The sequence below is a fragment of the Desulfitibacter alkalitolerans DSM 16504 genome (assembly GCF_000620305.1).
Taxonomy (GTDB): domain Bacteria; phylum Bacillota; class DSM-16504; order Desulfitibacterales; family Desulfitibacteraceae; genus Desulfitibacter; species Desulfitibacter alkalitolerans.
Window position 1 is genome coordinate 257,517 of record NZ_KK211102.1, and the last position, 115,343, is coordinate 372,859.

General features: G+C 41.6%; 114 protein-coding genes, 6 tRNA genes, 2 pseudogenes, 4 riboswitches and 1 other annotated feature (2 of these 127 cut by a window edge). Of the genes and pseudogenes, 42 read left to right on the forward strand and 80 right to left on the reverse strand.

The window, feature by feature from the left end; genetic code table 11:
- Positions 1-1,192: the 3' portion of a tyrosine-type recombinase/integrase gene (locus K364_RS0115520; protein ID WP_028308773.1), read on the forward strand. Its footprint begins 8 nt before the window's first position; 1,192 of the gene's 1,200 nt are visible here — the last part of the coding sequence; its start codon lies off the left edge, out of view; its stop codon occupies positions 1,190-1,192.
- A 151-nt stretch (positions 1,193-1,343) separates the two neighbouring features.
- Here K364_RS0115520 and K364_RS0115525 read toward each other — a convergent pair.
- The 9 genes from K364_RS0115525 to K364_RS0115565 form a co-directional block, all read right to left on the reverse strand.
- Positions 1,344-1,440: transfer RNA gene (locus tag K364_RS0115525), tRNA-Sec, on the reverse strand.
- Positions 1,441-1,540: 100 nt separating this feature from the next.
- On the reverse strand, positions 1,541-3,448 hold the full coding sequence (gene selB, locus K364_RS0115530; protein WP_028308774.1) for a selenocysteine-specific translation elongation factor: 1,908 nt from the start codon (positions 3,446-3,448) through the stop codon (positions 1,541-1,543).
- A 6-nt stretch (positions 3,449-3,454) separates the two neighbouring features.
- Positions 3,455-4,849, reverse strand: a complete 1,395-nt coding sequence (gene selA, locus K364_RS0115535) for an L-seryl-tRNA(Sec) selenium transferase (RefSeq protein ID WP_028308775.1) — start codon at positions 4,847-4,849, stop codon at positions 3,455-3,457.
- Positions 4,850-4,906: 57 nt separating this feature from the next.
- On the reverse strand, positions 4,907-5,350 hold the full coding sequence (locus K364_RS0115540; RefSeq protein WP_028308776.1) for a PspC domain-containing protein: 444 nt from the start codon (positions 5,348-5,350) through the stop codon (positions 4,907-4,909).
- 70 nt (positions 5,351-5,420) lie between these two features.
- Complete coding sequence (locus K364_RS0115545; RefSeq protein WP_028308777.1) at positions 5,421-5,612, reverse strand: PspC domain-containing protein; 192 nt, start codon at positions 5,610-5,612, stop codon at positions 5,421-5,423.
- 138 nt (positions 5,613-5,750) lie between these two features.
- A complete protein-coding gene (locus K364_RS0115550; protein ID WP_028308778.1) occupies positions 5,751-6,644 on the reverse strand; it encodes a DUF4349 domain-containing protein in 894 nt (297 codons plus the stop codon).
- Positions 6,645-6,750: 106 nt separating this feature from the next.
- Positions 6,751-7,935 (reverse strand): M24 family metallopeptidase, encoded by a 1,185-nt coding sequence (locus tag K364_RS0115555; protein ID WP_028308779.1) that lies wholly within the window; start codon positions 7,933-7,935, stop codon positions 6,751-6,753.
- Between the two features lie 126 nt (positions 7,936-8,061).
- Positions 8,062-9,069: a GerMN domain-containing protein gene (locus K364_RS0115560; protein ID WP_084295941.1), complete on the reverse strand. Its 1,008-nt coding sequence runs from the start codon at positions 9,067-9,069 to the stop codon at positions 8,062-8,064.
- 121 nt (positions 9,070-9,190) lie between these two features.
- Positions 9,191-10,237 (reverse strand): YkvI family membrane protein, encoded by a 1,047-nt coding sequence (locus tag K364_RS0115565; protein WP_028308781.1) that lies wholly within the window; start codon positions 10,235-10,237, stop codon positions 9,191-9,193.
- A 104-nt stretch (positions 10,238-10,341) separates the two neighbouring features.
- Here K364_RS0115565 and yyaC point away from each other — a divergent pair, with 104 nt between their 5' ends.
- Positions 10,342-10,968 carry a spore protease YyaC gene (gene yyaC, locus K364_RS24460; RefSeq protein ID WP_035269715.1) on the forward strand — a complete coding sequence of 209 codons (627 nt, stop codon included), beginning with the start codon at positions 10,342-10,344 and terminating at the stop codon, positions 10,966-10,968.
- Between the two features lie 9 nt (positions 10,969-10,977).
- Here the strand turns inward: yyaC and K364_RS0115575 are convergent, their stop codons facing one another.
- The 6 genes from K364_RS0115575 to K364_RS0115600 form a co-directional block, all read right to left on the reverse strand.
- Positions 10,978-11,643 (reverse strand): phosphohydrolase, encoded by a 666-nt coding sequence (locus tag K364_RS0115575; RefSeq protein ID WP_084295943.1) that lies wholly within the window; start codon positions 11,641-11,643, stop codon positions 10,978-10,980.
- A 48-nt stretch (positions 11,644-11,691) separates the two neighbouring features.
- Entirely contained in the window at positions 11,692-12,516 is an 825-nt protein-coding gene (gene comA / locus K364_RS0115580; RefSeq protein WP_242841721.1) for a phosphosulfolactate synthase, read from the reverse strand.
- Between the two features lie 144 nt (positions 12,517-12,660).
- A complete protein-coding gene (locus K364_RS0115585; protein ID WP_028308784.1) occupies positions 12,661-13,029 on the reverse strand; it encodes a bactofilin family protein in 369 nt (122 codons plus the stop codon).
- 11 nt (positions 13,030-13,040) lie between these two features.
- Positions 13,041-14,018 carry a M23 family metallopeptidase gene (locus K364_RS0115590; protein WP_028308785.1) on the reverse strand — a complete coding sequence of 326 codons (978 nt, stop codon included), beginning with the start codon at positions 14,016-14,018 and terminating at the stop codon, positions 13,041-13,043.
- 14 nt (positions 14,019-14,032) lie between these two features.
- Entirely contained in the window at positions 14,033-14,539 is a 507-nt protein-coding gene (locus K364_RS0115595) for a DUF4446 family protein (RefSeq protein WP_051534136.1), read from the reverse strand.
- A gap of 91 nt (positions 14,540-14,630) precedes the next feature.
- A complete protein-coding gene (locus K364_RS0115600) occupies positions 14,631-15,320 on the reverse strand; it encodes a DUF554 domain-containing protein (protein WP_028308787.1) in 690 nt (229 codons plus the stop codon).
- 801 nt (positions 15,321-16,121) lie between these two features.
- On the opposite strand from K364_RS0115600, the gene K364_RS0115605 reads away from it, so the two are divergent.
- Positions 16,122-16,346 (forward strand): hypothetical protein, encoded by a 225-nt coding sequence (locus K364_RS0115605; RefSeq protein WP_028308788.1) that lies wholly within the window; start codon positions 16,122-16,124, stop codon positions 16,344-16,346.
- An 85-nt stretch (positions 16,347-16,431) separates the two neighbouring features.
- On the opposite strand, the gene K364_RS0115610 is transcribed toward K364_RS0115605, so the two are convergent.
- The 10 genes from K364_RS0115610 to rpmH all read right to left on the reverse strand — a co-directional run bounded on the left by K364_RS0115610 (position 16,432) and on the right by rpmH (position 24,507).
- Complete coding sequence (locus K364_RS0115610) at positions 16,432-17,328, reverse strand: ParB/RepB/Spo0J family partition protein (RefSeq protein ID WP_028308789.1); 897 nt, start codon at positions 17,326-17,328, stop codon at positions 16,432-16,434.
- The gene (locus tag K364_RS0115615; RefSeq protein ID WP_035269910.1) at positions 17,321-18,082 is read right to left on the reverse strand and encodes a ParA family protein; all 762 of its coding nucleotides are present in this window, start codon (positions 18,080-18,082) and stop codon (positions 17,321-17,323) included. Before K364_RS0115615 ends, K364_RS0115610 begins: the two co-directional genes overlap by 8 nt.
- Positions 18,083-18,224: 142 nt before the next feature.
- On the reverse strand, positions 18,225-18,953 hold the full coding sequence (gene rsmG, locus K364_RS0115620; RefSeq protein WP_035269722.1) for a 16S rRNA (guanine(527)-N(7))-methyltransferase RsmG: 729 nt from the start codon (positions 18,951-18,953) through the stop codon (positions 18,225-18,227).
- Complete coding sequence (gene mnmG / locus K364_RS0115625) at positions 18,946-20,832, reverse strand: tRNA uridine-5-carboxymethylaminomethyl(34) synthesis enzyme MnmG (RefSeq protein ID WP_028308792.1); 1,887 nt, start codon at positions 20,830-20,832, stop codon at positions 18,946-18,948. The genes rsmG and mnmG overlap by 8 nt, the downstream gene beginning before the upstream one ends.
- Before the next feature lie 11 nt (positions 20,833-20,843).
- Positions 20,844-22,232, reverse strand: coding sequence for a tRNA uridine-5-carboxymethylaminomethyl(34) synthesis GTPase MnmE (mnmE, locus tag K364_RS0115630; protein WP_028308793.1), 1,389 nt, complete (start codon positions 22,230-22,232; stop codon positions 20,844-20,846).
- Between the two features lie 119 nt (positions 22,233-22,351).
- Positions 22,352-22,972 carry an RNA-binding cell elongation regulator Jag/EloR gene (jag, locus tag K364_RS0115635; protein WP_028308794.1) on the reverse strand — a complete coding sequence of 207 codons (621 nt, stop codon included), beginning with the start codon at positions 22,970-22,972 and terminating at the stop codon, positions 22,352-22,354.
- Entirely contained in the window at positions 22,969-23,652 is a 684-nt protein-coding gene (locus K364_RS0115640; RefSeq protein ID WP_028308795.1) for a YidC/Oxa1 family membrane protein insertase, read from the reverse strand. The genes jag and K364_RS0115640 overlap by 4 nt, the downstream gene beginning before the upstream one ends.
- A gap of 91 nt (positions 23,653-23,743) precedes the next feature.
- On the reverse strand, positions 23,744-23,950 hold the full coding sequence (gene yidD, locus K364_RS0115645) for a membrane protein insertion efficiency factor YidD (RefSeq protein ID WP_028308796.1): 207 nt from the start codon (positions 23,948-23,950) through the stop codon (positions 23,744-23,746).
- Positions 23,950-24,228 carry a ribonuclease P protein component gene (gene rnpA / locus K364_RS24465; protein ID WP_084295945.1) on the reverse strand — a complete coding sequence of 93 codons (279 nt, stop codon included), beginning with the start codon at positions 24,226-24,228 and terminating at the stop codon, positions 23,950-23,952. The genes yidD and rnpA overlap by 1 nt, the downstream gene beginning before the upstream one ends.
- A 144-nt stretch (positions 24,229-24,372) precedes the next feature.
- Positions 24,373-24,507 (reverse strand): 50S ribosomal protein L34, encoded by a 135-nt coding sequence (rpmH, locus tag K364_RS0115655; protein WP_028308797.1) that lies wholly within the window; start codon positions 24,505-24,507, stop codon positions 24,373-24,375.
- A 525-nt stretch (positions 24,508-25,032) separates the two neighbouring features.
- Here rpmH and dnaA point away from each other — a divergent pair.
- From dnaA to K364_RS0115740, 17 genes are all read left to right on the forward strand, one after another.
- The gene (gene dnaA / locus K364_RS0115660) at positions 25,033-26,436 is read left to right on the forward strand and encodes a chromosomal replication initiator protein DnaA (RefSeq protein ID WP_028308798.1); all 1,404 of its coding nucleotides are present in this window, start codon (positions 25,033-25,035) and stop codon (positions 26,434-26,436) included.
- A 175-nt stretch (positions 26,437-26,611) separates the two neighbouring features.
- Positions 26,612-27,733, forward strand: a complete 1,122-nt coding sequence (dnaN, locus tag K364_RS0115665) for a DNA polymerase III subunit beta (protein ID WP_035269725.1) — start codon at positions 26,612-26,614, stop codon at positions 27,731-27,733.
- Positions 27,734-27,744: 11 nt separating this feature from the next.
- Positions 27,745-27,954 carry an RNA-binding S4 domain-containing protein gene (locus tag K364_RS0115670; protein WP_028308800.1) on the forward strand — a complete coding sequence of 70 codons (210 nt, stop codon included), beginning with the start codon at positions 27,745-27,747 and terminating at the stop codon, positions 27,952-27,954.
- Between the two features lie 17 nt (positions 27,955-27,971).
- Complete coding sequence (recF, locus tag K364_RS24470) at positions 27,972-29,069, forward strand: DNA replication/repair protein RecF (protein WP_051534138.1); 1,098 nt, start codon at positions 27,972-27,974, stop codon at positions 29,067-29,069.
- A gap of 15 nt (positions 29,070-29,084) precedes the next feature.
- Positions 29,085-29,321, forward strand: coding sequence for an extracellular matrix regulator RemB (gene remB / locus K364_RS0115680; RefSeq protein WP_028308801.1), 237 nt, complete (start codon positions 29,085-29,087; stop codon positions 29,319-29,321).
- Positions 29,322-29,481: 160 nt separating this feature from the next.
- Positions 29,482-31,404: a DNA topoisomerase (ATP-hydrolyzing) subunit B gene (gene gyrB / locus K364_RS0115685; RefSeq protein ID WP_028308802.1), complete on the forward strand. Its 1,923-nt coding sequence runs from the start codon at positions 29,482-29,484 to the stop codon at positions 31,402-31,404.
- Positions 31,405-31,420: 16 nt separating this feature from the next.
- On the forward strand, positions 31,421-33,874 hold the full coding sequence (gyrA, locus tag K364_RS0115690; RefSeq protein WP_028308803.1) for a DNA gyrase subunit A: 2,454 nt from the start codon (positions 31,421-31,423) through the stop codon (positions 33,872-33,874).
- A 78-nt stretch (positions 33,875-33,952) separates the two neighbouring features.
- On the forward strand, positions 33,953-34,837 hold the full coding sequence (gene pdxS, locus K364_RS0115695) for a pyridoxal 5'-phosphate synthase lyase subunit PdxS (protein ID WP_028308804.1): 885 nt from the start codon (positions 33,953-33,955) through the stop codon (positions 34,835-34,837).
- Positions 34,838-34,905: 68 nt separating this feature from the next.
- Positions 34,906-35,475 (forward strand): pyridoxal 5'-phosphate synthase glutaminase subunit PdxT, encoded by a 570-nt coding sequence (pdxT, locus tag K364_RS0115700; protein WP_028308805.1) that lies wholly within the window; start codon positions 34,906-34,908, stop codon positions 35,473-35,475.
- 126 nt (positions 35,476-35,601) lie between these two features.
- Positions 35,602-35,814, forward strand: a binding site (T-box leader).
- Between the two features lie 51 nt (positions 35,815-35,865).
- Complete coding sequence (serS, locus tag K364_RS0115705; RefSeq protein WP_028308806.1) at positions 35,866-37,146, forward strand: serine--tRNA ligase; 1,281 nt, start codon at positions 35,866-35,868, stop codon at positions 37,144-37,146.
- Between the two features lie 139 nt (positions 37,147-37,285).
- Positions 37,286-38,332: an IS30 family transposase gene (locus K364_RS0115710; protein WP_028307680.1), complete on the forward strand. Its 1,047-nt coding sequence runs from the start codon at positions 37,286-37,288 to the stop codon at positions 38,330-38,332.
- Positions 38,333-38,679: 347 nt separating this feature from the next.
- Positions 38,680-38,769, forward strand: a tRNA-Ser gene (locus K364_RS0115715).
- Positions 38,770-38,844: 75 nt separating this feature from the next.
- A tRNA-Ser gene (locus K364_RS0115720) sits at positions 38,845-38,939 on the forward strand.
- 25 nt (positions 38,940-38,964) lie between these two features.
- Positions 38,965-39,041: transfer RNA gene (locus K364_RS0115725), tRNA-Arg, on the forward strand.
- 12 nt (positions 39,042-39,053) lie between these two features.
- Positions 39,054-39,130: transfer RNA gene (locus tag K364_RS0115730), tRNA-Arg, on the forward strand.
- 22 nt (positions 39,131-39,152) lie between these two features.
- The gene (tadA, locus tag K364_RS0115735) at positions 39,153-39,605 is read left to right on the forward strand and encodes a tRNA adenosine(34) deaminase TadA (RefSeq protein ID WP_035269727.1); all 453 of its coding nucleotides are present in this window, start codon (positions 39,153-39,155) and stop codon (positions 39,603-39,605) included.
- Positions 39,606-39,812: 207 nt separating this feature from the next.
- Positions 39,813-39,902, forward strand: a tRNA-Ser gene (locus tag K364_RS0115740).
- A gap of 17 nt (positions 39,903-39,919) precedes the next feature.
- On the opposite strand, the gene K364_RS24475 is transcribed toward K364_RS0115740, so the two are convergent.
- From K364_RS24475 to K364_RS24480, 4 genes are all read right to left on the reverse strand, one after another.
- Positions 39,920-41,257, reverse strand: coding sequence for a site-specific integrase (locus tag K364_RS24475; RefSeq protein WP_242841722.1), 1,338 nt, complete (start codon positions 41,255-41,257; stop codon positions 39,920-39,922).
- A gap of 94 nt (positions 41,258-41,351) precedes the next feature.
- Positions 41,352-41,585, reverse strand: a complete 234-nt coding sequence (locus K364_RS0115750; RefSeq protein WP_028308808.1) for a helix-turn-helix domain-containing protein — start codon at positions 41,583-41,585, stop codon at positions 41,352-41,354.
- A gap of 559 nt (positions 41,586-42,144) precedes the next feature.
- Positions 42,145-42,567: an RNA polymerase sigma factor gene (locus K364_RS0115760; protein WP_028308809.1), complete on the reverse strand. Its 423-nt coding sequence runs from the start codon at positions 42,565-42,567 to the stop codon at positions 42,145-42,147.
- A 705-nt stretch (positions 42,568-43,272) separates the two neighbouring features.
- Positions 43,273-43,524 carry a helix-turn-helix domain-containing protein gene (locus K364_RS24480; RefSeq protein WP_051534139.1) on the reverse strand — a complete coding sequence of 84 codons (252 nt, stop codon included), beginning with the start codon at positions 43,522-43,524 and terminating at the stop codon, positions 43,273-43,275.
- A gap of 133 nt (positions 43,525-43,657) precedes the next feature.
- A riboswitch (cyclic di-GMP riboswitch) is annotated at positions 43,658-43,748 on the reverse strand.
- A gap of 494 nt (positions 43,749-44,242) precedes the next feature.
- Here K364_RS24480 and K364_RS0115770 point away from each other — a divergent pair.
- The 5 genes from K364_RS0115770 (at position 44,243) to K364_RS0115790 (ending at position 49,744) form a co-directional block, all read left to right on the forward strand.
- The gene (locus tag K364_RS0115770; RefSeq protein WP_028308810.1) at positions 44,243-45,844 is read left to right on the forward strand and encodes a spore germination protein; all 1,602 of its coding nucleotides are present in this window, start codon (positions 44,243-44,245) and stop codon (positions 45,842-45,844) included.
- Between the two features lie 24 nt (positions 45,845-45,868).
- Positions 45,869-47,029 (forward strand): Ger(x)C family spore germination protein, encoded by a 1,161-nt coding sequence (locus tag K364_RS0115775; protein ID WP_028308811.1) that lies wholly within the window; start codon positions 45,869-45,871, stop codon positions 47,027-47,029.
- 14 nt (positions 47,030-47,043) lie between these two features.
- Positions 47,044-47,259 carry a hypothetical protein gene (locus tag K364_RS0115780; RefSeq protein WP_028308812.1) on the forward strand — a complete coding sequence of 72 codons (216 nt, stop codon included), beginning with the start codon at positions 47,044-47,046 and terminating at the stop codon, positions 47,257-47,259.
- 4 nt (positions 47,260-47,263) lie between these two features.
- A complete protein-coding gene (locus K364_RS0115785; RefSeq protein ID WP_028308813.1) occupies positions 47,264-48,352 on the forward strand; it encodes a GerAB/ArcD/ProY family transporter in 1,089 nt (362 codons plus the stop codon).
- A gap of 180 nt (positions 48,353-48,532) precedes the next feature.
- A complete protein-coding gene (locus K364_RS0115790) occupies positions 48,533-49,744 on the forward strand; it encodes a transposase (RefSeq protein WP_028308814.1) in 1,212 nt (403 codons plus the stop codon).
- A gap of 526 nt (positions 49,745-50,270) precedes the next feature.
- On the opposite strand, the gene K364_RS0115795 is transcribed toward K364_RS0115790, so the two are convergent.
- Complete coding sequence (locus tag K364_RS0115795; RefSeq protein WP_156946499.1) at positions 50,271-51,515, reverse strand: IS110 family RNA-guided transposase; 1,245 nt, start codon at positions 51,513-51,515, stop codon at positions 50,271-50,273.
- Positions 51,516-51,908: 393 nt separating this feature from the next.
- Between K364_RS0115795 and fabK the strand changes: the two genes are divergently transcribed.
- The 12 genes from fabK (at position 51,909) to K364_RS0115860 (ending at position 62,953) form a co-directional block, all read left to right on the forward strand.
- The gene (gene fabK / locus K364_RS0115805; RefSeq protein ID WP_028308816.1) at positions 51,909-52,844 is read left to right on the forward strand and encodes an enoyl-[acyl-carrier-protein] reductase FabK; all 936 of its coding nucleotides are present in this window, start codon (positions 51,909-51,911) and stop codon (positions 52,842-52,844) included.
- Positions 52,845-52,902: 58 nt separating this feature from the next.
- Complete coding sequence (locus K364_RS0115810; RefSeq protein WP_028308817.1) at positions 52,903-53,496, forward strand: TetR/AcrR family transcriptional regulator; 594 nt, start codon at positions 52,903-52,905, stop codon at positions 53,494-53,496.
- Positions 53,497-53,523: 27 nt separating this feature from the next.
- A complete protein-coding gene (locus K364_RS0115815; RefSeq protein WP_028308818.1) occupies positions 53,524-53,856 on the forward strand; it encodes a phasin family protein in 333 nt (110 codons plus the stop codon).
- Between the two features lie 71 nt (positions 53,857-53,927).
- A complete protein-coding gene (locus K364_RS0115820; RefSeq protein ID WP_028308819.1) occupies positions 53,928-54,593 on the forward strand; it encodes a lysophospholipid acyltransferase family protein in 666 nt (221 codons plus the stop codon).
- 55 nt (positions 54,594-54,648) lie between these two features.
- On the forward strand, positions 54,649-55,638 hold the full coding sequence (locus tag K364_RS0115825) for a 3-oxoacyl-ACP synthase III family protein (protein WP_028308820.1): 990 nt from the start codon (positions 54,649-54,651) through the stop codon (positions 55,636-55,638).
- A gap of 38 nt (positions 55,639-55,676) precedes the next feature.
- Positions 55,677-57,368: a 2-polyprenylphenol 6-hydroxylase gene (ubiB, locus tag K364_RS0115830; protein WP_028308821.1), complete on the forward strand. Its 1,692-nt coding sequence runs from the start codon at positions 55,677-55,679 to the stop codon at positions 57,366-57,368.
- Positions 57,369-57,401: 33 nt separating this feature from the next.
- A complete protein-coding gene (locus K364_RS0115835) occupies positions 57,402-58,127 on the forward strand; it encodes a putative ABC transporter permease (protein ID WP_028308822.1) in 726 nt (241 codons plus the stop codon).
- A complete protein-coding gene (locus tag K364_RS0115840) occupies positions 58,078-58,587 on the forward strand; it encodes an HD domain-containing protein (RefSeq protein WP_028308823.1) in 510 nt (169 codons plus the stop codon). Before K364_RS0115835 ends, K364_RS0115840 begins: the two co-directional genes overlap by 50 nt.
- 14 nt (positions 58,588-58,601) lie before the next feature.
- Complete coding sequence (locus K364_RS0115845; protein WP_028308824.1) at positions 58,602-60,164, forward strand: DHA2 family efflux MFS transporter permease subunit; 1,563 nt, start codon at positions 58,602-58,604, stop codon at positions 60,162-60,164.
- A 26-nt stretch (positions 60,165-60,190) separates the two neighbouring features.
- Entirely contained in the window at positions 60,191-60,892 is a 702-nt protein-coding gene (locus tag K364_RS0115850; protein WP_028308825.1) for an HlyD family secretion protein, read from the forward strand.
- 15 nt (positions 60,893-60,907) lie between these two features.
- The gene (locus tag K364_RS0115855) at positions 60,908-62,053 is read left to right on the forward strand and encodes an efflux RND transporter periplasmic adaptor subunit (RefSeq protein ID WP_084295951.1); all 1,146 of its coding nucleotides are present in this window, start codon (positions 60,908-60,910) and stop codon (positions 62,051-62,053) included.
- Between the two features lie 27 nt (positions 62,054-62,080).
- Complete coding sequence (locus tag K364_RS0115860) at positions 62,081-62,953, forward strand: DegV family protein (RefSeq protein ID WP_028308827.1); 873 nt, start codon at positions 62,081-62,083, stop codon at positions 62,951-62,953.
- A gap of 423 nt (positions 62,954-63,376) precedes the next feature.
- On the opposite strand, the pseudogene K364_RS27980 reads toward K364_RS0115860, so the two are convergent.
- A pseudogene (locus tag K364_RS27980) lies at positions 63,377-63,814 on the reverse strand (GerAB/ArcD/ProY family transporter); the annotation flags it as partial.
- 75 nt (positions 63,815-63,889) lie between these two features.
- Entirely contained in the window at positions 63,890-64,060 is a 171-nt protein-coding gene (locus tag K364_RS27985) for a diguanylate cyclase domain-containing protein (protein ID WP_084295955.1), read from the reverse strand.
- Positions 64,061-64,265: 205 nt separating this feature from the next.
- On the opposite strand from K364_RS27985, the gene istA reads away from it, so the two are divergent.
- Positions 64,266-65,807: an IS21 family transposase gene (gene istA / locus K364_RS0115870; protein ID WP_028308828.1), complete on the forward strand. Its 1,542-nt coding sequence runs from the start codon at positions 64,266-64,268 to the stop codon at positions 65,805-65,807.
- Between the two features lie 5 nt (positions 65,808-65,812).
- Positions 65,813-66,570 (forward strand): annotated as a pseudogene (gene istB / locus K364_RS24485) (IS21-like element helper ATPase IstB).
- A 269-nt stretch (positions 66,571-66,839) separates the two neighbouring features.
- Positions 66,840-66,929, reverse strand: a riboswitch (cyclic di-GMP riboswitch).
- 142 nt (positions 66,930-67,071) lie between these two features.
- Here the strand turns inward: istB and K364_RS0115880 are convergent.
- The 14 genes from K364_RS0115880 to K364_RS0115945 form a co-directional block, all read right to left on the reverse strand.
- Positions 67,072-67,839 (reverse strand): ABC transporter ATP-binding protein, encoded by a 768-nt coding sequence (locus tag K364_RS0115880; RefSeq protein WP_028308829.1) that lies wholly within the window; start codon positions 67,837-67,839, stop codon positions 67,072-67,074.
- Positions 67,839-68,873, reverse strand: coding sequence for a FecCD family ABC transporter permease (locus K364_RS0115885; protein ID WP_051534140.1), 1,035 nt, complete (start codon positions 68,871-68,873; stop codon positions 67,839-67,841). Before K364_RS0115885 ends, K364_RS0115880 begins: the two co-directional genes overlap by 1 nt.
- 6 nt (positions 68,874-68,879) lie before the next feature.
- Complete coding sequence (locus K364_RS0115890) at positions 68,880-69,992, reverse strand: ABC transporter substrate-binding protein (RefSeq protein WP_028308831.1); 1,113 nt, start codon at positions 69,990-69,992, stop codon at positions 68,880-68,882.
- A gap of 23 nt (positions 69,993-70,015) precedes the next feature.
- Positions 70,016-71,233, reverse strand: coding sequence for a nitrogenase component 1 (locus K364_RS0115895; protein WP_028308832.1), 1,218 nt, complete (start codon positions 71,231-71,233; stop codon positions 70,016-70,018).
- Positions 71,230-72,051 carry a nitrogenase component 1 gene (locus K364_RS0115900; RefSeq protein WP_028308833.1) on the reverse strand — a complete coding sequence of 274 codons (822 nt, stop codon included), beginning with the start codon at positions 72,049-72,051 and terminating at the stop codon, positions 71,230-71,232. The genes K364_RS0115895 and K364_RS0115900 overlap by 4 nt, the downstream gene beginning before the upstream one ends.
- On the reverse strand, positions 72,048-72,887 hold the full coding sequence (locus K364_RS0115905; protein WP_028308834.1) for a nitrogenase iron protein NifH: 840 nt from the start codon (positions 72,885-72,887) through the stop codon (positions 72,048-72,050). Before K364_RS0115905 ends, K364_RS0115900 begins: the two co-directional genes overlap by 4 nt.
- A 13-nt stretch (positions 72,888-72,900) precedes the next feature.
- Positions 72,901-73,091, reverse strand: a riboswitch (cobalamin riboswitch).
- A 44-nt stretch (positions 73,092-73,135) separates the two neighbouring features.
- Positions 73,136-74,194, reverse strand: a complete 1,059-nt coding sequence (locus K364_RS0115910; RefSeq protein WP_028308835.1) for a DMT family transporter — start codon at positions 74,192-74,194, stop codon at positions 73,136-73,138.
- Between the two features lie 132 nt (positions 74,195-74,326).
- Positions 74,327-74,510, reverse strand: a riboswitch (cobalamin riboswitch).
- Between the two features lie 232 nt (positions 74,511-74,742).
- Positions 74,743-75,447, reverse strand: a complete 705-nt coding sequence (locus tag K364_RS24490) for a JAB domain-containing protein (protein ID WP_035269734.1) — start codon at positions 75,445-75,447, stop codon at positions 74,743-74,745.
- Between the two features lies 1 nt (position 75,448).
- The gene (locus K364_RS0115920; RefSeq protein WP_035269738.1) at positions 75,449-75,685 is read right to left on the reverse strand and encodes a hypothetical protein; all 237 of its coding nucleotides are present in this window, start codon (positions 75,683-75,685) and stop codon (positions 75,449-75,451) included.
- Between the two features lie 105 nt (positions 75,686-75,790).
- Entirely contained in the window at positions 75,791-77,425 is a 1,635-nt protein-coding gene (locus K364_RS25815; protein ID WP_051534141.1) for a hypothetical protein, read from the reverse strand.
- Between the two features lie 32 nt (positions 77,426-77,457).
- The gene (locus K364_RS0115930; protein WP_028308837.1) at positions 77,458-77,862 is read right to left on the reverse strand and encodes a DUF6075 family protein; all 405 of its coding nucleotides are present in this window, start codon (positions 77,860-77,862) and stop codon (positions 77,458-77,460) included.
- A 76-nt stretch (positions 77,863-77,938) separates the two neighbouring features.
- Complete coding sequence (locus K364_RS0115935) at positions 77,939-80,275, reverse strand: VirB4-like conjugal transfer ATPase, CD1110 family (protein ID WP_028308838.1); 2,337 nt, start codon at positions 80,273-80,275, stop codon at positions 77,939-77,941.
- Positions 80,268-80,633 carry a PrgI family protein gene (locus K364_RS0115940; protein WP_028308839.1) on the reverse strand — a complete coding sequence of 122 codons (366 nt, stop codon included), beginning with the start codon at positions 80,631-80,633 and terminating at the stop codon, positions 80,268-80,270. Before K364_RS0115940 ends, K364_RS0115935 begins: the two co-directional genes overlap by 8 nt.
- Before the next feature lie 65 nt (positions 80,634-80,698).
- Positions 80,699-80,896 (reverse strand): hypothetical protein, encoded by a 198-nt coding sequence (locus K364_RS0115945; RefSeq protein ID WP_028308840.1) that lies wholly within the window; start codon positions 80,894-80,896, stop codon positions 80,699-80,701.
- A 162-nt stretch (positions 80,897-81,058) separates the two neighbouring features.
- Between K364_RS0115945 and K364_RS0115950 the strand changes: the two genes are divergently transcribed.
- Together K364_RS0115950 and K364_RS24500 are read left to right on the forward strand one after the other, a co-directional pair.
- Complete coding sequence (locus K364_RS0115950; protein ID WP_028308841.1) at positions 81,059-81,301, forward strand: helix-turn-helix domain-containing protein; 243 nt, start codon at positions 81,059-81,061, stop codon at positions 81,299-81,301.
- An 83-nt stretch (positions 81,302-81,384) separates the two neighbouring features.
- Positions 81,385-81,795 carry a hypothetical protein gene (locus K364_RS24500; RefSeq protein ID WP_207640875.1) on the forward strand — a complete coding sequence of 137 codons (411 nt, stop codon included), beginning with the start codon at positions 81,385-81,387 and terminating at the stop codon, positions 81,793-81,795.
- 28 nt (positions 81,796-81,823) lie between these two features.
- Here the strand turns inward: K364_RS24500 and K364_RS0115960 are convergent, their stop codons facing one another.
- The 34 genes from K364_RS0115960 to K364_RS0116125 form a co-directional block, all read right to left on the reverse strand.
- Positions 81,824-82,663, reverse strand: coding sequence for a VirB6/TrbL-like conjugal transfer protein, CD1112 family (locus tag K364_RS0115960; protein WP_028308842.1), 840 nt, complete (start codon positions 82,661-82,663; stop codon positions 81,824-81,826).
- 76 nt (positions 82,664-82,739) lie between these two features.
- Positions 82,740-83,045, reverse strand: a complete 306-nt coding sequence (locus tag K364_RS0115965) for a TrbC/VirB2 family protein (RefSeq protein WP_051534142.1) — start codon at positions 83,043-83,045, stop codon at positions 82,740-82,742.
- A 26-nt stretch (positions 83,046-83,071) separates the two neighbouring features.
- The gene (locus K364_RS0115970; RefSeq protein WP_028308844.1) at positions 83,072-84,835 is read right to left on the reverse strand and encodes a VirD4-like conjugal transfer protein, CD1115 family; all 1,764 of its coding nucleotides are present in this window, start codon (positions 84,833-84,835) and stop codon (positions 83,072-83,074) included.
- Entirely contained in the window at positions 84,822-85,013 is a 192-nt protein-coding gene (locus K364_RS0115975) for a hypothetical protein (RefSeq protein ID WP_028308845.1), read from the reverse strand. Before K364_RS0115975 ends, K364_RS0115970 begins: the two co-directional genes overlap by 14 nt.
- Positions 85,014-85,025: 12 nt before the next feature.
- Positions 85,026-85,925, reverse strand: a complete 900-nt coding sequence (locus K364_RS0115980; protein ID WP_028308846.1) for an ArdC-like ssDNA-binding domain-containing protein — start codon at positions 85,923-85,925, stop codon at positions 85,026-85,028.
- 5 nt (positions 85,926-85,930) lie between these two features.
- Complete coding sequence (locus tag K364_RS0115985) at positions 85,931-86,749, reverse strand: PcfB family protein (protein ID WP_028308847.1); 819 nt, start codon at positions 86,747-86,749, stop codon at positions 85,931-85,933.
- On the reverse strand, positions 86,700-88,097 hold the full coding sequence (locus K364_RS0115990; RefSeq protein WP_028308848.1) for a relaxase/mobilization nuclease domain-containing protein: 1,398 nt from the start codon (positions 88,095-88,097) through the stop codon (positions 86,700-86,702). Before K364_RS0115990 ends, K364_RS0115985 begins: the two co-directional genes overlap by 50 nt.
- A 2-nt stretch (positions 88,098-88,099) precedes the next feature.
- Positions 88,100-88,456: a hypothetical protein gene (locus K364_RS24505; RefSeq protein WP_207640876.1), complete on the reverse strand. Its 357-nt coding sequence runs from the start codon at positions 88,454-88,456 to the stop codon at positions 88,100-88,102.
- On the reverse strand, positions 88,446-88,784 hold the full coding sequence (locus K364_RS0116000; RefSeq protein ID WP_028308849.1) for a plasmid mobilization protein: 339 nt from the start codon (positions 88,782-88,784) through the stop codon (positions 88,446-88,448). The genes K364_RS24505 and K364_RS0116000 overlap by 11 nt, the downstream gene beginning before the upstream one ends.
- Positions 88,785-89,058: 274 nt before the next feature.
- Complete coding sequence (locus K364_RS27645) at positions 89,059-89,184, reverse strand: hypothetical protein (protein ID WP_277995602.1); 126 nt, start codon at positions 89,182-89,184, stop codon at positions 89,059-89,061.
- A gap of 158 nt (positions 89,185-89,342) precedes the next feature.
- Positions 89,343-90,293, reverse strand: coding sequence for a nucleotidyl transferase AbiEii/AbiGii toxin family protein (locus tag K364_RS0116010; protein WP_035269742.1), 951 nt, complete (start codon positions 90,291-90,293; stop codon positions 89,343-89,345).
- Entirely contained in the window at positions 90,280-91,044 is a 765-nt protein-coding gene (locus K364_RS0116015; RefSeq protein WP_028308851.1) for a type IV toxin-antitoxin system AbiEi family antitoxin domain-containing protein, read from the reverse strand. The genes K364_RS0116010 and K364_RS0116015 overlap by 14 nt, the downstream gene beginning before the upstream one ends.
- 143 nt (positions 91,045-91,187) lie before the next feature.
- Entirely contained in the window at positions 91,188-92,138 is a 951-nt protein-coding gene (locus tag K364_RS0116020; RefSeq protein ID WP_028308852.1) for a DUF3991 and TOPRIM domain-containing protein, read from the reverse strand.
- 11 nt (positions 92,139-92,149) lie between these two features.
- The gene (locus K364_RS27720) at positions 92,150-99,988 is read right to left on the reverse strand and encodes a DEAD/DEAH box helicase family protein (RefSeq protein WP_028308853.1); all 7,839 of its coding nucleotides are present in this window, start codon (positions 99,986-99,988) and stop codon (positions 92,150-92,152) included.
- Positions 99,989-100,001: 13 nt separating this feature from the next.
- Complete coding sequence (locus K364_RS0116030) at positions 100,002-100,301, reverse strand: hypothetical protein (protein WP_028308854.1); 300 nt, start codon at positions 100,299-100,301, stop codon at positions 100,002-100,004.
- Between the two features lie 11 nt (positions 100,302-100,312).
- On the reverse strand, positions 100,313-100,921 hold the full coding sequence (locus K364_RS0116035; RefSeq protein WP_028308855.1) for a hypothetical protein: 609 nt from the start codon (positions 100,919-100,921) through the stop codon (positions 100,313-100,315).
- Between the two features lie 68 nt (positions 100,922-100,989).
- Positions 100,990-101,079: an LPXTG cell wall anchor domain-containing protein gene (locus tag K364_RS26765; protein WP_156946500.1), complete on the reverse strand. Its 90-nt coding sequence runs from the start codon at positions 101,077-101,079 to the stop codon at positions 100,990-100,992.
- A gap of 22 nt (positions 101,080-101,101) precedes the next feature.
- A complete protein-coding gene (locus tag K364_RS0116045) occupies positions 101,102-101,518 on the reverse strand; it encodes a prepilin peptidase (RefSeq protein ID WP_035269747.1) in 417 nt (138 codons plus the stop codon).
- 2 nt (positions 101,519-101,520) lie between these two features.
- The gene (locus tag K364_RS0116050; RefSeq protein ID WP_028308857.1) at positions 101,521-104,664 is read right to left on the reverse strand and encodes a DUF8195 domain-containing protein; all 3,144 of its coding nucleotides are present in this window, start codon (positions 104,662-104,664) and stop codon (positions 101,521-101,523) included.
- Positions 104,661-105,146 (reverse strand): TadE/TadG family type IV pilus assembly protein, encoded by a 486-nt coding sequence (locus K364_RS0116055; RefSeq protein WP_028308858.1) that lies wholly within the window; start codon positions 105,144-105,146, stop codon positions 104,661-104,663. Before K364_RS0116055 ends, K364_RS0116050 begins: the two co-directional genes overlap by 4 nt.
- A 25-nt stretch (positions 105,147-105,171) precedes the next feature.
- Positions 105,172-105,657: a DUF4320 family protein gene (locus K364_RS0116060; RefSeq protein WP_028308859.1), complete on the reverse strand. Its 486-nt coding sequence runs from the start codon at positions 105,655-105,657 to the stop codon at positions 105,172-105,174.
- A 46-nt stretch (positions 105,658-105,703) separates the two neighbouring features.
- Positions 105,704-105,913 (reverse strand): hypothetical protein, encoded by a 210-nt coding sequence (locus tag K364_RS0116065; RefSeq protein ID WP_028308860.1) that lies wholly within the window; start codon positions 105,911-105,913, stop codon positions 105,704-105,706.
- A 94-nt stretch (positions 105,914-106,007) separates the two neighbouring features.
- Positions 106,008-106,259, reverse strand: a complete 252-nt coding sequence (locus K364_RS0116070; protein WP_242841724.1) for a hypothetical protein — start codon at positions 106,257-106,259, stop codon at positions 106,008-106,010.
- 52 nt (positions 106,260-106,311) lie between these two features.
- Entirely contained in the window at positions 106,312-107,217 is a 906-nt protein-coding gene (locus K364_RS27365; protein WP_242841725.1) for a hypothetical protein, read from the reverse strand.
- A gap of 11 nt (positions 107,218-107,228) precedes the next feature.
- The gene (locus K364_RS0116080; protein WP_028308863.1) at positions 107,229-108,140 is read right to left on the reverse strand and encodes a hypothetical protein; all 912 of its coding nucleotides are present in this window, start codon (positions 108,138-108,140) and stop codon (positions 107,229-107,231) included.
- Positions 108,141-108,142: 2 nt separating this feature from the next.
- Positions 108,143-109,546 carry an ATPase, T2SS/T4P/T4SS family gene (locus K364_RS0116085; RefSeq protein WP_028308864.1) on the reverse strand — a complete coding sequence of 468 codons (1,404 nt, stop codon included), beginning with the start codon at positions 109,544-109,546 and terminating at the stop codon, positions 108,143-108,145.
- Complete coding sequence (locus K364_RS0116090) at positions 109,543-110,280, reverse strand: CpaE/TadZ family protein (RefSeq protein ID WP_028308865.1); 738 nt, start codon at positions 110,278-110,280, stop codon at positions 109,543-109,545. Before K364_RS0116090 ends, K364_RS0116085 begins: the two co-directional genes overlap by 4 nt.
- Positions 110,270-110,980, reverse strand: coding sequence for a Flp pilus assembly protein CpaB (gene cpaB / locus K364_RS0116095; RefSeq protein WP_028308866.1), 711 nt, complete (start codon positions 110,978-110,980; stop codon positions 110,270-110,272). Before cpaB ends, K364_RS0116090 begins: the two co-directional genes overlap by 11 nt.
- Complete coding sequence (locus tag K364_RS24515) at positions 110,977-111,204, reverse strand: hypothetical protein (protein WP_035269749.1); 228 nt, start codon at positions 111,202-111,204, stop codon at positions 110,977-110,979. The genes cpaB and K364_RS24515 overlap by 4 nt, the downstream gene beginning before the upstream one ends.
- Positions 111,205-111,375: 171 nt before the next feature.
- Positions 111,376-111,552 carry a hypothetical protein gene (locus tag K364_RS26985; RefSeq protein WP_169734765.1) on the reverse strand — a complete coding sequence of 59 codons (177 nt, stop codon included), beginning with the start codon at positions 111,550-111,552 and terminating at the stop codon, positions 111,376-111,378.
- An 84-nt stretch (positions 111,553-111,636) separates the two neighbouring features.
- A complete protein-coding gene (locus K364_RS0116110) occupies positions 111,637-112,578 on the reverse strand; it encodes a ParB/RepB/Spo0J family partition protein (RefSeq protein WP_028308867.1) in 942 nt (313 codons plus the stop codon).
- Positions 112,529-113,353: a ParA family protein gene (locus K364_RS0116115; protein ID WP_028308868.1), complete on the reverse strand. Its 825-nt coding sequence runs from the start codon at positions 113,351-113,353 to the stop codon at positions 112,529-112,531. The genes K364_RS0116110 and K364_RS0116115 overlap by 50 nt, the downstream gene beginning before the upstream one ends.
- Positions 113,354-113,417: 64 nt before the next feature.
- Complete coding sequence (locus K364_RS0116120) at positions 113,418-113,966, reverse strand: hypothetical protein (RefSeq protein WP_028308869.1); 549 nt, start codon at positions 113,964-113,966, stop codon at positions 113,418-113,420.
- Positions 113,959-114,537 (reverse strand): hypothetical protein, encoded by a 579-nt coding sequence (locus tag K364_RS0116125; RefSeq protein WP_028308870.1) that lies wholly within the window; start codon positions 114,535-114,537, stop codon positions 113,959-113,961. Before K364_RS0116125 ends, K364_RS0116120 begins: the two co-directional genes overlap by 8 nt.
- Positions 114,538-115,300: 763 nt before the next feature.
- On the opposite strand from K364_RS0116125, the gene K364_RS0116130 reads away from it, so the two are divergent.
- Positions 115,301-115,343 carry the beginning of a DNA methyltransferase gene (locus K364_RS0116130; protein ID WP_242841726.1) on the forward strand. It continues 1,832 nt past the right edge of the window, so only the first 43 of its 1,875 coding nucleotides appear in the window; the start codon lies at positions 115,301-115,303; its stop codon lies off the right edge, out of view.

The window sequence follows — 115,343 nt, forward strand, 5'->3', positions numbered from 1 at the left end:
GAAACGTGGTAACGGCGAAGGTAGCATTATTCAAAGAAAAGACGGAAGGTGGCAAGCTACAATTACAGCTGGGCACGACGCTAATGGTAAACCCAAGCGAAGGGCTTTTTACGGCAAAACTAGAAAAGAAGCCGTTTCAAAAATGAATGAAGCTCTACAGTCTTTACAACAAGGAAATTATGTTGAACCTTCAAGGATTACGTTTGGAGAATGGATACAGCGTTGGTTAGATGATTATGCCAAGCCAAAGACTAGACAAACTACATGGGAGAGTTATGAAGTAATAATTAAGACTCACATTATCCCCGATCTTGGAAAAATACCACTGGCAAAGCTTCAAGCATCTGACTTGCAAAGATTTTATAATCAAAAATTACAAAGCGGCAGAATTAAAGATAACAGTGGTTTAAGCACCAGGTACGTCAGATATATGCATACCCTCATAAAGAAGTCTCTCGACCAGGCCTTAAAGGAAAACCTCATATCAAAGAACATGGCAAATGCTACACAACCTCCCACGGTGAAAACTAAGAAAATGACATGCTTAACGGAAGATCAGCTTGTAACTCTTATAGACGTCGCTAGGCAAGATAGGCTTGCAGCTGCTTTTATTCTTGATATAGCAACAGGATTAAGACGCGGGGAGCTCTTAGGTCTCAAGTGGGACGTATTGGACTTATCAAAAGGTAATATAGTCGTTAAGAGGCAACTGTTATCTGTCAAAGGTGGTTCAGTAATTGAAGAGGATATCAAAACAAAGTCTTCTGAGCGAAATATTCCTATACCAGCAAATATAGTAAAGGAGCTTAAAGTGCACAAGGCTAGACAGGCAAAAGAAAAATTAGCCTTTGGCGAAGCATACCAGAATAACAATCTTGTATTTTGCAAAGAAGACGGAAGTTTGCTGGATCCTAGAGAATTTACAAAAAGATTTCAGGGCTTATTAAAGAAAGCTGAACTCCCAAAGATCAGGCTACATGATATTAGACATTCACATGCAAGTCTCTTATTAGCCAAAGGAGTCAGTCCTAAAGTTATACAGGAACGGTTAGGCCATAGCAGTATAACAATTACTTTGGATTTATATTCTCATTTGGCACCTGGTATGCAAGAGGCCGCTTCGAACATGATTGATGATTTATTTCATAAAGAAAAAGACCCCATCCAAGCTGAGCATGAACAGGGTAAATAAAATAGTATCTTATATGAATAGCAGGGTTGCAGCCCCTGTTATTCTTTTTTTTATTTAGTATTTGTTGTATTATTGTTGTAATTCTGGATGCCTGGCAAAGGTCTTAATCGCACGTTATATGATTTTTGCATGAAAAACCCTTATATACCAATGGCGGGAGCGTGTGGGAATCGAACCCACCGACCGCAGGATCGCTACGGCCCACTGGATTTGAAGTCCAGGCCAGCCACCAGACCAAATCCGCTCCCTCAGATTTCATATTATACCTTATATAATCGTACATTTCAATACCATGGGTTTAAGGCTATTTATATATCCAATAGGCCCTAACAGGACTAGAAGAAATTTCTAGTCTTTTTTAAACAATACCCTTTTATCCTCAACCCTTTTGGTAAATTTTTGTGCATCAAAGTATTCCAGTAGAGGGAGAACAAATTTTCTTGAACTGTCAAAGAGATCTCTAATATCACTTAAGGCCATTGCCTCTTTCTGGTTAAAGCCTTCTTTTAATAAAGCTTTTGCTTTCTCAATAGTCTTTATGTGAAAATACATGTTTTCTGCAACCTTTACCAGAATACCCTGGCCAACCATGTATTTCAGAATTTCTTCCCTTTGGGCGGCAGGTGCTTTTACCTTTTGGAAGGTTTCTTCAAAGGCAGGTGGCTGAAAGCCACTTTTCAAAAAAACATCTTCAATAAGCCCAATTAATTGCTTTGTCTTTTCATCTAACGCTGGCGTAAAGTCTGGGAGATAAATATGGGCACCTGCTGTTTTTATCCTGCTCTCCTTTTGCCATGTGCCCAGTAAAAGGTTAAACTCCTTTATACTAAACCTGGGGAAAAGCTTGGATCTAGCCTCTTCCTTATCCAGGCCTGGCCTCAGTGGATATTTTCCATGAAAGGCTTCTAATTCCTTGCATAAAGCAGCCAGCCATTTTTCATATGTCTTCTGTCCTATAATATATCTATTTCCTTCTCCTTCTATAGTTAGAATGCCTTCCATTTTATTAACATAATCCCTCACCATGTTTGTTCCAAGGTTTAACTGACCTGCCAGATCATCTATAGTTAAAAGCTTATCCTTTATCTTGTCTAGAGTATATATAATCAAATCCTCTGGATTGCTTTCCTCCTTGATCTGCAGGGTTTCAATTACTTCATCCTGAAACCTTTTTAACTTTTCCCCATATGGCTCTAGTATAGTACCGCCACCAATTGTAAACATTGGCGAATAGCTGCGGATGACAAAACGATCTCCCCTCTGGGCTATTAATGGTTCCTCCATTTGCAATTGAACGTATGTCTCTTCACCAGGGGCTAATTCATCACAGCTCAATAAATTTATCCTTGCAAGCTTTTCAGAGGTGCCAAGGTGAACTCTAACTCTCTGTCTTTGTTTTAAAGGCTTTGCAGCACTTTCAATTAACTGCAGCTTGGCATCAAGTATATATGAGGGGGCATATGCTCCGGCAGAAACTACTGAACTACCCCTGGGCACTTCGTCTACTTCCACATCTGATAAGTTTAGGGCTACCCTCTGGCCAGGTTTAGCAGACTGCTGTGGATGGCCGTGGACCTGTATTCCCCTCACCCTTGATTTCTTGCCAATGGGCTGAATTTCTACTATATCTCCTGTTTTAACCTCTCCTGACCATAAGGTGCCTGTTACTACAGTGCCAAAACCAGATAATACAAATGATCTGTCTACCGGCAGTCTTAATTGGCCTTCCCTATGATGGTCAGTATCGGCTTCTGCTAACTTCTGTATCTCATTTATTAAATTATCTATTCCCTGGTTTTTGAGAGCAGATACCTTTAATATTGGCCCATGGGCAAGGACTGTGCCCTTAATAAACTCTCTAATATCCTCTTCAATTAATTCAAGCCATTCTTCATCTACCAAATCTATTTTTGTAATAACTGTCAAACCCTTTTTTATCCTTAAAAGCTTGATTATCTCCATATGCTCTCTAGTCTGGGGCATTATTCCCTCATCAGCAGCTATTATGAGCATGACCATGTCTATTCCTGCCACGCCTGCCAGCATTTGTTTAATAAATCGCTCATGTCCTGGAACATCGATAATGGCGGCATTATCTCCATTTGGCAGCTTTAATGAAGCAAAGCCAAGCTCTATGGAGATTCCCCTTTTCTTTTCTTCCTTTAGTCTATCTGTATCCTGGCCTGTTAAGGCTTTAACAAGCTGGGTTTTACCATGGTCAACGTGCCCTGCTGTACCTATAATAAACCAATCCATAGTTCATCACTCCCTGGAGATTTCCTCAAAAAGCCTGCTGCATATGATATTAAACTCACTTTCCTGTATAGTCCTTACGTCAAATAAAATCCTATCATCTTCAATTCGTGCTAAAATGGCCGGCACGCCCATTCTTAGTTTCTCCACTAACCCGTTTGCTGAGCCTTTATAAGGCTTTAATGCAACAGCCCATGTAGAAAGTCTGGTTGTTGGTAATGAGCCCCCGCCAGCTTCAGAATAGTTTTCAATAATGCTAATCTCTGTCAAGGAGCCAAGTTTTGAATTCATAGCCTCCATAAGTCCTTCAGCCTTTAGCTTTAATGCTTCTTGTGAGATAGTGAGCATCCTTAATGTGGGATTAGTGTCTACTACATTTTCCTCATATATGTACTCTCGTAAGGTTGCCTCAAGTGCTGCTATGGTCATTTTATCAACACGCAAGGCCCTGTTTAATGGATTTTTCTTAATAATGTTTATATATTTTTCTTTGCCAATAATAATTCCTGCCTGGGGGCCACCTAAGAGTTTATCTCCACTAAAGGAAACAATGTCAGCACCACCAGCAACTGATTCCTGAACAGTTGGTTCATCTGTAATGCCAAATTGCTTTAGGCTGACAAGGAACCCGCTTCCCAAATCCTCCACAACGGGGATGCCATACTTACTGCCCAGGGAGCTCAGCTCTTCAATGGAAACATCTTCAGTAAATCCTAGAATGCGGTAATTGCTTGTATGAACCTTAAGCAAAAGTGCTGTCTCTTCAGTTATTGCCCTCTCATAATCTGCTGCCCTTGTTTTATTGGTTGTGCCAACCTCTACCAGTCTTGCTCCACTTGCAGCAAGTATTTCTGGAACACGAAAGGAACCCCCTATTTCCACCAACTGACCCCTTGAAACAATAACCTCTTTTCCTCTGGCAAGGGCCTGGAGAATTAAAAATACCGCTGCCGCATTATTATTAACCACTAATGCACCCTCAGCACCTGTAATTCTTGTCAGCAGTCCTTCCACATGGCTGTAGCGGCTGCCCCTTTTTCCCGTTTCCAGGTTAACTTCCAAATTGGAATATCCATATAAAATATCTCTAACTGCATTTTGGGCTTTTTCACCAAGCAAGGCCCTGCCTAGATTTGTATGTAAAATTATTCCAGTGGCATTTATTACCCTTCTTAAACTATTAAGAGATTTTCTTTTAAGCAAATCCTTAACCTTTTCTGCTATGAAGCCTTCTGCTGTCAGAAACTCTTTTCCCTTTCTTACATCCTGGCGTATGGAATTAAGCACTTCTCTTGAACACTCTACTATTAAATTAAATGAATATTCATCTCCTGAACTATTTTTAATTTCAACAGCCAGATCATTTACTGAAGGAAGATTTCTTAAAATATTTTCTTTATTCATCTTTTAAGCTCCTTATTTTCTAATAATTAGCTCATTAGTCTATTAACAAAAATCCTTTTATTTTTGGCTTCTAAGGAGTAGGTACAATCCTAGTAAAACGAATATAAAGGGCAGGAACTTTTCCCAACTAATATAGGGAAACCAGATGTTTATAAATAAGAATGCTCCTACTAATATAAAAATTCCTCCAAGAACTTTGTTAGAGCTAGGCTTTTCCTTATTCGACGTACTATCCTTTTGTGTCTCTCCCTCAGCCGTTTCTCCATCAATTGCATCTATTCCATTAGTATGTGGAATACTGGCCTTTTCACCGTCTGGCTCCATGGGAATTATCAACCAGGCTATTATATAAAAAACAACCCCTGTACCACCAAAAAGTGCTGCAGCCACAACTATTAGTCTAATGATAGTACTGTCTACATCCAAATGATTGGCAATACCACCACAGACACCACCAAGAATGTTGTCTGAACTGGACCTGTACAGCTTATTCCTTTGCATATCATCTCCCCTTAAATATCAATCATAAATCTTCCATTTCAAAGGCCAGACCCCTGCTGGGATCAAGTTTTTAATTAATCCCCCTAGCAGGTATTATAATCCATGCTATTAAATATAGCAAAATACCTGATCCGCCAACCAACACCAGGGCTACCCACAATAATCTAATTATTGTTGAGTCAATTTGAAAATACTCCCCAAGGCCTCCACATACCCCACCCACCATTTTATCTGTTTCTGACCGGTATATTTTGTTAGCCACTTTATACACCCCCATTTTCATAAAGAAAACTTGGCTTTTGTGAAATTTATATTTTCGATAGTACAATATAGGACACCTAACAAAGGTGTCCTATAGATTAGCTTCTGTTAATAAGAATACCATAAAAGGCTACAGTTATTATATGCTAGTTTGATTTTTTTTCTTTCTTTTTTTAAGATGCCATAACCCAAAGCCTGCAATGCCCAGAGGGATTAAAACAGGAATTGAACCTATTAGAAACACGATTATATTGCTTGCTAGAGATATCATGCTGTTAACATTTTTGGTAAAAGCGCTTATCCCCTTTTGCCAAACTCCAGAAAAACCAGTTGGGTCAATTCTTGTCTCCGACACCTTCACCTGCTGCAGATAAACCCTTATAGTGGAAAATGCAACCATGTTTGATAAATACTTCAATTCTCCCTCAAGGACCTCTATCTCACTCCTTATGATTCTAAGCTCCTTGCGTATATTTAATACGTCTTCCACCCTGCTGGCCTTATTTAAGATGCCCAGGATGCTTTCCTCTTCTGCTTTTAAAACCCTCAACCTTGCCTCTAGATCTATAAACTGCGTTGTAACATCGTCCATATATACTCTTCTGTTTTTAACAGTGCCTTTTTCCTCAAGGAAGGCAACAAACTCTTGAAATTCTGATGCCGGCACCCTTAATACCATATTAGCCCAAGCACTATCTGTACTATACCTCCCAGTATTGCTTTCTGCCAAAAACCCCCCAACCATGGCAACTTGTCTTTCGATTTCTTTAATAATCTCTTCCAAATTTTCAACATCAATATTTAACTCAGCATTTTGGATAATTTTTCTGTTATCCAAGTCACCTACAATGTTTTTACCTTCTTCAGCAGCTGCCTGATCACGGTAAGCCCCTTCTGAAGGTGCACTTCCAGAAGAAGAATATGCTATCTCAAAAGAAGGCCCACTATCAGCTGCCTCCTTTTTTGCACCGCCACAGGCAACAATGGAAAGGCTTATTACTAGACACAGGACAATTATTAATGTTTTTTTCACAATATACATCCCCTATCTTTTATTATGTTCAAGTTTTATCAGTTAACATTGTTCTCCTAAACAAATAGACGAAAAACAGGGGGATCATGTTCCAAGCAAGAGCTGATTAAATATATCTTATAGTGTCTTCACCCTTTGTTAGCTGCTCGAACCCTTTTTTTAATACTAAATAGGTGTTTTCAACACCCACAACTCCCATGCCAGGAAAGATAAACTTAGGCTCTAAGGCTATGACCATACCACTTTTGAGCTCTATCTCAAAGCCTTTGGCAATTACAGGCCATTCATTTACTTCCAAACCTATACCATGGCCTATAAAGGGCACCCCCTTTGGATATCCCATAAAGTAGTCCCTTAGCCCTGATTTTTCAACTATACTTATACTACTATCATATAGATATCTGCCATTTATTCCTTCTTTCAAGCTGTCCTGCAGCATGCTTTGAATCTCCATGGATACATCTGCAGCCTTTTCCACAATAGGCGGCAGTTCGCCTAGAATAAAGGATCTGCTCTGGTCCACTAGATATCCTGTATAGTTGCCAACATAGTCTATGTAAATGGGCTCCCCCTTCTTAATTAAAGCCCCACTAACTCCCTGGGGGAAGGTTGGGTGTGAGCCTGCTCCAACTGTAGCCATAACGTCATAGGGCCCGGAGGCAGCCCCAGCTGCACCTACTAATGCATGGCCGAAATAGAACTCTACATTAAACCCTCTAAATCTGGTGTATCCCAGGTGTCCAATTTTTCTGGCATATCCTTCTATAGCACCTGCAAGCTCTCTATCTGACATTCCCTCTTTAATAGCTGAACCAATATATTTAAAAACCTCTCCATGCTTTGTCCCTGACTCTCTTATTAGTGAGATCTCATATTCCGATTTAATCATACGAAGATCTCTGATCATGACAGACACATCCACTATTTCAGAACCCTCCAACACCTTTTTATAAAAAAAGTAACTATTTGCTGGTAAAACGTCCAACTCCATGGCAATTCTACCATTTATTTTCAAGTCATGTTCAGCTAATACTTGTGGTATCTCCTTAGGGCTATTAAGTAATGTTATATATTCTAATGGAGATTCGTCCATTGCTTTTTCCAAGGTTTTTTTGACCATCAGCAAGGGTTTTCCTTCAGACGGCACATATAAATGACACTGCTGGCCGCTTCCTGAAAAGTAATAAACATTAGTTCTTTCAGTGAGCAGTACACCTGTAAGCTCTGATTCTCTTATTTTATGCTGGAGCTTAATAATTCTATCATTTATTTCCCTGGAGAAGTCATTCATTCACCTTCTACCCCCTCTAGCATTCTAATTGTCATGTTTTATAGATAATGCTTTGAATATAATAGCACAATTTGGGGCAAATGTTCAATTTTTGGGGCAAAAAAGGAGCATTCACTATGAATACTCCTATGGGTTCACAAAGTTTATATATTCTGGCCGTGCTATGGGTCTGGAGATGTCTGTGCCTTCTGGAAGATAATTTGAATAGTCACCTTCTATTAATATTTGTACCCAATCTACCCCATCTATACTTGTTAGGGTAAACAGTATGGATTTAACGAGCAATACCTCTGCTGCTGCTCCTCCCCCATAGCCCATAACTTCCTTGCTTAAATCAATTGTAGCCATTTTATCTTCAGAATCATAATCAACCTTTCTAAGTTTGGTTCCAGACCAAATTGTCTTTACTAAATCACTATTTAAAGGGGGGCCTTTTACTAACTCCTGCATGGCACTCTCAACCATCTGGCTTATGGTACTATTTTTGTTTACAGCAAAACCAACAGGTATTAAGTATAAAGCATTGGGATCTGAGAAATATACATGCAACAGCTTATCTTCATCATTTATATTACTTAAGGAATTTATGTAGGCTGGTCGTTCAAAGGGCTTATCCAGCTTAAATCCATTAATCTCTTCAATGACCTTTCCTTCAACTAAGAATTGTACCGTCTCCACCTCTTGAAACTCAGTTACAGTTAAAACTAAAGAATTAATTGCCATCTCAATATCTTCATACTCTTCAAAGTTTTTAAAGTGACTGGTCAAATCTATATATGCAATATTTCTCCTAATATATATGTCTTTCAACTTGGTATCTTCCGGAGTAGTACTAGATAAAAGCCAGTCCCCTGGGCCTGCTAAAACCTTTTCCACTGAAACTTTAGCTGCTTCCTTGGTAGGCTTTATAGGAAGAGTGATTGGGATGAGATATCTTCCATTCTCACTAGCGAAATAAACAAGCACTGTATCCTTTTCATTGTTTAAAACGAGGGGGCGGCTTTCAATAGTAGTACTTGCTGTTGTCTCGTTATCCCCAGCATCCTTTTTTGAGCTATTTTGTCCACAACCAACCAATAAAGCGGCCATCAATAAAAGGACAATTATAACTTTTAACCTAATATACATTTTCATGCTATCTCCTTTAACTATAAAGCCTGTCTGATTATACTTCGGCGCCAATACAATATTTCCTGCTAAATTACTAAAGGGATTAATTGTTATTATATGGTAATATTTTGAAATTATTTCATAATTATTTAAGTATTTTACAGCTTTGCTTAATCTGTTTATAAAGAACAGCCAAGATGATAAGTGCTCCTACATAACCAAACACCGGATAAAAATGTCCTATTAGATTACCAAATCCTAAAACTGATATTGGCAGAGCCATGAATACAATTGCAATAGATAGGTTGTTTTGTTTCATTCTAAATAATGAACCAACTCTTGTAATTAATCCAAATCCATTGGCAACTGCAGTTGTTAGCATAGCACTAAGCATTGCCAATGCATACAAAAAGCTTAGCCTGCTGTCAAGGCCTTCAGTTAAATACAGCATAGGAATTTCTGTGGTTAGTATTTCTGGCCAAAACAACTGCATTGCATACACCATGATAAGTCCAATGATTCCTAAAAGAACTCCACCAAAAAGAAATCCTTTAATCCCAGCCTTTAACTTATAGTGATCTATTGAGGTAATGATTACTAAGCTTGTTACCATATTATATGAAACATATAATAGAAGGGCTATTCCCCATTGCTTACCAATCAAGGGATTCTCACCAGCCTGGAAAACCTCTTTTTGTGCAAACCCTATGCTTGCAAAACTTACTAATATTGTTATTATAATCAGCATGGGAATTAAAATAGAGTTGATACCAAGTACACCTCTTTCCCCTTTAAATAAAGCAATTAATACTATTACACTAGAAACAATAATACCAACATAATAATTGACAAATAGTTTTTCCTGAAGGACGGCAGCACAGCCTGCTAACATTATACCAAGGCCCATAAAAATGGAGATTGTGATCCATATATCCACAATTAGCCCTATTTTATTGCCAAGAACCTTAATTAAGAAAGTCTGGTATCCATGTATTTTGTTTTTTATTACTATCTGGCATATGAAATAACCCATGAGTGCAAAGGCTGTACCTGAAAGGAAAACACCTATTAACCCATAAAAACCGAAGATTACAAAAAACTGCATAAGCTCTTGTCCTGATGCAAAACCAGCACCCACAATAGCTCCTATATATGTAGTGGCTAGTTGAAAGCTAAGGACCTTTTTGTTCAAATTTACCCCCTCCAATATTTATGTGATTTTTAGTAACGTTGTATAAAACTGCCCATAAATACATATACTATAATTATTATTGTAGTAAGGTGGGGGGTACTTTAATGACAACTTTATTAAGAAATTTATTAAATAGAGAGCTGCAGGAGCCTCCTGATAAAATAGTGCACCATATAGATGATGAAAACCTCACTTATAAGGCGGCCAACCAATTAGCTTCATATTTAATAACCTTAGATCCCCAGTTAGATCGACCAATTGTGGTGGTTAATATTGGAACCGATAGGTCTACCGGTGATAGTCTTGGCCCATTGGTAGGATCATTTTTAAAAGAAAGACAGAGCTTAATACCAAACATTCATGTTTATGGTACCCTGGATGAACCGGTCCATGCAACAAATATAGTACGATATATGGAAGATATAATGGAGACCCACACAAATCCCATAATCATAGCTGTTGACGCGTGCCTGGGACAGGCAAAAAATGTGGGCAATTTAAATTTAGGTATTGGCCCTGTCAAACCTGGTGCTGGTGTTAAAAAGGAATTACCATATGTAGGACATATTTACATGACCGGCACTGTCAATGTAGGTGGTTATCTTGAGTATTTAGTTTTACAAAACACCAGGCTTAACCTGGTAATGAAGCTGGCAAAATCTATTTCTGATACAATTTACAAAGCTTATTATAAAGTTCAAGCCAAAAAAAACGAGGTGCCTTCACATTAGGCACCTTTATTACAATACTTTAGTATCATTTATTATTAATTCAAAGGAACATTTAAGATAATCGGCAGCCCTTCTACACAGGACCATTTTAGTAATGAAAATCTCGAAGTATCCCATTACTGAGGATATTTCCTGATCAATCAAAATGCTTAAGGTAATTAACCTTTTACTTTTATCTACTGTTAATTGGGTCTGTTCCACTGCATAGTTTACCCTGTCCCTAGGTTTAAAAGTTGATATGTCTGCCTTTCTAACCCTTTCCCTATTAACATCAGATTTATCAGCAATGAGTACAGCCGCTGATACTGAATTGACGGAAAATCCTCCACTATTTTCTTCATGATTGCCAATGGCTCCTAGAATTACTGATATCCCAACCTCGTCAAGGTTAATTTTTTTTAAAAAGGGCAGGACAAGAAATGAGCCTGCCCTTCCATGTTCATACCTGTTAACTATATTGCCAATATCGTGTAAATACCCTGCTATTTGACCTAAACAACATGTATATTCGTCAAATTCTAGACCCCTTAATATTTCGATAGTCCTTTGGGAAACTATCTCTGCATGCCGTTGACTATGCTCTAAAGCACCCATTTCTCCTAAAAACTCGTGGCAATTTTTAAGATAGGTATTTATACTAGAATCATTACAAACTGCTGTCTGAAAATTCATCATTAACCTTTACCAACCCTTTTCTTATCTTCTGCTTTTGAAACTGTCCCATCAACTGGATATAGCATGTAGTTTGTTGGAGATAATATAGTTTCTTAGGGTATCTCCTCTCAGTCCAACCCTTAAAGCCTCCAATGACATGACATCTCCGGGATGTATGTTACCTAGATTAACATTAGTTCCTAGTCTAATTATCAATTCCTGTTGTTGGTTTTTCTGAGGAGCTTCCCATAAAATCTTATTTACATCTGAAATGGAATTTAAAATTCCTTCTAATTCCTTTTCTCTTATTTTACCCTGTTCATCATAGATTACTACACCCTTGCCTGATTCTCTCCCTTCAACAATAACTTTGTGTGCCCCCCATTCAATATCAAGATTTATCTGTTCTAAAATATCGGTATTTGACAGTTCATCACGGGCGTCTTTTTTCCCAACTTCACTTAATACTTTAAAGTCCATGTCTAATGCTTTTTCTATTGCACTTTTTCTCACACTTCTGCTCATATTAATAGTCCCGTCAGATACCTCAATACAACTATAACCCAAACTTTTTGCCTTTTCCAAATACACATCTAGTTTACCCTGTAGTACAGCCACTTCCAAGAAAGTTCCACCGGGATAAATATCTATTCCCATTGATCTTACCAGCTTTATCTTTTTCTGCAGTACATCCCCTGTGTAGAGTGCAGATGTTCCAAAGCCTAGTTTAACAAAATCAATATACTGTCCGGAGGTTTCAAGTGTATCTGCTAGTTCAGATAACCCCAGGCCCTTATCAATTATCATGGTAAAGCCATTTTCCCTGGGCTTTTGCTTTCTTTCTGATAGTGGAAATTCAACTATTCCATCCCAGCCTTCTCTCCTTATACTCAATTGCCTCATCTCCCCCAATAAAGATTTTTACATACTACCAGTAGATTTAGTTCTGCATTTAATGTATGCTGCCAAAGGGAAAATGTGCATAAAAAATGACCACCTTGGGAAAAGGGGATGGTCATCTCAGATATTTAATATGCTTTACTTTTTGTCATGCCCTGTGGTTTTTGCCATTTGGCAGGACCCTTGAAATACCGCACCATCATCTATAATAAGAGAACCAGTAGATATATCTCCTTCTAGCTTTCCGGAAGAAGCAATCTCAAGTTTACCGGAAACACTTACATTACCTTTAATAACCCCAGCAACCAAGAGATTTCTTGCCTTTAATCCTGCTGCCACGAAGCCATTTTCACCTATAACAACGTCTCCCTGGCAATCAATTTCTCCTTCAACCTTACCATCAATTCTTAAGGTGCCATGAGCCTTCAAATTACCTTGAAAATTCGTATCCTTTCCTACAATGGTATCCACTTTATCCATATTTACTGTTTCTTTTTTGCTAAACATTTAATCACCCTTTATTTAAGAACATTTTGAGGATTAATTCTTTTACCATTTTGATCGATCATAAAATGAACATGGGGCCCAGTTGATCTGCCACTAGTTCCTACCCTTGCTACTCTATCGCCCTTTTTTACAGTTTGGCCTACCTTAACCAGGTTAACTGAATTATGAGCGTAATGACTTACATATCCATATCCATGAGATATGCTTACCATTCGTCCGTATCCAGGTACCCATCCGGAAAAAATTACCCTGCCATCACCAGCTGCTCTAATATATGTACCATGTGCTGCGGCAATATCAATGCCATCGTGAAACTCTCTCCTACCTGCCCCAAAAGGAGAGCTCCTGTATCCATACTTTGACGTGATCCGTCCATTTACAGGCAATCTGTCAGGTTTGGCTGCAAGATATTTCAGTTGGTCACTAACCTCTACCTGCAGTTGAGCTAGACCCTCTTCTTTCATTTCTACTATTTGATCCAGCATGGTTAAATCTTTGTCTAACATCTCTAGAAGGTCCATATTGCTTTCATAAAGCCTACTCACCTGGCCTCTTGAAACTCCACCCCTAGGTATCATAGCTAAACTAAATTCGGGCTGCATGGAAATAGGAGAATGATAATCTTGCAGCTGTATTTCCTTTTCCTCATCACTTTCCAGTCCTACCAGCTCTCTAACCTGTCTATCTAGCAGCTCTATATCTGCAATCTTGGATTCCATGTTCCTTGTTTTTTCAATTAGGTCAGCAATCTTTTTAGCCTGAACTTGATTTACTGTTTCAACATGCTTTAACCTATCAAGATCCTCTTTAGCTGCCTTGAAATCAACAGCAAAATACACAAGGGAGCAGGTAATTACGGTAAAAAGTGTAATAATACAAGCTAATGCCCATATTGGAATTTTAAACTGGTTAATTTTTTTCTGGCTATGGGGTATAAGCATAATGGTAAAGTATCTTTTTTTCTTAAGCTTACTTTTGGATGTACCCATTCCATTTCACCACCTTAACTTTCCAGAGCTCTACTTATCGCCAACTCTTCCTCTTCACTAAGTCTATACTTTGACTTTCCATTTTCTAAAGGTTTGGCATAAAACCTGTTGTCATCTCTTCCGTAAATAGAGCTAATTACAAAGCCATTGTTATAGCTATCCATTAGAGCTATTGCAAAGCTTAAGTCACTACCAACCTCTGAAAACGCACTAAATCTTACAAAACCAACCTTATTAAAATTACGCATATTTTTACGATTTAGTTCACTTAGCTGCTTGTCCAGATCTTTGATAGTGCTATTAAGCATATTAAAGTCATTATGATAAGCATCAATTTTTTGTTCCATGCTTCTTCCATCAGAACCATGCATGTAAGTATTATATTTTTTACGTAACTTCAAATACTTAAATGTAATAATTAATTGCCATATCAATAGTAAGGCTATAACTATGATTAAAGCTAAGGTTATATAAATATGTGTTGTTGTATCCAAATGTATGCCATACCAATTAATTGCCATAGTAGACCCCCTTAAAAAGTGCCAATGTATAGTATTCAACGCTTATTACAATTTTCCTTTTTAATATAGCAAAAAATAATTAATATAATGGCTATACCATTCCAACAAAAATCATAATAATAACAATAAAAAATATTGCAGGCAAAAGATTGCCTACTTTTATTTTAGTTATTTCTAAAATATTTAGACCAATGCCTAGAATAATTAATCCGCCAACAGCCTTTAATTCATTTACAACAGGAATAGTTAATAGAGTCTCTAAATATGATGCCGCCAAGGTTATTGCACCTTGATAAATAAATACTGAAACAGCCGAAAAAATCACCCCTATACCCATGGTGGTAGTCAGCATAATTGAAGTTATACCATCTATTAATGATTTTGCGTAAAGTGTATCATGGTTTCCAGTAAGCCCACTCTCAATGGCTCCCATTATAGCCATTGCACCAACACAATATAACAGGGTGGAAGTAACAAAGGCTTGAGCAATATTGCTTCCACCATTAAGATTTCCAGCCTTTTGTTGTATTTTTAAGCCTAGTTTATGTAACGCTCCTTCAATATCTAAAAACTCCCCTAGCCAGGCACCTAAAACCATACTAATCAACACAAACACTAACTGTTCGCTAGTTATAGCCATTTTTAAACCTATTAAAACTATGCCAAGACCAATGGCCTGCATAATCATTTTTCTAATATTCTCAGAAAACCTTCTCCCGAACCACATTCCAATTATTGTACCAAAAACAATGGCAAATGAATTTACAACAGTGCCCCACATTACAGCATCCCTCCACATAATATAAAACAGCACTTAAGTAGTTTATCACATAATCGGCTTATTCTCTATCAAATTTTATGTTTCACGTGAAACATTTCCCTAAATCTACTAACCTGATAAAGCCCATAAAAGGTCAGGAAATGTGTCACGTGAGATTTAAGAGTTTGACGCTGGCGTAAGGCTTAGTCTAGTGAATAACCAACAGGACGTTCTAATGTCGGCTATGCAGCTTAGACGCTGCGTTTTATTCGACCACTATTTCCCTTATGGAACTTATAATTTCTAGCAGTGTAAAAAAGACTTGCTTAGCTCTTGTATTGGCTATTATAGCAATGTAAAACCGAGGTCCAATCCAAGTTGCCAGTAGCCTAGCTCATGCTGAACTCTGAAATGACAAATATCAAGCTTAAAATTTCTAAATACTTCTATAAGCCACAAGGTTAAGTTTCAGCAATATCCTTGTATTTGATAAAGTATGCTCTTTATCCTTAAAATATAATTCTTCATTCATAAGTGGTGCAGCGTATCGGCATGCATGTCCGATACTTATAAGGAAAAATACTTTATAAAGTTGCTTTAGGGCAAATCTCAAGATCTAAACTAAATTAAACAATGGTAAAGACCTGGCAAGTTTCGATTATTATAGACCACAAATTTCATATTAAAAATGCAAATAGCTATTTTTCAAGCAAAGCAAATCAGATAAACCTTTTATATTTCTCATCGTCTATTTATACAATAAAACGCTAAAGGAGATTAACTTATTTTTTTAAAACTACTAAGATTTTAAGAGGGAAGAGTATGAAGGTTAAACTGTGGGCTGCTGCACTATTTATTATTATATTCTTAGTTTATGGATGTAATAAAGTTGAAAGCAAGTCTTTTTCATTAGATTTTATTGAAGTAAATAAAATTACTGTTAATGACCTGCAGCCAGACAGGATTGTTAAGATTATTGTAGAGAAAAGAAGTAAACACTATATTTTTAAAAATAATGAATACCGAATAAGAGGATGTTTCACGTGAAACATCTATGCAAGGTTTTGTGAGAGAAATTTATTAAAAAAGAGCTGCTTTGCACAGCTCTTTTTTAATTTAAAAGCAAGTATATTTAGGCAGAATGCTCATCTAATATAATTTCCACCAATCTATCTAATTCCTCATCTGAATAATAATTAATTTCTATTTTACCCTTTCCCTTTTGGTACTTTAACTGTACTTTTGTCCCAAAGTGAGTCTGCAACCTATCTTCAATTTGATTTATCACTGGATCAATTTTCGTGTTTTTACTTTTTTGTTTTGTGGAAGTGGGTGTGCCATTTTCACCAGGCACCTGTGACTCTAGAGGAGTTTGAGCAACAATTTCTTCAACCTGTCTTACTGATAGCTTTTCATCAATAATTCTATAGGCCATAGACTTTTGTTGTTCCTCATCTTCAATGGACAAAAGGGCCCTGGCATGTCCAGTAGTAAGTCTGCCTTCTGATAATAAACTCTTTATTTCACCTGGAAGGTTAAGCAATCTTAAAGAATTGGCTATGTAAGGTCTGCTTTTACCAACTTTTCTTGCTAGTTCTTCCTGGGTTAGGCTATATTCCTCTATCAAAGTTTTAAATGCCCATGCCTCTTCAATAGGGTTAAGATCTTCCCTTTGAATATTTTCAATAAGAGCTATTTCTGAAACCTGCTGGGAAGTATAATCCTTAATAATCGCCGGAATTCTGTTTATTTCAGCTAGATGGCAAGCTCTCCATCTTCTTTCACCTGCTACAATTTCATATCTATTCTCGGCTAATTTTCTCACTATAATGGGTTGCACAACTCCATGCTCTTTTATTGATACAGCCAGCTCCGCTAATTTTTCCTTATCAATGTTTCTTCTAGGCTGGTTTTCATTAGGCTGAATATATGTTACATCAATCCATTGAATATCCTTATTTTCATCATCTGCAAGCGGAACAGGGGGAATTAAAGCTTTTAGTCCCTTTCCTAGACCTTTTTTAGTCAATTTCAATCACTTCCCTTGCTAAATCAATATATACCTGTGCTCCCTTGGATTTTATGTCATATCTTGTAATTGGCTGCCCATGACTTGGAGCTTCGCTAAGTCTAACATTCCTTGGAATAATAGTACTAAAAACTTTTCCTTTAAAATGTTCCTTAACTTCATCTACAACCTGAATTGACAGGTTTGTGCGAGCATCAAACATGGTTAACACAATACCGGATATCTCTAGTTGGGTATTTAAATGCTTTTGAATTAAATTAATTGTATTCATTAATTGACCCAATCCTTCCAAGGCATAGTACTCGCATTGAATAGGGATTATCACTCCATCTGCAGCTGTAAGAGCATTAAGGGTGAGTAATCCTAAACTAGGAGGACAATCAATAAAAATATAATCGTACTGCTCTTTAATATTTTTTAATGAACTTTTGAGTCTAATTTCTCTTGATACGGAATTTGCAAGCTCAATTTCAGCTCCTGCTAGTTGTATGGTGGCTGGTAAAATATCTAGTCCAGAAATGTCAGTTTTTAAAATCACCTCATGAATTGGAACTTCATTAACCAGCACATCATAAATACATTGCCTAATAGCATACCTGTCAACGCCTAATCCGCTGCTTGCATTTCCCTGTGGATCAATATCAATTAATAATACTTTCTTGTTAGCCTCTGCCAAACATGCGCTTAAGTTAACAGCTGTGGTGGTTTTAGCAACACCACCCTTTTGATTTGCTATTGCATATATTACCCCAATTAAATTCACCTCACTTTTGGCAGATATTCTAGTTGGTTACTATGTTGATATTCAACATGAAATGACCAGAGTCCTGCACCTAAAAAATAAAAAGATGCTATCAATTAATTTGATAACACCCTCACTCTTCATTCTAAATTATTTATTCAATAGGCCTCTTTTGGGGAATACCTGGCCGCCTGGGGTAGGCAGATGAAATACATGTCATTTTTTTAATGAATATTAGATTTCTCTCTCCTTCAATTCCAGGAACCTCTAATTTTTTCACATTCAATATCCTGCCTCCGAGAAGCTCTAAAGCTCTCTCAGCCTTTTTTATTTCATTATGAGCCTCCTTGCTTTTGTAAGCTATAAAGGTTCCTCCTGCTTTAACAAAAGGCAGACAGAGCTCTAATAAAAGATTCAAGGGAGCTAGTGCCCTGGACAATGCTATATCATATATCTCTCTATGCTTAGTATTTCTGGCCAATTCTTCAGCTCTTGCATGAATACATTCTACATCCTTCAGCTTAAGCTCATCACATATAACTCTCAAAAAATTAACTTTTTTTTTGGTGGAATCAACCAGGGTAACCTTTAGATTGGGCTTGATGATTTTTACTGGTATGCCTGGAAAACCCGCACCTGTTCCAATATCTATAGTTTTTTGATTGTTTTGCTCTGGCAAAAAGGGAATTACAGTTAAGCTGTCTATAAAATGCTTGTAAATTGCCTCTTCGGGATCAGTTATTGATGTCAAATTGAATTCTTTATTTGTTTGCATGAGAAGTTCTAAATAACGCAGAAAGCTTCTAACAATCTGATCATCAAAATCTATTTTAAGATTTCTTAACCCCTTAGCTAATATTTCCCGATGTATTTGTTCATTCATGTGCTTTTCCCCTGTTTCTTTGTTCTAGGTAAATTAAAAGAACATTAATATCAGCTGGATTAACACCGCTAATTCTAGAGGCCTGTCCTATTGACTTTGGCCTAACCTCAGTCAGCTTTTGCTGGGCTTCCTTCCTCAGGCCTTTTATTTGTAAAAAATCAATATCACTGGGAATAAGTTTGCCTTCAAGTTTTTCAAACTTTTCTACCTGGCTTTGTTGTTTTTTAATATATCCCTCATATTTTATTTGGATTTCAACCTGTTTGCCCGCTTCTAACTCAGTGGTTCCCATAGCATAGACTGCCTCTAGATCCTCTAGCTTTATTTCTGGACGCTTTAGCAATTCTTCCAGTGTAATTTTATTTTTAATATGAGTGCTTCCTCTATTTTCTAAAAGCAGCTTAAGGTTTTCATCACCAGGGAGGGCATAAGTGCTTTGTAAATAGTTTCTAAGCCTTTCCATATCCCCTAGTTTCTTATGAAATCTAGTATATCTTTCCTGATTAACTGTTCCAATTTCATATCCTATCTCAGTTAGTCTTAAATCTGCATTATCCTGTCTTAATAGGAGTCTATATTCAGCTCTAGAAGTTAACATTCTATAAGGCTCATTTATTCCCTTTGTTACTAAATCATCTATAAGTACTCCAATATACGCCTGAGATCGTGAGAGTACTATAGGTTCCTTATTCTGAACAAGTCTTGCTGCATTGATACCGGCAATTAATCCCTGGGCAGCAGCCTCTTCATAACCAGAGGTGCCATTTACTTGGCCGGCAAAAAACAGCCCATTAATATCCTTGGTCTCAAGGGAGAGTTGAAGCTGTTTTGGGTCAATATAATCATATTCTATTGCATAACCAGGTCTCATTATTCTTGCATTTTCTAAACCCTTTATTGTATGCAGCATCTCAATTTGAACATCCTCTGGCAGACTAGTAGAAAAGCCCTGCACATAATATTCAAAGGTATTTTGTCCCTCAGGCTCAAGAAAAATTTGATGTTGTGGTTTATCAGAAAACCTCACTACTTTATCTTCAATAGAAGGGCAATACCTTGGGCCAACTCCTTCAATCATGCCCTCATATAAAGGGGATCTATGCAAATTATTTCTGATAACTAAATGGGTTTCTTCATTTGTATAAGTAAGCCAACAAGAGATATTTGGTCTAGCCAGGGCTTCTGTCATGAAGGAAAAATTTAGCCTTTCTGTATCACCCTTTTGTTCATTTAAATTAGTAAAGTTTATTGATCTTTTGTCAACCCTGGGTGGTGTGCCCGTTTTAAATCTTCCAAACTTCAACCCCAACTCTTTAAAAGAACTGCTCAAGCCCTTTGATGAGAGAATATTATTAGGCCCTGCCTCCCAATTGGAGCTTCCAATAAAAATTTTTCCTTCCATATATGTACCAGTTGTAACAACAACACATTTTGCATAATACTTGATACCTGTCCGTGTTTCCACACCATAAATGCTGCTGCCTTTGTATAGAATTCTAACTATTTCCGCTTGTTTTACATCCAGATTATCCTGGGATTGCAGAACATACCTCATCATGGATTGATAGTACTCCTTATCTGATTGAGCCCGCAAGGACTGAACAGCTGGACCCTTGCCTGTATTTAATAGTCTAACCTGAATTAAGGTTTGATCTGTATTGATTCCAATTTGACCGCCTAATGCATCCACCTCTCTTACAAGATGTCCCTTGGCAGGACCACCTATTGCTGGGTTGCAGGGCATTAAGGCTATGTTTTCCATACTAATTGTTGTTACAAGAGTTTTACATCCCATTCTTGCTGCTGCAAGAGCTGCCTCGCATCCAGCATGTCCAGCCCCAATTACAACAACATCATATTCGTCACAGTTACTAACCATTTGTCCCACTCCTATTTTCCTATGCAAAATTCGCTAAAGATTTTATCCATAATATCCTTTTCAATGGTATCTCCAGTTATCTGGCCTAATGCCATCCATGCATCCTTTAGGTCTATGCTTAAAAACTCCCCAGTGAAGCCAGCTGCTATTGTCTTTTTACCCTCTTGTAGGTGTTTTTTTGCATTTATTAAGGCATTTTTATGTCTTGTTCTTGTTATTACATAGTCTTGGTTCTGTACTACCTCTCCTTTAAAAACCATATTAACAAGCTCTTCTTCTACAAGATTAATACCTGTTTTCTCCAGAGCAGATATTTCTATTATCTTTGCTGATGGAAGTAGTTTTGAAATTTCATCTCTTAAATGAAACCTTCTTAAATCTATTTTATTTATTATCACAAGTAACTTCTTGTCTATAACCGCTAATTTATCAATGAGCCTATAATCATCCTCTGTTAATCGTTGAGTATCGTCTATGACAAATAATACCAGGTCTGCCTCTAATAACAGCTCTTGACTTTTTTCAAGTCCAATCTTTTCTACAATATCTTGTGTGTCCCGAAATCCAGCAGTATCATTAATTCTAAAGAGTACACCTTTAATCTGAATGCTTTCTTCAATTATGTCACGGGTAGTTCCAGGTATATCAGTTACAATGGCCCTCTCATGGCGGGCAAGGGCATTTAGTAAGCTGGATTTGCCCACATTTGGTTTGCCTACTATTACAGTATTTACTCCCTCTCTGCTAATTCTACCTGCTTCTGCTTCTTTAATTAAAGCTTCTACATTCAGTATAGCTTCATCAATTAAATTTTCTATTTCATCTATGCTCATGGTTTCTATGTCTTCTTCAGGGAAATCTATCTCTGCTTCAAGGTTAGCTAAAACCTTCTCAATCTTTTCAATTATTACGTTTATAGCTTCTTTTAAACCCCCACCAAGCTGTTTAACAGCTGAATTCAAACCTCTATCACTTTTTGCTGTTATTATATCAATAATAGCTTCTGCCTGGGATAAATCGATTTTTCCATTCAAAAATGCCCTCTTTGTAAACTCCCCTGGGTCTGCCATTCTAATACCTTTTTTTAATACAAGGTCTAGTATTTTTCTCGTAACTATTACACCGCCATGACAATGAATTTCTACCACATCTTCTCCAGTATAGGTATTTGGACCTAACATTACAACCATCATAACTTCATCAATTAATTGAGCTCCATCATATACCTTGCCTAAATAGAAATGTCTGTCCAGTAATTCATCTAGATACTTATTAGCTTTTGTTACAAAAATTTCTTTTATAAGCTCTAATGACTTAACCCCGCTAATTTTAATGATACTTATTCCTCCTTCACCAGGAGGTGTAGCAATTCCTGCAATTGTGTCGTCTATGTAATGCACTTTTCATCACCACTTTAGTATTTTCTGTTTTGAATCTAAGAGTGTAATACGAGCCTTTTATATATTATACACAAAACATATATAAGAAAACCCAGCAATTCCATCACTGGGTTTATGTTCTATCTTTTTAAGCTAATAACTACCTTACGATACGGCTCATCGCCTTCACTATAAGTTTGGATATCATTTTTATTCTGTAAAGCAGTATGAATTATTCTTCTTTCATGGGGATTCATAGGTTCAAGAACTATACTCTTGTGTGTTTTTTTAACCTTTTCATATAATCTATTGGCAAGCTTTACTAGTGTCTGTTCTCGTCTGCTTCTGTAACCCTCAATGTCTAAGACTATTCTAATACGATCTTCAACTTTTTTCTGAACTGCCAGGTTTGTTAAGTACTGAAGTGATTCTAATGTTTCACCTCTTCGTCCAATCAATATGCCAATATTTTTACCTTTAATGTTGATGTAGATATGATCTTGTCTATTCTCAACTTCATACTGTACATCAACCTTTACTTTCCTGGTTACAAAGGTTAAAAAATCCTTTGCTAATTCAATAGGATCAACATTTTTTGTTACCTTAACTTTGGCATCTTTAGAACCGATAAGACCAAAAAATCCTTTGCTTCCCTCTTCTAGAATTTCAATTTTAACATCTTCTCTGGTAGTCTGCAGTTCCTTGAGAGCCTTCTCAATAGCTTCATCAATAGTCTTCCCTCTAGTTTCCACTGTTATCATTTGGAACCAACTGCCTCCTTTTTAGCTGCAGAACGTTTTAACAGCAACTGCTCAAAAATACCAACAACACTGTACATTAACCAGTATAAAGCTAATGCTGCCGGAAAGGTTCTACTAATCCAACCTATAAATAATGGCATAAAGTATAACAAAACCTTTTGACTAGGATTTTGTTCAAGGGTAGCAGCACTCATGGTAACCTTTTGCTGAAGAAAAGTTCCCAAAGCAACCATTACAGGAAGTATATAGGGATCTGGCATTCCTAAATTAGGCACCCATAGAAAACCAGCATGTGCCAAGTTTACATACTCTGGGGCTAACTCTGGATCGAAAAATACTCTTAAAGCCTTGAACAACGCAAATAGAATTGGCATTTGCACTAAAATAGGCCAGCAACCAGAAAATGGATTCGCATTATGCTTTTTATATAAATCCATTATCATCTGTTGGGATTTTTGGGGATTACTTTTGTGTTTCTTTTGAATTTCCTGAACCTCAGGCTGTAATTCCTGCATTACCCTCATTGCTCTTACCTGCTTCACTGTTAAGGGCATTAATACTAATTTAATTGCAATTGTAAATAGGATTATGCCTATTCCATAACTAGGAAAGCCTAAAGATAGAGTAATTTCATAAAAAAATTGAATTGACTGTGAAATAAATCTTTCTAATGTACCCATTATTCCCTGCATTCTGACTTATCAGATATGTCAGGTTCACCTCCCTCTAAACTGTAGAGTGAAAACTTTTAAATCCAGATTATTTTTTGAACTAGGCTGGATCATATCCCCCAGGATGAAATGGATTGCATTTTATTATCCGTTTTACTGCCTTAAACAGGCCAACAACTAGTCCATATTTATGTAAAACCTCAATAGTATATTGGGAACATGTTGGATAAAATCTACATCTCCTCCCAAATAAAGGAGATAGATATTTTTGATAAAGCCTTACTATGCTAATTAATAGCTTTACCATCACAGTTTTACCTCTTTTAATTTCCCAACTACTTCTCTTTCGACCTGGTGATAGGAAAATCCTTTTATTTTTGGTCTTGCAATAAAAATAAAGTCGTGATTAGGTGGAAATAAAAACATATTGTTTCTGCATATCTCTCTTAATAATCTTTTTATTCTATTTCTAACAACTGCATTGCCGATTTTTTTAGAAACGCTAAAGCCTATTCTCAAATTATCTGACCTTTTATAATAAATAACTATTGACCGACCAACAATGGTTTTTCCTTGTGTGTAGATTCTTTTAAAATCACTTTTTTTTTTAGTCTATATTTTTTTTGCAGCATTTTACCACCATTTTTAACATTTTTTACTAGCTTTAGTATTGCCTATAGGTTTAATTCTAATCAATAGAAGTTAAAAAGGCCACATAAAGCGGCCTTATTAAGCACTTAAACTTTTTCTTCCCTTACGGCGCCTGTTTCTAATAATATTTCTACCAGCCTTTGTTGACATTCTACTTAAAAACCCGTGAATTCTACTTCTTTTGCGCTTTTTGGGTTGATAGGTCCTTTTCAAGTCAAAACCCCCTTCTATACCAAATACCTTAGTAACTACACACGTATTAAAATTATAGGACACAGTTTATTAACTGTCAAGGATTGATATAGTAAATTCAAAAAAAAGAGTATATAATTGAAAAAAGATAATTTTTTCCGCAATCTCTCTATATTCTTCATCTTATCCTATTATTATACTCATCTCTATATTGAAGTTGTGGATAATTTTTGATAGTATATTCACAGCATTCACTTCTCTTTCTCATGAGTATTCTATTCACTACTGGAAGTTAAGTTTTTCACATTCTTTATAGCTTTTCCCTGCTAGATCTTTTTATTCACATCAAATCAAACATCTTTATTCTTTATTCACCACATTTGTTTTATTTTCTAGTCTTTTAAGCTGTGGATAACATTGTTAATATCATATATATTTTATTCATAAATTTTGTTTTATTTTTACTAAACCTTTGTGGCTCAATACTTATAACTATTAGTAAGTTATCCACAATTTTATACACAATTTCTTTTGGGAGGGTATTTGATGGATAAGTCGCTGGATAAAATATGGAACAAAACCTTGGACATTTTAAGCGCTGAGCTTAGCAAACCAACCTTTGAAACCTGGTTAAAATCTACATATTTAGCTTATTTCAATTCAAACGTTATGATAGTATCTGTACCAAATGAATTCGCAAAGGATTGGCTGCAAAGTCGTTATTATAACATTATTCAAAATACCCTGCAGTTAATTGTAAATAAGGATATTGATCTTTATTTTTATCTGCCCTCAGAAATAGAAACATACGTAAATAATAATGAAAAATTACAGGTAGACGAAGACTATATTTCCACAAACTCAGACGATAAAATATCCTCTGAAAGTAATTGTTTTAATATCAGCAAGTCTACAAATAACAGCATACTATCTTTTTTAAATCCAAAATATCAATTTGATTCTTTTGTTATAGGTGACAGCAATCGTTTTGCCCATGCTGCTGCTCTAGCAGTTGCAGAAGCACCAGCTAAATCATACAATCCTCTTTTTATATATGGTGGTGTTGGTTTAGGAAAAACCCACTTAATGCATGCAATTGGTCACAAGGTTTTTTCAATTTATTCAAATCTTATTATACTTTATGTCTCTTCTGAAACCTTCACTAATGAACTTATTAAATCTATTAGGGATGACAAAACTGTAGAATTTAGAAATAAATATAGAAATATTGACGTTTTATTAATAGATGATATTCAGTTTTTAGCCGGTAAAGAAAGAACGCAAGAAGAATTCTTCCATACTTTTAATTCCCTTTACGAGGCCAATAAACAAATAATTATTTCAAGCGATCGACCCCCAAGGGAAATACCTACACTTGAAGACAGACTTCGATCTAGATTTGAATGGGGATTAATTACTGACATTCAACCTCCTGATCTAGAAACTAGAATAGCTATACTTAGCAAAAAAGCCAGACAGGAAAACATAGATTTGCCTGACGAAGTTTTGCTGTTTATAGCAAAAAAAATTAAATCTAATATTCGTGAATTAGAGGGCGCATTATGCACAATAGCTGCCTATGCTGCTATTGAAGGTAAAAAAATTGATTCTGAATTAGCAGAAAAGACTCTGCAGGATATTTTTGCCACTGATAAAAACAGAAAAATTACAATTAGCCTTATCCAAGAAACTGTAGCCCAGCACTTTAATGTAAAAGTAAATGAAATAAAGGGTAAAAAAAGGACAAAAAACATATCTTATCCACGCCATATTGCAATGTATTTATGCAGAGCACTTACAGATAACTCTCTACCAAAGATTGGAGAAGGGTTTGGTGGTAGGGACCATACTACTGTTTTACATGCGCAAGAAAAAATCGAAAATGAATTGCAAAATGATACAGAATTACAAGATTGTATTAAAAAATTAAAAGAATCACTCCTATCTTAATGTGGACAACTAGTAACTAAAGTAAGGGTTTATAAACACCTTTATCCATTGCCAAAGTAGTTTGAGTAAATAAACATTCAATCCTTTTCCACAACTTCACAGACCCTACTACTGTTACTACTATATAAAGTATCATTTATTATATATATTATAATTATATTTGGGAGGTTAAGTAATGAAATTTGCTATAGATACAGGAAAACTGCTTCAGGCTTCACAAATAATGTCAAGAGCTGTTGCCTCAAAAACCACCATTCCTGCCTTAACAGGCATCTATTTTGAATGTACTAATGAAAATACCCTTTTATTAAAGGCCACAGATCTAGAAATTGGTATTGAGCATACCGTTTCTGCAAACGTTGAGGAAACGGGCTCAATGGTTATTCCTGCAAAATATTTGCTTGACATTTTAAGAAAGCTGCCGAATACAAATATTACTTTAACTAAAAGATTGGATGAAAATACTCTACAGATAAACTACAGGGAATCCCATATAACTTTAAATACATTCCCAGTTGATCAATTTTCATTTTTACCAGGCATTAGCCAGGAAAAGTCATTTACCATAAACAATGATATATTATCCAATATGATTAAAAAAATAAGCATATCTTTTTCTCATGATATTACTCGTCCAGTATTAAATGGTGCACTGTTTGAAATAAAAAATAATACCATTAGGCTTGTTTCGTCAGATACCTACAGGCTTTCATTAATCGAAACAGTATTAGATAAGGCCTCAGAAGAAGAATTCATACCCATAATAATTCCTTCAAAAGCCCTTATAGAATTAACTAGATTAATAGATAAAGAAGAAAACATAAAGATAATTATTGACAAAAAACAAGCTCAGTTTGAGACTAATGACATTAAAATAGGAGTACGCCTCATTGAGGGAAAATTTCCCTCGTATAAGAATGTAATACCCACAGAATATTCCACTAGAATAATAGCTGATACAAAGGACCTTTTGCTATCAATTGAAAGGGCCACGGTAATATCTAGTGATGAAACCTTTAATAAAACATGTACAATTAAACTTGAAATTGAGGGTAATAATATTCATATTAATTCATATTCTCCAAGTATTGGACAACTACATGACAAACTATTAATTGATAAAGAGGGAGAAGATATAAGCATATCCTTTAATGGCAATTATCTTGTAGATATCCTAAAAATTATTGACACAGAAAAGGTAATTATAGAATTAAATGGCAATTTAAGCCCTGGAATAATTAAGCCTTTGGAAGGCACCATGGATTATCTTAGTCTAATCCTACCAGTTAGAAGTTAAGGAGGTTCCTGATGAAGGAAATAAAAATTAACACTGATGCCATTCAATTGGATCAATTTTTAAAATGGGCCAATCTTGTATCCTCAGGAGGGGAAGCAAAAACTCTCATTAAGGAAGGTCATATCCAGGTTAATAATTTACCAGAGCAGAGAAGAAGCAGAAAGCTAACAATAGGTGATGAAATAAAAATTAATGAACAGGTTTATAAAATAACTCAATAACTAATATGAGGTGTGTTTTGAATATTTATGAAATTGATATAACGAACTTCAGAAATTACAGGCATGCAAATTTTCGACCAACTAGCTTTAATATTCTCCATGGAAACAATGCCCAGGGCAAAAGTAATTTCATTGAAGCCATATATTATCTTGGTAACGGTATTTCTTATAGGACTAGTCAAAGCAGAGATTTAATAAATTGGGATAGTGATTATTTTAGACTAGAGGCCCATTGTACAAATGATCAAGGCACCATTACTATAAAATCCTTATTAGATGCCAATGAAAAAAAAATATTTATTGATGGAATTAAAATTAATAGGCTATCAGAATTATTTAAGAATATTTCAGTATGTATTTTTGAGCCTGATGATTTGGCCCTTGTAAAGGGAAATCCATCAAAGAGAAGAAGCTTTCTTGATAGAGAAATAGTTACAATACAACCTTTATATTATGATTTACTTAAAAAGTATAACAATGTAAATCATCAGAGAAATACTTTGTTGAAATTTGTACGAAGAGACAAAAACTTGATTTCCCAACTAGAAGATTGGACAAATATTTATGTTAAGCTTGCTTATAAAATAGTTGTTAAAAGGATAGAGTTTTTAAAAAAATTAAAACCCTTTTTAGATTATTATTTAAAAAAAATTACACAAGATAAGGAAAATATTGATATAATATATGAAATTGGACAAATTGGCGAAAAAACAGTTGATTATAATTCTTACTTGGATAAAATGAAGTATTATAAAAATGAAGAAATAGAGAAAGGTAATTCCCTTTTTGGTCCCCATAGAGATGATTTTAATGTTTACATTAATGGTTATAACGTAAAAAAATATGGGTCTCAAGGACAACAGAGAACTGTTGCCCTGTGTTTAAAATTAGCTTATTTAGAGATTGCTAAACAAGAGCTGGGAGAATATCCAATATTATTACTTGATGACGTCATGTCTGAATTAGACATGGATAGGCGTATAGTACTGACTAACACTATTCATGATAGGATTCAAACCTTTATAACTACCACTGATTTAGATATGATTAGGGGATTAGTTAAAAAAAGCACAATTTTGCAGATTAATGAGGGAAAGGTTATAAATATTATCTAGCAGGGAGGAAAAACTTTGTACCTTCATATAGGCGGCAGATGGATAGTTTCATTAAATGAGATAGTAGCAATCTTAAATGTTGAAAAATCATCAAAGTCAAATAAGGAATTCTATGAAACAGTTACATATAATAAAAAACTTATTGAAGTCAGCAGTATTAGGGAATCTAAAACATGTATTATAACATCTGATAAGGTTTATTTAACATCTATTTCCGCAAATACATTAACAAAAAGAATTGAGAACTATTAAATTCTAGAAAATTTGACTTAAGCCGCAGGAAAAACTGCGGTTTTGACTTGATATGTAGATAAATGGAAATAATATGAATATGACTATATATTTGATTTACCATTGTATGCTATAATTATGTATTATTTTATTTTTCAAAGTGTGGTCAGGAGGTTTTCTCATGGAAGAAAGATTAGATACAAAAATTGAAAATAACTTGTATGATGCAAGTCATATACAGGTTTTAGAAGGATTAGAAGCAGTTCGCAAGAGACCAGGTATGTATATTGGAAGCACAGGGGCAAGGGGTTTGCATCATCTGGTTTTTGAAATAGTTGATAATAGTGTTGATGAAGCCTTAGCAGGATATTGTGACACGATTAAAGTAATAATTAATAAAGACAATAGTGTATCAGTTAGTGATAATGGTAGAGGTATTCCTGTAGATATACATCAAAAAACAGGTCTGCCGGCTGTAGAGGTTGCTTTGACTATTCTTCATGCTGGAGGAAAATTTGGAGGAAATGGCTATAAGGTATCTGGTGGACTTCACGGAGTAGGTATGTCAGTAGTGAATGCTCTATCTGAATGGCTGCAGGTAAAGGTAAAAAGAGATGGAAAAATTCATATGCAGGAATTTTCAAGGGGAACAAAGACTGGTGAATTAAAAGTAATAGGTAAAGCTAATTCAACAGGTACTGAGGTTATTTTCAAACCAGATCATCTTATTTTCGAGGAATTAGATTTTTCTTTTGAAACCCTTGCCAAAAGGCTTAGAGAATTATCTTTTTTAAACAAGGGGCTAAAAATAACTCTTGAAGATGATAGAACAGGTGCTTCAGAGGTTTTTCATCATAGTGGAGGAATAATAGACTTTGTTAAAAGTTTAAATAAAAATAAGGACCCCTTACATAAAAGGGTAATCTTCATGGATAGTGAGAGAGATGAAGTTCAGGTAGAATTAGCCATGCAGTGGACTGATGCATATGTTGAAAGTATTTTTTCATATGCAAATAATATTAATACCCATGAGGGTGGAACCCATGAATTAGGATTTAAAAATGCCTTAACTAGAATCATCAATGACTATGCCAGAAAGCATAATATTCTAAAAGAAAAGGACAGCAATTTGTCAGGTGATGATATTAGAGAGGGTTTAACCACTGTTTTAAGTGTAAAGGTTAAAGAGCCTCAATTTGAGGGACAAACTAAAACAAAGCTTGGCAACTCAGAAGTAAGAAGTCTTGTTGATTCATTAGTAGGAGAGGAAGTTGGAACATTCTTAGATGAAAATCCTTCTGTAGCCAAGAAAATAATTGAAAAATGTATTAATGCACAAAGGGCAAGAGAGGCTGCAAGAAAGGCCAGAGAATTAACTAGAAGAAAAAATGCCTTAGAAGTAAGTGCCTTACCTGGCAAGCTTGCTGATTGCTCAAGCAGAGATCCAAAGGAATCAGAAATTTATCTTGTTGAGGGAGATTCAGCTGGAGGTTCTGCTAAACAGGGTAGGGACAGGAGATTCCAGGCAATTCTGCCCCTGCGCGGTAAAATTATCAACGTTGAAAAGGCTAGATTAGATAAAATTTTAAATAACGAAGAAATAAGAGCTATTATAACAGCCCTTGGTACAGGGGTTGGTGAGGAATTTGATATTAACAAGTTAAGGTATCATAAAGTAATTATCATGTGTGATGCTGATGTTGATGGTTCACACATTAGAACCCTTTTATTGACCCTATTCTATAGATATATGAGAAGCCTTGTAGAAGAAGGCTTTGTCTATATTGCTCAACCTCCCTTATTTAAATTAAAACAGGGGAAAAGGGAGACCTATCTATACTCCGAAAATGAACTGGAAAAGAGTATTGCCAAGGCAAAGGATAGAAATTTCAGTATTCAAAGATATAAGGGTCTTGGAGAGATGAACCCTGACCAATTATGGGATACAACAATGAATCCGGAAAGTCGTACTGTTTTAAGAGTTGCCCTAGATGATGCGGTAAAGGCTGATGAAATATTTACCATACTAATGGGAGACAAGGTTGAACCAAGACGTAACTTTATTGAAGCCAATGCAAGAGAAGTGAAGAATTTAGATATCTAAATCGAGGTGTTGTTAAATGGGTGAAATTTTGGAAGGAAAAGTTGTTCCTGTCAATATAGAGCAGGAAATGAAAAAATCATATATAGACTATGCAATGAGTGTAATAGTTGGCAGGGCATTACCTGATGTTAGGGACGGATTAAAACCGGTACATAGAAGAATCCTTTATGCCATGTATGAATCGGGAATGACTCCTGATAAGCCCCATAAAAAGTCTGCCAATGTTGTTGGTAATGTTTTAGCTAAATACCATCCCCATGGTGATTCCGCTGTATATGATACCCTGGTTAGGATGGCCCAGGATTTTTCTTTCAGGTATCCTCTTGTAGATGGACATGGAAATTTTGGGTCAGTTGATGGAGATTCAGCAGCAGCAATGCGTTATACTGAAGCCAGAATGGCCAAAATTGCAATGGAGCTGCTGAAGGATATTAACAAAGAGACTGTTGATTTTATTCCTAACTATGACGAATCAACAGAAGAGCCCATAGTTCTGCCATCAAAGGTTCCTAACCTGCTTATTAATGGATCTGCAGGAATAGCAGTTGGCATGGCCACAAATATACCTCCCCATAACCTGGGAGAGGTTATAGATGGAGTTATTGATTTAATTGACAATCCAGATATTTCTATAGATGGTCTTATGAAAAGAGTTAAGGGGCCTGACTTTCCAACAGCCGGCATAATATTAGGAACAGAAGGTATTAAAAAAGCATATAGGACTGGTCGTGGATCTATTAAGATTAGGGCCAAGGCAGAAATTGAAAAATTAAATAATGGAAAAACCCAAGTTATCATAACAGAGATTCCCTATCAGGTAAATAAAGCCAGGTTAATTGAAAAAATTGCCGAACTGGCAAGGGAAAAAAAGGTTGAAGGTATTACTGATTTAAGAGATGAATCCGATAGAAAGGGAATGCGCATTGTAATAGAATTGCGCAAGGATGTAAATCCAAATGTGCTGCTGAACCAATTATACAAGCATACACAATTACAAGAAAACTTTGGAGTTATTATGCTGGCAATTGTTGATGGAGCACCTAAAGTCCTTAACCTTAAACAAGTTTTAGAACATTATGTGGATCACCAGAAAAATGTTATAGTCAGAAGAACTAAATATGATCTTAAGAAAGCAAAAGAAAGGGCTCATATTGTTGAAGGATTGAGAATTGCCCTTAGAAATCTTGATGCTATCATAAAACTAATTCGTTCATCAAAAAATACAGAAGAAGCTAAGGTTAACCTGATAAATAACTTCAGTTTAAGTGATATCCAGGCTCAGGCTATTTTAGACATGAGGCTGCAGCGTTTAACAGCTTTAGAAAGAGAAAAATTAGAAAATGAATATAAAGAGCTCATGGAAAAAATTGATTACTACATGAAAATATTAGCTGACGAAAAGCTGGTCACGGGTATCATTAAGGATGAATTAAAAGAAGTAAAACAGCAATATAATGACCCAAGAAGGACACACATTAATTTAGAGGATGATGTTTTAGAAATAGAGGACTTAATTGAGCAGGAAGAGGTTGTTATCACCATTACCCATAGGGGATATATTAAAAGGCTAAATGTTGACACATATAAGTCCCAGAAAAGGGGAGGACGCGGAATTAGTGGGATGGCTACCAGGGATGAGGATTTTGTAGAACATCTTTTTGTAGCTAACACCCACCAGTACCTATTGTTTTTTACAAACAAGGGTAAGGTATACCGCTTGAAGGTCCATGAAATACCAGAAGCTAGCAGACAAGCCAAGGGTACTTCCATAGTTAATCTCTTGTATTTAGAAAGTGGAGAAAGTTTAACCACTGTGATACCTGTTAAGAAATTTGAAGAAGGGAAAAATTTAATAACCATAACAGCCAAGGGAATAGTGAAAAAATCTGACTTAAGTGACTATGATACCTCTAGAAAGGATGGCATAATTGCACTTACCCTTTCCGAAGGTGATGAATTAATTGGTGTTCGACTAACAGATGGAAATAAAGAGCTAATATTAGGGACTAGAAAGGGCAAATCCATTCGTTTTTCTGAAAAAGAAGTTAGAAAAATGGGCAGAACTGCCAGAGGTGTTAAGGCCATTGAGCTTTCTGCAGAAGATAGGGTTGTATCCATGGATATTATTGAAAAAGATAGTCAGGTTATATGCGTAACTGAAAATGGTTTTGGAAAAAGAACTGATTCAGAGGAATATAGAATTCAGTCTAGGGGTGGAAAGGGCATTCTTGCGCTAAAAATTACTGAAAAAACAGGCTCCCTCGTAGGGTTAAGGGTAGTTCAAGAGCAGCAGGAGCTTATGATAGTGACAAAGGATGGAATTATTATTAGAACAGAGGTTGAAGGAATATCCCAGATGGGAAGGGTTACCCAGGGAGTAAAGCTTATGAGAATAGGCGAAAGGGATAAAGTTAGTGCATTGGCAAAACTCAATATTCACAAAGAAAATGAGAATGTTGAGTTAGACTAAAATATGTAGTAAAATATATTGGTAAATTTAATAGCCAATTAGGTACCAATAACTTAATATATACAGGAGGAGTTATATATGGAAAAGAAAGGCACTTGGAAGGTCAAAAGTGGTTTAGCGGAGATGTTAAAGGGTGGCGTTATTATGGATGTAACTACACCAGAACAAGCAAAGATTGCAGAAGAAGCTGGTGCATGCGCGGTGATGGCTTTAGAAAGGGTTCCAGCTGATATAAGAGCTGCAGGTGGAGTTGCCCGTATGGCTGACCCAACCATCATAAAAAATATCATGGAAGTTGTCAGCATTCCTGTAATGGCAAAGGCCAGAATAGGCCATTTTGTGGAGGCCCAGATTTTGGAAGCCCTTGGTGCTGACTATATTGATGAATCGGAAGTTTTGACTCCTGCAGATGAGCAGTATCACATAGATAAAAACCTTTTCAAGGTTCCCTTTGTTTGTGGAGCAAGAAATCTTGGTGAAGCACTTAGAAGAATAAATGAAGGTGCTGCCATGATAAGAACCAAGGGAGAGCCAGGTACCGGCAATGTGGTGGAGGCTGTACGCCATATGAGGATGATGATGTCCGAAATTCGCCGATTAACAAGCATGAGAGAAGATGAATTATACACATTTGCTAAGGACATTCAAGCACCCTATGACTTAGTACATTATGTTGCTGAAAATGGAAAGCTTCCTGTAGTAAATTTTGCAGCTGGTGGTATAGCAACACCTGCTGATGCAGCTCTTATGATGCAGCTTGGCTGTGATGGAATATTTGTTGGTTCAGGCATATTCAAGTCTAACGAACCTGCCAAGAGGGCTAAAGCTATAGTAACTGCTACAACACATTTTAATGACCCACAAATACTAGCCCAAATCTCAAGAGATTTAGGGGAAGCAATGCCAGGACTTGAGATTTCAAGCATAGAAGAAAATCAGAGAATGCAGGAAAGAGGCTGGTAAACTGGGTGCAAGCCAAATTTTGTTTTACTTAAGATGCAGCAATAGACATGTAGGGAGAGATTCATGTTATGAAAACAGTAGGAGTCTTAGCTTTACAGGGGGCCTTTAGAGAACATAAGCAATCACTCATCAAATGTGGTGTTGATGTGGTTGAGGTTAGAAAGTTAGAAGATTTGGACAAGTGCTCTGCTCTAATTATACCAGGTGGGGAAAGTACAACTATTGGCAAATTACTAATTGAATGGAATTTAATGGAAGCTATTAAAAAACGGGTACAGGAGGGAATGCCCCTCTTTGGTACCTGTGCCGGTATGATACTCATGTCCAAGGACATAAGGGACAGCAATCAGCCAAGATTAGGTCTCTTAGATGTGGAAGTGGTTAGAAATGCCTATGGAAGACAAGTAGATAGTTTTGAAATGGACTTAACCATTGAGGGATTAGATGAGCCTTTTTCTAGCGTATTTATTAGGGCACCTTATATAACTAAGGTTGGACCTGGTGTGCAAATACTGTCAAAACATGATGATAAGATTGTAATGGCTAGACAAGGCAAGCTTCTGGGATGTTCTTTTCACCCTGAACTTACTGATGATTTAAGAATCCATCAGTATTTTGTGGATATGATAGATGAGTGAGAACAACTATTTACTGAAATTATGTATAATAATATTGAAGAAGGATAATATTAATAACATAATTAAATCTAGAAATAAGGTTGAATTTTCCACTAGAATATAGTATTATTTTACAAAATAAATACCTTAAACCCTAAGAGAAAGAATAGTAACCAAAGGTGTTTCTTTAGAGAGTTGGTGGTTGGTGCAAACCAATAGAATACTTTGGTGAATCCACTTTGGAGGGTGCTGGGAAGGGGTAATCCATAACCAGTCTACGGTTAGAACCGTTACAGCTATAGAGATAACCTTAGAATAAGGTTAATTAAGGGTGGTACCGCGAGAGCTCTCGCCCCTATTACTGGGGATGAGGGCTTTTTATTATAGAATATAACAAAGGGGGAAGAACCTATGTTAGACCCAAAATTTGTAAGAGATAATATTGGTGCAGTTGAAGCTGGATTGAAAAAAAGAGGAGCCAGTACGGACCTGTCAGAATTTAAAGCCCTTGAAAAAGAAAGAAGGCAGCTCCTTGGCAGGGTAGAGGTTCTCAAAAACAAAAGAAACACAGTTTCAGAGGAAATTGCTGAACTTAAGAAGAAAAAAGAAAATGCAGATGAAATGATTGAGGAAATGAGACAGGTTTCACAAGCAATTAAGGAGTTAGATGAAAAGGCCAAGGAAGTTGAAAACAAGCTGGAAAATATTCTTCTTTTAATCCCTAATTTACCTCATGAAACTGTTCCAGATGGTCAAAGTGATGAGGACAATAGGGTGGAAAGAACCTGGGGTACACCAAGGAAATTTGACTTTGAATCTAAGGCTCACTGGGATATTGGAGAGGACCTTGGCCTAATTGAGTTCGAAAGAGGATCAAAGGTTACAGGGGCCCGGTTTGTTTTCTATAGAGGTGGAGGGGCAAGGCTGGAAAGAGCCTTAATTAACTTTATGTTGGATTTACACATTTCCGAACACGGCTACATAGAGCTGTTTCCACCCTTCATGGTAAACAGCCAGTCCATGATAGGTACAGGTCAGCTGCCCAAGTTTGCAGAGGATATGTTTAAGGTGGCCAATACTGACTATTGGCTGGTTCCCACTGCTGAGGTGCCAGTAACCAATATATATGCTGGAGAAATATTAGATGAAGCAGATTTACCAATATATCATACTGCCTATAGTGCCTGCTTCAGGGCGGAAGCTGGTGCCCATGGAAGAGATACTAGGGGATTAATACGCCAGCATCAATTTAACAAGGTTGAATTGGTAAAATTTACTACACCAGAAAATTCTTATGAGGAGCTAGAAAAATTAACCAATAATGCGGAAAGGGTTCTGCAATTACTGGAGCTGCCCTATAGAGTTGTTACCCTGTGTGGAGGAGACATTGGCTTCTCATCTGCAAAAACCTATGACCTGGAGGTATGGCTTCCATCTTTTAATACTTATAGAGAAATTTCATCCTGCAGCAACTTTGAGGATTTTCAGGCAAGGAGGGCCAACATCCGTTACAGGCCTGGAAAAGGCAAGCCAAGATATGTTCATACATTAAATGGATCTGGATTGGCTGTAGGAAGAACCTTATCAGCTATATTAGAAAACTACCAGCAGGAGGATGGAAGTGTTATAATACCGGAAGCCTTGCGTCCTTACATGGGTGGAATGGCAAAACTGGAAAAATTTAAAAGCTAAACTGTAAAGCTAAACTGTAAAGCTAAACTGTAAAGGTAAGTTGTAAAATTAAATGCCGTAGGGCATCAAAAATATAGACTCATGGTAAATCCAATGTATAATGTTAAGTGATCAAACAAAACATTGCAAAGGAGATACCATGAGCCAATATAATAATACCTTAGAAGCTAGAAAAAATAAACACCTTAGCCTAAGAGAAAGATACAGAATCGAAGATTTGCTAAGAGAAGGAATAGGGCCTCTTGAAATAGCTAATAGGCTAGGTAGAAACAAGCGAACCATTGAAAGAGAAATCTCAAAAGGAACAATAAAGCTTCAAAACAGCGATTTAACCTATCGGAAAGAATATTGTGCTGATGTGGGGCAACGGATTTATGATAAAAATGGGCAAAACAAAGGGCCTGGGCTCAAAATAGGCAATGACCACAAGCTAGTAGAGCACATTGAAAGGAAAATAATTAAAGACAAGTACTCACCGGATGCAGTTATTGGTGAAATCAAGGCAAAGGAACTGAAGTTTAAAACAAGCATATGCACAAAGACTTTATACAACTACATAGACCAGGGGATTTTCTTAAACATCACAAACAAAGATTTGCCTGTTAAGAAGGATAAGAAAAAAAGGTCCTACAGCAAGGTTAGAACCCACAGGAAGCTCAAAGGAACCAGCATAGAAGATAGACCCCCCGAGATAGAGACCAGAGAAGAATACGGTCACTGGGAGATGGACTGTGTGGTAGGAAAACGTGACGGTGGTGGACCTGTCCTGCTCGTATTAAGCGAGAGGCAGCGGCGGGAAGAAATCATTTTCAAAATACCCCAAAAGACTCAGGAATTCGTCAAAGAGAAGCTCGATTACCTCGAACTCCTGCATGGAGATGGGTTTAAAAAGAAATTTAAATCCATCACAGTGGACAACGGAAGCGAGTTTTTGGATTATGAGTCTTTAGAAAAATCACTCCTAAACCAGGAGAACAAACGGGTAACCGTATACTATGCTCATCCATACAGTTCTTGGGAGAGAGGAACCAATGAGAATATAAACAAACTGATACGTCGGTTTATCCCCAAAGGATCAAATATAGATGATTATACTGAGGAAGATATAAAAAGAATAGAGCACTGGATAAACAGCTATCCCCGGAGGATATTCGGTTATCGATCAGCAAACGATATGGCCGCTTAATGGATTAGCCTCCGAGTTTAAAGCAAGAGGCTGTGGATATGCCTCAGTTGTGGATTCTGATGGATAACTCTGAAGAGTTATCCACAGACTCCACAACTGCTTGGACAACGCAAAAGCAGCGTTGCCCACATACCCACAACCTCGACTACTAATTTTAATTATTATATTTAATTATATTTTAAATAAATAGGACAAAAAAGATACCCAAACATTATACTAATTACCATAAAATTCTAGGCATTTAATATTGCAATTTATAAAGCTAAACTGTAAAGAGATTTATTATTGACACTTTCAGAATACTGATATATAATAATCTTTGCTTGTAAAAAACCAATATCCTTGTTGGAGGGGTGTCCGAGCGGTTGAAGGAGGCGGTCTTGAAAACCGTTGAACCTTTGCGGGTTCCGTGGGTTCGAATCCCACCCCCTCCGCCATAATGATATTAGGGGTAGAGGTATAGCGAGCATTAATTGATTTTTAGATTAGTCTGTTGTATAATGATAAAGCGTGGAGAGATGGCCGAGTCGGCTGAAGGCGGTCGCCTGCTAAGCGATTATACGGACCAAAATCCGTATCGAGGGTTCGAATCCCTCTCTCTCCGCCATTTTTTATTTCTAAAATTATATCATGCGCCCGTAGCTCAATCGGACAGAGTAACTGACTACGAATCAGGAGGTTGGAGGTTCGAGTCCTCCCGGGCGCGCCATTATTTTAATAAGTTTCCGTAGCTCAGCAGGATAGAGCGACTGCCTCCTAAGCAGTAGGCCGTGGGTTCGAATCCCGCCGGGAACACCATTGAAAGTAAGTGGTGATAAATATGGATCACCAATTTTATATGAAAGAGGCTTTAAAACAGGCCCAAAAGGCACTTGAACAAGGGGAGGTTCCTATTGGAGCTGTCCTTGTTAAAGAGCATAATATAATAGCCCGGGATTTTAACTATCGTGAAAGTTCTAATGATCCCACAGCCCATGCAGAACTTAGGGTTATAAGAAAAGGTGCTAAACTACAGGGAAACTGGCGATTATATGACTGTACCCTATATGTTACCTTAGAACCCTGTCCAATGTGCGCAGGGGCTATTTTAAATTCCAGAATAAAAAGGCTGGTTTTTGGGGCTTTTGATCCTAAAGGCGGGGCAGCAGGAACCATAGTCAATCTATTAGAGGATTCCAGGTTCAATCATAGAGTGGAAATCATATCAGGAGTACTAGAGGAAGATTGCAAGGAAATCCTGCAGTCTTTTTTTAAAAACCTAAGAAAAAAGTAAATTAGTTACAAATAAGAATACAGCTCGGAGAGATGGCTGAGTCCGGTTGAAGGCGCCGCACTCGAAATGTGTGGGGCTATGTGGAAGCCATGTAGCCGAAAACCTTGATTTTATGGGGTTTTCCAAACCCTCGGAGTTCGAATAGAGATGGATTTTTGAGCTGTTCTATCCGAGTTCTATCCGAGGTGCTAAAATAAGTTTATATTCGGAGAGTTGTCCGAGCGGTTTAAGGAGCTGGTCTCGAAAACCAGTGTACATGTAAATGTACCCAGGGTTCAAATCCCTGACTCTCCGCCATCATGGGGCTGTTAATCCTAAAGATTAGCAGTCCCTGCCATTTTAAGCGGCAAAGATTTCTGAATGATCTTGGCTGTTTTTTTCTTGGATTGGTATTCCAGATGGCCATAGGTATTGACCGTTGTCCGGATGTCGCTATGACCAACCCAATCTCTGATACGCTCCATAGGCACTTCATTGGCCATCATCAATCCTACGCACGAATGCCGAAGGTCATGGAACCTGACATGCGGCAATCCGGCTTTCTTGAGTAACTCCCGGTGCCTGTTGGTTATGTAACCCGGGTCGATGATTTCCCCCAAAGGATGGACGCAAAGATATCCAAGCCATTCGTTGCTGTATGAACTGCCGCAAAGCTTCCTCAGTTCCTTGTTCTCAGCTATTTTTGCTTTTATCCTTTCCTCTATATAAGGAATCAAGGGATAAGTGCGGTTGCTTAAATCCGTTTTGAGCTTATCGGAAGGGATATATATCTTTTGCTTATCAATCACTGCTGTCGTTACAGTGTGATTAGCCCGAAAGAATTTGTGCTGAAAATCAAATTGCGATTCCCTGGTGCCAACACACTCACTGCGTCGCATCCCATAAAAGCCGCCGAGCAATATAGGGATTTCAATAATATCTCCGACAATAAATTCGAGATAATATTGCATCTGTTCAGCATTGAGCGTAGCTGCATTATATTTCTCGATTTTGTGTAAGGTGATTGCGCTGTTTGGATTCACACTGATCATCTTTTTGCTGACGGCATAATTCAATACCTGGTTGATAACGGTGTAATCCTTGGCAACTGTAGCCTTCTTCTTGCCGTGTTTCAGCCGATAAGCGTAATGTCCCTTGAGCAGATCGGGCGTAATTTCCTGGACCGTGCATCCATAAGCCTTGAATGTCGGATACAGGTTTTGCTTTATGTTGTCTGCATATCCGGCCCAGGTATTGAGCTTGATCGTTCTGTCAAAATTAAAATCTTCACCTACCACAATATTGTCCGGGTGTCTGAATGCCAGCCATTCGTTTAATAAATCCGCGAACAAGGGATTTGCGGAATGGTTTTCATCGGAATCATCATGAGCAATGCTCTTTTCAGGCACTTCATGTGTAAACGTCTTATCCGCTACACCATTTTTCAGATCAAGCGAGTATTGGATTCTGGTTGATAAGCATTTGCTTTCGGCTTCTGCTTCATTTTCCTCAATTGCAGAAAGCCCTGTTGAAATCCAAAGAGGCTTGCGCTTACCGTTCTGATCCTTTCGATTGAGAACGATGTAATAATATCCTTTCTTTGGTGTTATGAAGCCTCCAATCAATTCATCCTCGGTCAATCTGACCATTTTCAACATTTGAGTGAGTTCCATATGGTTCCTCCTTTCGAATTATTCACTCACCTGCCGTTGACAGGATGAGTGTATCACAATAAAAAAAGCTCGTAAAATGTGCAAATATCATTTTTTATTGGCTGTCGCCGCTTGTACCTATTCTCAGATAGCTAAATAAAAAAGGCTTGGGGATTTTATATGCCCGCCCAACCTTTAAACATTCAATCTTATTTTCTTGTATCAAACCGTATCCTGTTTTTAGGCTAATGCCAAGAATTTCACACATTTGCTTTATATCAAGCACATCGGGATAGCCCTTTAGCATGATACGGTAGGCTTTTTCTTGGGATAATTTTTCATTAGCCATAGTAAGCCCCCTTCTCGTTTTTAATTACGCGCTACTTTCTATTTTTGATTCGCGAAGCAGGAGATGCGCCTTAGTTTGGACGTGCATATATACTCACATGGATAGGCGCACCCCTACTCGCGTTTCTGTTTTGGTTTTATTACTTATGGCTTTATCCGGCAGACGGCGGTTGACCGTCTTCATAGGAATCTTACCTCTCCCAGGTTCTCTGCAAGCCGCCCCCATTGCGTGATCCCGCTTAAGCGGGGCTGTGGCTGGACGGAAGTATCATTATCCCTCCGTATGTGTCGCCGCCTTAAATGTAACCAGCATTTATTCATTGCGGGTATTACTCGCTCGCACCTTACCTTCATCAAATCGGAAACGGCATGGATACATTGGCTGTGAGCCGACTTATGTCGAGACTGGTGGTCTTGGCGTACCTGCAATATGGCTTTCCTTCACAGGACATACGGGGAAAGTACCGGATAAAACAATTATTCAGTTTTCAAGGTTCGGACGAGGGGGTAGATTTGTGCCTCTATCAATCAGCAGATTTTTTGGTCAAAAGTTAACCCAATCAGGAATTATTTTTTAAAAATTTTTCTATACGTTTTAAACCTTGCTCAATGGAATGTGTTACGGCAGGTTTGCTCACGCCTTCAATCCTGGCTATTTCCGCTTTGCTCATGTTTAGAAAGAAGTGGGCATAGATACGCTTGGCCTGTTTTTCCGGCAGGCTGTTGATAGCGGCATATACCTCCTGCTTGCTCATTTTTCGTTCGTAGATTTCCTCCGGCGATAACACCAATAGGACCATATCCTTTTCAATACCATCGCAAGCGTCAAGGGAATAATATGCTTTGTGGATACGCCTGCGTTCAAAATCTGCATGGTCTCTTCGGCTAATCTGTTTGAATAGCTCTACAATTTGATCCGCCACTTCAATAAAAAAGTCAGAATGATAGAATGGGTAATAATCCCGTAAATTGATTTTTTTCATTTTCCAACCCTCCGTTTTAGCTTTTTTAGTAAAGAAAATCCAAAACAGAGGGAGGGGAACGGCACATTACCGAATGTTCGTATATATATAAATCATACTTCTGAACGTCAGGTGTAAGGCTCCATACTTTCACCTCTTCTTTGAGTGTTTTTTTGCCATCTGTTAGAGAAAGAGAAAGTAGACAGAAATTTTGCAACCCCTACCCTAAAAAAATTAAATTTGTTATACTTTTGTGTTCTTCATCCCGTCCAATGCTTTCAAAACCGTTAATACCAACTTGTGTGTCTATTTTAATTACCTCCGTTTTGTTTTTTGGGTTCTATAACAAAACGGGGTGATGCACGCCATTCCAGAAAACAAAAATGGCCGCACAAAGAATGGAACGGTTAAAATCCTCAAAGCTTGTGCGGCCCAGCGTTGAAAAAAGAGAGGTTATTTTTTCAACCTCTCCTAAAGATGTGTTTTTTTATATTTGAACATTAATATAAGCAGTTCATGCTTTCGCATTCCCCGATACTTCTTGGTCAAACGGATTGCTTCGTGACGAAGCCCTGTGATAAACCAAGCTACAATTCGGGCTTCTTCCAGGTCATACTCTTCAGGTATAGGGGTCTATGCTTTCACCTTCTCCCGGGTAGAAATTCACCACTCTATCAGAGAAAGAGAAAGCGGATGTTATTATGGCATCCCCCTTCCTAAAATATTTTATTTTTGGCCGTTTTCGTATGAAAAAGATGCTGTCCCGGCAATGATATCAGTATCATTAACGGATCTATATTTATGAACTGCGTTTACCATCCAGACAATCAAGTCCGCATACGCCTCCTCATAACCCATTCTACGGCTATACTTCTTTACTAAGGGAATAAACCAGTGCACCAAATGAACTACGGAGTCCTGATCGCCATTTTGGGCATTGATAATTAATACTCTGAGATTGCTAAGTTCCTTTTTCATGACTACTATCCCCCTCCTTACTTTTCTAAATCTTAAACCAGAGTGATATGAAGTATCATTAGAGTTTTCATCAAAAAAAGGCCCACTGATGCTTACAAATTAATAAAGCACCAGTGAGCCATTATGGCTTTTCTTCGGCAACCCGGCTATCATCGCGATCTGGTGCTCGCCTTAGACCCGTGGTTTTGCGTCCCTGCCTTTCGACAAGTTTGCCTTTTCGGTTCATAGTTACACTTTCTTTACATTATATACCATTATTTACATAATTCGTGTCGCTTTTTGTCGTTCCGATAAAATTCAACATTTTAGGGTTTCCTCCTGCTGGGTACTTTAAGGAGCCAGCACAGGCCATGTGTGCTGTTTTTGCATCTGGTAACAAGAAATAGTCAGAATAAAGATTTCATTCCAGGTTGGCGCTGCTATCCGGAATGACTCTGGTGATAGCAGGTTATATGCCAATTTTATCAATGCCGGGGTGGTGATTATAGTTATACTTTCCATGATTTTTTCTTTTGGTTTACCCGGTTTTGACCTCCGCATCTCCATACGGATTATTCAGTTCTTTACCATGTTTTAATACGGCTATACTTCTAACGCAAGGAATAAATTGCTATTATGGTGTAAAAACTATTGAAGTAATCCCATTATTTTTGATAACGCAGTTTCCTAAATCTTACCTTTATTGTACAAGAACACTTTTCAAACAAGAGGTTGCAATATGTTTCGAAAGATATTCAGACTAATAAAATATATCAAATTAAAATCACTAAATATCGAACACGAAAAATCACTAAATGAAAATAAAAACGGGCAACACATAGCGCAATCCGGGAAAATAGTCAAAGAAAAACTGGAGCAAATATTTTCGGATTGCAGCGACTTTATGCTGCGGGAAATAGCTTTAGGCGATGAGCCGCCTGTAAAAATCATCATTGCATGTATTGATGGTCTGGTAAATAAGCAGATGGTAAATGCCGACATTTTAAAACCATTGATGATAGAGGCGAGAATTGCGAATCTAAAGAAAGAGCTAAATAACCGCACCATACTCACTATCTTAAAAGAAAATTTATTAACCACAATTGAGTTGCAAGAGATTCAGGATTTCCAAGAAACAATAGACGCTATTTTGGCTGGAGATAGTGTTATCTATATAGAGGGAAAAGCAACAGCATTAAAAGCAGGTTCTAAGGGATGGGAAGCAAGAGGCATTGAAGAACCTGGTACAGAAGCCGTCGTACGCGGACCGAGGGAAGGATTTGTTGAATCACTAGGCATAAACATATCTCTTTTGCGGAGAAAGATAAAAAACCCTAGGCTTAAATTTGAAATGATGAAATTGGGGAAGCAAAGCAGGACTAATGTATGTATTTGCTATATCAAAGATATTGCCAACGAAAAAATCATTGATACAACAAGAAAAAGGATAAAAAATATCAAGACAGATGCAATTTTGGAATCCGGGTACATCGAGGAATTTATTGAAGATGCTCCCTTTTCGATTTTTCCTACGGTTGGAAACAGCGAAAAGCCTGATGTTGTGGCTGCTAAGCTTTTGGAAGGCAGAGTAGCTGTTCTCTGCGACGGCACCCCTTTTGTGCTCACCGTGCCTTTCTTGTTCTTAGAGTCAATACAGTCGAGCGAAGACTATTATTCCAGATCGCCGCTTTCCTCAATGATTAGAGCGCTTAGAATGCTGGCGTTATTAATATCCATTATCTTACCCGGCTTATATGTGGCTGTTGTATCCTTTCATTATGATATTATTCCTTTTAAACTGCTATTGACTATGATGGCAGCGAGAGGAGGCATCCCTTTTTCGCCATTTACCGAAGCGTTTATGATGGGTGTTATTTTTGAAATCCTAAGGGAAGCCGGTGTAAGGATGCCAAGACCTATCGGGCAGGCTGTCAGTATCATGGGCGCTTTGGTTATTGGAGAGGCTACCGTTAAGGCAGGTTTGATCAGCAATCCCGTTGTTATAGTTACAGCGTTAACGGCCATTAGTAGTTTTGCTGTTCCGCCCACGACAGGATTTATGCCCTTCATCCGGATAATTTTACTTATTGCTGCAAACATCCTGGGTTTTATGGGGATGCTATTAATAATAGCAGTATTTCTCATCCATATGTGTACATTGAGGTCTTTTGGCGTTTCCTATCTCTCTCCCTTTTCTCCTTTGGATGTAACAGATTTGAAAGACACAATAATACGGGTCCCGATTTGGGCAATGAACACCAGGCCAAGGACCCTGACATGGAAGGATGCGGATATGACAAAATATAGAATGAAAATAAATTTTCGAGAGAAAGAAAAGTAAGCGATGATCAAGCGGATTAGAGATATGCTGATATTATTAAATATTTGTTTGGTCATGATTTCCATCACGGGATGCTGGAATAATAAAGATGTGACGGAGATAAATATTGCTGCGGCAGTGGGCATTGATAAATCCGATGATCATAAGATTGAATTAACTGTACAGCTGGTTAAACCTGATGCGATGAAGCTTGGCGAAGGAGGGGGCGGGGGTAAAGAAAAAGCTGTAGAGGTATTTTCCATTACGGGGGATACTGTCTTTGAATGCTTTAGAAATCTGTTGATAATAGTAAATCAAAAAATATTTATCAGTCATCTCCAGTTAATAGTAATCGGAGAACAAATGGCAAGAGATGGCTTGAGCGACATTATGGATTTTTTTGCCAGGGATCATGAGGCAAACCGCCAAGCGGGAGTCATCATTGCAAAAGGAACATCGGCAAAGGAAATACTTACAGCCGAAAGTACGCTGGAAAAAATTCCGGCTCTCCATATCTTGTCAGTATTAAAAAATAATGCGTCCTTTGCTAAGACCCAAAAGCTTATGATGATTGATGTTTTAAAAGAAATAAGCAGTCCCGGAAAAAATCTGACGATCGGCGTGATTGAGGGCGCAAAGGAAAAAGAAAAACCGTCGTTAAAAGACATGAAAATTGAAGGAAGCGCTGCTTTTAAGAACGATAAATTAATTGGCTGGTTGAATTCTCAAGAGACCAGAGGGCTGCTGTTCACAGGAGATCAAGTTAAAAGCGGGATTATCAATATTCCTAATCCCCTGAATGAAGATAAAAAAGTAGCCATTGAAATGATACGTTCCAGCGGAAAAAAAGATGTAAAGATAAAAGATGAAAAACTAGTGTTTTTGATAGAAATCAAAGAAGAGGGAAATATAGGCGATCAGCAAGGGAACGGGGATTTAACCACCCCGGAACTGATTCAAAAACTAGAAGAAGAGGTGGCCGGGGCTATTGAAAAAGATATACGGGATATTGTTGATCTGGCCCAAAAAGAATACCAATCCGACATTTTTGGTTTTGGAGAGATTGTGTATAGAAAACATTTAAATTACTGGCAGCAGGTTCAAGAAAACTGGGATGAAGAATTTAGCAGCACACCTGTGGAAATAAAAGTAACTGCTAAAATCAGAAGGGCGGGCTTGATTAAAAAGTCGATCCTGCCTAAATAAAAGAAGGTCTATTTATGATTATAGGACTGATAGCCATCTTTAGTGTAATTGTCTTTATTGATTTGCCGGGATTGTTAAAAAAAACAAATCAGCGGGCAAAGACCATGATTGTATATTTTTTTCTCTTGGCAGCGGGATTGACTATAAGTATTATGCAACTACTCGAAAAAGCGCCTGTCAGTCCGGCTAAGATTATTGAAAAAATGGTGAAACTCATAATACTAAGGTGATGGTATGATAAAAGGTGTTAAAATTTCCGGTGTTCAATTATCAGTGTTAATCATGGGTTTCCTCTTAGGAAGCACAAGCATTATCAACGTAGCCTCCGGCGCCAATCAGGATGCCTGGCTGGCATTTGGCATGGGATGGGCTGGCGGATTTATTTTAATGGGTATGTATGCGGCTATATCCTTATTAAACCCATTTAAAACTCTTGTTGAGATATTAAAGGATGCTTTTGGCAAGTATTGCGGCAGCGCAGTAGCTCTCCTCTACATTTGGTATTTTATCCACTTGGCCAGTCTGGTTTTAAGAAACTTTGGGGAATATTTGGTCATCGCTATTTTCCCCGAGACTCCGATTATCTTTGTTATAATCTGTTTTATGCTGGTTATTGCTTATGCCCTTAAAAACGGGTTGGAAGTAATTGCCAGGATGAGCCAATTGTTTGTTCCCCTGGTTCCGTTTACAATAATCTTTGCTTCCCTTTTACTTCTTAGTCGAATGAATCATAATTATCTTTTTCCCTTTCTGGAAAAAGGGTTTAAACCTGTTATCAAGACGGCCTTTGCCGTCTTATCTTTTCCTTTTGGAGAAGCTGTTGCTTTTTTGATGATATTTCCTCACTTAAACGAAAGAGACAGTCTTGTAAAAGTTGCTTATCTTTCACTGGCAATTATAGGTTTCTTAATTTTCATTGCCGAAATCCGAAACCTTTTGGTTTTAGGCGCGGAGATGTTAACAAATAATTATTTTCCCTCGCAGACTGTTTCAGAACTAATACCCAATATCCATATTGATCAGATAATTTCAATTAATTTGTTGATTGGCGGCGGAGTGAAAATCTGTATATGTATTTATGCAGCAGTTCTGGGTATTGCTCAGCTTTTTAACCTGGATGATTATAAACCTTTTGTTTTGCCGATAGTTACAATCGTTATTGCCTTGTCGATTTGGGTATATGATAATTTATTCGAAATGTTTTACTGGGCGGTAGAAATATGGCCTTATTACTCTGTTCCCTTTCAAATCGTTATACCGCTGTTACTGTTAATTAAGTCGTCAATCAACTGGAAAAAGAAACAGGAGTTTAGGGGTAATTAGCGCCCCTTTTTTTTAAGCAGATGTCAAAAGGAACTGCCCGAATTGTTATTTGAGTAAATTTCATATTTCTAAACCATTGATACCTCTATAAAAATTCGAGCAATAAAAAAGATTTCACCCCATCTTGTTGAATATTTTTAGCGACCAAACCAAAAAACACAAGAAAGGGGGAAATCGCTAATGTATATTCGACAAGAATGCTTATTATCCTTTGAAGAAATTTTAAAGCTCCAACCAAAAGCTAAACTGGAATTAGTATTATCACAAATTGACCTGAGTGAGCTTAAGCTAGCCTTAAAGAAAAGTAGGTTTGGTCCAAAAGGCTATGAATCGTATCCAATGGTTTATGCTTTAGTAGCAATGCAAATTGAGCAGATCAAAACAATAAAAATGCTGGTAAAAAGGTTGAAGCAAGATCCTGTATTTCGTTACTGCTGTTGCTTTGCTGTGTGTGGCAAAATACCTTCGGAATCCACATTTAGCAGGTTCTTAAGCAAGATTTCAGAATCCGAAGATCTTAAAGAAGTTTTTCGGAGATTGGTTACAAGAGCAAAAGAGTTAAATATTGTAGACGGTGAAATCATCGCCATAGATGCAACCAAAATGGATTCCTTTGAAAGTCCAAAACCCAAAAATAAACTTGCTAATGACGGACAAACGCCAAACTGGGGCTCAAAGCAGGATACTAACGGCAATCAAATTAAATGGTTTGGTTGGAAACTGCATATTTTAAGTGACACAAAAAGTGAATTGCCGTTGGAAATATCAGTTACCCCAGCTAACATATACGATGGAACGGCTGCCTTACCCTTGATTAAGGAGTTCACTTCTAGCTATGGTAACATTTTTAAGCCTAAATATTATGTTATGGACTCTGGCTATGATTTTAACTACATCTACGAAGATATAGTAAATGTTTACCAAGCCAAACCAATAATAGCCTACAACCCAAGAGGAAGCAAAAGTCCTCCTGAAGGTCTGGATGATGATTTATACCCCGTTTGCTCTGCTGGTTATAAAATGGTTTATTGGGGTATGGACGGAGACTATATCAAGCTAAGATGCCCCCATATATGTGGCAAAGTAAATTGCATTCATGGCTCTAATTGGTGTTCTAGCTCAAACTATGGTTATATTAGAAAGATCAATTTCAAAAAGAATCCAAGGTTTTACTGTTATCCTCTTAGGGGGACAGAAAAATGGAAACAAATTTATAACCATAGAACAGCCGTTGAACGATGTAACAGTAGACTTAAAGAATACATAAATCTTGAGAACATCCGATCCAAAGGGATCAAAAAAGCATTAATGCATTGTCTTTTAAACTGTATCGCTCTCATAGCTGGGACAATAGCAGTAAATTCAGTTCAAAGCAACATTAAAGTGGCATGATCATTATCTGTGGATAAATAAGAGTTTTAAAAAATAAATTTTACAGTTATCCACAAGCATTATGTGGGTTTAGTTTTGGTGACTTTTTTAGGCTGCTTTTCGGAAATTGCAAAAAAGTTAATTATGCAATTTCCTCATTTAGTTGACATGATGTAAGAATGCGTTCTTGATTTTATAAATGAAAAATGCTATTATTATAATGTTAATACGTACGTCCGAATTATTAAGAAAAGTTTATTCTCTACATGATAGAAAACTGGCTTTCCATACATGAATATATCCAATAGCTAAATGACGGGCTACCCAATGAATTGGGGAGCCGAGTAAAACAGGATCTGCTGAAACTGGGGGAAGTAACAGACAAAAAAGGAGAAAGTGGTTACATGGTTAATAGACCTACGGTAATATGTCAAGACCCTAAGGTCGGAAAAATTTAATAATCAACTTTAAAAAGGCAATAAAAAACTATCCTGATTCCAAATCGCAATGGAAACAAGTAACAAAAATGGTAATTGATAAATTTGATTTAAGCTAAATCACTCCTTTGCCCCTGGGGCATGTAAAGTTGGTTGCTGCGCAGCAGAGCATCAACCATACGCACTAATTTACGTGCTGTGAGAACCAATGCACGGCGATGATGATGAGTTTTGCTTTCCCGATACTTTCGGTTGTAGAACAAACGATATTCCGGTTCAAATTGCCGAACAAGGTTGGCTGCTTGTACAAAATAATAACGTAAATAAGAGTTTCCTGTCTTGGTAAGAGGGGCTTCATCAGCTTCAAATTCACCAGACTGATAACCGCGCCAAGTTAAACCTGCGTACTTTGCCAGAGCTGAATCATTGTTAAAACGGTAGATATCACCGATCTCAGCAATTAATCCGGCACACATGACCGGACCAAGACCGGGTACTGAACCAAGAGTATGTTTAAAATGATCTAGTTCCTTAGCAATAGCTTTATCGATTGTTTTAACTTGTTTCTCTAAGCACCTGATAGTTTCTAAGCTAGTAGCAAGGATTAAGTTAACCGGTTCCATAAGGTTACCCTTAAGTCTGTGAGCATTACGGGCAGCGTTTTTAAGTGCTTCAGCAGTGGCCTTAGGATTAGAAAAATGCTGATGTCCTTTCTCCATCAAAAAATCAATTAATTCATCCAGCGGTCTAGCCGCAACTTCATCTGGGGAAAGGAACTCATTAAGCACAGCTTCCGATGTTGCTCCAAATAGATTACTAAAAACCTCGTTTTGCTGAAGGGTGTTGAATTTGAGGAATAAATTTGTTAGGAAATAATTTTTTTCCCTAGTAATAGTTTGCATCAGATGATATCGGAAACGGGTTAAACGTTGTAACGGTAAATACCTAAAATCGACTTGGCAACTTTCCGGCAGTCGGCCAAAACGTAGCCGGTCAGCAATAACCCAGGCGTCCGTCCAGTCATCCTTAGGAAGATCAACATAAGCTTTTTTAAAGTTAGCCACTACCTTTGGGTTAAAGGAATAAACTTGGCAGTGATAGGGAGATAAACGGTGATCGGTGGCCAGTCCCATTTGCAGGTGCCAGCTATATACAGAGGTTGATTCTAGACCAACAACAATACGATTGGTATTTTTGGATTGACGAATATCCATGATGAGTTCAACCAAGGAATCCATACCCGGTTGATCATTAAGAAACCTTTTACGTTTAGAAACAGTTTCACCATGGTCATCCATAAACTGGACTTTGAAGTCTTTCATACTGACATCAATACCGATAAAAAGATTCGTCACAGAGATCACCTCGCTTTCAAAATAGGATATATGAAAATTGCTTGCTGGTACCAGGCACCATGGCCGGTCATCAACCTCGCCGAAATGAGCACTGGACTTAAAGCACCGGTATCCAATCGTCCTGCTGCAAACGAAAGGGGAAACAGTAAGCTGTGCAACCTACGTGTTAAAAGTTCAGACCATGGGCTGGGGGTCAGTCTAACTAAGAGGTCGTACCTCAAGGGGGGAAATACCTGCCCAGAATGCAATCTCATAATTTCATTCTGCCTGTAATACCAGCAAAAGGGAAGAACAAATTTCCAGTTTTCAAAGAGCAATTTTATTATCAAAAATGAACGGTTTATATTACCGTTCAACTTAAGTCTCTAAATATATGATACGAGGGGGGAAATTATGTTTAAGACGGAAATATGTAAGATGTTAGAAATTGAATATCCCATTATTCAAGGGGGAATGGCGTGGGTCGCAACAGCTGAATTGGCTGCCGCTGTTTCTGAGGCTGGAGGCCTGGGGATAATTGGTGCAGGAAGTGCCCCGCCCCAAGTGGTAAGAGAGGAAATAAGAAAAGTAAAAAAGCTCACGGAAAAGTCTTTCGGTGTAAATGTTTATTATATGTCGCCTTATGTGGAAGAACTCATAAATATAGTCATTGCTGAAGAAGTTAAAGTAATAACGACAGGAGCGGGAAACCCCGGTAAACATATACCAAAATTAAAAGAAGCGGGAATAAAAGTATTTCCTGTGGTTGCCTCGGTAGCTTTAGCTAAAAGATTGGCAAGAACAGGGGTTGACGGACTAATTGCTGAAGGTATGGAGTGTGGTGGCCATGTTGGAGAAATTACTACAATGGCTCTGGTGCCACAAATTGTGGATGCCGTAGACTTACCCGTCCTAGCTGCCGGAGGAATTTATGACGGAAGGGGAATTATCGCCGCTTTAAGTCTCGGAGCTGTAGGTGTACAAATGGGAACCAGATTTGTTTGTGCTGCAGAATGTACGGTTCATAATAATTATAAAAAAGCAATTATTGAAGCCAAAGACCGTGATACGGTATTAACCGGCTATAAAGGACATCAAGTAAGGGTAATTAAAAATAAGCTGAGCCGCCGTTTTGCAGAATTGGCCGATAACAATGCAGAACAGGGTGAATTTGAAAAATTAGGGGAAGGCAGATTAAGGGCAGCAGTCGTTGAAGGTGATATAGAAACAGGATCGGTAATGGCAGGTCAAATAGCGGCAATGGTCAGTAGAGAACAACCGGCCCGCGAAATAATTGCAGAACTAGTAGAAGATGTGGAGAAAGTATTAAAATATCTTAAAGGTCTCTAGGCAGATGACATAGTTTTTCTAAGCAGCGCACGTCTAATTATATGAAAGGGGCGATAAAGTGAAGCAAGACGCAGAAACAAAGAATCAGTCGGAAAAAATCTTGCTGGCAGCCTTTCACTGCATATCATCAAAAGGTTACGCCAATGTTTCCCTAAGAGATATTGCGAATGAAGCAGGTGTAGTTTTAAGCCAACTAAATTATTACTTCAAGAATAAAGAAGGGTTGTTTACAGAAGTTATTAAGCTGATGGCACAAAAATATTTAAGGGAAGTAGAGCAATGTTTACAGAAAGGGGATGCCCCTAGAGATAAAATTTCTTCTTTAATCAAATATTTTCGGGAAATGCTAAAAAGTAATCCTGCACTTTTTCGCATGCTCTATGACTTAACAGGTTTAGCCCTCTGGTCTTCTGCTCTAAAAGATCTTCTATGCAGCCTTTTTAAAGGCCTATCGGATTTGATTGAAAAACACATTTTACATGATATCCTAATGAGGGGGAATTTAGAGGGATATTCTCCCAAGTCTATAGCTAGAATGATTCTTGGTGCAATGCTGGGAACTGCCATACAGGTAATTTTGGACTCCGAGGAAGAAAACTTGCCTGAAGCATTAAATGCGGTAGAAATAATATTCGAAGAAAGTTTAGCTTAATCTTAATAATGAAAGGGGAAATATTTAATGTCAAATTTATTAGAAAGATCAATGAATCTTGGTTTTGGTTTATTTGCTTACTCAAGAGAAAAAATTGAAGCAGTAGTAGATGAACTGGTAAATAAAGGGGAAGTTTCAAGGAAAGATGCCCAAGGACTCGTAAGCGACTTGGTTAAAAAAGGAGAGCAGCAACGGGAAGAAATTAAAAAATTGATTAAAGACGAAATCAAAGAGTCCTTAGACAATGTGAATATAGCAAGGAAAGAAGATTTGCTTACTAAAGACGATATAAAGAATATTGTCAGAGAGCAGCTTATTCAGGTGTTAGGTCAAAATCAAAAAAGCAATAATCAAGATTAACAGTTTAGAAACGGCAAAAGTATATTGAAATTAGTACGGACGTCCGAAATATTATAAAAGAGGTGCCTTTATTGTTTAAGTCCATTCTCTGCTTGATGGGAATCTTGCCTTCCCATGCAAGGGTAAAGATTGTACACTTTATCACTAAAAAATTAATAGACTATTATGGCGACCTTAAGGTAGGAGGCTTGGAAAATATACCGGAAGAACCGGTAATTTTTGTCTGCAACCATCTCTCCAATGCCGATGGCCTTATTTTCCGTGATATTTTGGCACATCGGCGGACAGTTTTTTTAGCAGGGGTTAAACTGCAGCACGAATACATGACAAACCTGGTTTTGGAAACTATAGCTTATATCCCTATTTATCCTAATCAACCGGACCGCAAGGCCTTAATAAATGCAATACGGGCATCCAAGGACGGTAAAGATATATTTATTTTCCCCGAAGGTACACGAAGCCGCACGGGAAAAATGATTGAAGGATGTGCAGGGGTTTTGTTCATCGCGAAGAAGGCAGGGGTGCCGTTAGTCCCGGTTGGTATCTGGGGATCGGAAAAGCTGCTGCCTATTCAAAATGACAATATGGGCCAAGAATGGTTTCAAAAAGCTGAAGTTAATGTTGTCTTCGGTCCAGCCTTTACACTGGCCGAGCTAGGTGAGGAAAAACCGATGGAAGGTATTATGCAAAGAATCGCCCGGTTGTTACCGAAAGAATTTCGGGGAGTGTATGCTTAGTAATTAATTACTAGTTTTTTTTATACACAGGTAAGTTAAACGAAGGGATGTTTGTATATTGAATAATGTTGGAATTATAGGATACGGATATTTTCTGCCTGAATTGGTTGTAAGCAATTCTGAAATTGCTAAGCATATTGGTAAAACAGCAAACTGGATAGAAGAGAGAACAGGAATAAGGGAAAGAAGAAAAGCAGAATATAACATTAGTACTTCAGACATAGCTGTAAAAGCGGCAGTATCGGCACTTGACAAGGCAAATACAAAAGCTGGGGATATTGACTTAATTATAGTTGCTACAACTACACCAGACATGATATTTCCCTCCACTGCGTGTTTAGTTCAAAGTCGAATAGCCGCTTGTAATGCGGCAGCCTTTGACATTAGCGCAGCCTGCAGCGGTTTTATGTACGGTTTAGATATAGCTGTTAGCTATATTGCATCCGGAAGATATAAAAAAATATTATTAATTGGCGCTGACACTTATTCTAAAATTGTAAATTACAAGGACCCACAGACCAGCATCTTATTTGGTGACGGGGCAGGGGCGGTTGTTATTGGGGAAGTACCCAAGGGGTTCGGGGTCATAACCAGCTTTTTAGGCGCAGACGGTTCCGGAGGGGATTCCATAAAAGTTCCTGCTGGGGGCACAAAAATGCCCCTTACACATGAACTATTAGATCAAAAGAGTAACACAATAATCATGAACGGCAGGGAAGTGTATCAATTTGCAGTTAAAATTATTGATCAGATAATTAATCAGGCTGTACATCTTTCAGGGGTAACTATAGAAGATATAAGTTTAATAATTCCTCATCAAGCCAATAAGAGGATTCTTCAGTCTGTTGCAGACCGACTAAAATTACCTCCCCAAAAACTATACTGTAATATTGAATATTATGGAAATATGTCTTCGGCCTCTATTCCTGTTGCATTGTCTGAAGCCTGTATCGAAAAACAAATAAATAAAGGTGATTTAATATTACTCATTGGTTTTGGAGCGGGGTTAACTTGGGGAGCCAGTTTAATGAAATGGTATAGCTAAAAATCAGTAGGAGAATAAAAACAGGTTGTGATTTAAATTTGACAATTAATCGATATGAACATCTGAAAAGGTATCAAGAGATAATTGCAGTCTTTGCCGGCCATGGTTTTAGCGCTTTTATTGACCAACTAGGCCTTTTGAGGTACCTGAAGATCAAAAAACGAATAATAAGAACCGAAACAGAAAATAAGTATGCAAAACTTTCTATAGGTGAGAGATTAAGATTGGCATTAGAGGAATTGGGGCCGACTTTTATCAAACTCGGACAGGTAATCAGTACAAGACCCGATCTTTTCTCTAAAGAAATTATAAATGAACTGGAAAAATTGCAGGATGCCGTACAACCCTTGTCTTTTACAGATATCAGGCCGGTAATAGAGAATGAGTTTGATGACAAATTGGAAAATATCTATAGCGAGTTCACTGAAAAACCTTTGGCTGCAGCATCCATAGCCCAGGTTCATCTTGCCAGATTAAATTCAGGTAAACAAGTAGTAGTTAAAGTTCAGAGGCCGGGAATAGAAAGATTGATAGATTTGGATTTAAAGATTCTAAAAGACCTGGCCAATTTTATTGACAACCATACTCAATATGGTAAGCTCTATGACTTCAGTAAAATGGTTAAAGAATTTGAAAATACTTTAAAAAATGAATTGGATTTTAGAGTAGAAGGAGAAAACGCAGAAACTTTTCAAATAAATTTCTCTAGTGACAAGGATATTTCAGTACCGTCAATCAGTTGGATTCATACAACAAGACGTGTTCTGACCATGGATTATATCGACGGGATACGGCTATCTGATTTTGATGCGTTAGAAAAAGCGGGGATTGACCGTAAGCTGATAGCCAAGAAGCTTGCTGCGTCAATATTTAATCAGATATTAAGAGACGGCTTCTTTCACGGCGATCCCCACCCGGGAAATATTATGGTTTTACCTGACAATACCATCGTCTTTTTAGATTTAGGTATGGTAGGAAAATTAAGCGAAGAACGTAAACTCCAGTTTCTAAGGATATTAATTGGTATTGCCTCCAAAAACAGCAAGTTAATTATTGAAGCCTTGATGGAGCTGAATGCTTTATCAACCAGGATTAATACAAATAAACTTGAAAAAGAATTTGATGCAATAAGAAATAATTATTTTGCCCATGAGCTTAACAAGATAAAAATTGGTGAATTGTTGAATGAGATTTTCAGAATAGCCTTTTCCTACAAAATTATGCTTCCCCCCGAATTTACAATGCTGGCAAAATCACTAATTACTATGGAAGGATTGGTAGAAAGACTTGACCCCCAGCTCAGCGTTTTAGAAATTGCGGAACCAATCGCTAAAAAATTAGCTTTTGCTGCCTTGTCGCCGGAATACTTTGCAAAAGTATTATTTAAAGGAATAACTGATTATAGCAGTTTAATAAAAAAATTACCTGATTTTATCCTTAGCCTTATCAAGAAAATAGAAGATGAGGATTTCACACTCTATTTTAAGATTCAAGATATTGAAAAGATAATGAGAAAAATAGATAGAATATCCCATCGAATTTCCTTTAGCATTATACTTTTGGCGGTAAGTATAATTATTGCCGGAATTATTATCGGCTCTGGAATGAGTGCCCATACCGGAGCAGAAGTCTATCAATTAAATATAGTTCTTTTAAAAATAGGATTAGTTGTAGCCGGAATAATAACAATAAGTCTTATCATATCAGTCTTTCGTTCAGGAAATTTTTAGACTTCTTTCTTTACTGTAAAGGAGGAGAGGCAATTGGGGGATAATCTTGCCGGGGTAGTAATTTTTTTTGCTTTTTATGCTTTTATTGGTTGGATTTTAGAAACAATTTCTGCAAGTATTTCTGCAAATCGTTTTATAAACAGGGGATTTTTGACAGGACCGTTTTGTCCTATATACGGTTTCGGAGCTATCCTGATTATTCAGACATATGTTTTGTTAGGAAGTATTTCTCAGACCGAGTCAATATTATTAATAGCAAGTATCGGTTTGTCCATGCTCTTAACCACAATTCTGGAGTATATAACCGGTTATGCTCTGGAAAAAATTTTTTATTGCAAATGGTGGGATTACAGTAAAGAATTTTTAAATTTGCATGGCCGGGTGTGCCTTAAGTATTCACTACTATGGGGATTATTGACATACTTCCTGCTTTTAGTAGTTCATCCCTTTAGCATTAAATATTTTGCAACAGTACCAATATTTGCAAAATACATTTTAATGATAACTTTAATAATCTTTTTCCTTTTTGATACTATGTACTCGGTTACTGAAGTTCTGGATTTAAAACGCCTGCTTTCTGTGAGTTATAAAATCCCTATAACCAAATCTTATGAAACAATTTTAACCTATAAAAGAATTTTTCTGGCTTTCCCTGAACTGTACTTTTTTAATATAGGCAAATTCAATAATGAAATTAGGAGTTTTCTGCATGGTAAGGTTGAAAGGATTAAAATTCAGATTAAGAGCAGGCTGTCTTAAAGAATATAAGAATTGTATAGAAGACTTACTAATCAACGAGACAGTACAAATGATGAAGCATTTTAGGCACCATCATCAAACAACCTGTTTTGAGCATGCCTTAAACGTTTCTTATTACAGTTATCTAATATGTAAAAATATGGGTCTGGATTATGTAGCGGCAGCAAGAGGAGGGCTACTGCATGATCTGTTTTTATACGATTGGAGAGTTACTGAATTAGAGAGAGGGAAACACGCTTTCAGGCATCCCGACATAGCACTGGAAAATGCTGAGAGAATATTTACTTTAAATGAAATAGAGCAGGATATTATCAAAAAACATATGTGGCCGCTGACGATTATACCACCCATGTATTATGAATCACTTATAGTTTGTATTGTGGATAAATATTGTGCAACCCTGGAAATTGTCAATAGTTCTAAACTCACACCGGTCATTGATAAATCTGTTCTGTTTTAAGGGAGGGAGAATGGTTGTTTGAAAAATGGGGAAAATGGCTGAGCCTGATTGCTGTTGTTTTGGGGTTATCCATGGATCTTTTGGATATGACGATTGTTAACGTTGCCATCCCGGATATTATGCTGGAGCTTGGGACGGATCTGCGTCTTTCTCAGTATGTTATTACTGCTTACATGGTAACCATTGGGGTTTTTGAACCGATTACGGCTTATTGGGCTGATACAAGAGGAATGAAGAAGATATATCTTTTGAGTCTCTTTATTTTTACGGGCGGGTCCATCTTATCCGCGTTAGCTTGGAATATTAATGCCCTAATTTTCTTTCGGATTATCCAAGCGGTTGGCGGGGGGATGATAATGCCTCTGGCTTTGTCCATCGTTGAGAAAACCTTTACTAAAAAAGAATTCCCGTTAGCCATGGGATTGATGGGCATTCCTTTGCTGATTGCTCCTGCTATCGGACCAATGATCGGAGGATACTTGGTCGATACTTTTGACTGGAGAATGATTTTCTGGATTAACCTCCCCATCGGTTTGTTGTCAATTTTTGCATCTTATTTATTATTACATGAATTTGAAACAGTAACTAAAAAATTCGATTTTTGGGGTTTTGTATTATCTGCACTGGGGTTCTCTACCTTGCTCTTAGCCCTCAGCAACGGTGCTGACGATGGTTGGACATCTTTTAAGATTGTGTTTCTCTTTTTTACTGCCATAAGCAGTTTGATTCTATTTTTCCTTGTGGAAGCCTTTTCGCCTGATCCCATCTTGGATTTAAGAATTTTTAGAAACCGTATTTATTCCGGTTCTCTGGTCGTTACATTCTTTATTATTATGAGTTTATTTGGCAGCCTCTTTCTCCTGCCTTTGTTCTTGCAACAACTAAGGGGATTAAGTGCAATGGACACCGGTATGATGCTCTTGCCGGAAGTCTTGGGTATCATTATCTTCCTTCCAATCAGCGCTGTTCTCCTTCCCCGGATTGGGGCAGTCTTTTTAACCGTTGTGGGGATCGCCATTATGTCACTGGGAACACTGTTTTTTATTAATCTTGACGTCAATACAAGTTTAAGTGCAATTAGGCATTACTTATTCATTGTGGGAGTGGGACTTGGTCTTGGCATTATGCCTTCTGTTACCTTAGCTTATAGTTCATTACCTAAAGAATTGGTTAACCAAGGGTCGGCATTTTTTAATATGGTTCGTCAAATTGGGAGCGCTGTTGGCGTAGCAATTCTTACCAGTTTAATTCAGCAGCGAACTCCTTGGCACTATGCTAATTTAGCCACAACCGCCACCCCATGGTCATATACAACCCAGTCCCTGGAACCTTTAACTTCTTTACTCCAAAGTTGGGGATTTCAAGCTCCCGAAGCTCAAATGCTCAATTTGTTAACCCTGTTTAGGATAGCCCAGGAAAAAGCTGCTGTTTTAGCGTTTCAAGATGCATTCTATGTCAATGTCCTCATGGGCTTAATCGGTATAGTACCCGCCTTTTTCTTAGTACAAAAGCCGCTTTTGCATCTGATTCGTAAAAAACAAACAATTACTGCCGAACAAAAAATATACAACTCTTAATGTAATGGAAATGAGGGAGGAGAACCATGAAAAATCAAAAGATTGTAATCGCAGTGGTAGTGACTTTAGTCTTAATGATTGGCGGCGGAATCGCAAGCTATTATTGGTACGAAATGTCTCATTATATTACGACAGATGACGCACGGATCAGTGCCTATACGGCCAATGTCAGTCCGATCATCTCGGGCAAGATAACCTCCTGGAATGTTTCTGAAGGAGAATATGTCAAAGCCGGTGCAGCGATGGGGTGGCAGGATACAAATGCCATGGCCACTTCAGCGGGTGTAAATCCCAGTGCGCTTAATCCCGTAGGCAGCATCATGGTTAGTAAAGCAGAGATTACTGCCCCGATTTCAGGCCAAGTGCTTAAGTCCTCCGTACGGGTAGGGCAATTGGTTGGAGCGGGGCAACCTCTCGCCGTGATTGCCGATACAAGTGATCTCTTTGTGGATGTGAATATTGATGAAACTGAAATAAGCAAGGTAAAAGTCGGGCAATTTGTGGATTTAACGGTCGATGCTTTACCCGGGAAAACCTTTCAAGGAAGAGTGGATGAAATCGGCAAAGCAACTCTTTCAACTTTTGATATTTTACCCATGCAATCTGCCAACGGAAACTTTACCAAAGTTACACAACGGATTCCGTTAAAAGTACGTTTTCCGGAAATAAATAAGCTGGGGCTTTTACCCGGGATGAGTGTTACCGCCAAAATCCATATCGCAGAATAAGGAAAGGAGGAGAAGATGATGTTAAATATAAGGCCAAATGTGTTTAATAAAAAGATCATAAGCCTGGTGCTTTTAGCCTTAGCCGCATTCATTTCCATTACAGGATACGCAATTTCCACAAAACCTACCGCCAAACCTGTAGAAACTCCGGTACCCGTAAAAACAGATGAAGTCAAAGTAATGGATTTCAGCGGACAATTATCCTTAACCGGTATCATGGATGCTCAGGAAAAGTCCAATCTCAGTTCCCAGCTCCCGGGAATCGTCACGAATGTCGGGGCTAAGGAAGGAGCCTTTGTTAAAAAGGGCGCTGTCATCATTTCTTTAGATAAAAAAGACTTGTTGAATCAACTGGATCAAGCTAAAGCAGGGCTTGCCAATAGTCAGGCTCAGGCCGAACAAGCCCGTCTCAATTATGAAAACGCGGAAAATGACTATCAACGTTTTCAGGAACTCTTCAAATTCGGCGCAATTTCCCAACAACAAATGGAACAAATCACTTTAAAAAGAGATATTGCCAAATCTCAATATGAAACTGCCCAAGGGGCAGGTATTCAAGCTGCTCAAGCAGCCATCAATGCTATCAACTTAAATCTAGCCAAAATGGATATCAAGAGTCCTATCAATGGAATTTTAGTGACGTCGTATGTGTCTGTTGGGGATACGGTTGGCCCCGGTATTCCTCTGAGTACGATTGTAGCAATCGATCAACTGGCCTTGACCGGAAACCTTGCCGAGAGTCAAATAAACTATGTCAAAGCGGGAGACCCTGTCGAAGTAAGTGCAGATTCTATTCCAAACCGAACATTTACTGGGCAAATTTCTTATATTAGTCCAGTCTCGATTCCAACGGGACAGTTTTTTCCGGTAGAAATAACCGTAAATAATCCGGAAGGAATATTAAAAGCAGGGATGACAGCCACCGCTAAAATTACTGTGCGAAATCCATCGGTTATGGTTATTCCTAACTCTGCACTGCTAAAGCAGGACGACAAAAATTTTGTTATGGTCGTGAAAGACGGAAAAGCAGTGAAAACCGCCGTGCGTAAGGGCCTTGAAAACGAAGAATCAACAGTTATTACTCAGGGTTTGCAGGCGGGTCAACGTATTGTTATTAACGGAACGGAGAGATTGGCCGATGGTGTTGAAGTAAAGGAATAAAACGTAAAAAAGCGTATGGAGGTTTTTATGAAGTTAAAGATTATAACTGATTCAAATTGCGATCTTCCACTGGACTTTATTAGGGAAAACGAAATCAGTGTTGTCCCCTTCCCCTATTTTATCAAAGATCAAGGCTACAATGATGACTTTGGTAAATCGATTAGTTATAAGGATTTTTATGAGTTAATTCGTAGGGGCGAAATGCCTCATACCTCACAGATCACGCCATTCGTATTTGAAGAAAATTTTAGAGCGTGTTTAGAAAAGGGAAGTTCGATTATCTATATCGCCTTCTCTTCTGCCTTAAGTCAGACTTATAATAATGCACTCATCGCCAGAGACATTATTCTGCAGGAAAATTCCCAAGCAGAAATCACAGTAATTGACTCCAGAGGCGCTACGGTTGGACAAGGATTAATTGTTTATTATGCATGCGAAATGCTCAAACAAGGAAAATCAAAGGAAGAGATAATTAATTGGGTTGAGAGCAATAAACTTAAAGTCAATCATTGGTTTACGGTAGATAACTTGAATCACTTAAAAAGGGGAGGAAGAATTTCGAGTACAGCTGCCGTTCTGGGAACAATAATAGAAGTTAAACCTATTCTTTTTGTCGATAATCAAGGTGGACTTACCTTTGCAAAAAAGGTTAGGGGTAGAAAAAGATCTATTAATGTCCTGGCAGAAGAACTGCAAAAAAGAATTATTAATTCTGAGGAGCAAATGATTTTTATCTGTCATGGAGATTGTTTAGAAGATGCAGAGCTTCTTAAAAAGATAATCATTGATAAAGTGAATGTAAAAGACGTCATAATTAATTATACAGGACCCGTAGTAGGGGCGCATACCGGTCCAGGTATGCTGGCTGTCTTTTTCATGGGTGAAAACAGAACTGCTTAAGAACTAGTCGTTGTACTGAAATAACTATTCCTTGTCGTCATTGTTATCTATAAGCTGATATAGCAGGAACTCTCCTTCACGCATATATAAAATGCTGAGCGGCTTGCCATTTTAGCTTACGGAAGTTAGTTTTTCCGTTTCTGCCTGATCCATGAAATAATAAGCAATAACAGCGGTATGACAATTTGAAAGGGTAGGGAATAATAAGGCCATATTTCCGTGAAGTGAATCATCTCGAACAGACTATCATAAAGCCAGATGGACAGGGCAATGATAATGGCTACTGTCGGTCCGACAAAAGGTTTATAATCACCAAGGTTAAAAAGCTGAGCGATTCCCATTACCGCCGCATACATGCAGACGCTGATTTTGATGCCGCCGCCGATTAATAAGTTAATACCGATTAACGGGTCGATGTTGATATTAGGAATTAACTCTGCTGTTAACTGGGGGAGGAAAGGTATTTCTTATTAACATATCCGGCCCTAAAATCCACAGGTCTTGAAGAGTGACACTGAGTATGATGAGACCGATGATGAAAAGAGAAAGAGAGGATACCCTGACAAGCTTTTCCTTTTTATTTAAGCAAGGAAAAATCATTAAAAAACAAACGGTTTCCCCAAAAGGAAAAGCCAGTACGGAAAAGGCAGTTTTGAAAACGTGTAGCAAGCCTTTTTCCAGAAAGGGGAAAAGGTTATTCAGGTGATACAGAGGTATTAATAAAAAAAACATCAGGATAACACTGAACAGTAACAGAGGGAAAAAAATTTCTGTGGTTCTGGAGAGAACTTCCAGGCCGTTTTTTACTGCATAAGCAATGGTCAGAGCAAACCAGATGATGACAAAAAGAATGGGGGTGTTATTAAAACATGGAAAAAGGACATTTCACAAAAATTACCTAACTAATTTAAATTACCCCCTGAATAGGACCATGCTTCAGGTGGTAATATTGTTGAAAACTTCATATACAACCGTGTTCTTCTTTTCTTTAGCTTTATATAATGCCCTGTCGGCTACGGACATGATTTTTTCTGCATCATGCCCTTGATAGACTGTCGTAATTCCTATGCAGACGGTTATTTTATACTTGCAGTTTGTCCTGTACATCTGCTATTTTAGTTTCTTTAACACATTTTCATTTTTCATTTGTCAGCCCTCACTGAATATACCGCCCAAAGTTGAGCCACCGTTCCGCTAACTGAGAGCCAGCAATCCGGCAAAATGTGAGCCACTTATCCAGTAACCAAGAGCCGCCCTGTATAATGAGTTTGACATCGAGCAGATGTACATTCATAACAGGGAGGTCACATACATGACCCAGTACAAAGAGATTATGAGGCTCCACAGCCTCGGAATCAGCGGGCGAAGCATCGCATTAAGCTGTGGGTGCTCGCGCAACACCGTGGCGAAAGTTTTGGCCCGTGCAGGAGAGCTAAAGCTGAAATGGCCGCTGGAAAAGGATATGACGGAAGGCGGGCTCTCGGACCTGTTGTTCCCGTCAACGGAAGAAAAGCCATCGAACCGCACCGCGCCCGACCTGAAGCATATCCATAAGGAACTGGGAAAGCCGAATATTACGCTGAAGCTCCTTTGGGATGAGTACTGCGTATCATGCCGGCTGGCCGGAAAACAGCCGCTGATGTATTCACAGTTCTGCTACCATTACCAGAAGTATGCTGAGAAGAAGCGGGCCACGATGCATATCCCACGAAAGCCCGGGGAGCAGATTGAAGTCGATTGGGCGGGAAAGACAGCGTTCATCGTGGACAGCGATACCGGTGAAGTCATTCCCGTATATATCTTTGTCGCGGTTCTCTCCTACAGCGGGTATGCTTACGTAGAAGGGTTCCTCGCGCAGGACCAGGAGTGCTGGATATCGGCCCACGTCAATATGTTCCGCTTTTTCGGCGGCGTGACGCGGGCGCTCATCCCGGACAACCTCAAAACCGGGGTGGAACGGGCCGATTGGTTTACGCCTACGGTGAACCGGACGTACCGGGAACTGGCGGAGCACTACAATACCGCCGTCATACCGGCCCGGGTCCGGAAACCGAAAGATAAGCCCAATGCGGAGGGCGCTGTTGGCGTCATCTCGACGTGGATTATCGCGGCGCTTAGAAACGAGAAGTTTTTCAGCTTGGCCGCGCTCAACTTGGCGATTGGCGAAAAGCTGCAGCGCTTCAACAGCAAACCATTTCAGAAGAAGGACGGCAGCCGGGAGAGCGCCTTTCTTAACGAGGAAAAACCTTTTCTCATGCCGCTTCCGGTAAATCCATATGAGCTGGCCACCTGGAAGAAGGCTACGGTAGCCTTCAACTACCATGTCTCTGTGGACAAGATGTATTACTCGGTGCCTTTTGAATATATCAAACAGCAGGTCGATGTCCGCCTAACGAGAAACGTGATTGAAGTATTTATCGGCGGCAATCGCATTTGTTCACACCCCAGGCTGCACGGAAGGACCGGGCAGTACAGCACCCTAGAAGCACATATGCCGGAAGAGCATCAGAGCTACATTAACTGGGATGCGGACAGGTTCATTGCCTGGGCCAAGAAGATTGGCCCGAACGCCGAGATAACAATCCGTTCAATCCTGAATGCCCACAAAGTACAGCAGCAGGGATTCCGCAGCTGCATGGCCCTTCTCAAGCTGGCGGACAAACATTCCGTCACCCGGCTGGAAGCTGCCTGCAGGCGTGCCCTCATGTATACCAGTAACCCCAGCTTCAAGAGCGTCAAAACAATCCTCACAACCGGCCAGGACAGGCTGGCGGAAGAAGAAACAACCACGGGCGGCAAGAACGTCGAAAAGTACGGCTTCACTCGCGGCGCCGATTACTACGGAAAGCGGTGACGACTATGACGAATGAAGCAACCGTGAAAAAACTCATCGAAATGCGCATGACCGCCATGGCCAACGCCCTAGTCCATCAAATGAGGGACGGTTCGGCGGACAATCTGTCCGTCGAGGAACGAATCGGATTGCTGGTGGATATCGAGTATACCAGCAGGAAAAACAACAAACTGAAGCGCCTCATCAAGCACGCTCATTTTGACCAACCACAGGCATGTGTGGCGGATATCAACTACAGCGTGGGCCGCAAGCTGGACAAGGGAAAAATCACACGACTGGCCGGCTGTGGTTTCGTATCAGAGAAACACAATCTCATCGTCATGGGAGCGTCCGGCGCCGGGAAATCTTACATAGCCTGTGCGCTGGGGATGGAGGCCTGCAAGCAATTCTATTCCGTTAAGTACATCCGCCTTCCGGAATTGCTGGCCGATCTCGCCATCGCTCGGGGCGAGGGTTCCATCAAAAAGCTGCTTGGGCAGTATCGTAAATATGACCTGCTCATTCGGACGAATGGATGCTTGTATCACTGAAAGAAAGCGAAGCCCGCGACGTTCTTGAAATCGTACACTCCCGGCATAAACGGGCATCTACGATTTTCTGCTCCCAGTTCGCCCCTGCCGGTTGGCATGCAAAAATCGGTGAGGACACACTTGCCGATGCCATCCTTGATAGGATTGTCTACGATTCATACGTTATCGAGATCCAAGGGGATAAAGATAACGATTTATCCATGCGTGAGTTCTATGGCATAAAGGATACCTGAACTGCCGGCTCCGCGTCACCGGAGACGTGGCTCATTTTGTTCCGGACGGGTGGCTCTCACCCGCCCGGAACACCGGCTCTCCTTAACCGAAATACGCACCCTCACTAACCTAAATGAAAAAAAGTTATGATAATGACATTATCAATATAATAGTGATATATTGTCGAAATATGACGAATATTTCTAATACTATTAATTTAGTAATTTTATTCCTCTCATATATACAAAAAAACTGCCGCTAAAGGGGCAGTTTTGAGATATCTAGTCTCTGCGGTAGCTAGGCTATCATAGTGCTAGTAAGCACTTTAGACCCTATGGCTTTGCGTCCCTGTCTTTTGACAGGTTTGCCCTTAGCGCTGATCATTTAATTTAATTGTTATATACAGCAACACCACAATATCGTCAAATTTGTTTAGGACATTACTATTTGAAGCTTCACATTTAGTACCTGTCATACCTTTTTATATAATGGTCTTTTTCATCAACATCACTTTATATTTATCATAAGGCGACAATAGCCTTTAAACTTTCATTACCATGATCAAAAGAAAATATTTTAGCCTCAATATCGAAAAATCTTTGAATATTCGCCTCTGTAATTAACTCTTTTGTATCACCAACCAGATAATCGTGTGTCCCCAAGAAAAGTGTTTTATCTGATATTTTCAAGGCATGCTCCGGGTAATGGGTATTGAATATGCAGGCTAGGTCTTTTTCCCTAGCCAGTTTTTTTATAAGCTTCAATATCATTAGCTGATTTTTAAAGTCTAGATGGGATTCCGGTTCATCTAGTATTAACACCTTTGGATCTGCTGCCAAAGCCCTGGCGATGTAAATCAATTGCAACTGTCCTCCGCTTAGTTGGGTGCAAGGAGTATCTTTCAACTGTTCTAATCCGAATTCCTCAAGAACTTCATCCACTTTTTTTCTATCTTCTCTCGATGGCAGGGAAAACAGTCCGATATATCTGGCTCTGCCCATAGTAACCAATTCCCTCACTGTATACGGAAAAGACAAATTGTGTACCTGTGGCACATATCCGATTTCACTCAGGCTTTTGTTTGAACTAAGACTTCTTCCATTAATAAAGGTTTGTCCTCTTTCCCATTTGAGAATGCTTGTCAGACATTTCAACATGGTTGTTTTTCCTGTTCCGTTCTTTCCTAAGACTGCCATTATCTCACTCTTATCCACGGAAAAGGTGATGTTCTTTAAAAGCAAGCTTTTGCCCGGATATCCATAATAACCGTTTTTTACCTCTACCATCATTACCATTCACCTTTTGCTTTCCTGACACTTTTTAATAAAAATGCAAAAAACGGAGCTCCTACAAGCGCAGTTAAAATTCCAATGGGTATTTCGACAGATGATGCAGTTCTCGCGATAATATCCACCAAAGTTAGAAAAATAGCTCCCAAAATGCACGATGCCGGGAGTAAATCCTGATGGTCTACTCCCACCAATAGTCTGCTTATGTGTGGTATCACCAGTCCAACCCAGCCCACAACTCCCACAACCGTTACCGATGCCGCCGTTATAATGGTAGACAATACAATCGCTGCAAGTCTTATTTTCACAGGATTGATTCCCAACGAGCGAGCTTCCTCATCTCCCAGCGACAAAATATTAATCCGCCATCTCAGAAGAAGCAATACTGTGATCCCTGCCATCATAGGTAAAACAACTATTTTTAGATCTTCATATGTAGCTTTTGAAAAACTGCCCATCAGCCAGTATGTAATAGCGGGCAATTTATCATAGGGATCAGCAATATATTTTACCAGGGATATCAAAGCAGAGAATATGGAAGATACGATCATCCCCGACAAAACCAGTGACATCACAGAAATTTCATTTCTTGCTTTAGCGAAGGAATAGGTTATGAATACGCTTAGGACGCCAAACCCAAAAGCGTATACCGATGTTATGCCGGAAATACCTGCAGCCAGTATTCCCAGCGCAGCCCCAAAACCAGCGCCGCTGCTTACTCCCAATACATCTGGACTAACGAGGGGATTTCTGAACAAGCCTTGAAAGGTTGCTCCCGAGGCAGCCAGCCCTGCACCGATCAGCATACTTAATATAGTTCTTGGAAGCCTTAGCCCGATAACAATGGATGCTTCCATCTCATAAGCGTTTGAGTTCATATGAAATAAGCTGTTTATCAAAATATCAACTACTGTTTTTGGGGAAATGACATATCTCCCCAAAAACAGTGATGCAAAAAAAGTAAGCAGCATGGCAGCAAGCATAATAATCCATTTTACAGCCTTGCGACCTTTAAAAATATTCAATCCTATCATTTCCTTTTACTTATTGAGCTTTTTTTGTAAAATTGTATCTATCTCTTCCTGTGTCAGGCTGTAATTCAGAAATTCCTTGTAAAAACTTTTTATATCACTTTCCATCTCATAGTCTTTGAATATTTCCGGCTGCTGGTGTTTGGCAATCCACTTTATCATAAGCGGAGTTTCGGCACAAGGCGCATCCCACCGGTATATTCCCATAGGAGTTTTGAAAACCTTCTTGTTTTTAACGGCATCGATCTTGCTCCAATCCTGTCCTTTAATTTTATTTTCCAGTATGTCTTGCGGTTTAAAACCAGAAAAATTGCTCATATAAATGATTTCAGGATTCCATGCCATAATTTGCTCCATTGTTACATTAACCCATTGCCCCGGTACATCTTTTGCTACATTTTCTCCCCCTGCCATTTCAATAAAGGCAGTATTCACTGTTCCTTTCCCAGCTACTTTCAGTTGTTCATCCCTTATATACAAGACCCGTGGTTTCTTTACCGTTTTTAACTGTTCGCTTTTGGAATCAAAGTACTTGATATTTTCCTTATGATAACCGACCAGCTTTAAGGCTCTTTCCTCTTTGCCCAAGATGTTACCTATAACCTCCATACCTTTTTGCAGATCGTCCAATGTTCCATATTTCAAAGACACTGCTGGAATTCCTAAACTTTTTAATTGCTCAATCTCTTTCTCCTGATAGTCCCAGACAATCATTATATCAGGGTTAAGCTTTTTAGCTTCTTCCATATGGATTGCAAAATCGTTATCTACAAAACTGGTAGATGCTGTCCCCATTTCCGGTGCCATAGTTTTTAAGATGCACTTCTCATAAGATTGCTTTGCAGACGGGTGCATACCAACAAGCCTTTTACCTGAGCCGTCTATGGAGTACACAATAGACGCCCATGGAATGGGTACTACAGCAATTCTTTGAACATCCTTTTTCAATTCTACTTTTTTACCTGTAGTGTCGGTTATGGTTCTTTTTTCATCAGCCGCCTTCGGATTTGTGGCCCCTGTTTCTGCGCTTTTCTGCCCGATTGAACACCCTGGCAGTAAAAACATTGATAACACCAGTACAAATGCAGTAATCATTCTAACAAATTCCTTAGTTTTCCGCATAACTCTTTCCTCCCATTTGATCGTTAAATTTGTGGTAGTATATATTTTTTGAAATACTCAAACCCGTTTCTACCGATATACTCATACTTCAAACCGGCAAATTCCCTGCCGCTCAAGCCCACATGAGGTAATGGTATAAAGGTTATTTTTCGTTCCTCCCCTCCAAAAAATTTTTCATAAAGCGGATCTGCTATCACAATTTCAGTTTCCCTTATGTATCTCTGTACATCCTCTTCATTTTCCAAAAATACCACTTGCGAAAATGTACTCTCTTGATAAATCCGGCTGGCTTTTCCTTTATCGCTGATATTTGAAGCTATCGTTATCTGCCCTATGTTGAAATCTTGTTTTAAACAATCGCCTATGGCTACAGATAGCAAAGGTTCCCCAATAATCAGGACTTTCTTGTTTGTATCTTTATTAAGGGTATTCGTAGTCAACAGCGTATATTTTTCCTTCACAATCTCATTAAAATTAATTTCAAGATGTCTTTCCAACGAATTCAATACCCTTCCCATTCCATGTAATCCTACGGGGATATCCATTGTATAAGGAATGTGAAACTCATTTTTGAGGTATTCAGCTACGCCTGTACCTTCGGGTGAAATCACAATATTCACGGCTGCTTCTGAAGCCAGTTTGATTATATCCAGACTTTTCCCCGAGGCAAAAAAATGTACTTCCACACCCACATTCTCCAGTAGCTGTACCAATTCATCCAAATGGAGTTTATGCCCAAGAGCAAGTGGAGTATATCCGAGAATATTGACATGTTTTGAATTTCTCTCGCCGCCCTTCAATGTGAATCTTTCAGCGAGCTTCAATAAAGCGTCATAAATGCCCGAAACATAGCTTTCAAAACCATCGGTATTAAAAAACACAACAGGTATCCCGGTTTTTCTCTTAAGTTTTTCCGCCATCTTCTCAAAATGTACTCCCGTAATGGAGGAGACAGGTGTCCCGATTATTGACACAAAATCTACTTTGGCAGTTTTTGCAAGGAGCAACTCTACTTCTTCTATAAGTTTGTCTTCTACTCCCATAATTACATCAATGTCATTCATGTCTGTCCTATAGAAGGACATATCGTTAAAGCTTCTGATTTCATCCACTTCTACAATGGGGTGGCTGCATCCACCTGGTGTATACAGGACATTCAGCGAGTTTAATTCATACAGAACCGAGCACACACCCGAATAGTCACCGGCAAAAGGAGGAATAGCTTTCCACAATTTGTTCATAGGCGATCACCTACTATCCTGTTGATGGTTTTTAATTCCGTATCACATTCATCTTTGCTGTAGGTTAAAGGAATAAAGCAGTAGGGAATGCCAAAGCGTTTTTCAAGATGTGCCGCCATATTCATTCCAAATTTATGAGTGACTATGCTGTAAGTTCCATTGGCCAGGTTTTTAAAATCCTCAAAGGTTTTACAGTTTAAAAACTCCTGAATGCTGTAACAACCCTGTTCTCTTAATAATGTTTTCAAATCACACTCTTCAGATAGTTTTTCTTCTCCCAGAATATTAATAATTGGTCTATTATTTCCTTCACTTATATAATCATTACCGGTATATGCATCCAATATCCCGGCAAAAATGTTGCTCAGCCTCTCTTTCGGCAATATACGCCTCTTGGAAAGCGGTCCCCTTTTAAAAAGCTTAATAGGCATTCCGTATTCTCCTTGAATGCATTTTATAATGCTCTCAAAATCGCTATTCATGAGAATATCTGTGCATGAAATGTAAATAATGACCGCTTTGATATGATTCTTCTCATCCTTTAGCATATTTTGCAAAGCCATCTTTGCCATATCTAAATGTCTGCCGGCAACCAAATCCGAACTGTCCATGGTTTGCATGCAAAATCTGTCATTCTGCCGTTGCCTCATGGCTCGAAAATATAGGACTCTCAGGCACGATTCCGGACCAACGGCCAAAACGTGAACATCCGGAATACATAAGGCCAAATTAATATTTTCCAGACAGCTTTCTTTGTAAATGGCTTTCTTTAGGAAAGTAATGTCCTGATCAGTGATCGATGTTTTTTTTATGCTCATTTCTTTATCTCCATCTGCAGCATTATTCTTCCAAACTGTTCCAATTCAATGTCTTCCATTGCTCTTGGAATACTATAATTTAGGTTTTCTTTTATCCTTTTTGCTAAATTCATAAAAGTTTTACAAGCTTTAGACCCAGGGAATTTTTCTACAACTGTTTTCCCTTCCAGCTCTGAAAAAACAATCTCATTGCAAAAAGGGATATCATCCAAAACCTGTGTGTTTGACTTCTCAGCAAAATATCTTACTATCTCATCCTTTGAGTTTTCATTCCTCCGATTGTGAATAATCCCGCCAAAAAGATTCCTTTCCCCGGTTGAAAACCTTCGCACACCTTTCATGATATTATTGGCCGCATAGATGGACATGAACTCCGAAGATGAGACAATATACACCGCATCGACAAATTTTTCTCGCATAGGAACCGAAAAGCCGCCGCAGACCACGTCTCCTAAAACATCATAAACAATTACATCCCACGGCTTGTTAACAATCCCAAGGTGATTCAGTTCTTCAGCCATGGTGGTTATACCCATTCCCGCACATCCTATTCCAGCTTCCGGGCCCCCTGCTTCGATACATGCCACACCATTAAACCCAGAATGAATAATGTCCTTTTCTTCAATTTCTGTTCCCTTTTCCTGAATCACTTTCAGTACCGAAGGTATTTTACTTCCTGTCAAATTTCTTGTAGAATCTCCTTTCGGGTCACACCCTATATGGAGTACCTTCAATCCCAATTTGGAAAAAGCTGCCGATAAGTTAGCCGCTATTGTTGACTTACCTATTCCGCCTTTGCCATAAAACGCTATTTTTAGATTTTTGTTATTCAACATGCCTTTTGCCTTCCTTTTTTGTAAAAATAAAACCCCTCAACTCAAGCATCACTACTCTTCATGCCTTTCCGGTTTCCCAGTGGCATATTATGAAGAATTACACTTATACAGCGGCGGGACCGCGCAGGATTTTCACCCGACTTCCCTTTTCACCGGTAAACAATTTTATTTATCATTACCGGTACCTGTTTTTGATATTTAGTTTTCAAGGCCACCATATTTTATTGTATTAAATCTCTATAAAATAGCTAATGCGCATGTCTATGGTGGGTATCCGGTGTATGTTTGTGTGAATGTTCAATAGTTGCATGTTTATGTAAATGTGTATGTTCTAAATGCTCTCCATCTATATGTTTGTGCGTGTGATGTCCGTCATTATGGTTGTGGCGATGCTCATGCTCCATAGATTCATGTATATGGATATGTCCATGTTCTTCACCTAATATTAATATGGCACCTATAATCATTATTGGTAATGATATATAAAATAAAGTACTTGGAAATTCTCTAAATAGCAAGAAAGATAACAATGTTCCTACAAACGGAGCAGTTCCAAAAAAGGCACTTGTTCGCGAAGCTCCAAGATTACGCATGGCAAATATAAACAGTACAATGCTTAATCCGTAACTAAAGCATCCTAATAACATAGCTCCTAATATTGTTCCGATATTCGGGAAACTGGTATGCATTATCAAAGCTAATATTAACGAAAAAACACCTGCTCCAATCCCTTTTATTGTAACAGTAATCAAGGGGTCTTTTGCTGAAATATTCCGTGTGAAATTATTGTCTATACCCCAAAGGGTACATGCCAATACTACGCCTAACGCACCTATTGAAAGACCCCATTCACCGTTTAAATTCAATGATAATAGTATGCTTGCAGTTGTTATTGATGCAATCGCCAACCATATACGTCTCCCAATGGCTTCCTTAAAAGCAATAGCAGCAATTAAAGTAGTCGCAACACCCTCGAAATTTAAAAGGAGTGAAGCAGTAGACGCAGGAGTATTACGTAAGCTAAACATTAACACAATAGGAGCAATAACACCTCCTGCGATAATTGCACCAATTAGCCATTTAATATCGCCTTTATCTATTTTTGCTTCTATCTCTATAAAATTATGGTTCATATGCCTTACAATTTTAAACAATAATAGCCCCACGCCACTGCCGAGATATAAAAATGCAGCCATCGGAATTGGCTCAATATTGCCTAATAGCAATTTAGAAATTGGGGCACTCGCACCAAATAACACTGATGCAAGCATGGCTTGAAACATTGAGCATATATTCGATTTTCTCATAAAATCACATACCTTTTATGGTAATTTAATATAAGCATACTAAAAAGCCCCTTAACCATTTACGATTAAGAGGCTTTTATAAAAAGACAGTATACACTTTCAGTCAAACACCCCCTATCGCTCGTAGAGTTCTTTGGCGCATTATCACAGGCAGGTCTTCTGGCTCAAGCATCATTACCCCTCCTGCCTTCCCATTCAAACAGTGGCATTCCTGGAGGGATTCCTCTTTTACAGCGGCGGGACCGCGTAGGATTTCAACCTACTTCCCTTTTAAGACGAAAAAACAATTTACGTCACCTGTAATTTTAAATATTCAATTTAATATAACACTATCACACAAGTATATATTACGTCAATGAAATAATTCGTTATGGCATAGCTTTTACATCTACAGAAGGGAAGGACGTTTAAGAATGTAACAGTCTCCCTGGTTTTGTGATCGTCTGCTGATATACCTAATTTACCTCAAGGCAATAAAGGACATTATAACTTGTCTCCTTAGTTTTAGAATAACATCGTATTGACAATTTTGTGATTTGATTGAATATTTAACGCAAGTGTGTATGTTTAAACCTATTCCGCTTTTCTTCCGCAGGTATTGGACCTAATGTTATCATTTCATAATTTGCTGTACCTTTGCTCTGGCAGGGGATAATCCCTTTTTCCGCCATAGAAGTATAGCTTCTACCGCCAACAATTATGTGATCCAGAACTTTGATCTCAAGGGGATGAAAAATGTCAACCATTCTTTGTGTCAATGCCCTATCCTCCGGAGAAAAATTTTTGGACCCTCCGGGATGATTATGGGCTAAAATCATTGTATTGCAATCACAGGCAAGGGCATATTTTAATATTTCTCTTGGATACACCGCTGTTTGTCCGATACTCCCTTCCGACATGGTCTTTGTTTCGATGATGTTGTTGCCGCTGTCTAAAAATGCAACCATAAACCTTTCTTTATCCTTCATTCCTCCCAAAAGGGCTAAAAAATATTGGCCTGCTATGGTTGATGAATTGAGCATGACCTTCTCATTGCTTTCATAGATTTTCAGAATGTTGTAAGAGGCAATAAACTCATTGAGCAGCCCTATCTTTTCAAGCTGTCTATCATTTGGTTCCATAATGTGGGGATGCTCCAGGATGTTAAAAGGGTTATTTTCTTTTACATACTGCTGAACTTTTTTGTAGGGCAGTCCTGTTAAAGTTGTCAGCCCTTTTAAAAAATTCTCGGTATGCAATATATCCTGCTTCATGTTATGCCCGCCCCCTTTTTACATCAACTATTTCAATAATGGCTTTTATGCTTTTCAACTTCTCGGAAATCTCAGTAGGCAAGTCCACCGATTCAAGATGAAGAAAAAAGTTTTTAATCCCTATATTTTGAAAGCTCTTATGGATTTTTTCTTTTGCATCCGTGTCCAGGTCAATCAACTCAGCTAATAAACCCACGCATTTTATATATTCCATTTCCTTTAATTCTTCCAAGTTCATCTGTTTTTCCACCTTTCCACTTAATTTGGTCATTAAACTATTTTGTTTGTTTTCCCATGTTTTCCGTCAGGACCGCGATTTCCTGTGGGGATAGGCAACATCCGTCTAACTGCCGATAAGCTGCATGAATAGATGTCGGTATTCGTCCTTCATCAACTCATTTAGCATTTTTACCTGATCCGGATTGAAGCTGTACTCGGTAATCATGTCCGTATAGGATCTGGAGGTTATATTGATATGCAGGGTGGTTTCGGTGGTGGTGATGGTTTCGGTGGTTTCATTGCCATCCTCGTCAGTGGTAGTTACGGTTTCCTCATGTACAATAGTTTCTATCCAATAGTCGATTTTGTTCATATCCCAAAAGACGTCCCGCAGGATGCCCACCTTGGCATCGTCGAGGGTGGTAACCTCCATGCCGTTTTCCGGATCGACGGTTACTTTTACCGCATAGACCGCCAAGATTTCCCGCCACTGGCTTGCGGAGATGCTATTGCTACCGGACAGCTCCAGGGTGTCATGTGGATTTTCATTTTCTATCTGTTCTATTTTTGCCGCAAATTCATTGTTAAGCTGATTGACCACCTCCGACATAACCGGAGTGTTCCCGCCGGGGCTTTCATTGGAATAGAATATTCCGAATGCTGAGCCTAATAAAAGCCCCGCAAGACATATCACAAGAATAATCGTCACTGCTATCCAGCCGCCAGCGGCAATCAAGGCGGTCAGGCCCTTGGCTGCCGCGATGATCGCCTTTATAGCAGACAGCATTGCCTTAACTGCTGTCTTTGCAGAAACAGCCGCCGCTTTTGCCGCTAATCGTGCAGTCTGGGCCGCTCTTTGAGCAGCCTGTGCGGTTTTGGCGGCGGTTTTTGCTGCTGCCTGTGAGGTTTTAACAGCAGCTTTAGCAGTATGCTCGGCGGTTTTAACCGATCTTTGCGTTGATTTAATCGTACCTTTAGCGGCTTCTTTTAGGGTTTTGCCGCCAGTTTCGACAGATTGCTTTATGGTGCGTCCTATTTTACCGGAGGTGTGGAGGGTTTGTGCCGCTGCTTTCCTGGCTGGTTGAAAAAGGGGACGTTGAGCAGGTATTCGCTCGGATATCTGTTGTGATTGTATTTGACCGATATTTTGATTTGCCATCCGGATTTCAATGGTTTGAGAAAATCGCTGTTTCGCTCTGCTTAGAACGAACCTGCGTTTTGCTAATTCGCTTGGTCTGGACAGGGTAACTTTCCGTTTTATGGTTTCCTTTGCCTTGGATGGGATAGCATTGTGTTTTGCCGCCTGCTTTGCTCCGGGTTGGGAAACGTTCTGATTTACTGCTTCCTTTGCTTTGACCGAAGTTGTGTTCAGTTCCGTTGCCGGTTTTGTTTTAGTCTGGACAACATCCCTGTGTGCTGATTCCTTCACTTCACTTGTGGGGGTCTGCCGCACATTCTCACCGTTTGAATCGTGGTAACGAGGAGCATCTGCATCCGGAGCGCGACGGTCCTTTATTTTTTCAACTGCCTTTTTGCCGTAGTTTCCTGCGGTATGTCCGGTTTCCTGGATAACAACTTTTGCACCCTCATGGATGTTATTCCCGGCATCATCCACATAGTTGCCGTTATCGTTATGTCCGAGATGTTCTGCTTGGTCTTTGGTGCGGATATAGGCATTTTTCATCCTGCGGGACACGTCTGTCGTCTTATCCAGTGCCTTAATATCCTTTAGGGTTTGTTTGGTTTTGATCTCTTTCACCGCGCGCGCCTCCTTTCAAAATTTTGCTGATTTTACCGTTCCATTGCGGATTGACGGATGGTGCACTCCATGCTTCGGCAATATTCGGGATAGCGCAGACGGATAGCCTCAAAAAAGTACGGTGCAAAGCCGCAGTCAAACAACTCATAGGGTGTGGAACGGTTTTCTTTTCCTTCCTCCGTAAAGCCGTTCCAGAGGTTAAAGGCCAAGCGGCACAGGCGGCGCGTACTGCCCGTCTGCCACGGGTCCGAAAGACCATCCGGGTTAATCCCGCCGTTTTTGAAGTCAAAGAGTGATCGAATATTGTGTCTTGTCTCAGCACAAATTCCCATCGCATAGAAAAATGCCCGATGATAGGCGTCGTCATTGCGGGTTTTAATAAGCATTTCGCAATAAAAAGCCTTATGCTCCTTACTTGCAAACCGTATGGTTTCCATTGTGTTTTCCTCCTTCATAAGATAGATGAACGGCTGACCGAAGGTACGGCCAGCCGTTTGCATGTATAAGGTTCTGTCAGATTTGGGCCTGTTCGCCCGGCTTGGTGGTCATCAGGTTATAGAGCTTGGTATTGCGCGGGAATTGATCGGTAAAGGGCACAAGGGAACTGCCCACCTTAATCAGACCGTTCCCCGCATCCACGTTGGTGATGTAGGAAAGCTGAAGGTCGGAAATGTTCAGGAGCTTGGCAAGCTCCATTCTGTCCGTGGAAGCCTGGTTGAGCATGACAATAAACTCGCTGTTTGCCAACATGGTGCGGGCCGTATGGCTCTGCAGAAGATCGTCCACGTTTTGAGTGATTCCCGTACAAAAAGCGCCGTACTTTCGGACACGCTTCCAGAGCGTGAACAGGAAGTTGGCGCTGTACTCATGCTGGAACAGCAGATAGATTTCATCAATGATAATGAAGGTGTTTTTGCCTTTCGCACGGTTCTGTGTAATACGGTTCAAGATGCTGTCCAGAACCACCAGCATCCCGATGGGAAGGAGCTGCTTGCCCAGGTCAAGGATGTCATAGCAAATCAGGCGGTTGTTGACATCCACGTTGGTAGGCTTGGCAAAGGTGTTCAGGCTGCCGCTGGTAAACAGCTCGATAGCAAGGGCGATTTCCTGTGCTTCCGGTTCCGACTGTTTCAGCAGCTCCGCATGAAAGTCCTGCAAGGTTGGCAGCTTATCACGGTAATTGCTTTGCAGATACGTCCGGTAGACGCTGGCAGTGCAGCGGTCAATTAAAGATTTCTGCTTTGCACCCAGGTTGTGTCCTCCGATTAACTGCTCGCACAAGGAAAGGACAAATTCGGATTTGAGGATGACTGGGTTTGCGCCGTCGCCGTAGTCTTTGCTCATATCCATTGCGTTAATGTGATTCGGAGAGGTTGCCGAGATATGGATAATTTCGCCGCCCATCGCCTTGACAAGCGATGAGTATTCGCGCTCCGGGTCAATCAGGATGATGTCGTCATCGCTGGAAAGAATTTGATTGACGATTTCCCTCTTGGCGGTAAAGCTCTTACCGGAGCCGGAAACACCTAAAATAAAGGAGTTTCCGTTGAGCAGGTGCTTACGGTTGGCAATGATCATGTTTTTACTGATAACGTTTTGACCATAGTAGATACCACCACTGTGGGAAATCTCCTGCGCCCGGAACGGGATAAATACTGCCGTGCTTTCTGTAGTCAGTGTACGGATGGCGTCAATTTTCCGCAGGCCAAAGGGCAACACTGTGTTCAGTCCGTCCATTTGTTGGAATGTCAGGGTAGAAAATTGGCAAAGATGCTTTCGAGCGTTGGTAAGCAGGGTTTCTGTATCGCTGTCAAGCTGCTCTTTGCTGTCTGCTATATGCACCATCGTCAAAACGGCAAACATCATCCTTTGGTCGCGGGTGGTCAGGTCGTCGAGAAATTCCTTGCTTTCCTTGCGCTGCTGCTCCATGTCGTAAGGCACAACAGCAGAAAAGTTGTTGCTTTGATTCTGCCGCCTCTGCCAATTTGTAATGTTGGTTTCCACACCGAGTAGCCGGTTTTCCACTTCCCGCACGGCTTCATCGGTTGGAATAGGGATAATGTCAAGCGATAACATCATATTGCGGTTCAGGTCGCAAAGCTCGGATACCATGCTGTCCTTAATGTAGCTGGCATACTCCCGTAGGAAAATGACGCGTCCGAATATGTTTCCCATGCGGAAGTGGTCTTTTTCAAATTCAAAGGTATCGGGACAAATGTAGTCCTTGAAATCGTGCCCCTTTCTCATGGTGTCGGACAGGTCAAAATGAAAGTCCGTTTCTTCTCCGGCTCGGAAAAAATCGTGCAGGATTCGCAGGCGGTCGGTCGCGTCCAGTTCCACACACTTTGATCCCAGGTGGGAAAAATGGGTAATCAAGTCGGTGCTAATACGGGAAAAGTAGTTCCTTGCTTCCTCAATATTTTTCTTCATTACTGATACGGTGACATACTTATCCTGCACAATGCTGTTTGCGCCTGTGGCTTTATCCAAAAGCATCCGGTTATATTCTCTGCGGTACTCGTCCAGCCTGTCATCTTTTAACGGGATCAGAATGGAGCTTTCAAAGTCGGCTTTATTCAGTCTGCGGTTGTTGATGGTGATTTTGGTGGTTGCTCCGCTGTCAAAGGAATTTAAAAGCTCCGAATAGGACAAAAACATTGCTTCCTTGTCTTCTTTGGATGCTACCGCATAGTTTATATCCTCAAAGCGATAGGATTTGGAAAATTTGTTGCCCACGCGAAAAATCCCATCCGGCCAGATAGCGCTGATGGGAATTGCCTGTTGGACACCTTTGGGCACAATAAACCGTTCCTTGTCCTGCTTCATGATTTTTTGCAGGGTCTTAATCATGGCGTTTTAATTCCTCCTTTTCATGATTTGCAATAACGTTTTTGAGCGCTTCAAAGTAAATGTTGGTCGGATAAAAGGTCAGTTTTTTAGGCATGAGAAATTCCGATTTGATATACGCCCATAGAAACTGCTCTGCCGTCATACCGTGGTACTTGATAAAGCCGAGCGCCGCGAAGGGGGCAGCTCCCAAAATGCACATCCAGCTTACGGTTTCCGTGCCGAAGTAACTCCGCAGACCTAAGTAGATGCCCACGGCTATCCCAACGGCAAGAACAGAAAAAATGAACTGCCGTAGAGACAGTCCAAAAAACATGCTTTCGGTATAATCCCGGATTTCCCGGTTAATCTTGACTTCCAAAACTCAATCACCTCCAAATAAAAATAGCGCCTCATATCTAACTAAGCGCTATTGGATTGCTTGATTTATCGTTCCCGCTGTTTATTTCGGTGTCGTTCCTTCTCCATCTGTATTTTTACTATCAATTCATCAACCTTGCGGTTCTGAGCCATAAATGCTTCATCCTGTGTGAGAGGGATACCGCTTTCCAAGGCTTTATCCGCAAGCCTGTTAAGTTTTTCTTTCTCTTTTTCCAGTTCGTTATTGTAATTTTCATGTTTCAAACTAAAACCCCCTTTTGCTTTATTCACGTAGAAGAATCCTAATCTTAACGATATACCGTTAGTATAAGTCACCTCTATGTCTATTTCAACGGTATTCCGTTAAACATATAGAGTATAAATTGATATTCTTTGATTAACGGAATAACGTTTAGAGGTGATACAATGAATATTTCTCAAGCAGTAACCAAACGCATTGAAGGATTGTGCAGGGAACGGAATCTGACAATCAACGCTCTCAGTAACATTTCAGGCGTCACACAATCGACTGTAAATGATATAGTAAGCGGCACAACCTATAATGCGGGGATTGCCACTATTAAAAAGCTGTGCGACGGACTGGGAATCAGTGTTCGAGATTTTTTTGATTGCGACTTGTTCTCCAATCTGGAGCAGGAGATAAAATAGTCTGTAATTGGGACAGTCTTCCATTTCTCTTTTACATATGTGATAATGGAAATATACAGACTGCATGGAAAGGAGTGTCCATTATGCCAATTGCAGCAATTATTTCACTTTGCATTACGGCGGGATTGCTCATTCTCTCTTTTATATTTAAAGTAGCCGGAAAAATCCGGCTGACGATTCCCATTCTTTGCTTCCTACTGTTCAGCACCGTGCTGAACAAGTGGGCAGGAGAACATGAGACTTTAGCATTCATCATTCTTTTCTCGCTGCTTGGCTTGACCATGTTAAGCTGGATTGTGTCGCTTATAAAGGCGATACGACGCAAACGTGATGAGAAATACCTTGAAGATGATGCCGCATGGCAAATCCGACGGGCAAGAGAGATGGGCGTACCTCTTGACAAAATTCAGTTTAACGAGCATGGGAATTTGCTTGATCCAAGAACAGGGGAGCCTGTTGTTTATGGGGAGGGTGTTCAGTTCAAGGATATATGAGGATACGGACTGTAATACCCGATCTCCCTTATAATCCCATCATCTCCCGCACCACCCGGTCGGCCATTTTTACCGCACCCACCAGGACCAGCATATTGAAAATAAGTTCCCCTACATAAGACCATACCATTGTGACGGCGCTGGCGCTGGTATCCACCACCGGCGGGGAGGAAGCAAAGACGGAAAAGATAACGCAGGCAAGAACGATAATCGCCCCCTCCAGGCATACAGCAGCATAACCTTTTAGAAAGGCTTTGCCGATGCTTTGGCTCGGTTCTCCGGCAAAGGAGGCCAGAGGCACGGGGGCGATGGCCGTGTATAAATACAATTTGAAAAACCGCCCGTATACCGACATAATCATAATGAAGGACAATACTGTAATGAACAGTCCGCCGATGAGCGTTACCGCCCATAACGGGATACTCTCCCAAAAGCTGCAATTCTCAATGGCCTGCACGATGGTGTCTGGTAAAACAGATTCGGTTGTTGTGCCAAAGCCTGCGCTGCTCATGATGGTGGAGATAATCCCCTGCGCGATGTCGAACAGCGCCATCATCAGCTCCAGCCCGTAGGTTACAACGGCTTTTGCTAATGCAAAGCGAATAAACAGCTTCAATGCGTGTTCTGGCTTTTTGACTTCTGCAAAACTGCCGCAGGTCTTGACCACGCCGATAACGAAAAACAGTACCAGCAGGGCAAGGCCGATGGCCTGCAGCGCACCGTGGATATTTACAATGACGTTCCAGATACCGCCACCCTTAAATTCCGTGGGGGATTGGGTTACAAGCTGCCAAATCTCTGCAAGTTTTTCGTTCCATGTTTGAAGGGCGTTATTTAAATTGTCGATTACCCAATTACCGCTTGACATAGCAGAACCACCTCCTTGAAAAGATTTGGGGAACAGGCTTTTACCGTCCTGTTCCCCTTAAATTTGAGGCGCATCATCAGCCTGTAATGAGATTTAAAATCTCTTTGGCAAAGGTAATAATTACACCGCCTGCAAGGGTCAGGAAACCGTTTGCCCTCTGAGACGGGTCGTGGGATTTGAGGGACAGGCCGATCTGCACGATGCCGAAGCCTAAGAGGATCATCCCGATGGCGCGGATCAGTCCGAAAATAAAATCAGACAGGTTGTTAACGACAGTCAGCGGATCATTTGCGGCGTAGGCCGGTGCGGCAAAGAGAGTAACAATTAGTACCAATGCGCAGTAGATGGCAAAAGTCATCTTGGTTCTCTTGGACATTTTCATAAGATCATACCTCCATATATTGTTTTTCAGTATTGCATTAAGGTTTCGAGTTCATCCTCAGAGAGAAGCTCGTAATCGCTCTCTTCGTTCAATAGCACAGTTTTCCAGTCCAGGGCACTTTCTACACCTCCGTGTCGGAAGGGTTCACCGTTGCCATCAACGGTCAGTTTCAGATTGGGGTGTTTGAGAATATCGTATTTGTCGTCCATCACTGCCCGTTCTCCCCGGATGAACAGCAGGGCATAACGGTTGTCCAGCATCCTTACCTCGTCGGGGGTGAGAAGCTCCCGACCGGACTGCTGATAATTGGTGGAATAACTACCGTTTCTGCCCTTGCTCAGCCCATAAGTATTAGTGTCGATAGTTTCTTTGCCTAAAAGCTCCGACACATATTTGTGGGTGGATTGCTCGTTGCCGCCAAGGTACAGAAATTCGTCGCAGTTTCCGACGATAGACTCCCATGTGTCCTTAAACAGGGCTTTTAATTGCGCCAGGTTTTGCAGGATAATAGAAACCGATATTTCGCGGGACCGCATGGTGGAAAGCAGCTTGTCAAATTCATCCGGCAAGGCGACGTTAGAAAATTCGTCCATGACAAAATGGACATGGATGGGCAAGCGTCCTGCATGATGATAATCGGCAAGATACATAAGGCTTTGGAAAAGCTGTGTGTAGAGCATTCCAACGATAAAATTGAAACTGCTGTCATTATCGGGGATTACAGCAAAGAGCGCCGTTTTGCGTTCTCCGATGGAAGGTAACTCCAATTCATCTGTGGTGGTAATTCCGGCGATGGAAGCAAGATTAAATTTTTCCAGTCTCACACCCAGACTAATAAGGATGCTTTTGGCAGTCTTGCCTGCCGCCAGCTTGAAGATGTTGTACTGCTTGACCGCCAAATGCTCCGGCTCGCGCATTTCCAGCCGTTCAAACAGTTCATCCAGGGGGCTTTGATAGGTTTCGTCATCCTCCCGGACTTCGGCGGCGGCAATCATTTCCATGACCATCGGGAAATTTTGCTCCTCCGGTGGCGCTTCATAGAGCAGGTAGAGAATCAATGCTTCCAGTAGCGCGGTTTCGGAGCGCTCCCAAAAGGGGTCATTGGTGTTGGAGCCTTTAGGAGTAGTGTTTCTAATCAGGTTTGTTACCAGCTTTAACACATCCTTATCATCCTGCAGATAGGCAAAGGGGTTGTAGCAATGAGACAGGTGCATGTTGATTAAATCCAGCACCTTGATTTCATAGCCTTTGGTTTTGAGCAGGTTTCCTGTGTCCCGTAGGATTTCTCCTTTCGGGTCGAGGACGACAAAAGAGGTGTTGGCCTGCATGACGTTGGGTTTTGCGTAAAATCTCGTCTTGCCGGAACCGGAGCCTCCTACCACCAGCACATTCAGGTTCCGTTTGTGCTTCCTTCCGTCCAGGCCGATGCGGACATTCTGTGTCAGGATTTTGTTTCTCTGCGGGTCTTTGTCCCGGTATTTCTTGCAGACAGCCGCAGCGCCGCCCCAGCGAGCGCTGCCGTGTTCCTCTCTTCGCCGGTAATTGCGTTTGGTGGAAAGATAAATCCCGATGCCCAGACAATAGGCGGTGACAAATAGTAGGATGCACTTTAACGAATCGTCCACCCATTGGATATGAAACGGGTTGTTTATCGCCGCCGTGAGATTGGCAAGGATTTCGGGAAGTCCCCCCGACAGGGAAGGTGCGGTAAGCAAAGCCGCCCATACCACCGGAATTAAAAAAACCGCAAAGAGTATCAAGGTACTTCTTACGGTTTCAGCGCGCTTCATCATGGTTTCTTCGTTTTACTTTTTTGGTTGGGGCGTCGATAGTTTTGAGAAGAAGCTCATCCACGGCATCGGTGGGTCGTTCTTCTTTAATCAAGTCGTTGCGCATTTCGTTCAAAGCGTTTACGACAACGCCGTATTCGTAATCGTCCAGAGTAAGCACCCTTTCTTCTTCCTTCATTGGCAATCCCTCCTATCGTTCCGGCTCCTGCCGTTTTTGCTGTCTTTGCTGCGCCAGCATCCGATTCATCCTGCCGGAAATTTCACCGGCAGCTTCGCGGATGACGGAAAGCTCGGCGCGGATCTCCTGTGCGTCTAAGCCCTCCAGCATTTGTGGAGCACGGTCAAAACGATAGCCGTTTGTGTCCACGCCATACTGTTTGCAGAGCATATAGGACACGCAATAAGCGTGGAAGGCATGAGTAGAACGGTTGTAGCTTCCGTCTCCATTATCTATTTCCGCGTGAGCAAGCTCCTGGGAAAGGGCACGGAAAATATTGTTTGCGTCCATGCCCTTTCGGACTAGGATTTCCCTTGCTTCCGGATGGTACAAAGCGTTTGTGCCTTCCTGCAGGGTATCGCTGATAAGGATCGGCACGGGTGCATGGTCCATCAGCGCTTTGATACGGGTGCGGTCATCGGGATAGGTCGGTGTTTCCCGTTTGCGGCTGTTCCCGGTCTGTGCAATATCGAACATCTTTTTGGGGTTGTAGCTTATGCCGGTGGTGCCGTCATCGCGCTGGTACTCCTCGCCTGGCTCCAAGATGTAGAAGCCGCTTTCCTTTTTGCGGATATAGGCACCTTGCTCCTTCCAGGTGTCAAAGTCCGCAATGCGGGTGGCATCTGGCTTCTGTGCAAGGATCAACAGTGCGTTGGCTACGCTGTAGCGGTCAAAACGGCTTTGCACATCCAGGTACTTCTGGAAGGCAGCGCCATCTTGCGCCACGGTTAGTGCTGTATCGTCGATCATGGCGTAAACCGTTTCCCGCTGTTCCTGCTTTTGCTGTTTCCATGCCTCCTTGTCAAAAGGCTGGTCGTTTCGGGAAGCAGGCTGTTCGTTTTCCTGCCGGAAAAGATCATCGAAACTACTCATAAAACTTACCTCGCTTTCGATTTTGGTTTTTTGGATTTGTTTTGCTGTCTGCTGGGTTTGACATTCTGTTTTGTGGTTTTTGGCTGTTCTCTGGCAGGCTCCCGCTTGGGCTGTGCCGCTTGTTCCTTTTGAGCGGCCTTAATTTCCCATAATTCTTGGCGAACGGATCTCCTTGGCGGCTCAATAGCACCCTCGGCGGCTTTCCCGCTGCGCTCTGAGGTAGGCTCGGACGGATGGGATTTCTCCATCGTTGCCGTCGTGGGGTTTGGGTTGTCGGGCTGCTCCTTTACCGGCTCCAGCTGTTCGGGCTTTGCCATGAGTTCGTCCAGAAAATCATCTGCACTTTTTTTAGCGGGCGTTTCTTTTTCGGCAGGAGCTTTTTCATCGGCTGCTTTTTCTGCTTGCTTGGCGGCTCTGGATTTTTCAATTTCGCTCTTAATGCTTGCCGTATCCACGGTGGCCAGCTTGAAGCGTTCCACAATACGGTTGATTTTGGAGGCATCCTCGGTCCGTACCATGATGTCGCACATGCCGTCCGTATCATTCTTGTCACGGAGGGCGCAATAGAGGACGCCGTAGCGTTTGGCCTCCTGAGTGAATTTCTTTAGGTCTTCGTTCTTGACCGCAAAGACTTTCAGTTCCTTGCCGCTGCGCAAAAGTGCTTCCAGACGGGTTTTTCCCTTAGTCTTTTTTTGGTCTTTCAAAACGGCATAGAGATAAGTGGCAAGGTTTTTTGCTCCCTCTCCGGAGATTTTAGCCATCACCTCAATCCCTTTAAGACTCATATTGACGATTTGGTCCGCTGCGTCGGCTCCGCTGTTCATATGCTTTTTCCTCCTTTCTTTGCTGGATTTCTTCCTGTTGTACTTGAAGCAGTTTCTGCTTCATTTCTTCAGAACGGGACAGGATGCCCGCACATAGCTTCACCTCCTTCCGGAGCAGGGACAGCTTTTTCGAAAGTCCGGCGATCTGTTCCTTATATGCCGTCATCTGTTCATCATCTTTGCATCGGCGGATTCGGCTGTAAAGAGATTTCCGGGTGTCGTACAAGCCCGCCATTTCCTGCTCCAGGCTGTTTCGAAATGTGAGAAGCTGCTCTTTGTTTTCAATGCGGTGTGTACAGAGCAGCTTGGTTTGAGCGGTGATTTCTTCCATGTGCCGGATATCCTCGCGCAATAAAAAATGCGTCCGTTTATTGGACGCGCGGTGCTTGGGCAAGATGCCCATTTTGTAAAGGTAGTGAAAATAGAGCGCTTGCAAGCCAGTAAGCTTTTTTACTTTTTTCAGGCTTGCACCGCCTCGGATAGTATAACGTTTTTTCTGGGGTTCGGGCAGGACTTGTGGCCGCTTCGGAGTGCGGTTTTGCAGGATGCGCTGCTTAATGGCTTCTTCGGTGTAATCGTCTCCCAAGGTTTTCAAGCGGACAAAACGCTCCTTTCCAGGAGGACGCACTGCCATGTATTTTACGCCGGTTTTTACCTCATAGCCCTGCTTGCGTAAAGCAGCGATAAACTGTGTGAAGGTCATCGACGCAGCAATCACTTTGTCTACATCCTCACGAATAAGGCCCCGCCAGGTGGGTTTGTCTTCCTGCTCGGCTTTCCATTCGGCGTAATGCCTGGATTTGCCTTTTTGCGGGTTTTCGATAACGTATAAGGAGTATTCCCGGCACAGACGGTCAGAGGTCTGCCGCATGAGGGAATAGGTGGCATTGTTGTCGTAATACCGCTTGCCGTCCGTAAAGGATACGGAATTGAGGACAAAATGATTATGAAGATGATGCTTGTCAAGATGAGTGGAAACAATCACCTCAAAACGTTCGCCCCACAGTTCCTGCGCCAGTTTCACACCGATGGCGTGGGCAGTTTCCGGCGTAGCTTCTCCCGGAACAAAAGACTGGTAGCCGTGGAAGGCGAGAATGCCGTCTGTTTTTTGGAATTGGAGCTTTGTCCGCGACATTTGTTCACAGGCGGTGGTCGGGTCACAATTGATGCCGGTCACATAGAATTGCTTTTCGATCTTGGTATCCTGCTGTGTGTATGCTAAGACATTTTGCAAGCCTCGAAAGTCAGGACTGGAAAAGTCAAGGTTCTCTGTCTTTTGAGGGTTGGTAGCGTAGTCAATTACCCGGTCAAGGCGGTCGGTTACATCCCATATCGCTGTGGTTGCCATTGTCATCGCTCCGATTCTTTTGCCTTTGCCTCCGGCATAAGGGGATAATCGCTCGTGTGGTCTTGGGTGTCGCAAATTCTTGCAATCACATCATTCAACTCCGCCTGCAAATTGAACTTATAGTGGTCAGCAACAAGCTCCAATGGGTTTTGAAATTTCAGCAGATAATCAATATCCCTTTCATAATACCCATGAATGTTTGTCATGTAATGCACCACCTGTTTCATGGCGGCGATTTCGGCAGCTTTATCAAATATGCTCTGTTTATCAAGCTTCAAAACAGATGATTTATAGTCCGAGAAATTTTTTTCGATACGGCGCATCAGCTTTTTTTGCTTCTCAATAATTCTATCCATCATTGTTTCTCCTTTCCGGCAACGTTACCGCCGCCTGAATATCCAGCACAGCCTTGCGGAGCCGGTTGGCTTCATACTGGAACACCGTCCGGTCAATGTGCCCTGTGGCGTTTGCTTTTGCAGCGATCTGGTTCATGTTGCTCCCGATAGCGTGAAGTTCCTTTATCATAACGTAGTAATCGGGAGGGGGAAGCTCTTTAGGCACATACCCGTTGATCAGGGTACGCAGATAGCTTTCCTGTGATAGACCTGCTTTTTTGGCGCTGGTGTGGAGCCGTGTATTTTCTTCTTTATTCAGCCAGACCTGAACACGGATACCTCGTTTTCTCATCGTTCCAGCTCCTTTCTTTTAATTCTTATCACCATTCCTTCTGTATTGAGTGTTGATCTGGAAAAGACACATAAAGACCACACAGATAACGCCGCCTATCAGTGCGCCCAACATAAATATTTCTATGGTTATCACCACACTTTCGATTGTATTTTTGTGGGGGTTTTAGGGGGTATCCCCTTAACAAGCGAATTTGGGAGACCAAATTCAGTGCTTGCTGCAACACAAGACAGCGGCCTTGTGTTGTCATAAAAGTTACGGTTGATTTCAGATATTACTGGCCGAAAAAGAAAGAGCAGGAGGTCATTGCTCCTGTCCGTGGTCTTTTGATTTTTGCTTTGAACATCCATTTCTTAGGTCTGCAAAGCGTTTCTTTGATTTCCACCTGATAGGTTTTCATAAAAGCAAAGCCTCCTTTCTTGATTTTGGGCAAAAGAAAAAGACACTGATTTTTTCAGTGTCTAAAAGCGACGCTCAAAAGAGCCTTCATAAAGGTACAAAAACACTCCGATTGGTTACAATATGGAGTTTACTTGTATTAATATATTCGATCACCGTTTATTCTCGTGTTTTCCATATTGCCATCGGATGATTACGGATGCGTTCTAAAACCTGTGCGTCCTCAAAAAGCAGCTCTGGATGATATTCACCGTTTTTAAATGCCCTTAAAAACTCTGCTTCGTTATCACCGAGTTCAGAAAACATTGACAGGTAGCCAATAACCCGTTGTTTCGCCGCTGTTAGGTCAAACCGCTCCTTTTTTCGGATTACAGGGTATAAATCTGTCCGGATCTTATACTCTGTCAACTCATCAATCTTTCCTAAATTAAAGGTTCCAGTAACAGCCTCGCCGCCGACAGCATAGTAGAATATGGCGCATTTTTTAAGCAGAGGGAGTTCTGTTTCATCAAACAATCCGAAATAGATCATGTTGTTAATATCATACAAATCACGGGCTGCCGCTCTTGTAAGCAGAGCAACAATCTTGCTTGCAAAGATCTCAATGGAAGCCAATGATTTCACCTTAAAAGAATCCAGTATGCCAAGAGTTTCAATTGACCTTTGCTCCAGGGGCAGAATATGGGAACGCAGGGAGTAATTGATTTCCACTTTGATATTATCTTTCGTGCCAGCAATATTTGCATAGGAAAACACATAAGAATCCAGGCTGTGGTAGGATTTTGATTTAGGGCTTAATTCATATCCGCTCATCACCATGTATTTGAGGACGCTATCCGAGATTTTTTGGCGTTCCTCAAACATTTCTTCCCGAGAATTATTATGTGTGTAATCAAGGTCGATGTCTACAGATAACCTCGGCAGGTTGAAAATAGTCATATTGATTGCCGTTCCGCCTTTTAGCGCAAGGCTCTCACGTAGCAGCGGGTCGCTGTTTATATATTTCAGTATTTCCGACAACCGGAATACTTTCTCTAATGTATCGCGGATAAACCCTAATTCCCGCGCCTGTTTTCCAAGCTTACGCTTATCATAATCAAACAAATTCATTGCCTCCTTCCGATATAAGGGCTAAAAGCTGCTCCGGCACAAACAGCCTCCACTTTTTGTTATATATGGATTTTTCTTTTTCCAATCCGTGGTACAGGTATCGAACACTTTTTGAGATCTCGGCTTCACAGGCTTTAAAAAACGTATCCGTTATTTTCAGGGAATCCTTGAAATGCTCCAGGATATATCCTGCTTTCTGAAACAGGATTTGTTTGCCGTAGCTTTTCAGATAGCAAAGCAGCTTTGTTTCATCTGCATATGGCATCATTTCAAGGCTTCGGAGCAGTTCTTCCAATCCACCGATTTTCTCAAAATCGTTGATGCTGTCTATGACGGTGCGTTCCAAATCGGTTACACGGGTGCCGTCCGGTTTTTTTACAATACCATCGTTGATACGGGACATTTGGTAACGATAGGTCAAACCGTTAAATTCAAATGTGTTAAACTTTGTATCAGAGGATACATACACATCATAAAACACCTGATTAGTGCATCCGTAATATTCTAAAGCAGTATGGTGAGATATATATGCGCTTTCCGTCAAATTGCTGGCTATCACATACCGATTGACAACTGGCTCGCCGTCCGCAAGATTTATAGCAACATACAGGTTTCTTTTCACGCTTTGAATATAGCCTTTTTTCAGGTAGTTCTGTATCAGATCGCTGGCACTGTTTCTGTTGCCGACCATCTCAGTAACATCATTCCATGTAAAACAACCTTTTTCCAATAGTTGTTCATAGTATTTCATATTTTTACCACCTCCGTTGTTTTAATTTTAGTATGATGTCGCTGAAAAATCAACCATACAGAGGGTAAAATAAAATATTTTTTTATTTTAATCTTGCTATCGCTTTTATTTCAGTGATAGCAAGGCACAAATAAAATGATTTTCTATTCGCGTTCCCGTCTCTGTCGCATCTTTGAGGTAATTTTCAAATAGTCGTTCACATCCTTTCCACGCTTTGGCGGCTCATCGGAAACGGTAAGTGAGGAGGAAAGAAGGGTCTTGATAGTCTTTGCTGCCAGCCGTCCAGCCGTGTCGTTGTCCAGATGTAAAGCGATTTCCTTTATTTGTGGGAAGTCTTTTAAGTATTGCATGAGTGCGGCAGGTGGGGTGCTTTCCTCAATAATCTTTTTCGGCATATAGATTCCCGCAAGGGACAGGCAATTTTCCTGCCGCCAGTCCTTACCGGAAAGCAGTTCCAACGTACCATGGGATAATAAATCAATAGCGCTTTCAAATAAGTGCAGTTTGCGGCATTCGTTCCTGGCTGGGATAGAGAAGGAGAAGTGCTTGTCACTTCCGTTCACTTCCCCCATAAACCGTTTGCCAAAAGTTCCACGGAGAGTAGCATATTTGGGAACGCCATGCCGGTCAAAACCGATAAAGACGGCGTTGTGATAATCACGGCTTTCATATAGCTGTTTGGTCCGGATACAGTAGTCTATAATCTCCCGGTGAATGCCGCGCCCCATGAGGTAGGTAATCACGTGGTCATTGTTTTCATTTTTCTCAGGCAGGAGCAGTTTTTTAGGCTCAACAGGTTTCTGCACCTTTGGCGAAACAGGCGGCATGACCGCTGACTGTCCGTCTATCTGAAGTACCGCTTCCGGGAGCGTCATGCCCCGTACCTTGATGAGATAGTCCAGGGCAGAACGCCCGCCGATGTTGCGCGACCACCAGCACCATTTCCCGTTGCTGATTTTCAGGCTGTCATGGGTACGTGTGGTATAGACGTTGCCGGAAAAGCGCACCAGCTCCTGCGGCTCATAATATTGCAGGTAAGTCAGCAGATCCATTCGCTTTGAGCGCTCAATCTGCTCCGGTGTTACATAAGGCATGTTTTTTCACCTCATCTTTCGTAGCCCACGGCTTTTTTTTCCGGTACATCTATGTCCTCATCCGGCTCGCCGTCGATCATCTCGTTTTCATGTTTATCCATGTTGAGCAAAATGTTCAGCTCTGCAAGCCGCGCAGATTTGGTTTGAAGCTCTTGCTCCTTCTCAAAGGGAATGTCGATTTGCTCTTTAGCCGTTTCCATCTGCTGGTGGAGCGTTTTTAACTGTTCTTGGCAATATTCCAGCTTCTTTGGTATTTCGGCAAGAGTGTTATTGAGTCTTGTGATATTGCCGTGGATGTCTGTACCCAAAGTGAACGTATGACTGAGAGCGCCCCGTAGGGTGATTTGATACTGCTTATTAAATCCATCAAAGGAAAACAGCATCGGAAATCCCATGTAGCTGCCCAGCTCCTGCGGCTCCGGCGTGGTCATCAGCTTGCAGGCTTCAAGGATGGCCGCGCCCGCCTGTGCCTTTTCGGGGTACGAAACTCCCTTGACCGTCATGCCCGCAAATTTGCTTTCCTCTGTGATGCCATCGATAGTTTTCAATGTGCTATGCTGCTCATACAGGGAAAGGTCTTTTTCATAACCCTCAATCCGTTCCTCGGTGGATTTGATCTGCTGTGGGTAGTGTTTGAGCAACCGGTCTTCCAAAGCGTAACGCTGGCTTAAATGATTCGCCTTCAAAAGCTTCAACTTAGACACCTGAATATCCAGATCCATCTTTTCTTTTATATAGGGATTGCCAGTAGCCAGCGCCTTCACCTCAGCATAGGAAAGCGCTGTTTCGTCAATGTCCTCGGCGCTTCTTACAGGGGATTTGCTGGTCATAATCTGACTGATAAACCGCTGCTTGTTCTCGAGTATCTGGTAAAGGTAAGCATCGAAGGTGTTTTCCGTCACATACCGGAAGATATGCACCTCGTCATTTTTGTTACCCTGCCGCACAATACGTCCGGAGCGCTGCTCCAAATCTCTTGGCCGCCACGGGCAATCCAGGTCATGAAGCGCAATCAATCGGTCCTGAACATTGGTTCCGGCCCCCATCTTAAAGGTGGAGCCTAACAGGGCACGTACCTGTCCCTTACGGACTTTGGCAAACAGCTCCTTTTTCTTGGTCTCCGTGTTGGCATCGTGAATAAAGGCAACCTCGTCGGCGGGGACTCCACGTGCGATGAGTTTTTGGCGCACATCCTCGTACACATTGAAATTTCCGTCACCTTTAGGTGTGGACAGGTCACAGAACACAAGTTGTGTCAATTTCTTATCGTTGTTTTCCTGCCAGAAGCGGAAGATATTGTCCACGCAGGCGTTTACCTTGCTTTCTTCGTGGTCGGGCAGCATGGGATTGGCCAGTCGCTGGTCAAGGGCCAGCTTGCGGCCATCGTTGGTGATTTTAAGCATATTGTCCTCATAGGGTTCTACCAGCTTGGCGCGTACCCGTTCGGCGCGCTCGGCAAGCTCGGACACCATGTCTTGCTGGAATACGCTGGGTTTCACAGCCACATTGTGGTAGTTAGCTTTCGGTACAGGAAGATTTAGCATATCCGCAGTTTTGATATCCGCGATTTCCTTGAACATATTCATGAGTTCCGGGAGGTTATAGAACCGTGCAAACCTTGTTTTGGCCCGGTAGCCAGTTCCCTCCGGCGCAAGCTCAATGGCCGTAACGGTTTCCCCGAATGTACTTGCCCAGCAATCAAAATGTTGGAGTCCGTTTTTACGCAGAGCTTCGTACTGCAGATACCGCTGCATGGTATACATCTCGGTGATACTGTTGGAAATAGGTGTTCCCGTGGCAAAGATGATACCGCGCCCCTCGGTCAATTCATCCAGGTAGCGGCATTTGGCAAACAGATCGGAGGACTTCTGCGCCTCGGTCTGGGACAGACCTGCCACGTTCCTCATTTTGGTGTAGAGGAACAAATTTTTATAAAAATCTGCCTCATCAACAAAGAGTCGGTCAACGCCCAATTCTTCAAACGTTACCACATCGTCTTTTCGGCTGGTATCGTTGAGCTTATCCAGCTTTAATTTCAGAGTCTTTTTGGTTTTTTCAAGCTGTTTGATGGCGTAACGCTCGCCTTTTTCCTCTTTCAGTTCCTGAATCCCGCTGGTAATCTCCGCAATCTGCTCCTGCAACTGCTGTTTTTGGCGCTCCGCAGAGATGGGGATTTTCTCAAATTGGCTGTGGCCTATAATCACCGCGTCATAGTCGCCAGTGGCGATTCTCGCACAAAACTTCTTGCGGTTTTTAGTTTCAAAGTCCTTTTTCGTCGCCACAAGGATGTTAGCAGACGGGTAGAGCTGCAAAAACTCTCCGGCCCATTGTTCGGTCAGGTGGTTCGGCACCACAAACATGCTCTTGTTGCAAAGCCCCAGATGCTTGCTTTCCATTGCTGCAGCCGTCATTTCGTAGGTCTTGCCCGCACCCACGCAGTGAGCCAGTAAGGTGTTGCCGCCATATAGGATGTGCGCCACCGCATCTACCTGATGTTTGCGCAGGGTGATTTCCGGATTCATTCCTGTAAACCGGATATGACTGCCGTCGTATTCGCGGGGACGGATGGAGTTGAAGCGGTCGTTGTAGAGCCTTGTCAGACGTTCCCGGCGTTTAGGGTCTTTCCATATCCAGCTTTGGAATGCCTCCTTGATGGCCTCCTGTTTTTGCTGGGCGATGGCGGTTTCCTTTTTGTTAAGCACACGCTTCTCAACACCGTCCTCATAGACGGTATCAAAGATCCGCACATCCCGCAGATTGAGGGTTTCTTCGACTATCTTGTAGGCATTAATACGGCTGGTGCCATAGGTCATAACGGCCTTAATGTTTCCGCTGCGGTCGTCGTTTTTGCCCTTGACGTTCCAATTGGCGGTATAGGTGGAATAAAAAACATCGATGTAGCGCCTGTACATATACGGAGTTTCCAGAAGTTCAAAGATGAAGTCCTTAACCACATCCGGTGGAAGCCAGGTCGCACCGAGGCGTACATCAATTTCAGAGGCGTTCAGGTCCTTTGGCTGCACTGCTTCCAGTGCCGTAACATTCACACCGTAGGTGTCAGGGTGCATTTCGGCAAATTGCCGGGCGGTTTTCAGCTTTTCCCGGACGTTGCCGGAGAGATAAGCATCCGCCGTTTCAAACATCGGCTTTCCTGTATTGTCTAGCTTTTCAGGATTAAGGAACACGACGCCTTCCAAGTCTTTTACAAGCTGTTCCTCAGAAAGCCCTGTCAGGCTCTGCATGAAGCCCATGTCCACACAGGCTTTTTCTGCGATGGAGATCGCCAGTGCTTCAGTGGCGGTATCCACATGGGTAACGTTCGTGCGTTGCCGGATAGTACGTTTGGTGAACATATCGGCCTTTCGCTCCAGCTCGCCGTTCTCGTCGAGAATCTCCAGAGAACAGAGCAGGCAGTAGGAGCTGTCGTCGGAAAAAGCCATGTTGTTGCCGCGGCTGTTCAAAAGTCCGTATTTTGCGACAAAAGTGTCATATAGACGGTTCAGCTTGCACTGCTGTTCCTGGATTATTTCGTCGCTGTAATCCTCGGTCTGGTATTCAATGAGTTCGCGGACTGAGTCCCGGATAGCAATCATGCCCTTGATCCGGCCCTCCGCTGTGACAGAGGTTTCCACGCGGTTCATCCGGCTGTTTTCGCGGTAGTAGATTGCGCCATCCATAACGGTATAACTGAAATTACGGATATTCGGATCTGCCGGGATAGAGGTGCCCACATCCTCGGTTACATCCTCCAGTTCATACTCGGTAATTTCCGCATGGATGTCTTCCAGCGCCTCGCGCAAGAGCTCTGCGAGGTCAGCACCTTCATAGGGCATACAGGTGGTTTCACTTTTGTTGCCGTACATCCGGTCGTCGTAGGCCAATATGCCCAGCACCATTTCGGGATTGTCGGCAAAATAGCGATTTACGGGGATGCCGTCCTTGGTGGTGGAGAGATGCACCCAATCTGGTTCAATGTCGATTACCCTGTCACGCTTTTGCAGGAACAGAATGTCGGTGGTGACTTCCGTTCCGGCGTTGGCAAAGAACGTATCGTTGGGAAGCCGGACGGCCCCTAGAAGCTCGGCCCGCTGTGCGATGTACTTGCGGACTTCGGGGTTTTGTTTATCCATCGTGCCCTTGGAGGTGATAAAGGCAACAATGCCTCCGGGGCGCACCTTATCCAGCGTTTTGGCGAAAAAGTAGTCGTGGATGTAAAACTTGTACTTGTCGTACTTTTTATCCGCCACACCGTAGCTGCCGAAGGGCACATTGCCGATAGCCAGGTCGAAAAAGCTATCGGGCAGGTTGGTTTCCTCAAAGCCCTGCACTGCGATGCTGGCGTTTTGATATAGCTGTTTGGCAATCCGGCCTGTGATGCCGTCCAGTTCCACACCATACAGCTTGGAGTTTTTCATGCTCTCCGGCACAAGGCCGAAAAAGTTGCCGATGCCGCAGGCGGGTTCCAGAATATTGCCGGTCTGGAAGCCCATGTTGGCAAGGCAGGCATACATGGCCTTGATGACGGTGGGGGAAGTATAATGGGCATTTAAGGTGGAGGCCCTCGCGGATGTATATTCCTCATCAGTGAGCAGCTCCTTAAGCATGGAGTATTCCTTCGCCCACTGGCTATTCTGTTCATCAAATACCTGCGGCAGGCCGCCCCATCCCACATACCGGGAAAGGATTTCCTGTTCCTCTGGAGTGGCAAAGCGGTTTTGTTCTTCCAGTTGGTTCAAGAGCCGTATGGCGGCGACATTCCAGCCGTATTTGGTCTTTGCGCCTCCATGCCCTAATTCATCGTCGGTGATACGGAAATTGACGCGGGGCTGCTTAGGGGCTGCTGGCTGGAGGTCAATGATGACTTTAGATACTTCGCCATCCTGTGTTTTTCGCCATACGGGTTCTTTGGCCTGTTCCAAAACGCCGCGCACAAACTCGATGCTTTCGCTGCGGAAAATGGGAAAGCCCGTGTTGCGCTGGAAGGTGATGTCCCGCAGACTGACCGTACCGGCTTCCTCGTCGATGCTATCGATGGCATAGCGCCGGTCCTCAATGGAAAGCTCCACGCCCACGGCAATTTTTTCTTCGGCTGGTTTCTTTTCCGCTTCCCCGGCTTGACCGTCCGGAAACTCCAAGTCAAATTCCATATAGGTTTTTTCGCTCTCGCTGCCGCTGTCGCTGGTGACGGTATTGCCCTCGTGGGTGATGGTCACATCGCCGGTTGCCCTCACCCATTCCGGTGCATCGGGGTCGTCGGCATGAAAAGTAACGATGTCCCTTTTTTCCGTCAGGTAATCCTGGTAGGTTCGTTGGAACACATCCTCGGCAAGCCATTCCTTAAACTGCGGCAGGGTGGTATAGGCTTCATAAAAAGCCGGATGCTCCTCCCGCATGGAAAGGACAATGCGGTCGATGGCGCTGCCCAGTTCCCATTCGGCACTGTCGGGGTCGGTATCCCTGTCCCGAAGGTAAGGGTAGATCTCGTCGGTTCGTATCCTGTTGACGATTTGAGGCAGGTACGCCTGGTATAGCGCACGGGGGGATGGTGTTCCCTTTTTTTCTTCGGCTTGTTGCTCTGGTACTTTCCCGGCTGCAATAAGATGGTCATTCAAGGGATTCTCCCGCAGCATCCGGTCAAAGTCATCCCGCGCCAGTTCCTTGCTGAACAGCGGAAAACTGATGTCGCGGAGCAGCACCTTGCCACTGTCAAAGGATAAAATCTCGTATTCGTCCGTGTCGAGATACACCGTGTCGCCAAGTGAGAAGGCATATTTCGCATTCTTTCGTGACGGCGGCTTTGGTTCGGAGGGAGCCGGTTCCCGGTTCAGGATTTCGCGGGCATAGGTTTGCTCGGCAAGCTGTTGGCGGCGTTCCTCCATCTGCTGTTCATAAACGGGCAGATATTCCTTTTCCTTGCTGTTTAAGTAGCGATCGGTGGTAATCAATTCGCCAATGCGTTTTTGCAACTTTGCCCAGGGCAATACAATTTTTGCGTCCGGCCCCATGATTTTTCCGCTGGTGAGGGTGATGCCCTTGCCGTCGTGCCATTCATGAATATCGGTGCCTGTCAGGGCAGGTGCTCGCCCGCCGATACCGTATTCCTTTTTCAAGAAGTCAATATTTTCTTTCGCAGAGGCGTTTTGCTGAAAGTGCAGATAAATCCGGAACTTTCCGTCCTGCACACCGCTTCCCTGCCGCAAAACCGTATCAATGGCTTCCTGAGGAATAGAAAAAGCGGAGGATTTTTCTTCCTCCGTCTGTTCGATCAAGGTAATTTGCTGCTGCACTGACGGCAATGCCGGCGGTTCATCAAGGAATTCACCCAGCAGAATCATACTGCCGAAGTGACCGGCAATGACGCCCCAATCATAGTAACTCTGTGATGTTCTTGCGGCGTAGCTGCCCTCCCAAAGATGGAGAACATTTTGGTAGGTCTTGTACCCGACGCGATGATCTCCGTTGACTATCAGTTCTGTATAGTCATTATTAAAAATGTTTTTGATGTATTCGGTACGCTCGTTGCTATCCTCGTGAACGGCATAAAAGTCTACGATTTCTTGCTTGGTTGCCTTCAAGTGCGGGGTAGAGCGCAGGAGTTCATTGATAAGCGGCGTAGAATGAAAAAACGGAAGACTTTTGTCCTCCGTTTCTCTGTCGTACCATGTTAATTGTAAATCATCTCCGCCAGCACCGACTCCTCCGCTGAGTGCCGTAGGTTGTTCATGTGTCCTGTCCAGACCATCGGGTCGGTCGCCTTGTCCGGGGCGGGACTGCTCTGTAAGAGCTTCGCTGTGATCTGTTCGATGCGCTCCTTCGCTGTCCGGTCGATTTCCGATAGGTGGCTGTTCAGTTTGCCCGATAGCATCAGGCTTGCGTACATCCCTTTCCGGTAGTTTTTCAGATATGTTTTGCGCAACATCCCATATTTGCCGATGTGCGTTTCTTCCTTCGGCAGCATCAGGTCGGGTATCAGATAATCGCCCTTCTGCGTGTAGGTCAGTTCCATATTTACCATCCCTTTCAGAATTACTGTTTTGCTTTACGTTTTCATTGTGATGTACATCCTGATTTTTTGCAAAGGTACGGTTTTGTTTTTTCTCCGCTTTTTGCAGTTCCTTGACCGTTGCCCCGATTTCCTTTAAAACCATTTCGGAAATATCACTTGTGGCCGCACCCAAGCGCGAAATGGTATCCAGCGTATTGAAATTCACAATGCCTTGAAAATCCTCAAAGCTCAGGTATTTATCGGCAGGATAGCCGCAGCGGACTAATGCTATGTAAGCCACGGAAATCTTGAGAATTTCCTTGAAGATTACTTCCACATTCAGGTCGTCCAGCTCTTCCAAAAAGCTATTTTCCCTAAAGTACATCAGATCAGAGAGATAGTCGGGGAAATTATCATCCACGGCATTGCGGGCGGCAGAGATTAAGGCGGTCACAATATCTTTTTTTTCTTCAAGCTCACCAAAGGTGCTTTCCAACGTTTCCTTCACGGACTCCGCATATCTATCCTGCATCGCCCAAAGCGCAACGGGGCGGTTATAGCGGCTGTTGGTGTCCGACACATCGAACACATGTCGCAAAGTTAAACGGCTTCCGCTGTCGTCGATGAGGGCGATGCCCTTCGCGCCTCGGTTTACCCATCTGCCAAACTTCTGATTCCATAGCTCAATGGGAGCACAGGCAGTCGCATCGGGACGCTGCGCATAAATCAAAAGCTGATCCTGAAACGGATATTTGTAATTCCATGCTGCCGTTTTCAGAAAGGAAGTCCAGTTGACAGGATTTCTTGTGGCGCTTTGAGCCGTCCTTTCCGAAAGCTCTGTAATCAGTTGCAGCTTCGTTGCCAACGTTTATCCCTCCTTATCGTTCCGGCTCGTACCTTTTCTTTTGGGGCTGCTGTACTGGTTTTTCGGGTGTATCCTTTTCCTGCTGGAGACTTTTTAAATAATGGACTTCATCCAACGCCCGGTTACATAAATCCTCAAGTGCGGTCAGGCGGTCATTCATGTAATGCCCCCAGAAATATTCCTTTTCACCCTTTCTGCATTTCCACGTCACAAAGTTTGCGGGTGCTTCATCACGCAGACCGATTACAAATTCCGCATTTCCCACGGTCAGTCGGTCGGTGATGACATAACCTGCATTGATTTCCTTTTCCATGTTCAAACCTCCTAACGTTCCTGCTCATATTTTTTCTGCTTTACCTGCCTTTCGGTCTGTATCTGCTTGAGCCGTTCCTTTGCCCAATCGGGCATATGTTCTGGCTTGATGGTGCCCAAAATATCCTCCCGGTTCCAGCGCGATTCCTTTCCGGAGTATAGGTTGACGGTGTAGACAGTGCGGCCCCGGGAATTGGCATGAGAGCCAAAGCCGCCTGTGGCCAGCACGAGCTGTTTGTCGGCAGTACGGTATTCAGGACGCAGGCGCTCCGGACGGATGACCGCCACCTTGTTTTCAATACTCTCTCCGTAATCATTCGGGATACAATGCTCCAGCACGAAAGGCTGCAGGGGAACGGTGATTTTGTCCCGTTCCGCTTTGATCGCTTCAAGCTGTGCCTGTACGCGGTCGGTAAATTCTGTCATCATTTCCACGTAGTCCGCACTTGCTGAGGCATTAAAATAGTGATCGATGCCCAACGGGTTATCCCAGGTGCAATTGCATACCATGTACGGATAATCGGTTTTGGTATCATCCAGTGTAAAAAGGATTTCTTTATCTCCAACATGAATGGCGTGTTTTACCTCGTAGGTATCCACCATGCGTTTTTCTTCATCCATCGATATTTCCACTCCAATCTATGAGGAAGACGAAAAGGGACGGTGCCGTCCCTTTTGCCATCCTGCCGTTATTTCTTTTTCCGCTTAATGTGCAAATACACCGCACCACCGACAATTACAAGACAGAGCACGATGGCCAGTATCGCTTTCAGTTCCACAAAATCACCTCCTTCAACTTAATCAGCAAATGAGTTCATATATAAAAAGAGCCCCGGCATACGTGAAGAAACCAATGCTCAAAAATACGGCCAACGGGACGCTTTTTTGTTTTGTCGCCTTTGCATAAATACAGGCGGGAAGCAAAGCAATAAAGAGAATGACCGCAAGAGAGAACAGACCAAAGCAAAAGCCCATTGCCGCCGTGAGCTTAATGTCGCCGCCTCCAACACCTCCAAACTTGGCGGCAAGGAAAAACAGGCACAATCCCGGCAGCAGAAATCCGACAATCCGCTCAAGTAAGGCTGGATATGGCAGCAGAAAAGCGGATGCAGCTCCAATCAAGAAAATAGCTATCCATGTCCAATCCGGAATAATCCGCTTTCTATAATCCATTACTGCTGCCCAAAGTATGGGAATGGCGCATAACAGCGTGGCCATTATCAATTCCCCGTGGTGACATCATCATCGTACATGCTGTCCACCACATAAATTTTTAGCTCTCCTCCGGTAACCCACTTGGATAAGGTCCCTCCCGGGGTGTGCACGTCGGTAACCAAAAGCTGCACGATATAATCCATGTTGTCGGGGAACCAGGTTGGAACATATTGCTTTTTGTACCGGAACGGTGAGCTGGGATTCTCCCGGAAAGTAAAATGATTCGTACTGTTGGACATCAACGGTACGGATGTTTCATAGCGGTACTGCGGCAGATAGACTTCCGCCGTCTGGGCGGCGGTAATCAGCTCCGGCCTGTCGTAATTGGTGTTTATGGTAGCAGTAATGCTGATGGTAAAGCCGTAGCCAGATTTGAGATAGCCCTTTGCCTTAGTGTCGTAGTCCAGTGCGGCAGTGACTTTCAGTTCGGCATAAAACTGCCGCCATACAAATTGGCCGTTTTCATAGCGTTGCTCCCACCACGTCACTTTTGGCTGGTCGCTTCTTTGCGGCGGTGCGGGGACGGTCCTGCTTTCTTCCGGCTCATCATAGGCTACATTTTTGATGACGGCATTTTGGGTATAGGTGTTGTTGGCGGCAGTGGTTTCATTGTCTAATACTTTATCGGGGTTGATGGTGGCGATCAGAGTGATGTTTTTATCAGCTTGGACATTGGGGGTATTCCATTTGAGCGATACGACGTTCCAGGTGTCTTGCTCCATGACCACGGCATCAACACGCTTTTTGATCGAAAGCTCCGGGATTTCAAACAGGACGGAAACCTTTTGCCCCGGCGTAAAGTCCAGGCTTCCTTTGTTGGATACCTTGATGGTACTGATGACCGTCTGGTTTTCCTTGTATTGGTCGGGCGTTATCCGCTGTACATCCAGGTCATAGGGACGTTCTACCACCATGATTTCCGCTGCCGCTTGGTTGTTGCTGGTGTTGCTATCCCTGTAATCTGTAGGCGGTGATACCTGTGCCGCCAAATGAATGGTTGTGCCTTTTTCTCCCGCCGTGCTTTTGACGACGTAAGCTTTGGTTTCATAGGCTTTGAAATTTGCAGTGGATGGCACTGTCAAAACCGCCTTGCTGTCAATGGAAGCGTTTAAACTCACTCCCGACAGCGCTTTGTCCGTGGAATTGGCAAAATACACGGTAAAGCTGTATTCCTCCTGCTCGTAAACCATGGGCGGGCAGGATAGGTTAGCCCATATGTCGCACAGCTTTTCCGAAGGTACATCCGGATTGTCTGGGTTATCGGGATTGTCCGGGTTATCAGGTGGGTTGTCGGGATTATTAGAATTGTCCGGATTGTCCGGTGGGTTGTTAGGATTATCAGGCGGATTGTCGGGATTGCCGGAAGGCTTTTTCACTACCGTGATTTTTGAAACGGCGGTGTTGTTGGCTGGATTATCGTCACGGAAGCCGTTCGGCGTTGTAATATTGGCCCACAGGTTATATATCTCGCCCGCGTTTCCCGCCGTGCCTGTAATGGTGAAGGATTTTGTCTCCCTGGGATTGAAACTGTAAGCTTTCGGAATTTGTGCCAAAGCGGTATCGTTGTTTGTCCCCCGCAACAGCACATTTTTCAGTTCCGTACCGGATTGGTTGGTAAAGCTCACGGTATAGCTGTAGTTCTCATATTCATATACGGTGGACGGCGCAAGAATGCTTGCCGACAAGTCGCAAAGCTTCGGTGAGTCAGGCGGCTGATCCGGGGGATTATTCGGGATATCCGGCTGGTCGGGATTATTGCCAGGGTCAGGCGTTTTTTCAGGTTCCGGTGCAGGTTCCTCAATGATTTTGATGATTGCCGTGGCTGTGTTGTTGGCGAGATTGCCGTCGATAAAGCCCTCCGGTACACCGATGTTCGCCAACAGGTTTATCACATCAGCAGAAGTGTCGGCCTTGCGTTTGATGGTGTAGGTTTTGCTCTCATTGGGTGAGAAGTCCTGCACGGCAGGAATCTCTTTGATCAGGTCATCGTCCACCGTGCCTTTGAGTGGTACATCATAAGCCAGACTATTTCCGCTGTTCATAAAAACTACGGTGAAGGAATAGCTGTCCCCCCGGTAAACCGTGGCAGGGGCGCGGATGGCAACCGACAGGTCGTTTCCGTCACAAGCCTTGAACTTGAAATAGAAGTCTGCGGTGGGAATTTTGTAATTAATTTTTTGCGTAATAGAGGTCTGTGTACTACTTTCTCCGTCGGTATATTCGGCGCTCTCCGGTGTGTAGTCCCATTCAAGACCGCAATAGATAAAATTGCGGGACAGGAGGATGTCGTCCTTGGAAAAGGTGACGGAGGTGGTCTGATATGGGAAAAGAAGCTCCGGCACTCCCTTGTCCTGGGCTGAGAGCTTTCCATAAACCTCTTGCTTGCTTTCATCACACCAGGTTGCATCAATGTTTATTTTTACCGGAGCCTGATAGGTGGTTTCCGTGTTTCGCATGGTTTCAAAGGCAATGAGGGCTTTCTCCGTCCAGCTATAGCAGGTAGTCAATGGTTCAAAATCCATGTTCGTATCATAGGTTCCATAGAGCTTGCCGGAAGAAAAACCGTAAATTTCCACGACCAGACTACCCTTTAGCGTGTAAGTACCTCCGTCATATTTATCAATCCAACCGGCAATCCGTTCCTGCTCGTGGTCGGCAACGGTATTGGCGTTCACAAGATCGATACGCTGTGGCTCTTGAAAGGATTTCAGCAGTGTTTCGCCCTCATAGATTTCCTTTACGTTCATGCCTATGGTGCGGTAGCGGGTGTCATAAATGGCTTTGACTTGAAATACCACATTGGCCGTGACGGTGAGGACGGCTCCCTGATCCGTTTTGGCGGTGATGGTATAAGGACCGCAAGCCTCCTTGCTTTCGACGGTCAGAATATATTCCGGCGTTATCTCCCGGCTATGGCCGCCATACTCCAATTGAACCCTTGTGAGCGTACCGGTTTTTGCTGTGACGCTCACGGGAATTTGTGCCGGGAATTGCTCCACGGCAACCACGCCGCTTTCGCTTTGCAGGCTGTCTATGGGAGAAGTGACATTGATTTCAATGTCGCTGTTCGATGCGGCAAACGCCTTGACGGAAAAGAGCAGACAGCATATAAATACAAGCGGCATGGCTAAAATATACTTTCGTTTCATTCGGAACCTCCTTTCTCGATTCTGTTGTTGACGCTGGAGATGGTAAAGGGAAGCCGAACCTTGCCGGTCAGGAAGCCGAAAATGCTGCGGGTTTTCAGTGTCCCTTTCAGCGTCAGCCAGGGTGGGTCATCGGTGGCCTCCAGGCTTTCAATTTCAAGCTCATAAACCCATTGCCCATTGGCATATTTGTCCATTTCCGGGTTCAGTCCCATGCTTTCATGCAAATATTCGTACAGCGTTTCCTCGGCAAGGGCGCTGTCCATCCGTGAATAGCCGTCTCTTCGGTATTCGTCGAGCATGGCGTATTCTACAGAGTCGTTTACCCCGCGCTGGAGCACGTATTCAACTTGCTGGTAAAGACTTTCCATGCGGAAGTATTCGATCAGGATAGCGGCAAGGGTGAGAATAAAAAAGACGAGGATGAGGATAAACACAAAAGCGTCGCCCTTCTGGTTGTTCATAATGCGTTTAAAATTGCCCACAGATTTTCCCTCCTTTCCGGCATTTTCATTCTGATAGCTTCCAGTATTTTTCCGACATACCGGTGATGCTTACTTTCATGGGGATATTGATCTGAACAGGCGGCGTAAAGGACGGTTTGAATAGGGTAAAGGCATAGCTGTCTGTCATCGTCACAGTAAAGGTATCCCGCAGTTGGATTTTTTGGATTCCGTCGCAATACTCCACATTCTCGATGGTCATTTCCGGCGAAAGGCCGGTCTGCTCCTTCAGCCGGTAAAAGACGTCGTAGGCGTTGTTCGATACCTGTCCCTCCAGCTCAACCACCCGGACAACACGGCGGCACATATGGTTCAAGTTCAAATAGGCGGTAAAGATACTTAGAAAGGACATCACTGTGGCCATGAGCGTAATCACCACCAGCGTCTTGATAATCAGCTCGTAATAGGCGCTGCCCTTTCTACCCAAAAGCAGCTTTTTAAAAGGCTGAGGGGGAGAATTTCTCCCCCGTATGCCCCGGTGCTTCCTGTTCATCTGCTTGCACCTCCCCTGTGAGTAAATATACCCGGCAATGCTGCCATCAGCTTAATAAGCCGGTGATCTTGGTGACGATGCTGTTCCAGATGGTGGTGATGGAGCCTTGATACAATGTCATGAACATTGCGCCTACTACCACGACAATCAAGACGACGATAAGCCAGCCGGTCATCTGGTCGCCGGATTTGTTTGCCAATACGTTCATGGTTTTTAGTCCTGCCATGCGAATTCTGTTTTTTAAAGTTGCCATCATAATAAATACCTCCATATCGTTTTTTTATCTTGGTTTCATGGGAAAGGGGAGCGATGCTCCCCCCGGTGTTTTTGCCTTTCGGTTTTAAATACTGTTAACTCAAAAGGCCGGTAATTTTAGTGACGATATTGTTCCAGATAGTGGTGATTGAATCCTGATACAGCGTCATAAATACTGCACCCACAACTACCACGATCAGGACAACAATGAGCCAGCCGGTCATTTGGTCGCCGGACTCGCTTTTTAGAAGTCCTCTGGCACTTGAAAGAGTGTTGGCGATTCTTTTCTTCATGGTATTTTCCCTCCTTTCTCCGGTGATTTGGATTGCGGTTGTTTTGTTTTCCATGGGTCATACCTCCTGAAAATGTATTTTGAAAAAGGGTTGCCCCGTTTTCACATTAAAAAAGGCTCCCCATTGACCTGATTAGGTGGGAGCCGATAACGTAGAGCAAGGTGGCCAGGGTTACAGCCACCAATGGGATGGACGCTATTTTGATTTTGCCGGGCAGCTTATTCAGCTTTTTCTTTAAGGCTTCCTTAGCTTTGACGTCCATATCTCGGGCAAGATAGGCTAGCGCTTCGCCCTGATGCTCGCCTCGGTACAGTCCGATAAGGGCATTGACCAAAAAGGACACGTCCGTAAGGCCGATGCGTTCATTGAAATTCCGAAGGGCTGTTTCAATATTCTTGACCTTCATCTCCATGACCAAAACCGAAACATCGTAGCGGAACACATCGCTTGCAACCATTAGGTAATCCTCGAATATCTGGATCAAATCGACCTGCACGACTGTTTTTTGGCTGCCTTCCCGGATATCGTCCAGCTTATACAGGATGGAACGGACAAAGCTTGGAAGTTCCGCTTCGATAAGTGCCTTTTTCGTTTTTAGTTTATCTTTAAAGTCCGTCGTAAAATGGAAATAGACCACAATGGAAAAAATGAGAATGACGGGCACAATGCTTTTTGCCCCGACTGCCAAAAGCGGAACCAGGAGCAGAAGGGTGAAGGAAGCGCAGATAAGTGCCCTGGCTCGATATTCCCTGGGTGTGAGGTCAATCCCTCCGCGTCTTAGCGTGGACGCCAGCTTCGCTTCCCTTGCTGGATCAAGCCTGATCCATCGGGATACCGGCTTGACAAGGGGCATGACAAAGCGGTTTAACAGCCTTTGGCCCGGTTTCTCCTTTTCGGTTTGCAGATTTTTGATATTTTTCTTCATGCTCAGCTTCGGAATTTTAAGCAGTTGTCTGCAAATTAAAAATCCTGCCGCAGTCAGCAGGACAAAGACAATGATCTGATAAAACAACTTGGAACCTCCTATCTGTTAACGGGTTTGGTAATCTTCATCACATAAAATGCCGTCGCAAGTGCGGTCAGCAGCATAATAACAATCAGTAGCTTGCCGATGGTGGTTTGGGTCAGGATGGAAAACCATTCTGCGTTGGAAAAGCGCATCATAGGGATGACACTGAACATTAATCCCACCGTCATCAGGTAATCCCGCCAGACTCGGACCATCATGCCATCGCTTTCGATCTGCATGGACTTTGCGTCGTTCATGGCTTTGATGATGGGAAACAAAGCAAATTTCAACCGCCGGTCGTGATAGCAGAGGATGAGCATTTTTGCCCACTCGGCAAAATATCGGTTTTTGATCTTTGCCGCCAGACGGTACAATCCGTGTTCTACATTCGGGTTGATGAGCTTGATTTCCGATACAAATTCGTCAAAGGCCGTCGGACTTCTCAGGTGAGCCGGGATGTACCGGTTTTTTTCTTCCACATAAGTTTCCACGGCTTTGATGATGTCGTCACACCCTGCATAGGCATTGGTGATGATAGACACGGTGTTTTCCAGCCCCTCGATTTCCTCCCGCGCGGCTGTGGCGCTTTTTACGGTCAGGTAGAAGAAGGGGACAGGGGTCAGGCATACCGACATTACTGCCGCCAGCTCGACACTGTTAAACAGCATAAGCCCGGCCAAAAATCCGCCTGCTACTGACGCGCCTGTCATAACTAAATATTTCTTTTGAGTACATCCGGTTTGCCTGAACAGGGTTTGAAACCGGATGGCAATCCGCTCGGTGATTTTCAGCTTTGCCCCCGCCAGGTATAGACGTCGTTTTTTCAGCGGGTTCTGCTCTGTTGTAAAGGGGCTCAGTCCCAACAGGAGGAAAAGCGACACGCTGATGAGAGCAAATACCAGGATAAGGGATATTTGAATGCTCATTTCTAACCTCCTTCCGGGCTGTACCCGCTGCCCGCAAAACGGCGGATTTCTGTCAGCTCAACGCCATTGACCAGCAAGCGTTCGGCAAGAGCGTAAGAAATGTTTTCCATACGCCGGTGGTTTCCTATGACCTTTGTAATCCTTCCGGTTTCGTCCTTTTCATAGTGGTCTACCACGAATTTAAAAAGGGTGCTGCCGGTGACCTCACCGTCCTTTACTCCCGTGGCTTCAAAGATTTCCATGTATTTGCGGGATTTGTCGGGGAGCTGCATTTTGAAAAGCATAATGGGAAAGGCTTCCACGATGTTTTTCAAGAGCCTTTCCTCCGACAGGGAGGTCCCAGCTTCCAGGCACATGGTCAGGATTCTGTCATAAGCGGATCTGGCGCTGTTGGCGTGCAGCGTGCTGACGATGGTGTGTCCCGTCCGTCCGGCCTCCTGCACCGTTAAGGCTTCTTTTCCTCTCATTTCGGCGGGAACAAGAACGGTGGGATGAAGCCGCAGGGAGAGCTTCAACAAATCCAGCATGGTAATGGGGTTGGGTTCTTCCTTTGTGAGAAGATGAATTACGTCGTTTACCATCACATCGTTATCATCAAACTGCGCCAGGGTCAATTCACGGGTATCTTCAATTGTAATTATCCTTTTGTCCTTTGAGATGCAACTCAAAATATATCCCATGTCAGAGGTTTTCCCGCTGCCGGTGGCTCCGGCAATGGCCACCGATATGCCGTTATTGACGCAGAGCGTAAGCAGGTCTAATTCCTCCGGCGTGGCTGTTTCCCAGCCGATGAGGTTTTCCCTTGTGATGTAGGACGGCTTTTGCTTTCTGACCGAAGCGATGGCTCCGGCATCGGGATCGACACAGGGCTCAATGGCTCCCGACATGCGGATGCCCCGTGCGATAAAGCTGTCTCCGATGGGCTTGCTGCCGTCCAATATAACATTCCCGAACCGGCTCATTTTTTTGGCGATGTTGGCGCAAGCCTCCGGGCTGCCGAAGGTGTTTGACAGCCGCACCTTTTTGTCCTTGTACAGCACCCAGATGCCGTTATAGCCGTTAACGTTGACTTCCTCCACGTCACTGTCCTGGAGGTAGGGGGATAAAAGCCCCAAGCCGGCCATATCATCGTAGATCATATCCACCAACTCGGAAATGTTCTGAATGCCCTTTGCCACCATATGCTCACTGTTCAGGTAGCGCATGATCAGATCCTTGAGCTTGCCCTCGGCTTCTTCCGAATACAGCACCTGTGCCAGTTCTGCGGAATGGTTCTTGGCAATGATCCGCTGCAGCTTATCCAGAATTTCACCGTAGTCCTGGGCTTCCAAATTGCTTTCTCTGCTGTCGGAGCGTCGCTTGTTGGCCCGGTAAATCAGGTCGTTGACGGAAAACCTGTTGTTCACGATGCTTCACCTCCGCAGATTCCCTTTGCTATTTGCTCCAGTACCTTGCCGTAGCGCTTGCATGTTCTGTCTTGAAAGAAATAGATAGGCGTCCCGACGTTTTCCAGTTCACCTGCCCGTTTTATATAGGGCAGCTCATAGGCAAAAGGAAGTTCCGTCATGCTTCGATAGGTCTTGTCATCAAACTCGCCGTTAGGAAGCTGTAGGATATGGGTCTGCTTGTCGGCAATATGCAGCTCCCGTACAAAATCCGAAACGCCTTCATGCCACATTTGCGCCGCCATGGACGGCTTATGCAGGGTATATATCCTTTCGGCCAGCCACAGTCCCACGCCGGATACCGGATTGGTCACCTCTGCGGCTCCATCCACGATGAGAATATCAAAAACCAGGGATGCGGCATTCATCATCCGTTCCGCTTCCCGGAGGGTAACGGCATCGCAGAGAAGCCCGGTATAGTGGGTGGGTGCGGACAGGAAAAACAAATTTTTTATTTCCCCGTATTCCGTAAATTTTTCTCCGATGTTGGGATTATCCTCATTCAAAGCCTGAAACAGTCCCTTTTGGGGGGGAATGCTCTGACCGAAAAAGATTTGAAGATCTCCGCAGGTCAAATTGGAGGATACAAGGCCCACCAGACGGTCACGGGTGGAAAGGGCGCAGGCCAGATTCACTGCAAAGGTGGTTTTCCCGCTATTGCTGCCTCCCCAAACGGCAATGATTTTACCGCTCATGGCTTGCACCCCTTTTCTCAAAGATTAGATGCAGTTTCCCCGTATATTCGGCTTCGATGAGCTTTGTGGCCTGGGCTTCGGTGGCAACTAGGGTTACGGCTTTAGGTACGGGGTCACCGGAGGATGACTGGCCTTCCGCTTGTTGCTCCCGGACTTGAGCAGTGCTTTGTGTACGGGCATTTTCCACACTGTAAACCTCCAGTCCTTTCAGTTCAGGATACAGGATTACCTGTGGAGAGGCGCTTTGACCGTCGGATGCCTTAGTTATAAACACGGCCACCGTCACGAAATCACCACTTTGCAGATGGGAGGAAAGCCCTGCGGCGATGCTTGGTACGCTGATGGTGATAAGTCGCTGATTGTTTTTGGCTATATGGTCCAGCTTTTCATCGGCAAGATATTCGCCGAGCTTTTTTTGGGAAAAATAGTCCCCTTTGAAAATGTCGGCTTGTGCGATTTTACCAACAATTTGGGACTTGTCATTGATTACGTCCTCCGACAGGCCTAGTTTTCCAACTTCTGCCTGGACAAGGTGTTTATCCTCTATCCTGGTGCCTACAGGGATATCCTCTACTGCCCGCAGTACCATTACGGTTGCGTCCTTATTCTCGTAAAACCTTGGCAGAAGCACAAAGGAAACGGCTGCTGCCACAATGATGCAGAGGGTACTTAGAAATATCCGGTTTTTCAATATCTTCAAACTCTTTTTGCCTCCTTCCGTTGTGATGAATTAAAAAAGCTCCCTGTGTTTTCACAGAAAGCGTCATTACGGGCCGAAAAAAAAGGCGGGTGGTTTTTCTGCTTTTCGTCCTTTCTCCTTACAGCAGGCTCATTACTTTCCTCCCATACTGCTTTGCGGGTGATGTGGATTCGCCGAATCAAGGTACGGAAGGTTTTGGGTTTCTTTTGTGTTGTCTGTTTCATAAAGGGCTCCTTCCATATAGAATTTCATGGTATTACCAGCCGGCGGAAATATTTCTTTTTTCGGCTGGTAAATTTTTAGGGGAGGGGTGTGGGGAGGGGGAAGGCGCAAGGCCGCTATGCGATGCCTGCAAGCAAAAGGACAGACTACCCCCTTGGTGTAAAATCACCTCGTTAATCATTAGGTATGACACATTTTTCTTTGCTGCATTTCCTACTATGCTTGTCAAAGTATCGGCATTGCTTACAATCCTCATCCCTCACTGGTTTTGCAGAAAGCTCATGGTCATGCTTCGGTTTTTCTTGCATTATGCGCTCGTATGCGCGCAGCCGCCCTTCTGTAAAGTACATGGAAGCACCTCCTTTCAAAAAGGGCATAAAAAAACGTCCTCATTCATGAGAACGAATTGCCATGTGTCACGATCATATTTTGTTTTATCGTTCCTGTTCCCGCTGCCGCTTCTTATACCAGCTTTCCAGCAGCTGGACAATCAAGTCCTCCTTTTGCTTCTCGGTAAAGTTCTTAGGGAAAAAGCGGTCGATGCGTTCACGCTGGATATTGAGTTTTTCTTTTTGATTGGGCTTTTCCTCGGTAAGAATGGAAAAGATGACATCTACACTTAGCCTGCCGTCCTGACTGAGCTTTTTCATCCTCTGCGCCTGTGCTAAAGACGGGGTGCAGTCCTCCGACTGCATGGTGTTATATAGTTCCTGCTGTTCCTTTTCGGCTAAGTAGGAAAGCTCCACAGCCGGATTAAAAGCAATCTGCTTTTCGTCCACCATTTCAAGAAGTGGCGGTGTAAGTTCAGTGAGGCGAATATAGCGGGAAATTTGATTACGACTTTCGCCTACTTGTTCTGCAAGAATTTCTCTGGATTCTTTGCCAAAAGAATTACTCCCAACTTGGGCGGAATTTTTACTTGGCCTGCCTGCTTGTCGCTTCATGGCCTCCAGTTTCATCTTATATGCAAAGGCTTTTTCGCTCGCCAGTATGCTTTCCCGTTGTAGATTGCTGTCAACCATGATAATTGTGGCGGCATCGTCGTCTAATTCACGGACAATACAGGGCATTGTTTCCTTGCCTGCAAGCTCACTTGCTTTTTTGCGCCGGTGTCCGGCAACCATTTCATAGCCGCCATCCGGTTTCGGTCGCACAAGGCCGGGGACTAAAACACCGTACTGTTTTACGCTATCGGCCATTTCCAGCAAGGCTTCATCCGCTTTCACTTTAAAAGGGTGGTTGGGAAAATCGCTGATTCCCGAAAGAGGAATTTCCAGCACCTTTTCTCGTTGGCTATCTGCGCGGCTCTCCTCTGTGGAAAAAAGTTCATCTACTGAGGTCAGCTTGATGCTGTTTCGCACGTCGTTTTTCGCCAATGTCCTGCACCTCCTTTGTAAAGGCTTGATAGGCTTTAGCAGCTATTCCGTGCGGGTCAAACGCATAAATGCTTTTTCCCTGCGCGCTTGTTTCAGCCGCCCGGATGGACAGGGGGATTTCCGTTTGAAATACTCGCAGCTTGTCGCCGTAGTCCCGCCGCAGGATAAAGGAAATATCCTTTGCAAAGTTGGTGCGGTTATCCACCATTGTTAGTAGTACACCATCAATGGTAAGCCTGGGATTGATTTGCCTTCTCACACGGGCAATGGTTTGCAAAAGCTGTGTCATTCCTTTAGCGGGCAGATAATGAGCCTGAACGGGAATAATTACGCTGTCCGCAGCAGCAAGGGCATTGATGGTCATCATACCAAGAGAGGGCATACAGTCGATCAACACATAATCATATTTGTCTTTAACCGTGTTGATATATGTGCGCAGTACCGTTTCCCGGCTCATAGTGTTGACCAGTGATACCTCAATAGCAGACAGTTCAATGTTGCCAGGCATCAGGTCAACACCTTCCGCATGGTGAAGGATACCTTCGTCCGGCTTACTGAACTTTTCATCAATTATTTTGTTCAGTACGATAGCCAGTGAAACAGGTAGATTATCCGGCTCCTGATAACCCAATGAATCCGTCAGATTCCCCTGTGCGTCCGCGTCAACAAGTAGAACTTTTTTACCCAGTGCAGCAAGACCGATCCCAAGATTGACCGTCGTCGTGGTTTTCCCAGTGCCGCCTTTCTGATTGGCGAGGGCGATTACTTTAGACATTTTTAATTTCCTCCTTTCATATAAAAAAGCCACTTGTTCTATAACAGAACAAATGGCTTAATCTTCATTGTTGCAACTCCCGATTGAATAAATAGGTAATAACACTCTTCTTTTGTAGAAGGTAAGCATTATGATGCCTGATATATCTTACCTTTCCGGATTTGCACCATGATACTATTGTACTTTTTGAATGTCCGGTTACTTGTTGTATTTGCAAACTGGTCATCATATCTGGATAATCTGCAAATTGCTGTTCAAGATATCTCTGATAATCCTTGACCTCTTTTATGCCTTTTAGCTTGTAAACATATTTATAGCTATCAGGGCGCGGTTTGGCTTTATATTGCCTAATTTCGCTTGGCAAAAAAGGATTGTTAAAATGATTCGGCAGATAGTATTTTTCAGGATTTTCATCTCTGTCTTGTAGAAAGAAAATAATTTCTTTTATTGCAATTTTGTATCTGCGTGTCTTTTTTCCAGAATCAATGCAGGGAATAACGCCATTCTCCAGATAATACAGCGCTGTTTTTTTGCTTATATGGCATATCCTATAAAACTGATCTTTCGTTACAAATTCGGGATACCTATTTATTAGAAAGCTATAGTCAGACATTAACAGCACCTCGCTTTGACATGAAAGTGCCAAAGAGCTGCTCATATTGTTTGGCTTGCTCTTTATGTACGGCTGATTTTCTCGTTATGCTTCGATAATACGGGCCGGTTAAAAAATCAAGGAATGAATCTTTCGTTATAAGCGTTCCTTTACCTCGGTGGAATGATTGTAGCCGCTTGTTTTTATAGCTTAAAGGTTTCAATTCATTGCGCACTATCCAATTGTTTACTGCTGATTTTGAATATCCGATAAAACGCATTACATCAGGGACCAGAAGCAGTTGAGGGAAGTCATGCAATTGCTTTTGATAATAACGGCGCAAACCTTCAATATATTCATTTTCTATTTCGTCAAAGCACATCTTTTCATATTGATATAGCAGAATGTCTGTAATCTTTATCCGTTGCCTTCTTCCTTCCGATGTGCTTACATATTCAAAGGGAATCATGCCTTTTTTCTGGATTGAATAGGCTGTTGATTTGCAAATACCTAAGATGGCACACATTTCTTTTTGTGTGACATATTCAGGATAACGATCAATTTCCGAAGAACTATATTCAATAAAATTCATTTGCTTCACTCACTTTCTTAAATTTGTCAACGGCAAGTGGTGAAAGCATATCTTTGTGTTAATAATGATAGAATTTTCGAGTTCTATCCGAGTTCTATCCGAGTTCTATCCAAAACAGGTTCGGATGCAATTTTTTCGTTGATTTTTCGGAGTGCTCAACATTCCTTGCAGACACGAAAAAAATCCCCGGATACCCTGATTCTACAAGGTTTTCGGGGGCTTTTATCTACATGGATTTACTCCTAACTTCCACTAAATTCTCATTTTATCGTTGCACTCGAAATGCGGAGTACCTGTAAGGGTACCGTGGGTTCGAATCCCACTCTCTCCGCCATAATCTAGATATATCAAGGGTTTCAGGGTTTAACTTGAAGCTCTTTTTTTGTGCCATTTTTGCCGAAAATGATTTTGGCAACATTTCTTGGGAGGAGTTATTTAGATGCCATTAGGACTGTTGAGTTTAGCGGCTTAATCAGCGAATAATTTGTCCCATGGCTAACCACCACTAAGACTCCATTCATTACCGATGGGTGATAAGTAGTGCTAAGCCTCTAGATAACGCTTTCTTTAGGCTTCAGCAGATAATAGAATTTGGGAAGGAAAGTGAGTTTTATAAATAATCCCATAGCCCTGATACTATAAAATAGTGCAGGGTATTTGTATTTATCTGCAGGATTATAAGTAATCATGACGTAGTAATACAAATAAAACCAAAATGTTAAATTATGCTCATTTTGGTTATAAGTTAGATGGGGTGAAGAAAGTGAGTAAAAATAATAAAGACACCAATGTGAGTTCAAATAATA

Coding starts and splice junctions, on each gene's coding strand:
- selB (WP_028308774.1), bottom strand. CDS start 3,448: ATGGATTGGTTTATTATAGGTACAGCAGGGCACGTTGACCATGGTAAA.
- selA (WP_028308775.1), bottom strand. CDS start 4,849: ATGAATAAAGAAAATATTTTAAGAAATCTTCCTTCAGTAAATGATCTG.
- K364_RS0115540 (WP_028308776.1), bottom strand. CDS start 5,350: ATGCAAAGGAATAAGCTGTACAGGTCCAGTTCAGACAACATTCTTGGT.
- K364_RS0115555 (WP_028308779.1), bottom strand. CDS start 7,935: ATGAATGACTTCTCCAGGGAAATAAATGATAGAATTATTAAGCTCCAG.
- K364_RS0115560 (WP_084295941.1), bottom strand. CDS start 9,069: ATGAAAATGTATATTAGGTTAAAAGTTATAATTGTCCTTTTATTGATG.
- yyaC (WP_035269715.1), top strand. CDS start 10,342: ATGACAACTTTATTAAGAAATTTATTAAATAGAGAGCTGCAGGAGCCT.
- K364_RS0115575 (WP_084295943.1), bottom strand. CDS start 11,643: ATGATGAATTTTCAGACAGCAGTTTGTAATGATTCTAGTATAAATACC.
- K364_RS0115585 (WP_028308784.1), bottom strand. CDS start 13,029: ATGTTTAGCAAAAAAGAAACAGTAAATATGGATAAAGTGGATACCATT.
- K364_RS0115590 (WP_028308785.1), bottom strand. CDS start 14,018: ATGGGTACATCCAAAAGTAAGCTTAAGAAAAAAAGATACTTTACCATT.
- K364_RS0115595 (WP_051534136.1), bottom strand. CDS start 14,539: ATGGCAATTAATTGGTATGGCATACATTTGGATACAACAACACATATT.
- K364_RS0115600 (WP_028308787.1), bottom strand. CDS start 15,320: ATGTGGGGCACTGTTGTAAATTCATTTGCCATTGTTTTTGGTACAATA.
- K364_RS0115605 (WP_028308788.1), top strand. CDS start 16,122: ATGAAGGTTAAACTGTGGGCTGCTGCACTATTTATTATTATATTCTTA.
- rsmG (WP_035269722.1), bottom strand. CDS start 18,953: ATGAATGAACAAATACATCGGGAAATATTAGCTAAGGGGTTAAGAAAT.
- mnmG (WP_028308792.1), bottom strand. CDS start 20,832: ATGGTTAGTAACTGTGACGAATATGATGTTGTTGTAATTGGGGCTGGA.
- jag (WP_028308794.1), bottom strand. CDS start 22,972: ATGATAACAGTGGAAACTAGAGGGAAGACTATTGATGAAGCTATTGAG.
- K364_RS0115640 (WP_028308795.1), bottom strand. CDS start 23,652: ATGGGTACATTAGAAAGATTTATTTCACAGTCAATTCAATTTTTTTAT.
- yidD (WP_028308796.1), bottom strand. CDS start 23,950: ATGGTAAAGCTATTAATTAGCATAGTAAGGCTTTATCAAAAATATCTA.
- dnaA (WP_028308798.1), top strand. CDS start 25,033: ATGGATAAGTCGCTGGATAAAATATGGAACAAAACCTTGGACATTTTA.
- dnaN (WP_035269725.1), top strand. CDS start 26,612: ATGAAATTTGCTATAGATACAGGAAAACTGCTTCAGGCTTCACAAATA.
- K364_RS0115670 (WP_028308800.1), top strand. CDS start 27,745: ATGAAGGAAATAAAAATTAACACTGATGCCATTCAATTGGATCAATTT.
- gyrB (WP_028308802.1), top strand. CDS start 29,482: ATGGAAGAAAGATTAGATACAAAAATTGAAAATAACTTGTATGATGCA.
- gyrA (WP_028308803.1), top strand. CDS start 31,421: ATGGGTGAAATTTTGGAAGGAAAAGTTGTTCCTGTCAATATAGAGCAG.
- pdxS (WP_028308804.1), top strand. CDS start 33,953: ATGGAAAAGAAAGGCACTTGGAAGGTCAAAAGTGGTTTAGCGGAGATG.
- pdxT (WP_028308805.1), top strand. CDS start 34,906: ATGAAAACAGTAGGAGTCTTAGCTTTACAGGGGGCCTTTAGAGAACAT.
- serS (WP_028308806.1), top strand. CDS start 35,866: ATGTTAGACCCAAAATTTGTAAGAGATAATATTGGTGCAGTTGAAGCT.
- K364_RS0115710 (WP_028307680.1), top strand. CDS start 37,286: ATGAGCCAATATAATAATACCTTAGAAGCTAGAAAAAATAAACACCTT.
- tadA (WP_035269727.1), top strand. CDS start 39,153: ATGGATCACCAATTTTATATGAAAGAGGCTTTAAAACAGGCCCAAAAG.
- K364_RS24475 (WP_242841722.1), bottom strand. CDS start 41,257: ATGGAACTCACTCAAATGTTGAAAATGGTCAGATTGACCGAGGATGAA.
- K364_RS0115750 (WP_028308808.1), bottom strand. CDS start 41,585: ATGGCTAATGAAAAATTATCCCAAGAAAAAGCCTACCGTATCATGCTA.
- K364_RS0115760 (WP_028308809.1), bottom strand. CDS start 42,567: ATGAAAAAAATCAATTTACGGGATTATTACCCATTCTATCATTCTGAC.
- K364_RS24480 (WP_051534139.1), bottom strand. CDS start 43,524: ATGAAAAAGGAACTTAGCAATCTCAGAGTATTAATTATCAATGCCCAA.
- K364_RS0115770 (WP_028308810.1), top strand. CDS start 44,243: ATGTTTCGAAAGATATTCAGACTAATAAAATATATCAAATTAAAATCA.
- K364_RS0115775 (WP_028308811.1), top strand. CDS start 45,869: ATGCTGATATTATTAAATATTTGTTTGGTCATGATTTCCATCACGGGA.
- K364_RS0115780 (WP_028308812.1), top strand. CDS start 47,044: ATGATTATAGGACTGATAGCCATCTTTAGTGTAATTGTCTTTATTGAT.
- K364_RS0115785 (WP_028308813.1), top strand. CDS start 47,264: ATGATAAAAGGTGTTAAAATTTCCGGTGTTCAATTATCAGTGTTAATC.
- K364_RS0115790 (WP_028308814.1), top strand. CDS start 48,533: ATGTATATTCGACAAGAATGCTTATTATCCTTTGAAGAAATTTTAAAG.
- fabK (WP_028308816.1), top strand. CDS start 51,909: ATGTTTAAGACGGAAATATGTAAGATGTTAGAAATTGAATATCCCATT.
- K364_RS0115815 (WP_028308818.1), top strand. CDS start 53,524: ATGTCAAATTTATTAGAAAGATCAATGAATCTTGGTTTTGGTTTATTT.
- K364_RS0115840 (WP_028308823.1), top strand. CDS start 58,078: ATGGTAAGGTTGAAAGGATTAAAATTCAGATTAAGAGCAGGCTGTCTT.
- K364_RS0115850 (WP_028308825.1), top strand. CDS start 60,191: ATGAAAAATCAAAAGATTGTAATCGCAGTGGTAGTGACTTTAGTCTTA.
- K364_RS0115855 (WP_084295951.1), top strand. CDS start 60,908: ATGATGTTAAATATAAGGCCAAATGTGTTTAATAAAAAGATCATAAGC.
- K364_RS0115860 (WP_028308827.1), top strand. CDS start 62,081: ATGAAGTTAAAGATTATAACTGATTCAAATTGCGATCTTCCACTGGAC.
- K364_RS27985 (WP_084295955.1), bottom strand. CDS start 64,060: ATGTACAGGACAAACTGCAAGTATAAAATAACCGTCTGCATAGGAATT.
- istA (WP_028308828.1), top strand. CDS start 64,266: ATGACCCAGTACAAAGAGATTATGAGGCTCCACAGCCTCGGAATCAGC.
- K364_RS0115880 (WP_028308829.1), bottom strand. CDS start 67,839: ATGATGGTAGAGGTAAAAAACGGTTATTATGGATATCCGGGCAAAAGC.
- K364_RS0115885 (WP_051534140.1), bottom strand. CDS start 68,873: ATGATAGGATTGAATATTTTTAAAGGTCGCAAGGCTGTAAAATGGATT.
- K364_RS0115890 (WP_028308831.1), bottom strand. CDS start 69,992: ATGCGGAAAACTAAGGAATTTGTTAGAATGATTACTGCATTTGTACTG.
- K364_RS0115895 (WP_028308832.1), bottom strand. CDS start 71,233: ATGAACAAATTGTGGAAAGCTATTCCTCCTTTTGCCGGTGACTATTCG.
- K364_RS0115900 (WP_028308833.1), bottom strand. CDS start 72,051: ATGAGCATAAAAAAAACATCGATCACTGATCAGGACATTACTTTCCTA.
- K364_RS0115905 (WP_028308834.1), bottom strand. CDS start 72,887: ATGTTGAATAACAAAAATCTAAAAATAGCGTTTTATGGCAAAGGCGGA.
- K364_RS0115910 (WP_028308835.1), bottom strand. CDS start 74,194: ATGAGAAAATCGAATATATGCTCAATGTTTCAAGCCATGCTTGCATCA.
- K364_RS24490 (WP_035269734.1), bottom strand. CDS start 75,447: ATGAAGCAGGATATATTGCATACCGAGAATTTTTTAAAAGGGCTGACA.
- K364_RS0115920 (WP_035269738.1), bottom strand. CDS start 75,685: ATGAACTTGGAAGAATTAAAGGAAATGGAATATATAAAATGCGTGGGT.
- K364_RS0115930 (WP_028308837.1), bottom strand. CDS start 77,862: ATGGAAACCATACGGTTTGCAAGTAAGGAGCATAAGGCTTTTTATTGC.
- K364_RS0115935 (WP_028308838.1), bottom strand. CDS start 80,275: ATGATTAAGACCCTGCAAAAAATCATGAAGCAGGACAAGGAACGGTTT.
- K364_RS0115950 (WP_028308841.1), top strand. CDS start 81,059: ATGAATATTTCTCAAGCAGTAACCAAACGCATTGAAGGATTGTGCAGG.
- K364_RS24500 (WP_207640875.1), top strand. CDS start 81,385: ATGCCAATTGCAGCAATTATTTCACTTTGCATTACGGCGGGATTGCTC.
- K364_RS0115960 (WP_028308842.1), bottom strand. CDS start 82,663: ATGTCAAGCGGTAATTGGGTAATCGACAATTTAAATAACGCCCTTCAA.
- K364_RS0115965 (WP_051534142.1), bottom strand. CDS start 83,045: ATGAAAATGTCCAAGAGAACCAAGATGACTTTTGCCATCTACTGCGCA.
- K364_RS0115970 (WP_028308844.1), bottom strand. CDS start 84,835: ATGAAGCGCGCTGAAACCGTAAGAAGTACCTTGATACTCTTTGCGGTT.
- K364_RS0115975 (WP_028308845.1), bottom strand. CDS start 85,013: ATGAAGGAAGAAGAAAGGGTGCTTACTCTGGACGATTACGAATACGGC.
- K364_RS0115980 (WP_028308846.1), bottom strand. CDS start 85,925: ATGAGTAGTTTCGATGATCTTTTCCGGCAGGAAAACGAACAGCCTGCT.
- K364_RS0115985 (WP_028308847.1), bottom strand. CDS start 86,749: ATGAACAGCGGAGCCGACGCAGCGGACCAAATCGTCAATATGAGTCTT.
- K364_RS0115990 (WP_028308848.1), bottom strand. CDS start 88,097: ATGGCAACCACAGCGATATGGGATGTAACCGACCGCCTTGACCGGGTA.
- K364_RS24505 (WP_207640876.1), bottom strand. CDS start 88,456: ATGATGGATAGAATTATTGAGAAGCAAAAAAAGCTGATGCGCCGTATC.
- K364_RS0116000 (WP_028308849.1), bottom strand. CDS start 88,784: ATGAGAAAACGAGGTATCCGTGTTCAGGTCTGGCTGAATAAAGAAGAA.
- K364_RS27645 (WP_277995602.1), bottom strand. CDS start 89,184: ATGAAAACCTATCAGGTGGAAATCAAAGAAACGCTTTGCAGACCTAAG.
- K364_RS0116010 (WP_035269742.1), bottom strand. CDS start 90,293: ATGAATTTGTTTGATTATGATAAGCGTAAGCTTGGAAAACAGGCGCGG.
- K364_RS0116015 (WP_028308851.1), bottom strand. CDS start 91,044: ATGAAATACTATGAACAACTATTGGAAAAAGGTTGTTTTACATGGAAT.
- K364_RS0116020 (WP_028308852.1), bottom strand. CDS start 92,138: ATGCCTTATGTAACACCGGAGCAGATTGAGCGCTCAAAGCGAATGGAT.
- K364_RS0116030 (WP_028308854.1), bottom strand. CDS start 100,301: ATGGAAAAGGAAATCAATGCAGGTTATGTCATCACCGACCGACTGACC.
- K364_RS0116035 (WP_028308855.1), bottom strand. CDS start 100,921: ATGGATGAAGAAAAACGCATGGTGGATACCTACGAGGTAAAACACGCC.
- K364_RS0116045 (WP_035269747.1), bottom strand. CDS start 101,518: ATGGCCACGCTGTTATGCGCCATTCCCATACTTTGGGCAGCAGTAATG.
- K364_RS0116050 (WP_028308857.1), bottom strand. CDS start 104,664: ATGAAACGAAAGTATATTTTAGCCATGCCGCTTGTATTTATATGCTGT.
- K364_RS0116060 (WP_028308859.1), bottom strand. CDS start 105,657: ATGAACAGGAAGCACCGGGGCATACGGGGGAGAAATTCTCCCCCTCAG.
- K364_RS0116065 (WP_028308860.1), bottom strand. CDS start 105,913: ATGATGGCAACTTTAAAAAACAGAATTCGCATGGCAGGACTAAAAACC.
- K364_RS0116070 (WP_242841724.1), bottom strand. CDS start 106,259: ATGGAAAACAAAACAACCGCAATCCAAATCACCGGAGAAAGGAGGGAA.
- K364_RS0116080 (WP_028308863.1), bottom strand. CDS start 108,140: ATGAGCATTCAAATATCCCTTATCCTGGTATTTGCTCTCATCAGCGTG.
- K364_RS0116090 (WP_028308865.1), bottom strand. CDS start 110,280: ATGAGCGGTAAAATCATTGCCGTTTGGGGAGGCAGCAATAGCGGGAAA.
- K364_RS24515 (WP_035269749.1), bottom strand. CDS start 111,204: ATGAAACAGACAACACAAAAGAAACCCAAAACCTTCCGTACCTTGATT.
- K364_RS26985 (WP_169734765.1), bottom strand. CDS start 111,552: ATGTACTTTACAGAAGGGCGGCTGCGCGCATACGAGCGCATAATGCAA.
- K364_RS0116115 (WP_028308868.1), bottom strand. CDS start 113,353: ATGTCTAAAGTAATCGCCCTCGCCAATCAGAAAGGCGGCACTGGGAAA.
- K364_RS0116120 (WP_028308869.1), bottom strand. CDS start 113,966: ATGTCTGACTATAGCTTTCTAATAAATAGGTATCCCGAATTTGTAACG.
- K364_RS0116125 (WP_028308870.1), bottom strand. CDS start 114,537: ATGAATTTTATTGAATATAGTTCTTCGGAAATTGATCGTTATCCTGAA.